This is a genomic window from Clostridium sp. RTP31139st1_H3_RTP31139_211217 (genome assembly GCF_040227035.1).
In the GTDB taxonomy this organism is placed as follows: Bacteria; Bacillota; Clostridia; order Clostridiales; family Clostridiaceae; genus Clostridium; species Clostridium saudiense.
Window position 1 is genome coordinate 57,672 of record NZ_JBCOAB010000002.1, and the last position, 96,903, is coordinate 154,574.

At 28.0% G+C, this 96,903-nt stretch carries 94 protein-coding genes and 2 pseudogenes; 78 read left to right on the forward strand and 18 right to left on the reverse strand.

The features are described from left to right. Nucleotides 1–4: 4 nt before the first annotated feature. Both ABUA17_RS01250 and ABUA17_RS01255 read left to right on the forward strand, forming a co-directional pair. Entirely contained in the window at nucleotides 5–634 is a 630-nt protein-coding gene (locus ABUA17_RS01250; protein ID WP_052330578.1) for a TerD family protein, read from the forward strand. Nucleotides 635–788: 154 nt separating this feature from the next. Further along, nucleotides 789–3,440 carry a cation-translocating P-type ATPase gene (locus ABUA17_RS01255; RefSeq protein WP_042394520.1) on the forward strand — a complete coding sequence of 884 codons (2,652 nt, stop codon included), beginning with the start codon at nucleotides 789–791 and terminating at the stop codon, nucleotides 3,438–3,440. Nucleotides 3,441–3,601: 161 nt separating this feature from the next. On the opposite strand, the gene ABUA17_RS01260 is transcribed toward ABUA17_RS01255, so the two are convergent. The 3 genes from ABUA17_RS01260 to ABUA17_RS01270 form a co-directional block, all read right to left on the reverse strand. Continuing rightward, a complete protein-coding gene (locus tag ABUA17_RS01260; protein WP_042394517.1) occupies nucleotides 3,602–5,518 on the reverse strand; it encodes an ABC-F family ATP-binding cassette domain-containing protein in 1,917 nt (638 codons plus the stop codon). A gap of 287 nt (nucleotides 5,519–5,805) precedes the next feature. Further along, nucleotides 5,806–6,423 (reverse strand): DUF4397 domain-containing protein, encoded by a 618-nt coding sequence (locus ABUA17_RS01265; protein WP_055274824.1) that lies wholly within the window; start codon nucleotides 6,421–6,423, stop codon nucleotides 5,806–5,808. A 9-nt stretch (nucleotides 6,424–6,432) separates the two neighbouring features. Beyond that, nucleotides 6,433–7,125 (reverse strand): hypothetical protein, encoded by a 693-nt coding sequence (locus ABUA17_RS01270; RefSeq protein ID WP_349817941.1) that lies wholly within the window; start codon nucleotides 7,123–7,125, stop codon nucleotides 6,433–6,435. Between the two features lie 166 nt (nucleotides 7,126–7,291). On the opposite strand from ABUA17_RS01270, the gene ABUA17_RS01275 reads away from it, so the two are divergent. Then, the gene (locus tag ABUA17_RS01275; protein WP_349817940.1) at nucleotides 7,292–8,587 is read left to right on the forward strand and encodes an aminotransferase class V-fold PLP-dependent enzyme; all 1,296 of its coding nucleotides are present in this window, start codon (nucleotides 7,292–7,294) and stop codon (nucleotides 8,585–8,587) included. Nucleotides 8,588–8,722: 135 nt separating this feature from the next. On the opposite strand, the gene ABUA17_RS01280 is transcribed toward ABUA17_RS01275, so the two are convergent. Next, entirely contained in the window at nucleotides 8,723–9,940 is a 1,218-nt protein-coding gene (locus tag ABUA17_RS01280) for a 6-phosphofructokinase (protein ID WP_349817939.1), read from the reverse strand. 234 nt (nucleotides 9,941–10,174) lie between these two features. Here ABUA17_RS01280 and ABUA17_RS01285 point away from each other — a divergent pair, with 234 nt between their 5' ends. The 6 genes from ABUA17_RS01285 to ybaK all read left to right on the forward strand — a co-directional run bounded on the left by ABUA17_RS01285 (nucleotide 10,175) and on the right by ybaK (nucleotide 15,389). Continuing rightward, nucleotides 10,175–10,732, forward strand: coding sequence for a manganese efflux pump MntP (locus tag ABUA17_RS01285; protein WP_042394507.1), 558 nt, complete (start codon nucleotides 10,175–10,177; stop codon nucleotides 10,730–10,732). A 171-nt stretch (nucleotides 10,733–10,903) separates the two neighbouring features. Further along, on the forward strand, nucleotides 10,904–12,109 hold the full coding sequence (locus ABUA17_RS01290; protein ID WP_195955174.1) for a dicarboxylate/amino acid:cation symporter: 1,206 nt from the start codon (nucleotides 10,904–10,906) through the stop codon (nucleotides 12,107–12,109). 393 nt (nucleotides 12,110–12,502) lie between these two features. Further along, nucleotides 12,503–13,780, forward strand: coding sequence for a DEAD/DEAH box helicase (locus ABUA17_RS01295; protein ID WP_349817938.1), 1,278 nt, complete (start codon nucleotides 12,503–12,505; stop codon nucleotides 13,778–13,780). 138 nt (nucleotides 13,781–13,918) lie between these two features. Next, on the forward strand, nucleotides 13,919–14,329 hold the full coding sequence (locus tag ABUA17_RS01300) for a hypothetical protein (RefSeq protein ID WP_042394500.1): 411 nt from the start codon (nucleotides 13,919–13,921) through the stop codon (nucleotides 14,327–14,329). Between the two features lie 213 nt (nucleotides 14,330–14,542). After that, nucleotides 14,543–14,695, forward strand: coding sequence for a zinc-ribbon domain-containing protein (locus ABUA17_RS01305; RefSeq protein ID WP_042394497.1), 153 nt, complete (start codon nucleotides 14,543–14,545; stop codon nucleotides 14,693–14,695). Nucleotides 14,696–14,921: 226 nt separating this feature from the next. Then, complete coding sequence (gene ybaK, locus ABUA17_RS01310) at nucleotides 14,922–15,389, forward strand: Cys-tRNA(Pro) deacylase (RefSeq protein ID WP_055274837.1); 468 nt, start codon at nucleotides 14,922–14,924, stop codon at nucleotides 15,387–15,389. Nucleotides 15,390–15,523: 134 nt separating this feature from the next. On the opposite strand, the gene ABUA17_RS01315 is transcribed toward ybaK, so the two are convergent. Beyond that, complete coding sequence (locus tag ABUA17_RS01315; protein WP_242858411.1) at nucleotides 15,524–16,381, reverse strand: patatin-like phospholipase family protein; 858 nt, start codon at nucleotides 16,379–16,381, stop codon at nucleotides 15,524–15,526. Between the two features lie 326 nt (nucleotides 16,382–16,707). Here ABUA17_RS01315 and ABUA17_RS01320 point away from each other — a divergent pair, with 326 nt between their 5' ends. The 3 genes from ABUA17_RS01320 (at nucleotide 16,708) to ABUA17_RS01330 (ending at nucleotide 18,005) form a co-directional block, all read left to right on the forward strand. Continuing rightward, nucleotides 16,708–17,199, forward strand: coding sequence for a DUF1648 domain-containing protein (locus ABUA17_RS01320; RefSeq protein WP_042394698.1), 492 nt, complete (start codon nucleotides 16,708–16,710; stop codon nucleotides 17,197–17,199). Nucleotides 17,200–17,275: 76 nt separating this feature from the next. Then, complete coding sequence (locus ABUA17_RS01325) at nucleotides 17,276–17,725, forward strand: sensor histidine kinase (protein ID WP_052330574.1); 450 nt, start codon at nucleotides 17,276–17,278, stop codon at nucleotides 17,723–17,725. 10 nt (nucleotides 17,726–17,735) lie between these two features. Beyond that, on the forward strand, nucleotides 17,736–18,005 hold the full coding sequence (locus tag ABUA17_RS01330) for a hypothetical protein (protein ID WP_042394368.1): 270 nt from the start codon (nucleotides 17,736–17,738) through the stop codon (nucleotides 18,003–18,005). A gap of 40 nt (nucleotides 18,006–18,045) precedes the next feature. Here ABUA17_RS01330 and ABUA17_RS01335 read toward each other — a convergent pair whose 3' ends face one another. Then, nucleotides 18,046–18,495, reverse strand: coding sequence for a hypothetical protein (locus ABUA17_RS01335; RefSeq protein WP_042394365.1), 450 nt, complete (start codon nucleotides 18,493–18,495; stop codon nucleotides 18,046–18,048). 162 nt (nucleotides 18,496–18,657) lie between these two features. Here ABUA17_RS01335 and ABUA17_RS01340 point away from each other — a divergent pair, with 162 nt between their 5' ends. From ABUA17_RS01340 to recJ, 11 genes are all read left to right on the forward strand, one after another. Further along, nucleotides 18,658–19,056 carry a DUF6762 family protein gene (locus tag ABUA17_RS01340; protein ID WP_042394361.1) on the forward strand — a complete coding sequence of 133 codons (399 nt, stop codon included), beginning with the start codon at nucleotides 18,658–18,660 and terminating at the stop codon, nucleotides 19,054–19,056. Nucleotides 19,057–19,092: 36 nt separating this feature from the next. Continuing rightward, the gene (pepF, locus tag ABUA17_RS01345) at nucleotides 19,093–20,889 is read left to right on the forward strand and encodes an oligoendopeptidase F (protein ID WP_042394357.1); all 1,797 of its coding nucleotides are present in this window, start codon (nucleotides 19,093–19,095) and stop codon (nucleotides 20,887–20,889) included. Nucleotides 20,890–20,891: 2 nt separating this feature from the next. Then, nucleotides 20,892–21,860, forward strand: a complete 969-nt coding sequence (locus ABUA17_RS01350; protein ID WP_349817937.1) for a rhomboid family intramembrane serine protease — start codon at nucleotides 20,892–20,894, stop codon at nucleotides 21,858–21,860. A 19-nt stretch (nucleotides 21,861–21,879) separates the two neighbouring features. Beyond that, the gene (locus ABUA17_RS01355) at nucleotides 21,880–22,494 is read left to right on the forward strand and encodes a DUF2238 domain-containing protein (RefSeq protein ID WP_042394351.1); all 615 of its coding nucleotides are present in this window, start codon (nucleotides 21,880–21,882) and stop codon (nucleotides 22,492–22,494) included. Between the two features lie 176 nt (nucleotides 22,495–22,670). After that, nucleotides 22,671–23,204 (forward strand): phosphatase PAP2 family protein, encoded by a 534-nt coding sequence (locus ABUA17_RS01360; RefSeq protein WP_042394347.1) that lies wholly within the window; start codon nucleotides 22,671–22,673, stop codon nucleotides 23,202–23,204. Between the two features lie 67 nt (nucleotides 23,205–23,271). Continuing rightward, complete coding sequence (locus ABUA17_RS01365) at nucleotides 23,272–24,411, forward strand: MGDG synthase family glycosyltransferase (RefSeq protein ID WP_195949427.1); 1,140 nt, start codon at nucleotides 23,272–23,274, stop codon at nucleotides 24,409–24,411. 255 nt (nucleotides 24,412–24,666) lie between these two features. Further along, nucleotides 24,667–26,013 carry an NADP-specific glutamate dehydrogenase gene (gdhA, locus tag ABUA17_RS01370; RefSeq protein WP_042394341.1) on the forward strand — a complete coding sequence of 449 codons (1,347 nt, stop codon included), beginning with the start codon at nucleotides 24,667–24,669 and terminating at the stop codon, nucleotides 26,011–26,013. A 564-nt stretch (nucleotides 26,014–26,577) separates the two neighbouring features. Continuing rightward, nucleotides 26,578–28,527 carry a DNA gyrase/topoisomerase IV subunit B gene (locus ABUA17_RS01375; RefSeq protein ID WP_055274846.1) on the forward strand — a complete coding sequence of 650 codons (1,950 nt, stop codon included), beginning with the start codon at nucleotides 26,578–26,580 and terminating at the stop codon, nucleotides 28,525–28,527. Nucleotides 28,528–28,547: 20 nt separating this feature from the next. Further along, on the forward strand, nucleotides 28,548–31,463 hold the full coding sequence (locus ABUA17_RS01380) for a DNA topoisomerase IV subunit A (RefSeq protein ID WP_195951362.1): 2,916 nt from the start codon (nucleotides 28,548–28,550) through the stop codon (nucleotides 31,461–31,463). Between the two features lie 193 nt (nucleotides 31,464–31,656). After that, on the forward strand, nucleotides 31,657–32,199 hold the full coding sequence (locus ABUA17_RS01385; protein ID WP_055274851.1) for a DJ-1 family glyoxalase III: 543 nt from the start codon (nucleotides 31,657–31,659) through the stop codon (nucleotides 32,197–32,199). A gap of 119 nt (nucleotides 32,200–32,318) precedes the next feature. After that, complete coding sequence (gene recJ / locus ABUA17_RS01390) at nucleotides 32,319–34,067, forward strand: single-stranded-DNA-specific exonuclease RecJ (RefSeq protein WP_195955186.1); 1,749 nt, start codon at nucleotides 32,319–32,321, stop codon at nucleotides 34,065–34,067. Between the two features lie 78 nt (nucleotides 34,068–34,145). Here the strand turns inward: recJ and ABUA17_RS01395 are convergent, their stop codons facing one another. Next, entirely contained in the window at nucleotides 34,146–34,322 is a 177-nt protein-coding gene (locus tag ABUA17_RS01395; RefSeq protein ID WP_042394329.1) for an alpha/beta-type small acid-soluble spore protein, read from the reverse strand. A gap of 292 nt (nucleotides 34,323–34,614) precedes the next feature. On the opposite strand from ABUA17_RS01395, the gene murG reads away from it, so the two are divergent. The 10 genes from murG (at nucleotide 34,615) to ABUA17_RS01445 (ending at nucleotide 45,665) form a co-directional block, all read left to right on the forward strand. Then, a complete protein-coding gene (murG, locus tag ABUA17_RS01400; RefSeq protein ID WP_349817936.1) occupies nucleotides 34,615–35,694 on the forward strand; it encodes an undecaprenyldiphospho-muramoylpentapeptide beta-N-acetylglucosaminyltransferase in 1,080 nt (359 codons plus the stop codon). Nucleotides 35,695–35,832: 138 nt separating this feature from the next. Then, complete coding sequence (locus ABUA17_RS01405; RefSeq protein ID WP_055274855.1) at nucleotides 35,833–36,261, forward strand: flavodoxin domain-containing protein; 429 nt, start codon at nucleotides 35,833–35,835, stop codon at nucleotides 36,259–36,261. A gap of 200 nt (nucleotides 36,262–36,461) precedes the next feature. Beyond that, a complete protein-coding gene (nifJ, locus tag ABUA17_RS01410; RefSeq protein WP_042394317.1) occupies nucleotides 36,462–39,980 on the forward strand; it encodes a pyruvate:ferredoxin (flavodoxin) oxidoreductase in 3,519 nt (1,172 codons plus the stop codon). Nucleotides 39,981–40,240: 260 nt separating this feature from the next. Beyond that, a complete protein-coding gene (locus ABUA17_RS01415; RefSeq protein ID WP_042394312.1) occupies nucleotides 40,241–40,573 on the forward strand; it encodes a DUF1292 domain-containing protein in 333 nt (110 codons plus the stop codon). Between the two features lie 352 nt (nucleotides 40,574–40,925). Then, the gene (locus ABUA17_RS01420; RefSeq protein WP_042394309.1) at nucleotides 40,926–41,756 is read left to right on the forward strand and encodes a PHP domain-containing protein; all 831 of its coding nucleotides are present in this window, start codon (nucleotides 40,926–40,928) and stop codon (nucleotides 41,754–41,756) included. Between the two features lie 13 nt (nucleotides 41,757–41,769). Further along, nucleotides 41,770–42,966 carry a pyridoxal phosphate-dependent aminotransferase gene (locus ABUA17_RS01425; protein ID WP_042394308.1) on the forward strand — a complete coding sequence of 399 codons (1,197 nt, stop codon included), beginning with the start codon at nucleotides 41,770–41,772 and terminating at the stop codon, nucleotides 42,964–42,966. 186 nt (nucleotides 42,967–43,152) lie between these two features. Beyond that, entirely contained in the window at nucleotides 43,153–43,791 is a 639-nt protein-coding gene (locus ABUA17_RS01430; protein WP_042394305.1) for an HAD-IB family hydrolase, read from the forward strand. Between the two features lie 29 nt (nucleotides 43,792–43,820). Next, nucleotides 43,821–44,618 (forward strand): aminotransferase class IV, encoded by a 798-nt coding sequence (locus ABUA17_RS01435; RefSeq protein WP_195951361.1) that lies wholly within the window; start codon nucleotides 43,821–43,823, stop codon nucleotides 44,616–44,618. A 29-nt stretch (nucleotides 44,619–44,647) separates the two neighbouring features. Then, a complete protein-coding gene (locus ABUA17_RS01440) occupies nucleotides 44,648–45,307 on the forward strand; it encodes a YczE/YyaS/YitT family protein (protein WP_042394300.1) in 660 nt (219 codons plus the stop codon). Nucleotides 45,308–45,494: 187 nt separating this feature from the next. Beyond that, nucleotides 45,495–45,665, forward strand: coding sequence for a YvrJ family protein (locus ABUA17_RS01445; RefSeq protein WP_074431742.1), 171 nt, complete (start codon nucleotides 45,495–45,497; stop codon nucleotides 45,663–45,665). A gap of 64 nt (nucleotides 45,666–45,729) precedes the next feature. Here ABUA17_RS01445 and ABUA17_RS01450 read toward each other — a convergent pair whose 3' ends face one another. Beyond that, nucleotides 45,730–47,367 carry a putative manganese-dependent inorganic diphosphatase gene (locus ABUA17_RS01450; RefSeq protein WP_042394297.1) on the reverse strand — a complete coding sequence of 546 codons (1,638 nt, stop codon included), beginning with the start codon at nucleotides 47,365–47,367 and terminating at the stop codon, nucleotides 45,730–45,732. A 323-nt stretch (nucleotides 47,368–47,690) separates the two neighbouring features. On the opposite strand from ABUA17_RS01450, the gene ABUA17_RS01455 reads away from it, so the two are divergent. The 8 genes from ABUA17_RS01455 to ABUA17_RS01490 all read left to right on the forward strand — a co-directional run bounded on the left by ABUA17_RS01455 (nucleotide 47,691) and on the right by ABUA17_RS01490 (nucleotide 60,292). After that, nucleotides 47,691–50,240: a calcium-translocating P-type ATPase, SERCA-type gene (locus ABUA17_RS01455; protein WP_055291471.1), complete on the forward strand. Its 2,550-nt coding sequence runs from the start codon at nucleotides 47,691–47,693 to the stop codon at nucleotides 50,238–50,240. Nucleotides 50,241–50,463: 223 nt separating this feature from the next. After that, a complete protein-coding gene (gene thrC / locus ABUA17_RS01460) occupies nucleotides 50,464–51,933 on the forward strand; it encodes a threonine synthase (protein ID WP_055291470.1) in 1,470 nt (489 codons plus the stop codon). Then, complete coding sequence (gene thrB / locus ABUA17_RS01465; RefSeq protein ID WP_042394289.1) at nucleotides 51,926–52,825, forward strand: homoserine kinase; 900 nt, start codon at nucleotides 51,926–51,928, stop codon at nucleotides 52,823–52,825. The genes thrC and thrB overlap by 8 nt, the downstream gene beginning before the upstream one ends. 2 nt (nucleotides 52,826–52,827) lie before the next feature. Beyond that, entirely contained in the window at nucleotides 52,828–53,265 is a 438-nt protein-coding gene (locus tag ABUA17_RS01470) for an ACT domain-containing protein (protein WP_042394286.1), read from the forward strand. A 179-nt stretch (nucleotides 53,266–53,444) separates the two neighbouring features. Next, a complete protein-coding gene (locus ABUA17_RS01475; RefSeq protein WP_042394282.1) occupies nucleotides 53,445–54,587 on the forward strand; it encodes a cysteine desulfurase family protein in 1,143 nt (380 codons plus the stop codon). Next, the gene (thiI, locus tag ABUA17_RS01480) at nucleotides 54,584–55,741 is read left to right on the forward strand and encodes a tRNA uracil 4-sulfurtransferase ThiI (RefSeq protein WP_042394278.1); all 1,158 of its coding nucleotides are present in this window, start codon (nucleotides 54,584–54,586) and stop codon (nucleotides 55,739–55,741) included. The genes ABUA17_RS01475 and thiI overlap by 4 nt, the downstream gene beginning before the upstream one ends. 261 nt (nucleotides 55,742–56,002) lie before the next feature. Then, a complete protein-coding gene (locus ABUA17_RS01485) occupies nucleotides 56,003–56,563 on the forward strand; it encodes a coiled-coil domain-containing protein (RefSeq protein WP_052330573.1) in 561 nt (186 codons plus the stop codon). Between the two features lie 84 nt (nucleotides 56,564–56,647). After that, on the forward strand, nucleotides 56,648–60,292 hold the full coding sequence (locus ABUA17_RS01490; RefSeq protein WP_195951802.1) for an efflux RND transporter permease subunit: 3,645 nt from the start codon (nucleotides 56,648–56,650) through the stop codon (nucleotides 60,290–60,292). Between the two features lie 75 nt (nucleotides 60,293–60,367). On the opposite strand, the gene ABUA17_RS01495 is transcribed toward ABUA17_RS01490, so the two are convergent. Next, a complete protein-coding gene (locus ABUA17_RS01495; RefSeq protein WP_042394273.1) occupies nucleotides 60,368–60,784 on the reverse strand; it encodes a hypothetical protein in 417 nt (138 codons plus the stop codon). A gap of 249 nt (nucleotides 60,785–61,033) precedes the next feature. Here ABUA17_RS01495 and ABUA17_RS01500 point away from each other — a divergent pair, with 249 nt between their 5' ends. Genes ABUA17_RS01500 through ABUA17_RS01570 form a run of 15 tightly spaced genes read left to right on the forward strand, consistent with a single transcriptional unit; the run spans nucleotide 61,034 to nucleotide 69,858 of the window. Beyond that, the gene (locus ABUA17_RS01500) at nucleotides 61,034–61,411 is read left to right on the forward strand and encodes an NADH-quinone oxidoreductase subunit C (RefSeq protein ID WP_055274866.1); all 378 of its coding nucleotides are present in this window, start codon (nucleotides 61,034–61,036) and stop codon (nucleotides 61,409–61,411) included. A 15-nt stretch (nucleotides 61,412–61,426) separates the two neighbouring features. Continuing rightward, nucleotides 61,427–62,509 (forward strand): hydrogenase large subunit, encoded by a 1,083-nt coding sequence (locus tag ABUA17_RS01505; RefSeq protein WP_042394270.1) that lies wholly within the window; start codon nucleotides 61,427–61,429, stop codon nucleotides 62,507–62,509. Nucleotides 62,510–62,519: 10 nt separating this feature from the next. Next, nucleotides 62,520–62,861: a hydrogenase maturation nickel metallochaperone HypA gene (gene hypA / locus ABUA17_RS01510; protein ID WP_042394268.1), complete on the forward strand. Its 342-nt coding sequence runs from the start codon at nucleotides 62,520–62,522 to the stop codon at nucleotides 62,859–62,861. A gap of 1 nt (nucleotide 62,862) precedes the next feature. Next, nucleotides 62,863–63,507 (forward strand): hydrogenase nickel incorporation protein HypB, encoded by a 645-nt coding sequence (gene hypB, locus ABUA17_RS01515; RefSeq protein WP_042394265.1) that lies wholly within the window; start codon nucleotides 62,863–62,865, stop codon nucleotides 63,505–63,507. A gap of 18 nt (nucleotides 63,508–63,525) precedes the next feature. Next, complete coding sequence (locus ABUA17_RS01520; RefSeq protein ID WP_042394263.1) at nucleotides 63,526–64,059, forward strand: Na+/H+ antiporter subunit E; 534 nt, start codon at nucleotides 63,526–63,528, stop codon at nucleotides 64,057–64,059. Further along, nucleotides 64,059–64,322, forward strand: a complete 264-nt coding sequence (locus ABUA17_RS01525; RefSeq protein ID WP_042394262.1) for an MrpF/PhaF family protein — start codon at nucleotides 64,059–64,061, stop codon at nucleotides 64,320–64,322. The genes ABUA17_RS01520 and ABUA17_RS01525 overlap by 1 nt, the downstream gene beginning before the upstream one ends. After that, nucleotides 64,322–64,666: a monovalent cation/H(+) antiporter subunit G gene (mnhG, locus tag ABUA17_RS01530; RefSeq protein ID WP_042394260.1), complete on the forward strand. Its 345-nt coding sequence runs from the start codon at nucleotides 64,322–64,324 to the stop codon at nucleotides 64,664–64,666. The genes ABUA17_RS01525 and mnhG overlap by 1 nt, the downstream gene beginning before the upstream one ends. Continuing rightward, on the forward strand, nucleotides 64,659–64,925 hold the full coding sequence (locus tag ABUA17_RS01535; RefSeq protein WP_042394258.1) for a Na(+)/H(+) antiporter subunit B: 267 nt from the start codon (nucleotides 64,659–64,661) through the stop codon (nucleotides 64,923–64,925). The genes mnhG and ABUA17_RS01535 overlap by 8 nt, the downstream gene beginning before the upstream one ends. After that, complete coding sequence (mbhE, locus tag ABUA17_RS01540) at nucleotides 64,910–65,188, forward strand: hydrogen gas-evolving membrane-bound hydrogenase subunit E (RefSeq protein ID WP_042394256.1); 279 nt, start codon at nucleotides 64,910–64,912, stop codon at nucleotides 65,186–65,188. Before ABUA17_RS01535 ends, mbhE begins: the two co-directional genes overlap by 16 nt. Nucleotide 65,189: 1 nt before the next feature. Continuing rightward, nucleotides 65,190–65,630 (forward strand): MnhB domain-containing protein, encoded by a 441-nt coding sequence (locus ABUA17_RS01545; protein WP_042394254.1) that lies wholly within the window; start codon nucleotides 65,190–65,192, stop codon nucleotides 65,628–65,630. After that, nucleotides 65,631–65,966: a sodium:proton antiporter gene (locus ABUA17_RS01550; RefSeq protein ID WP_042394251.1), complete on the forward strand. Its 336-nt coding sequence runs from the start codon at nucleotides 65,631–65,633 to the stop codon at nucleotides 65,964–65,966. It abuts the gene before it with no gap. Next, entirely contained in the window at nucleotides 65,963–67,972 is a 2,010-nt protein-coding gene (locus ABUA17_RS01555; protein WP_052330572.1) for a proton-conducting transporter transmembrane domain-containing protein, read from the forward strand. The genes ABUA17_RS01550 and ABUA17_RS01555 overlap by 4 nt, the downstream gene beginning before the upstream one ends. Before the next feature lie 11 nt (nucleotides 67,973–67,983). Continuing rightward, entirely contained in the window at nucleotides 67,984–68,961 is a 978-nt protein-coding gene (locus ABUA17_RS01560; RefSeq protein WP_042394249.1) for a respiratory chain complex I subunit 1 family protein, read from the forward strand. 14 nt (nucleotides 68,962–68,975) lie between these two features. Next, complete coding sequence (locus ABUA17_RS01565; protein WP_042394246.1) at nucleotides 68,976–69,419, forward strand: NADH-quinone oxidoreductase subunit B family protein; 444 nt, start codon at nucleotides 68,976–68,978, stop codon at nucleotides 69,417–69,419. Then, a complete protein-coding gene (locus ABUA17_RS01570) occupies nucleotides 69,412–69,858 on the forward strand; it encodes a 4Fe-4S binding protein (RefSeq protein ID WP_042394244.1) in 447 nt (148 codons plus the stop codon). The genes ABUA17_RS01565 and ABUA17_RS01570 overlap by 8 nt, the downstream gene beginning before the upstream one ends. 183 nt (nucleotides 69,859–70,041) lie before the next feature. On the opposite strand, the gene ABUA17_RS01575 is transcribed toward ABUA17_RS01570, so the two are convergent. Then, complete coding sequence (locus tag ABUA17_RS01575; protein ID WP_042394243.1) at nucleotides 70,042–70,344, reverse strand: hypothetical protein; 303 nt, start codon at nucleotides 70,342–70,344, stop codon at nucleotides 70,042–70,044. Nucleotides 70,345–70,642: 298 nt separating this feature from the next. Between ABUA17_RS01575 and ABUA17_RS01580 the strand changes: the two genes are divergently transcribed. From ABUA17_RS01580 to ABUA17_RS01600, 5 genes are all read left to right on the forward strand, one after another. Then, entirely contained in the window at nucleotides 70,643–71,125 is a 483-nt protein-coding gene (locus ABUA17_RS01580) for a hypothetical protein (protein WP_195951452.1), read from the forward strand. Nucleotides 71,126–71,337: 212 nt separating this feature from the next. Further along, nucleotides 71,338–71,883 (forward strand): class I SAM-dependent methyltransferase, encoded by a 546-nt coding sequence (locus ABUA17_RS01585; RefSeq protein WP_154820392.1) that lies wholly within the window; start codon nucleotides 71,338–71,340, stop codon nucleotides 71,881–71,883. Between the two features lie 68 nt (nucleotides 71,884–71,951). Then, a complete protein-coding gene (locus tag ABUA17_RS01590; protein ID WP_195951453.1) occupies nucleotides 71,952–72,266 on the forward strand; it encodes a rhodanese-like domain-containing protein in 315 nt (104 codons plus the stop codon). Nucleotides 72,267–72,424: 158 nt separating this feature from the next. Further along, nucleotides 72,425–73,300, forward strand: a complete 876-nt coding sequence (locus ABUA17_RS01595; RefSeq protein ID WP_055291466.1) for an aldose 1-epimerase family protein — start codon at nucleotides 72,425–72,427, stop codon at nucleotides 73,298–73,300. Between the two features lie 168 nt (nucleotides 73,301–73,468). Then, complete coding sequence (locus ABUA17_RS01600; RefSeq protein ID WP_055291465.1) at nucleotides 73,469–73,696, forward strand: phage holin; 228 nt, start codon at nucleotides 73,469–73,471, stop codon at nucleotides 73,694–73,696. Nucleotides 73,697–73,756: 60 nt separating this feature from the next. Here the strand turns inward: ABUA17_RS01600 and ABUA17_RS01605 are convergent, their stop codons facing one another. Then, nucleotides 73,757–74,407 (reverse strand): N-acetylmuramoyl-L-alanine amidase family protein, encoded by a 651-nt coding sequence (locus tag ABUA17_RS01605; RefSeq protein WP_243276004.1) that lies wholly within the window; start codon nucleotides 74,405–74,407, stop codon nucleotides 73,757–73,759. Between the two features lie 445 nt (nucleotides 74,408–74,852). Here ABUA17_RS01605 and ABUA17_RS01610 point away from each other — a divergent pair, with 445 nt between their 5' ends. Next, nucleotides 74,853–75,356, forward strand: coding sequence for a DUF4358 domain-containing protein (locus ABUA17_RS01610; protein ID WP_055274877.1), 504 nt, complete (start codon nucleotides 74,853–74,855; stop codon nucleotides 75,354–75,356). Nucleotides 75,357–75,465: 109 nt separating this feature from the next. Here the strand turns inward: ABUA17_RS01610 and ABUA17_RS01615 are convergent. After that, nucleotides 75,466–75,741 (reverse strand): annotated as a pseudogene (locus ABUA17_RS01615) (3D domain-containing protein); the annotation flags it as partial. 22 nt (nucleotides 75,742–75,763) lie between these two features. On the opposite strand from ABUA17_RS01615, the gene ABUA17_RS01620 reads away from it, so the two are divergent. The 6 genes from ABUA17_RS01620 (at nucleotide 75,764) to ABUA17_RS01645 (ending at nucleotide 80,899) form a co-directional block, all read left to right on the forward strand. Then, nucleotides 75,764–76,024, forward strand: coding sequence for a hypothetical protein (locus tag ABUA17_RS01620; protein ID WP_052330569.1), 261 nt, complete (start codon nucleotides 75,764–75,766; stop codon nucleotides 76,022–76,024). Nucleotides 76,025–76,566: 542 nt separating this feature from the next. Next, nucleotides 76,567–77,634: a TFIIB-type zinc ribbon-containing protein gene (locus ABUA17_RS01625; RefSeq protein WP_052330568.1), complete on the forward strand. Its 1,068-nt coding sequence runs from the start codon at nucleotides 76,567–76,569 to the stop codon at nucleotides 77,632–77,634. Beyond that, on the forward strand, nucleotides 77,631–78,422 hold the full coding sequence (locus ABUA17_RS01630; RefSeq protein ID WP_195951454.1) for a TPM domain-containing protein: 792 nt from the start codon (nucleotides 77,631–77,633) through the stop codon (nucleotides 78,420–78,422). Before ABUA17_RS01625 ends, ABUA17_RS01630 begins: the two co-directional genes overlap by 4 nt. A gap of 182 nt (nucleotides 78,423–78,604) precedes the next feature. Beyond that, a complete protein-coding gene (locus ABUA17_RS01635; RefSeq protein WP_042394219.1) occupies nucleotides 78,605–79,513 on the forward strand; it encodes a DUF5685 family protein in 909 nt (302 codons plus the stop codon). Nucleotides 79,514–79,587: 74 nt separating this feature from the next. After that, nucleotides 79,588–80,211 (forward strand): J domain-containing protein, encoded by a 624-nt coding sequence (locus tag ABUA17_RS01640; protein WP_042394216.1) that lies wholly within the window; start codon nucleotides 79,588–79,590, stop codon nucleotides 80,209–80,211. A gap of 145 nt (nucleotides 80,212–80,356) precedes the next feature. Continuing rightward, nucleotides 80,357–80,899 carry a hypothetical protein gene (locus ABUA17_RS01645; protein ID WP_042394213.1) on the forward strand — a complete coding sequence of 181 codons (543 nt, stop codon included), beginning with the start codon at nucleotides 80,357–80,359 and terminating at the stop codon, nucleotides 80,897–80,899. Nucleotides 80,900–80,961: 62 nt separating this feature from the next. Here the strand turns inward: ABUA17_RS01645 and ABUA17_RS01650 are convergent, their stop codons facing one another. Then, nucleotides 80,962–82,863, reverse strand: a complete 1,902-nt coding sequence (locus ABUA17_RS01650; protein ID WP_042394211.1) for a type I glutamate--ammonia ligase — start codon at nucleotides 82,861–82,863, stop codon at nucleotides 80,962–80,964. A 318-nt stretch (nucleotides 82,864–83,181) separates the two neighbouring features. On the opposite strand from ABUA17_RS01650, the gene ABUA17_RS01655 reads away from it, so the two are divergent. Then, nucleotides 83,182–83,331 carry a hypothetical protein gene (locus ABUA17_RS01655; RefSeq protein ID WP_172684755.1) on the forward strand — a complete coding sequence of 50 codons (150 nt, stop codon included), beginning with the start codon at nucleotides 83,182–83,184 and terminating at the stop codon, nucleotides 83,329–83,331. 223 nt (nucleotides 83,332–83,554) lie between these two features. Next, nucleotides 83,555–83,803, forward strand: coding sequence for a hypothetical protein (locus ABUA17_RS01660; protein ID WP_042394207.1), 249 nt, complete (start codon nucleotides 83,555–83,557; stop codon nucleotides 83,801–83,803). A gap of 185 nt (nucleotides 83,804–83,988) precedes the next feature. Here ABUA17_RS01660 and ABUA17_RS01665 read toward each other — a convergent pair whose 3' ends face one another. Beyond that, on the reverse strand, nucleotides 83,989–85,167 hold the full coding sequence (locus ABUA17_RS01665) for an AI-2E family transporter (protein ID WP_042394203.1): 1,179 nt from the start codon (nucleotides 85,165–85,167) through the stop codon (nucleotides 83,989–83,991). 383 nt (nucleotides 85,168–85,550) lie between these two features. Here ABUA17_RS01665 and ABUA17_RS01670 point away from each other — a divergent pair, with 383 nt between their 5' ends. The 4 genes from ABUA17_RS01670 (at nucleotide 85,551) to nagZ (ending at nucleotide 88,805) form a co-directional block, all read left to right on the forward strand. Then, on the forward strand, nucleotides 85,551–85,706 hold the full coding sequence (locus ABUA17_RS01670) for a hypothetical protein (protein WP_172676131.1): 156 nt from the start codon (nucleotides 85,551–85,553) through the stop codon (nucleotides 85,704–85,706). 156 nt (nucleotides 85,707–85,862) lie between these two features. Further along, entirely contained in the window at nucleotides 85,863–86,627 is a 765-nt protein-coding gene (locus ABUA17_RS01675) for an MJ1433 family protein (RefSeq protein WP_042394200.1), read from the forward strand. A 204-nt stretch (nucleotides 86,628–86,831) separates the two neighbouring features. Continuing rightward, entirely contained in the window at nucleotides 86,832–87,545 is a 714-nt protein-coding gene (locus tag ABUA17_RS01680) for a TIGR01906 family membrane protein (protein ID WP_074431741.1), read from the forward strand. A gap of 30 nt (nucleotides 87,546–87,575) precedes the next feature. Continuing rightward, nucleotides 87,576–88,805: a beta-N-acetylhexosaminidase gene (gene nagZ / locus ABUA17_RS01685; protein ID WP_055274885.1), complete on the forward strand. Its 1,230-nt coding sequence runs from the start codon at nucleotides 87,576–87,578 to the stop codon at nucleotides 88,803–88,805. Nucleotides 88,806–88,902: 97 nt separating this feature from the next. On the opposite strand, the gene nadC is transcribed toward nagZ, so the two are convergent. From nadC to nadA, 3 genes are read right to left on the reverse strand one after another with little or no spacing between them, the layout of a single operon-like run. Then, nucleotides 88,903–89,742 (reverse strand): carboxylating nicotinate-nucleotide diphosphorylase, encoded by an 840-nt coding sequence (gene nadC / locus ABUA17_RS01690; RefSeq protein ID WP_055274887.1) that lies wholly within the window; start codon nucleotides 89,740–89,742, stop codon nucleotides 88,903–88,905. Further along, nucleotides 89,720–91,003, reverse strand: coding sequence for an L-aspartate oxidase (locus ABUA17_RS01695; protein ID WP_042394192.1), 1,284 nt, complete (start codon nucleotides 91,001–91,003; stop codon nucleotides 89,720–89,722). Before ABUA17_RS01695 ends, nadC begins: the two co-directional genes overlap by 23 nt. 5 nt (nucleotides 91,004–91,008) lie before the next feature. Further along, entirely contained in the window at nucleotides 91,009–91,914 is a 906-nt protein-coding gene (gene nadA, locus ABUA17_RS01700) for a quinolinate synthase NadA (protein ID WP_042394190.1), read from the reverse strand. A 176-nt stretch (nucleotides 91,915–92,090) separates the two neighbouring features. Here nadA and ABUA17_RS01705 point away from each other — a divergent pair, with 176 nt between their 5' ends. From ABUA17_RS01705 to ABUA17_RS01715, 3 genes are all read left to right on the forward strand, one after another. Beyond that, entirely contained in the window at nucleotides 92,091–93,236 is a 1,146-nt protein-coding gene (locus tag ABUA17_RS01705) for a tetratricopeptide repeat-containing glycosyltransferase family 2 protein (RefSeq protein WP_055274890.1), read from the forward strand. Between the two features lie 112 nt (nucleotides 93,237–93,348). Beyond that, nucleotides 93,349–94,725 (forward strand): MBOAT family O-acyltransferase, encoded by a 1,377-nt coding sequence (locus tag ABUA17_RS01710; RefSeq protein WP_055274892.1) that lies wholly within the window; start codon nucleotides 93,349–93,351, stop codon nucleotides 94,723–94,725. 10 nt (nucleotides 94,726–94,735) lie between these two features. Continuing rightward, entirely contained in the window at nucleotides 94,736–95,839 is a 1,104-nt protein-coding gene (locus tag ABUA17_RS01715; RefSeq protein WP_055274894.1) for a DHHW family protein, read from the forward strand. Nucleotides 95,840–95,887: 48 nt separating this feature from the next. On the opposite strand, the gene ABUA17_RS01720 is transcribed toward ABUA17_RS01715, so the two are convergent. After that, nucleotides 95,888–96,406 (reverse strand): NUDIX domain-containing protein, encoded by a 519-nt coding sequence (locus ABUA17_RS01720; protein ID WP_042394179.1) that lies wholly within the window; start codon nucleotides 96,404–96,406, stop codon nucleotides 95,888–95,890. A gap of 150 nt (nucleotides 96,407–96,556) precedes the next feature. Here ABUA17_RS01720 and ABUA17_RS01725 point away from each other — a divergent pair. Then, nucleotides 96,557–96,903, forward strand: a pseudogene (locus ABUA17_RS01725) (hypothetical protein); the annotation flags it as partial.

A 96,903-nucleotide genomic window follows, 5' to 3' on the forward strand; every position in this document is an offset into this window, starting at 1 on the left:
AGAAATGGGAATTAATTTAGGTTCAGGATTTGGAAATTTAACAGGAAATTCAAATAGTACTTCTCAAACAGGAGGAATTTTAAATTTAAATAAAAATGATATTTTAGATTTAACAAAGAGAAATCCAGGATTAAAAAGAGTAAAACTTGGTGCTGGTTGGGATATATCAAATAATGGGTTTGATTTTGATTTAGATATAGCTGCTTTTTTATTAGATTCAAATAATAAATTCAATACAGTATCAAATGTTATATTCTTTAATAATAAAGAAGGGCAAGGAATTTCATTAGCAGGGGATAATAGAACTGGTGCTGGTGAAGGTGATGATGAAACTATAAACATAGATTTAGAAAATATTAATCCTAATATAGCTAAGATTGTATTTGTTGTTACTATACATGAAGCTATGGCTAAGAGACAAACATTTGGAATGATAAATAATTCATATGTGAGATTAATAGATTTAGATCAAAATGAAAAAGAAATTTGTAGATTTAATTTGAAAGAAAATGGTTCTACTGCAACATCAGTAATTTTTGCGGAGCTTTATAGAAGTGGTTCAGAATGGCAATTTAAAGCAGTAGGAGAAGGTAAAATAGCAGATTTAAATGGAGTATTAGCTTTATATCAGTAATGAAGGAAATACATGCAAAAGATAAAGATGCTTTTGCGTGTATATTTTTAGATATATATTAATAATGTTTTTAATATGTAATAATAAGTGATAATATAGTAGATATACTATATTTTATAAAAAATATGTAAATTTATATTAGGGAGAGGAAGTAATGATTAAAGGACTTAATAAAGGTCAAGTAGAGGAAAGTAGAAAGCTCCATGGAGATAATATAATTCATGAAGCTAAACCAGAAACGTTTTGGGACAAGTTTAAGGGTGCATTTGATGATCCAATGATAAAGCTATTACTTGCAATTGCAGCAATTATGGCTATTATGGCATTTATGGGATATGCAGAGTTTGGAGAACTTATTGGGATAGCTGTTTCCGTATTACTTGTTACTGGAATTTCTGCAAAAACTGAAATGGCAAGTGATAATGAGTATAGAAAGTTAAAAGATTCTACTAAGAAAGATGTATGTAAGGTACATAGAGATGGAAAAATAGTAGAAATTGAAATTGATGATTTAGTTGTTGGGGATATGGTAATTCTTCAAAGTGGTGATAAAATTCCAGCGGATGGATATCTTTATCAAGGTGATTTAAGGGTTGATAATTCAGCTCTTAATGGTGAGGCAGAAGAGTGTAAAAAGTTTGCAGTTAATGATTCTAAGGCTTATAAAGAAGCTGCAATGACTGCAGATGTAACTGGTGATACTTTTGTTGATGCGCATTCTTTATTTAGAGGTGCAGTTGTATTCAATGGTGAAGGTATAATGGAAGTTACTAAAGTTGGTATGAAAACTATGATGGGTGCAATGGCAGAAGATATGGCTGATGATGAAGTAGATAGTCCATTAAAAGTTAAGCTTTCTAAGCTTGCATCACAAATTTCAATGTTTGGTTATATAGGTTCAGTTGTTATAGCTTTAGCATTATTAGGTCATAAGGTAATTGTTGCAGGTGGATTTTCTGATTATTTTGCCAGTGGTGGTGTAATGGTATTTAAGGATGTATTAGAAGCTATTATGCTTGCGGTTGTTATAGTTGTTATGGCTGTTCCAGAAGGATTACCTCTTATGATTGCTATTGTTCTTATGAGAAATACATCTAAGATGTTACAAAACAACGTACTTGTTAGAAAACCAATAGGAATAGAGACAGCAGGTTCTTTAAATATTTTATTTTCAGATAAGACAGGTACAATTACTAAAGGGCAATTAGAAGTAGTAGAATTCTTTGATGGTAACTTAAAAGATAGTTACAAAGAGGGTTCTATGGTAAAAGAAATGATGAAACTTTGTATTGGTAAAAATACAGGTGCAATGTTTGACGCTGAAGGTAAAGTTATTGGTGGTAATGCTACAGATAAAGCATTATTAAATTTTTTAACTCAAGAAGAAATGAATAAATTAACTAATATTACAGTAGAAAAATCTCAAGGATTTAATTCTGCTAATAAATATTCTGCAAGTCAGTTAGATGGAAAAACTGTATACAAAGGTGCTCCAGAAAGATTACTTGCTAAAGCTACTAAAATGATAGATGAAAATGGAAATGTTGTAGCTATAAATAAAGATAAAATTAACGAAAAAATTGATGGACTAGCTGTAAGAGCAATGAGAGTATTATCTTTTGCTTATAGCGAAAGTGAATTAGTTGATGATACATTACCAGAAGATTTAGTTATAGTTGGTTTTGTCGGTATTAGAGATGATGTAAGACCAGAAGCTAAACAAGCTATAGAAGAAGTTCAAAATGCAGGTATTCAAGTTGTAATGATAACTGGTGATAGAAAAGAAACTGCAGTTGCTATAGCAAAAGAAGCTGGATTATTAAAATCTAAATCTGATGTTGCATTAACATCAGAAGAATTAAACAAGATGTCTGATGATGAAGTTAAATCTATTATACCTAATTTAAGAGTTATTGCTAGAGCATTACCAACAGATAAATCAAGGATGGTAAGATTAGCTCAAGAATTAAACCTTGTATGTGGTATGACAGGCGATGGTGTAAATGATGCTCCTGCATTAAAGAGAGCAGATGTTGGTTTTGCAATGGGTAGCGGTACAGATGTAGCAAAAGAAGCTGGTGCAATAGTAATTTTAGATGATAATTTTAAATCAATTGAAAATGCTATACTTTATGGTAGAACGATTTATAATAATATCTTAAAATTTATTAAATTCCAATTAACAATAAATGTAGGTGCAGTTGCTGTTTGTGCTATAGCTCCATTCTTTGGTATTGAAGAGCCACTTAAGATTACACATATACTATGGATTAATTTAGTTATGGATGGGCTTGGTGCTTTAGCTTTAGGTTCTGAACCAGCACTTAAAAAGTATATGTTAGAAAAACCTAAATCAAGAACTCAAAGTATAGTTTCTAGTACTATGATGAATCAAATTCTATTTGCTGGTGCTTGGGTAACAATCTTAAGTTTTATATTCTTAAAGACTCCATTCTTTGTAAATATGTTTTCAAATACAGAAGAGCATATGACAGCGTATTTTTCAATGTTTGTACTTTGTGCAGTATTTAATGGATTCAATGTAAGAAGTAATACAGTAAATATATTTGAACATATTAAAGAAAATATAAGCTTTTTAAAGGTGATGGGAATTATAGTGGTAGTTCAAGTTATATTAACTATTGTTGGTGGTGACTTCTTTAGTTGTACACCAATCACATCAGGACATTGGCTTGTTATAATAGCTATGGCATTCACAATAATTCCAGTGGATATGATAAGAAAATTTATATTTAATAACTTAGTTAAGGAAAAAACTTCAGAAAGTATTGTAGAAGCAGCTTAATAAAAAGGGTAGTGTATTTTTAAAAGATACACTACCTTTTTTGTGAGTTTTATAAAAGAAGGTATATAACACAATAAAAATAAGAAATTAAGATAAAAATTCCTAATTTCTTATTTTTATTTTTTATTAAATATTTAAAAGCATTTATTAATAAGATAAGTTTAAGCTAGTGATTCCCACTCTTCATAAAGATTAGCAATAGTTTCTTCTAATTCTTTAATTTCGTTATTAACTCTTTGGCTTTCAGATGGATTAGAATATATTGATTCAAGACAAAGTTGTTCTTGCAATTGAGTTAATTCATCTTCTTTTTCAGAGATAGTTTTTTCTAGATTTTTAATTTTAAGTTGCATAGCTTTAGCTTCTTTTTCAGCTTCACGTTTCTTTTTCTTTTCGTCTTTAAGTTGAGTTTTAGTTTTTCCATTAGCTAATTCTTCATAACTTTCAAATCTACTAGGATTAAGCTTTTTCTCTTGGTAATAGCTATAATTTCCTAAGTATTCAGTTACTCCATCTTCTTTTAATTCAAGTATACGTCCAATTACTTTATTTAAGAAGTATCTATCATGAGATATTACCATTAATGTGCCATCATATTCTAAAATTGCATCTTCTAAAGCCTCCCTTGACATAATATCAAGGTGATTTGTAGGTTCATCTAATAGTAAAAGATTAGATTTAGAGAGCATTAGCTTCAACAAATTAATTCTACATTTTTCTCCACCGCTAAGAGTTTTTATTACTTTAAATACATCATCACCAGTAAAAAGGAATGAGGCTAAATAGCTTCTAAGTTTTGATGTTGTTAAGTTAGGGAATTCATCCCAAACTTCATCAATAATTGTTTTATCTAAATTTAAATCAGATTGTTCTTGATCATAGTAACCAACATTAACATTAGTACCTAATACTTTTACTCCAGTATCAGATTCTACCGTATCCATTATTATTTTAAATAAAGTAGTTTTACCACGGCCATTTTCACCAATTAATGCTACTTTTTCTCCACGTTTTAAGTCTAAATTTAAATTTGAAAATAAAGTTTTTTCGCCATAAGATTTTGCCATATTTTCTATATGTAAAACATCATATCCACTTTTTACTGAAGCTTCAAATTTAATTTTAGAGGCTTCTTTTTCATGAGCAGGAGCTTCAATTTTTTCCATTTTATCTAGAGCTTTTTCTCTACTTTCAGCAGCTCTTATACTTTTTTCACGGTTAAATGAACGGAACTTTTCAATTATGGCTTCTTGTCTTTTAATTTCAGCTTGCTGTAAATTATAAGCCTTTAGTTTAGCTTCATAATTCTTTTTTCTTAAATCTATAAATTTAGTATAAGGAACATTATAACATTCTATTTTACCACTTATTACTTCATAAGTATGTGTAGTAACAGAATCTAAGAAAAATCTATCATGTGATATCACTAAAACTGTTCCCTTATAATTTTTCATATAGTCTTCTAACCAACTTATAGCTTCTAAGTCTAAGTGATTAGTAGGCTCATCAAGTAATATTATATCAGGTTTACGTAATAACAATTTACATAATGCAACTCTTGTTTTTTGTCCACCACTTAATGTAATTATTGGTTTATAAAAATCATCTTCAGTAAAGCCAAGACCTTTTAATACTCTTGAAATTTCACCTTTATAGACATAACCACCTTTATGTGAATATAAATCTTGAAGAGTAGTATAATCTTTAATAAGCTTTTCATGATATGCTGCATTTTTATCATCATAGGGCTCACTCATTTTTATTTCTAATGATGAAAGTCTCGATTCAATATTTAATATTTCTTCAAAAACTGAAATAGCTTCTTCGTAAATATTTTTATCAGAGTCAAGTGATAAATTTTGAGATAAATAACCTAGTGTTTTATTTTTGTCTATAAAAACTTCACCAGAATCTTGAGATATTTCTTTTGTTATTATCTTAAAAAGGGTAGATTTTCCCTCACCATTGGCACCAATGATTCCAACTTTATCGCCTTCATTAATTGAGAAGGTAATATCTTTAAGAACATCCCTTACTCCATAGCTTTTACATATATCTTTACAACTTAGTATTATCATAATTTCCTCCGTAATATAGTGAAGTCTTATAAGTAATATGAGGCTGTATCAAAATTTAACTGTGAAGTTTAGAAAGTTATAAGTGGTAAGTCAAACATAAAACTTTAGTATCGCTTTTTAAAAATTCAGTTAAGCTGAATTTATTCTTAAACTTAAAACTTTAAACTTGAGACTATAATAAGCTTTTGATATAATACCTCAATTAAAATTATACCTTTTAATTATACTATTATACTAAAACCTTATCAAATCTAAAAAAGGAGATGTTTAAAAAACAACTCCTTTTTTTAAATTAAATCTTCAGTGAGCAAGTAACCTATAACTGGTTTTCCGTTAAATACTCCAAGTATATAGATTGTATAAAATTTTCCACCAACTAAAGTTATATTTTTTATATATTTTGCTGTAACATCTGAAGATGCAAATAATACTTCAAAATTATATATTCCAGGAGAAAGTTGATAGTAACTAGTAGTTTCTAAATATTCAACTTCATTAAATAAGATGAAATTATTAGGTAATGATAAAGTTAATAATGGTGAATTGTGTGAAAGATTTATGAATCTTAAATATGCCTGAGATTTTGTTACGGGAACATTATCATCTTTTAACCTAAATAAAAACAAATTATTAGATAATGTAACTAATGAAATAGTATAATTTGCATTGGCAATTAACTGAATATCTTGAGAAAGTATAGGTTTATCATAAGTGCCTGTTAGATAAAGTTGAAAGTTATACTCTCCAGGTGTTATGGTAAAATACTTAGAAATTTTTCCAAATCCAACATTACTTGCTAAGAGTGAACCATTTATATAAACATCTATATTAGATGTAGTTGGATTAGCATGAAGAATTCTTATATTAGTATTTACTCTAGGTAGAGATTTGTTAAATTGTTCCATAAAACTCACCTACTTATTATAATTGTCTAAAGAAATTTTAATAATCTTTTTAATTAATAGCTTTGCTATTGGATAAGGAACCCTATAGGCTTTCATAGTAGCTAATATTCCAGAATGATCACTTTCAATTATATCAAAAATTTTATTCACATCTTCTTCAGTACAATTGTTTTTACGAGAATCTGTTGAAATATAATCTAAAGAAAGATCGAAATTCCTTAATATATCGACAGCATTAACAGGATTATCTAAGTATCTTTCGTTAAGTGATGGTTCATTGTATGAATGAAGAAAATCATCATCTGATTCCGCTGGATATTCTAGATAGTTAGAATTATTGTTTTGGTTTTTAGCATTATTATTATTATTATTATTATTATTATTATTATTATTATTATTATTAGGTTGTTTTGTTTTAGGTGTATAAGGGGTATTATCATCATTTATAGTAGGTATATTTTTAGGATAAGGTGTAAGTGGTGCAATTACAGATGTTGTTGATCCAACTAAGTCTAATGGAATAGGAGTGGCATTAAGATTTGAAAAACCTAATGACATTCCACCGTACATTCCTGAAAGTGATATTTCATCAAAATTAAGAAGCAATGGAAACTTTGAACCATCTGGTGAAAGTGTAGAATCAATATTTAAAGGTATAAAATTTAAATCATCATTGTCTTTATTATTTTTTTTTGAACTCATTATTCCCCTCCAAATAATAAATTTATTAATAATATATGTATTTTAAACACATATGTTACTTTATAGAATATGAGTATTATAAAGGAGATATTACAAATAAGGGTGCCAAGAAAGTGGATGTAACAATCGATGTAACAAGGAATATATTGTATTGGAGGGAATTGTTATGCATAAGGATAATAAAGATGATTTAAGAAAACTATTTGTAGGGTTGGATAAAAAGGTTAATGTAGAAGGTAAGGGAAGGATTATTCCTATAAACCTTGATAATGCAGCGACTACACCGCCTTTTAAAAGAGTTATGAAAAAAATTTTAGAAACAAGTGAATATTATGGGTCAATTGAAAGGGGTGATGGACAAAAATCATTATATTGTAGTGATTTATATGAAGAGAGTAGAAATTATCTTTTGAAGTATTTTAATGCACCAGAGGATATCTATACAGCAATTTTTGTTGCAAATACTACTGATGGATTAAATATGCTATCTAATATATTAATCAATAGCAAAGATGACATTGTAATTACAACAAGAATGGAACATCATTCAAATGATTTACCTTGGAGAGGTAAGTGTAATTTAAAGTATGTAGAAGTACGTGAAGATGGAAGAATAAATATTAATGATATAGAAGAGTTAGTGGATAAGTATAGGGAACGTATAAAATATATAACAATAACAGGAGCTTCAAATGTTACTGGATATATAAATGATATAAAAAGAATAGCCAAATTAATTCATAAATATGGAGGTAAAATCATAGTTGATGGGGCACAATTAGTTCCTCATAAAAGGGTATCTATGTGCCAAGAAGATAGTTCAGAAAATATAGATTTTTTAGTTTTTTCTGGACATAAAATATATGCTCCATTTGGAAGTGGTGCAATTATTGGATTAAAGGAAAGTTTCAATATGAACCCACCAGATTCAAAAGGTGGTGGTACTGTAGATCTTGTATTAGATGATAGAGAAATATGGTTAAATACTCCTGAAAAAAATGAAGCAGGAACACCTAATCTTTTTGGGGCTGTAGCTATTATGGAAGCTATGAAAGAAGTTGAGAGGATAGGATTTGATACTATAGAGAAAAATGAAAAGGAATTATTAAAATATATAATTGATGGACTTAAAGATTTAAGTAGAGTGAGATTATATGCTGATAATGAAAATATTAATGATAGATTAGGAATTTTAGTATTTACTATTGATGGAATGAGCTATGAAGAGGTTGGAGAAAAACTTTCAGAAGTTAGGGGTATTGGAGTAAGGCAAGGAGGATTTTGTTCACATCCATATACAAGAAGAGTATTAGGAATAGCAGATAATGAACTTCAAAATTATATTAGTAAAAATGGAGTACCGGGATTAGTTAGAGTAAGTTTGGGAATATATAATACCAAAAAGGAAGCAAATATATTTTTAGAAACTATAGAGTATTTATGTAGGCGGTATGCTAAATAGTTTTGAGTTGGTAGTTAGTAGTTAGGGAAGAAACTCTAGAGCGAGCTTCTTGGATAATATGTTTTAAAACCATCTTAGCTAAATTTATACCTAAGACTACTAACTACTAACTTATAACCATTGATTAACCTTAAGTTATTTGTTAAATACCTTAAATACTGGCATTGGAAGTGATGAAATAACTGATGGAACTGAAGAAACTAAAGGAGATAAGTATTCAAGAACTTCAGCTTTTAAATTATTTCCTTCTTCATTTATCCATTCAGTTGGGAAATATTTAACATTATTTGCAACCTTATCAGCTTCTATTAAGAAGTATGATGATTTGTAAGGAGTATTGCTTTCGCGTTTTATACCTATCATATACCCACATTTTCCAAGAGAAGCTTGTCTTAATGCTTCATATCCAACTTCATAAGCCTCTTCTATGTCGATATTAGAGGCACAATGCATTGCACATCTTTGTAGAACTCCAAGTTCTAAAGATTTTACTCTGCTAGTTATACCAGAAGAAATTATTAAGTTTTTAAGATAATTACCAACGCCACCTAATTGTGCATGTCCGAATTTATCATGAGCTTGTGCGTGAGCTTTAGCAACAAACTTACCTTCAGCAGTTCTTATTCCTTCAGAAACTACTATATAAACTTGATTTTGTTCTTCAAATTTATTTTTTACATCTATTAAAAATTTATCAATATCAAATGCAGTTTCAGGTAAATATATGAAATCAGCAACTTGCTTTCCATTTAATTGAGCTAATGCTGCAGCAGAAGCTAACCAACCAGTGTCACGTCCCATAGTTTCTAATATGAATATTCCATTGTTTATATACACTGATGAATCTAAGTAAGTTTCAAGTACAGAAGTAGCTATAAATTTTGCTGCACTACCAAAACCAGGTGTGTGATCAGTATACATTAAATCATTATCTATTGTTTTAGGAATACCTATAAATTTAATATCTATTCCAGTTTTTTTAGCATAGGCGCTTAATTTTGCAGTAGTATCCATAGAATCATTTCCGCCAACATAAAAGAAGGCTTTAATATCATTAGCTTTTAATATTTCTAATAATTTGTCATATTCTTCAGTAGATTCTTCTAGTTTTTTCATTTTATATCTGCAAGAACCTAAACCAGATGAAGGTGTATATCTAAAATTATTTATTTCTTCTTGTGAAAATGAAGAAAGTTCAATTATATTACCGTTTAAGATACCCTCTATTCCATTTAAACCTGCAAAGACTTTGTTAAAAGTTCCTAAAGTATTATTTGCCTCTAATAATCCAACAACGCTAGAATTAATTACTGATGTTGGTCCTCCTGATTGTGCTATGATACAATTAGCCATTAAAATACGCTCCTTTTATTAAAATTAAAAATTTATAGTTTTATGTAAATATACATTAATATCTAATACTTAAGAATTAATGTGATATACTATTTCGTTAATTAGCGAATACAATATATACTATACAACAAAAAAGAGTAAATTAAAAGATAAAAAAATAAAATTTACAATATGAATCATAGGTAGAGAAAATATATAATAAAATTATACAAATACTGTAAAATGGAGGATGGGATGAATTTCAAGGATTTAATTATAGTAGGTGTAGCATTGGCTATGGATGCTGTAGGAGTAAGTATAAGTATAGGAGTTAATTCAGCTATAAAAAGAATAAATAAAATAGGCTTTATTATTTCCTTTGCTTTTTTTCAATTTTTATTCTTTTTTTTAGGCGGAGTTTGTGGACATCTATTTGAAACTTATATTACTACAATTCCTAAAGTCGTAGGGGGAATAGCCATAGCTGTTGTAGGGATACTAATGATAAAAGATGGATTTGATAATGAGGAGAAAGATGAAAGTTTATTATTAAAAAAAGGTATAGTATTAATATTGGGGATATCTGTAAGTATTGATGCATTTGTAGTTGGATTTACTGGATTTAGTTACATAAGTAATATAATAAGGGTAATAGGTGATTGCTCAATTATTGGATTTATAACACTAGTATTATGTACATTTGCATTTTATTTATGTAGATATATTAGAAAGATAGAATTTGTTTCTAAGTATGCAGATTTTTTTGGAGGGATAACACTAATTATTTTTGCTATAAAAATGATATTTTTTTAAATCATATACTTAAAAAGTTGGAGAAAGTTAATCTATAATTTTGAATGTACTCACAAAATTATAGATTTTTTTTTAAAATAAAATTTGACATTATGTAAATAATAGGGTATAGTGAGTATTGATGAAAGACAAGTGTGTTTTGTTGGAGGACAAATAAAGGGGGCAAGTTCAATGAAGAAACTATCTTTAATTACAAAAATATTTATATGTCTAGTATTAGGAATTAGTATTGGATTATTATGTGGGGCTAATAATATTCAATTTCCAGTAAAAATACTAGCAACCTTTAGTGGGTTATTCGGAAATTTTTTATCTTTCATAATTCCACTGATAATAGTAGGTTTTATAGTTCCAGGAATAGCTTCATTAGGAAGTAAATCTGGAAAAGGTCTTCTTATAACTACAATAGTTGCTTATTTATCTACATTATTAGCTGGGTTTGCTGCATATTTAATTGGAGCAGGAATTTTACCTAAATTAATAAGTGGAAGTATAGCATTGAGTGAAGAAGGACAAACTATTGAACCTTATTTTACAATTGAAATTCCAGCAATTATGGGAGTTATGTCTGCATTGACATTAGCTTTTATATTGGGAATAGGATTATCTAAAATAAAGAACAGTGCTATGTTAAAAGTAGTAGATGAATTTAATAAAATAGTTTTAATGATAGTAACTAATGTTTTAATTCCATTAGTACCTATATATATTGGATGTGTTTTTGCAAAGTTAAGCTATAGTGGAGAGATTTTTAATACATTAAAGTCTTTTGGAATAGTATATATTTTATTATTTTCATTACAATTAGCTTATATACTTATACAATACTGTATTGCAGGAGCTATTAAGAAAGAAAATCCATTTAAATTAATAAAAAACATGATACCAGCATACATGACTGCTGTAGGAACTCAATCTTCGGCAGCTACTATACCAGTAACACTAGAATGTGTTAAGAAAAATAATATTAGTGAAGAAGTTTTAGATTTCGTTGTACCTCTAGGAGCAACAATACATTTAGCAGGGGACACTATTACTTTAGTTCTTACTTCTATGGCAGTTATGTATATGAATGGTCAAACACCTACTTTTGGTATGATAATGCCGTTTATATTTATGTTAGGTGTTACAATGATAGCAGCTCCAGGAGTACCAGGGGGTGGCGTTATGGCAGCACTTGGACTTTTAGAATCAATGCTTGGATTTGGGGCAGTGGAGAAACCAATTATGATTGCATTGCATGCAGCTCAAGATAGTTTTGGTACAGCAACTAATGTAACAGGCGATGGAGCTATAGCAATAATTGTTGATTATATTATAAATAAGCGAAAAAGTAATAGTGCTAAAAATGAAAGTAATGAATCGATAATAGCATAAAATTATGAGTTATAAAGACTATTTTAAAATTAATATTATAAAACTATAGTTTCATATTATAATTTAAAATAGTCTTTTTATATTTTATAAAACTAAAATAGTAATAAAAAAGTAATTTTGTTTTCAAGTGGATCAAAGTATTGGTTGCCTATTAAGAATGGATATTATAAAATTGAGCAACTAAATTAATAAGATATTGGTAAATATGAAATGAGAAGTTTTTATTATTAAGGAAATATTATAGAAATGTGGGTATATATAGTATTAAAAAGTTAATGCTATTAATTGAAAAATGATATATACTTAATAAAGAGAAACGCTATATAGATGCTATGTTAGTGATTTAGCATTTATTTGCGTTTCTTTTTTTATTTTAACTACAAAGGAGAAAATATGTTATTTAAAGATTTAGATATAATAAAACCAATTTTAAGAGCAGTGGAAGAGGCGGGATATGAAAAGCCTACTGAAATACAAGAGAATTCAATTCCTGTAGTATTAAAAGGAAAAGATATTTTAGGATGTGCACAAACAGGAACTGGTAAGACTGCTGCTTTTGCAATTCCAATATTACAAAATATAGTTGCTGATAAGGAAAAAAATAATGATAGAAATATAAAAGCTTTAATTGTAGCACCTACAAGAGAGTTAGCTATTCAAATAGAAGAAAGTTTTGCTGAGTATTCTAAGTATTTAGATATAAAAGATACAGTTATATTTGGTGGAGTAAATCAAAGTTCTCAGGTTAGAAAGATAAAAGCTGGTATAGATATATTAGTTGCAACTCCAGGGAGACTTTTAGATTTAGCAAATCAAAAACATGTTGATTTAAAAAATGTAAAATATTTTGTTCTTGATGAAGCAGATAGAATGCTTGATATGGGAATGATTCATGATGTAAAGAAAATAATATCAAGACTTCCGAAGGAAAGACAAAATCTATTATTTTCAGCTACTATGCCAAAGGAAGTAATGAAACTTGTAAATTCTATTTTGAATAATCCTGTAAAAGTGGAGGTTCAGCCAGTTTCTTCAACTGTTGAAATTATTTCACAAGGTGTATATCATGTACCTAAAAAGAATAAAAAGTCATTACTTACACATTTATTAAAGGATGAAAGTATAAAATCTGTAATAGTATTTTCAAGAACTAAACATGGAGCAAATAAAATAGCAAAAGATCTTGAAAAAGCTGGAATAACAGCTGCAGCTATTCATGGAAATAAATCTCAAAATCAAAGACAGTTGGCATTAAATAATTTTAAAGAAGGAAATATAAGAGTATTAGTTGCTACTGATATTGCAGCTAGAGGTATAGATATTGATGAATTATCTCATGTTATAAATTATGATTTGCCAGATGTAGCTGAAACTTATGTGCATAGAATTGGGAGAACAGGAAGAGCAGGATCTTCAGGGATTGCTATAACATTCTGTGATGAAGAAGAAAAGGAGATGTTTAGAAATATTGAAAAGCTTATAGGAAAATCTATTCCGGTGTTAGCAGAAGGGGAATATGAAATAATTAAACCAATAGTTAACGTAGAACACAGGGGAAATAATAATTCAAGTAATAGAAGTAATAAAGGAAATAGTAAAGTAAATAGAAAGAAGACAGGAAATCATAGAGAAAAAAGGTATATCAAAAATAAACCTAAAAATAATAAATAAAAGTGAAAAGGTGTTGTAGTATACATGAACTATAACACTTTTTATATATTATATAAAAATGAGTAAAGGTAGTAATTACTAAAAAGGTTTTAGTTTAAAATAATTTTAGAAAAGGTGGGGACAATTACGGAAAATAAAGTGTATAAAGAATTAAATAAAGATTATAGATATTTAAATAATTATATAGTAGCTATGGAAAAGTCATTATTTGAGGATGCCAATATATCAATATCAAAGGCAAAAATATTTTCAGAAAATTTATCGCAAGAGGTAGCTAAGCTTGAAAGTTTAGGATTGCTTATGGGAATGAATCAGAATGATAGATTAAAAGAGTTAGATAGTAAAACGAATATAGATAAAAATGGACTAGAAATATTTAACAAAATAAGAAGAATAATTAATATAGCCTCTATAAATACTGGAGATAATACTGAATCAGCGTTATTATTACATAGATGCTCCTATGATTTAACTTGTTGGTTTGTTAATAAGTATATAAATAAGGAATTTAAGATTGAAGAATACATAATTCCAAGAGTTAAGTTATAAATTAGTTATACATTATTTTGAAAGATATAAGTAAAGGATTTATAAATTATATTAAAAATAAATAAAAAGTTTGTAATATAATAAATAGTATGTTATACTAAATGAGTAGCAAAAATGCTAACAAAAAAATAGGTTTCATTTGGATAGGTAGTTTCTCGTAAATTAGGGATTATATTATCGATTTAAAATCTTTTAATTTTAGGAGGAATAATTATGACAGATAAGACACTTGTATGCAGAGATTGCGGAGCTGAATTCGTATTTACAGTAGGAGAACAAGAATTCTACAAAGAAAAAGGATTCGATAACGAACCTGTAAGATGTATTGCTTGCAGAAGAGCTAAAAAAGAACAAAGTAGAAGATAATTTTAGATTATTATAAGCTGTAGTTTTAAACTACAGCTTTTTTTAGTTTATATTTTGTTAATTCAAGATTAGTATACTATAAGTAAATTTTAATTAATCTAAATTAACTTACCTTTATGGGTGAGAGGTAATAGTGAGTTTTTCTTTAAATAAACAGAGAATGTTAAATGTGGTGTTAGATTATGTTATAATTTTTATATTAATGAATTAATAAGAGGATGATATCATGGATGAAAAAACAAATGTAATGAGAATTTTAGAACAGAAAAAAATTAAACATGAAACACACAGTTATGTTGGAACAGGAGCCGTAAGTGGGAGTGAAGTTGCATCAGCATTGAGCCAAAATCCAAAGCGTGTGTTTAAAACATTAGTTACTGTTGGTAAAAGTAAGAATAATTATGTATTCGTAATACCAGTTGAAAAAGAGTTAAATTTAAAAAAAGCAGCAAAGATAGTTGGTGAAAAATCTATAGATATGTTAAAATCAAAAGATTTATTATCTTTAACAGGATATATTCATGGTGGATGCTCACCAATTGGAATGAAAAAGTTTTTTAAAACTGTTATAGATATTTCAGCTGAAGATTATGACACGATTATATTTAGTGCTGGAAAAATTGGATATCAAGTAGAAATGTCTCTTTCTGAGCTTTCAAAAGTAATAAGATTCACTACTGCAGACATTATATAAATTATGCATAAATTTAGTTAGTAGTTAAGGATCAAATTGCTAGTAGTTTTTTTTGGTTATATATTTTTAGAATTCAGTTAGCTGAATTTATTCCTTAACTACTAACTGAAAAAAGTGAACAACACTTTTTTTAGTTAAACAATTGCTTGAGAATCAGATTTGATGAAGCTTAATAGTGATTCGGAATCTTTATAACCTTTATTATAAAGTTGTAGTAAATTTTCTGCTTTTTTAGTTAATGTATTTACACCACAGCAATCAGCAGGAGCTATTATTAAAGCTTTGTTTTGAGATTGATATTTTAATGCTATTTCAATACCCTCGTTATATTTTTTATGTCTATTAAGAAGTTTTTGAGAAGCAATTGGATAAGTTTTATTAAGTAATTTTGCTAATATTCTATCAGTTTTATCAGGTTCATCAAAGCCAACAGGCTTAGTAAGTATAAGTACTATTTTATCACATCCATCATTAATAGCTTTTTTTATAGGAAGAGGGTCTGAAAGGCCACCATCAAAATAATTAATACCATCAATAGTGTAGGGCTTACAAACAATAGGTATACAACAAGAAGCTTTAAAAACATCATAGTCATCCTTAGATAATGAACTTTTATCAAAATAAATAGTATCTCCGGTTAATGAATTAGTAGCTACAATTTTAAAAATACTATTTGATTTTATAATTCCATCATAATTAAGGGGGTTTTCACAATTAGAATTTGAAAGTCCACTATAAACATAATCTAAATCAATATAAGAACCATTCCTAAAAAGGTTGTGAAAGCTCATATATTCTTTTCTAAAAATGTATTCAGAGTAAAACTTTAAGTTTCGTCCCTTTTGTTTTCCTAAAAATGATGCAATATTAGCACTTCCAGCAGAAACACCTATTCCATAATCAAAATTAATATTATTATCTAGGCAAAAATCAAAAACTCCTGCGCCATATATTCCTCTAAGTCCACCACCTACATCAATAACTCCTATCAAAGATATAACCTCCTTTAATAAAATTCCAAAAATAACCATAAAGATATTTTATATCATTAAATTTAAATAGTAAATAATTTGAAATATTTAGGGGATTTGTAATATGGAAAGGGTTGAGGAATGCTAGTGTTATATTGTACCATTTAAGTAGTAATAAATAATTAAATATATTATTAAAATAATTAGGAGATAAGATATTAAAAGCTGATTTTTAATTTGATGAATTAACGATATATTACTAATATATATTATGTGAAATGGTAATTGGTTATTATAATGCAAATACAAGATAAAGAATGGGTATTGGAGGAGAGAGTAGATTAATAATGAGAAAATATGATATAAAGGATAAATATAAGAAGATTAATAAATGTCTTGATATTATAGGATTAATTTTAGCTGTAGCATTAGTAATTATGACTTTTATATACTGGGGAAAGGCACCAGATATAATACCAACTCATTACAATTTTAAGGGGGAAGTTGATGCTTATGGTTCTAAAAATACAATATTTATTTTGTTGCCTATAGCATTAATGAGTTATATAGGAATAGCAATTTTATCTAAGTTTCCACAGGTATATAATTATCCGGTTGAAATAAATCCAAGAAATAAAGAAAAGCAATATTTAATGGCAAGTACTTTTATTAGGGTACTAAATGTAGAAACAATAGCAATTTTCTTTTATATTCAAATGAGTATATCAACAGCAATGAGTAGTGGTAAAAATTTATCAATAATATTTTTGCCTATATCTTTATTTATCTTATTTGGTAGCATTGGATTTTATATTTATAAAGCTATTAAGTATAAATAGTAAAAAGTGAAGTAGAAAAATAAATCTACTTCACTATGTAAGAATAGAAAGTAATGCAGTAAGTTATAATAAAGAAATGATACCACTTAGTGAAAGTATAAAGTATGCTGTAGCACCGTTAAAAGTAAGTGCTAATGATAAAAATCAAAGTATAGAGTTAGCGCTTAATAGTGAAGGATATTATTTTCATGATAAAAAGTGGATTGCTGAAGGCTTAAGTAATATAATAAAAAATGCTATAGAGCATACTAGTATTGATGGGGAAATTAAAATTATTCTTGAAGAAACACCTATGTCTATTAGTATTACAATAGGCGATAATGGTGAAGGTATAGATGAATGTGAACTTAAAAATATATTCAAGAGGTTTTATAAAGGAAAAAATTCTATAAATCCTAAGAGTATAGGAATTGGATTATCACTAAGTAAAAAGATAATGGAAGCTCATGGTGGAAGTATAAATGTAAAAAGTGAGCTTGAAAAAGGTACAATTTTTAATATAATATTCTTGAAAGTAATAGTATAAGGAGAAGAACATGACAAAAGATAAAGTTGAAAAATTAATGGAAAGCTATGATACATTAGTAGAATTAGGAGTAATATTTCACTATGGTAGTGAAGAAATAGAACAAGGAGAAATTACTAGTATCGAATTTACTGAAGATGATACTGTTAAGATTGAATTGGATGAATTTACTGAGGTTGAAGTTAATTTAGAAGATTTTATAGAAAATCACACTAAAGAAGGAAATAACTATCATACTTGGAATGTAAGTAGAGAGTTTGATAATTTATTAGAATCTTAATAAAAAATGCACACCATTTTATAGGTGTGCATTTTTTATATTAATTAGTAATAACATCTTCTTCATTTTCTATTTTAGATTCTTCATTTTTAAGTTTGACTGATTCCATATGCCAACGCCCTTTATCATCTTCGATAAAAGTTCCAATTAAATAAGTCTCTTTGTAAGGTTTTTTATAAGCAAATCCATAAGCTTCTATTTCAACAGTATTATTAGTTTTAGATAATACAGAAAAAGAATCAACTTCAATAAGTCTAAGATCTTTATCTTTCCAATGTGTAAAATAATAATCTAGAGAATAAATAAAATCAGAACATCTGAAATATACATACATATTTTTTATGGAGGTTCCTATAATAAGTAGTGATAGCAATATAATACAGAGTGTTGCAAACTTTTTAGTTTTTTGAATACGTAGTTTTTTACTGCGTAATTTTTTACTACGTAATTTAATTACATTTTTATTTTTTAATGTATTTACAGTATCCATAAAGCTACCTCCATTAAAGAAACTATATATTTATATATTACCATAATATGTAAATAAGTAAAGAAAATATTGTATATTTAATACACTAAACTTATAATGAAGATACAATAAATTAAAATACAAATTAAAAAAGATAAAGATAAGTAAAAGGAGAATATTATTATGGATTATTCAAGCTTAATATTAATGGAAAAAGATAAAGAAACAGGTTTTGTAGTTAAGGAAATTGGAAGTTACAATGTATCTGAAGGTGCAGAGTATATAAAAAGCTTTTACGTTTTAGATGATAAAGTTTATATAAAATTTGATACAAATAAAGATGTTGAAGAATGGGAATACTCTGCAATATATGATGTATTTAATATGAACTTATTTGAAGAAGAAGGATTTGAAATTGAAGAGGTTGAAGATGAATATAATCCTACATATTTAGTAAAATTTAAATATGAGGATAATCGTGAGTACATAAGTGAAAAATTAGCATTATGTATTGATTTAATCGAAGAAGCAATGGAAAAAGCTTTTAGTGACATTGAAGGCAAAGAAGAAGAGTATAATTAGAAGGGAGGAGCCTATAAAGATAGGCTAGGAATTGATATGGAAAGTAAGGTTGTGAAGAAAAGAGAGGAAATACAAGAAAAGGATAAGTGGACTGTAAATGAAATTTATTCTAGTGATGAGGCTTGGGAAAAGGAGTATAAGGAATTACAAGAAGAAGCTCCCAAACTAAAAGAATTTGAAGGCAAATTAGGAGATGGCAAAACTTTAATTGAATATTTTGAAGTAAACGAAAAAATTTCAAGAAAAGCAGAAAAAGTATATATATATGCTCATTTAAGAAGTGATGAGGATACTAGTAATACAACTTATCAAGCAATGATGAATAAAATAGATGCATATATGGCTGAATATGCAACATACACAGCTTATGTTGTACCAGAAATTTTATCACTTCCAGATGGAACAATTGAAAAGTTAATGAATGAATATAAGGAATTAGAACCTTATAAATTCTTATTGGAAAATATATTAAAAGAAAAACCACATGTATTGAATAAGCAAGAAGAAGAATTATTGGCTGCTGCTTCAGATTGTTTAGATGCACCGTCAGCAATACACAATATAATGACTAATGCAGATATGAAGTTTGGAAATATCAAAGATGAAGATGGAGAAGTAGTTGAATTAACAGAAGGGAATTATTCTTCATTTATAAAATCAAAAGATAGAGAAGTTAGAAAAGTAGCATTTGAAAAACTATTTGGTGAATATAAAAATTTTGAAAATACATTGGCAACAACATTATCTAGTTCTATTAAGGTATTTAACTTTGGGGCAAAAGTAAGACATTATAATAGTGCATTAGAAGCATCATTAAAGCCTAATGATATTCCATTAGAAGTTTATACTAATGCAATTGCAACTATAGATAAAAATTTATCATCACTTCATAGATATGTAGCATTAAAGAAAAGACTATTAGGTGTTGATGAAATGCATATGTATGACTTATATGTTCCAGTTATTGAAGTGCCTAAAGAAAGAGTGGAGTTTGATAAAGCCGTTGAAATGGCAGTAGAAGGGTTACAACCTTTAGGTAAAGAATATTTAGACATATTCCAAGGTGGAATAAATGATGGATGGATAGATAAGTATATTAATAAAGGAAAGCGTGGAGGAGCTTATTCGTGGGGTGGATATGATACTAAGCCATATGTTTTATTAAATTATAACTATGAACTTAATGATGTATCAACATTAGTACATGAAATGGGTCATTCAATACATTCTTATTATTCAAGAAAAGAACAAAGTTATTATTATGCTGGATATACTTTATTCTGTGCTGAAGTTGCATCAACAACAAATGAAGCATTATTGATCCACCATTTAATAAATAAAGAAACTGATAAAAAGAAAAAGCTTTATTTAATAAATCAAGAATTAGAGCAAATAAGAACTACAGTATTTAGACAATTAATGTTTGCAGAATTTGAATTATATACACATGAAAGTTTTGAAAAAGGTATTCCACTAACTGCAGAAGATTACAATGCAAAGTGGCATGAACTAAATGTTAAATATTTTGGCCCAGATATGGTAGTTGATAATGATATCGATATTGAATGGGCAAGAATACCACATTTTTATAGTGATTTTTACGTATATCAATATGCAACTGGTTATGCAGCAGCTTCAGCATTTGCTAAGAGTATATTAAATAATGAACCTAATGCAGTTGAGAAATATGTTGGATTCCTAAAGAGTGGTGGAAGTGATTATCCAATAGAAATTTTAAAGAAGGCAGGGGTAGATATGACTACATCTAAGCCTTTAGAAGCAACAATTGACAGATTTAATGAATTGTTAGATATGTTAGAGAAAGAAATATAAGTATGAATAAATTAGAAAAAACATTATTTGAGGATTTAACCAAACAGGCTGGATTTTACATTAAGGATTATTATAGTGAATATTTAAAAAATAATAAATGGATTGCTATAATGGAAAATAAAGATTTTATTTATGCAGTTATAGTATGTAAGGATAATGAAAGTAATTTTGAATATTACGAAGCAAGGGCCTTTCTAGAAAAGCATTATTCTTTAAGGATAGTACTTAATGTAGTAATTTGTGCAATAGGAGAATATGAATCATTTATTCATCAGGGATATAATAAAATAATTTATTCAGAAAAAGAACAACAAGTAGTTTACAGCGATAATAGCTGTAAACCACTTGTTTCTATTCTTAATAATAGTAAACAAAAAGAAATAAAGAAAAAGTTAAAATATAAGGATAATCTAATCACATATATATTAATTGCTATAAATGTTTTAATATATTTATTAACAGCAATTACATCTAGAAATATATATGATATAGATTCATATACTCTTTTAGTATTTGGTGCAAAGGTAAATGAATTAATAAATAATGGACAACCGTGGAGGTTAATAACATGTGCCTTTTTACATGGAGGATTAGCTCACATAGCATTTAATATGTATGCATTAAAAATAATTGGTTCAGAGGTAGAGTATGCTTATGGTAAGATTAAATATATCGGAATATATTTAATTTCAGCTATAGGAGCTAGCTTGTTTAGCTATATATTTAATTCAGACTCTATAAGTGTAGGAGCATCTGGAGCAATATTTGGCTTATTTGGAGCCATGCTTATGTTTGGAATTGAAAATAGAGACAGAATAGGAAAAGAGTATATAATAAATTTATTTAAGGTTATAGTTATAAATATTATAATAGGTGTAACAATAAGTAATATAGATAATTCAGCTCATATAGGTGGATTAATATTTGGAATGATTTCAGCGCTCATATTAAAAAATAAGAAAATATACTAATTTTCAAAGGAGTTTTCTAATGAGATTTGTCAAAGATAAGGCTCTTATAATAAATATAATCACAATGGTAATATTAATAATTACAGCAGTATGCAATTTCATATTTTATGATGGAAGTAAGTTATTTAGAATAGGGTTAATGGCAGTAGCATTATGGCTTATGTATTTTGTTTATAAAAAAACATTTTTAAGAAAATCGAGAATAAGTTTTTATTTAATATTTTCTTTTATAGTTGGATCAATGTATTTAGGAAATGTTTTTAATTTTTATGAAATAATTCCGATGTATGATAAAATATTACATTTATTATCGGGAATTATTGTAGGAATGATAGGGTTTATATTGTTTTTACATATAACTGATGGAAAAGGAATGAGCACATGTAAAAGATATGCACCGGTGTTATTTTCTATTATATTTTCTATAGCAGGAGCGGCTGTTTGGGAAATATGGGAATTTTCAACGGATCAATTATTTGGTTTTTTATCACAAAATAATAGTTTGCATGATACTATGTGGGATATTATTTGTGGTTCTATAATGGGGATTATTTCAAGTATACCAATTTATTTATATATTAAAGGTAGAAAAATTAAATATATAGAAAAAATAATTGAAGAGATGAAGCAATAAATGAAAAGTAAAAATAATGGGTTAATTTCATTATTTTTACTTTTTTGCTTCGTTATTAAGAAAAACTTAAGGAAATTTATAAGTAATTGTTAACAAAAAATTAACTCTTTATAAAATATATATTATATAATATAGTTATGGAAAGAATATTAATAAGGGCAAAAATACTATGGGGGATGAAATGGTTGAATATTTTAGAAAAAATAGATAAAAGAGCATTGGAGTACATAAGTGAAAAGTGTAAAACAAAGACACTTGACAAAGTTATGCCTATTATAACGATGATGGGTAATTTAGGAATTATATGGTTTATAATATCAACATTATTAATTTTAAAGGTTGAGTATAGGGTTGTTGGTATTGGAGTAATTTTAGCATTAGCATTAACAACAATAATTGGAGAAGGGGTAATTAAACATATAGTGAAAAGAAAAAGACCCTTTGAAGAAAATGAAGAAGATTTATTAATTAATAAACCAATAACATATTCATTTCCATCAGGACATACAGCTTCTTCATTTGCTGCATTAGCCGTATTTATTCAAATGAATAGTAAGTTAGGATTAATAGTAAGTCCAATTGCAACTTTAATTGCATTTTCGAGAGTTTATTTAAAGGTTCACTATCCTACTGATGTTATATTTGGAATGATGCTAGGATTTACATGTGGTATAAGCGTAGTAGGGTTTATGGGTAGGATAGTATTTTAATATTTAATTTTATGATATAATGGTTAATTGACTAATTAAGTAAATTTAATTGTTAGGGGGACTTTAAATGAATATTCTTATTTTGTCTGCATCTACTGGAGGCGGACATATGAGGGCATCTAAAGCAATAGAGGGTTATATGACCCAACAAAATAAAGATATTAATGTGAAAATTGTAGATAGTTTATTATATATTAGTCCGATATTAAATAAAACAATAACATCAGGATATGTATATTTAGCAACCAAAACTCCTAAATTATATGGAAAGCTATATGATTTAACAAATAAGGAGCATAGGCTAGCAAACTTTGTTACAAGATTAAATAACATATTTGCTAATAAGCTTTTACCATTAATAGATGATTTTAGACCGGATGTAATAATTACTACACATCCATTTCCAACAGAAATGGTTTCAAGATTAAAATCAAAAGGAGAAATAAATATACCATTAATTTGTATAATGACAGATTATGCACCTCATAAGGCATGGATAAACAAGAAAGTTGATGCTTATATTGTTGCTAATGATGATATGGTAGGAAAAATGATTAATGAAGGTGTAGATGTTAATACTATTTATCCATATGGAATACCTATAGATGAGATATTCTTTGAAGAAAAGGAAAAGCAATTAGTACTAGAAGAATTAGGATTTGATAAATCATTGCAAACTATTTTGATGATGGCAGGGAGCTTTGGTGTAACTAATGTATTTGATGTATATGAAAATATAATAGATATTGATTTAGATTTTCAAATTATTTTAGTTACAGGAAGAAATCAGAAGCTATATAACAATTTTGAAAAGGTAATAGATGATAGTCCTAAAAAGACTAAATTAATATATTTTACTGATGAAATCAATAAGTATATGCAGGCCTCTGATATAATCATTACTAAACCAGGGGGATTAACTGTTACAGAAGCTTTAGCATGTAACATACCAATGGCTGTGTTTGATGCTATACCAGGTCAAGAAGAGGAAAATGCAGAGTTCTTATTAAAGCATAATATGGCGGTAAGAATTAAGGACGGAGATAGCTGTAGAAATTCTATAGTAGAATTGTTAAAAGATGAAGGCAAATTAGAAAATATGAAAGAAGCTTGTAAGTCTTTTGATAAAAATGATTCTACTAAAAATATATTTTTGTTAATAAATGAACTTATAGCTAATAATAATTTAATAGAAAATGATAATTAGCGTATATAAATTTAATATTCCTCTGTTGACTAGACAGAGGAATATTTATTTTTATATATTTTTTTATAAAATATTTAAAAAGTTTATTTGAGTTTTATTTAGATTGTAACTTATTTGAAATTGATATTTTAATAAAAATAAGATTAGGATAGTGGAAAAGTTAAAAAAGAAGATAAATAATTATATTTATATGGGAAAGATAAGTAAAATAGTGTAATATTATAATTGGTAATAAAATTTTAAGGGGGTAAACTTATGACAGGAAAAGAATATGTTTTAAGTGTATTAGAACAAGTAGAAAAGAGAAATAGTAATGAAAAGGAATTTTTGGATGCAGTAAAAGAGGTTGCGCTTTCTTTAGTACCAGTATTTGATAAACATCCAGAATATATCAGAGAGGGTTTACTAGAAAGAATTGTAGAACCTGAAAGACAAATAATGTTTAGAGTACCTTGGGTTGACGATGCCGGAAATGTACAAGTAAATAGAGGTTATAGAATTCAATTTAATAGTGCAATAGGGCCTTATAAAGGTGGATTAAGATTCCATAAAAGCGTTAATGCAAGTATAATTAAATTTTTAGGATTTGAACAAATATTTAAGAATTCATTAACTGGTTTACCTATAGGTGGAGGAAAAGGTGGATCTGACTTTGATCCTAAAGGAAAGTCAGATAGAGAAGTAATGAGATTCTGTCAAAGCTTTATGGCTGAATTATGTAAGCATATTGGTTTAGATACCGATGTACCAGCAGGAGATATTGGTGTTGGTGGTAGAGAAATTGGTTATATGTATGGATATTATAAGAAAATAAGAAATGCAAATGATCAAGGTGTTTTAACAGGAAAAGGATTATCTTATGGTGGAAGCTTAACAAGAACTGAAGCAACTGGATATGGTTTAGTTTACTTCACAGATGAAATGATGAAGGATAATGGACTTTCTTTAGAAGGGAAAACAGTTGTAATTTCAGGATCAGGAAATGTTGCTATATATGCAACTCAAAAAGCAACAGAATTAGGGGCAAAAGTTGTTGCGTTAAGTGATTCAAATGGATATATTTATGATGAAAATGGAATTAACCTTGATGCTGTGAAAGAAATTAAGGAAGTTAAAAGAGGAAGAATAAAAGAGTACTTAGATTATGTTCCTACAGCAAAATATACTGAAGGATGCAGAGGAATCTGGACTATTAAATGTGACGTGGCTCTTCCTTGTGCAACACAAGGAGAAATAGATGCAGAATCAGCTAAAATATTAGTTGAAAATGGAACTAAAGTTGTTGCTGAAGGTGCAAATATGCCATCAACATTAGATGCTATTGAAGTATTACAAAGTAATGGAGTATTATTTGGGCCAGCAAAAGCTGCTAATGCAGGTGGAGTTGCTTGCTCGGCTTTAGAAATGTCTCAAAATAGTATGAGAATGGCTTGGACATTTGAAGAAGTAGATGCTAAGCTTAAGAGTATTATGATTAATATTTATAATAATTCTGCAGCTGCAGCTAAAGAGTATGGGCATGAAGGCAATATCTTAATGGGAGCTAATATAGCAGGATTTAAGAAAGTTGCTGATGCTATGATGGCACAAGGAATTGTATAATAATTTGAGTTTATAATATATTTTTAAAAATCAAACTTTCATTTAGTGAAAACTATAAGAAAGTTTGATTTTTTTGCGTAAATAAAAAGTATATTAAATTGAATGAGATAGGAAAAAAGTAAAGACATGTTAAAAAAATGAAAATAAAATTTTTGAAATATTTATAATAAAAGAAAAAAGATTTGATGGGAAAGTTTGATTTTAATTTTAAATTATTTACTATAAAGTTTGTACTTATAGATTTTTTGAAATATAATGCATTAGTGTAAGTAAAATACTTTGTATTTTTAAATAATAAGGATAATATATAAATAAGTTAAGCAAATGAATTAAACTAAATTAAATTTTTGTAATGGCTAATTACTATATAATAGATTATAATTAAATACCGTGAAATATAAAGGATTTAAAATTAAATAAATAAAAAATTTCTTTTAAATAAAAAAATATGATAAAATTATAGGGTTAATAAAGAACATTAGTTTGATTTTGATATTAGGAAGCTATATAATTATATCTAAATTATTACTTAAATGTGAATAGGTTATAATTTTGGAGGTTTATATGAATAATGAAGTTAATAGTAAATATGATGTAACGGATTTGACATCTTTAGAAAAACTGGAGCCTGTAAGAGTAAGACCAGGAATGTATATAGGGTCAACTGGAACAAAGGGATTACATCATTGTATATGGGAGATTTTAGATAACTCCATAGATGAAATATCTAATGGATTTGGCGATAAAGCAACTATAATTATAAATAAAGATAAAAGTGTAACTGTTATAGATAACGGTAGAGGAATACCTACAGGAATTCACCCTGTTAAAAAGAAATCAGGGGTTGAAATGGTATTTACTGAATTACATACTGGTGGTAAGTTTGATAATAAAAATTATAAAACTTCTGGTGGATTACATGGTGTAGGTGCTGCAGTTGTAAATGCATTATCTAAATGGTTAGAAGTTGAAGTTCATCAAAATGGGAAAATTTATAAGCAGCGATTTGAATATGCTTATGATAAAGAATTAAAAAAAGATATGCCAGGGACAGCTGTTACAGCATTAGAAGTTGTAGGAAAGGCTAATGATACAGGTACAAGAGTAACATTTAAACCTGATAATGAAATATTTTCAACAACAGATTTTAAATTCGATATCATTGATGAAAGATTACAAGAATTAGCATTCCAAAATAAAGGAATAAGATTAGAGCTTATTGATAGTAGAAAAGATGAAGAAGTCAGAAAGGAATATTATTCAGAAAGAGGATTGCTTGATTTTATCGATTATTTAAATGAAAGTAAGACTCCGATTCATGCAACTCCTATTTTATTTGAAGGAGAAAGAGCAATAAATAATATTTCAATGTATGGTGAAGTTTGTATGCAGTTTACAGACTCTACAACTGAATATATTGCAAGTTATGTTAATAATATTCCAACGACAGAAGCTGGAACTCATGAATCAGGCTTTAAGACAGGTATGACTAGAGCGTTTAAAGAATGGGCTAAAAAGTTAGGGCTTGTTAAGGAAAAAGATAAAGATTTTGAAGGTGATGATTTAAGAGAAGGTATGACAGCAATTGTTAGAATAAAAATAACTAATGCTGTTTTTGAAGGCCAAACTAAAACTAAACTTGGAAGTTCTGAAGCTTATACTATGATGAATGATTTAGCTTATACTAAGCTTTGTGAATGGATAGAAGATAATAAAGAGGTTGCTTCAAGTCTTATAAATAATGCACTTGCAGCTGCGCAAAGAAGAGAAAAAATTAAGAAGATTAATGAAGCTGAAAAGAAAAAAATAGGTAAAGGTACTGCACCATTAGCAGGAAAAGTTGCAGTATGTACTTTAAAAGATAATACTGTTAATGAATTTATCGTAGTTGAGGGAGATTCTGCGGGAGGATCGGCAAAGCAAGCTAGAGATAGAAGATTCCAAACTATTATGCCTTCTAAAGGTAAGATAATGAATACTGAAAAGCAAAAGCTTGAAAATGTACTAGCATCTGAAGAGCTTAAAATATTTAATACAGCTATTGGAACAGGGACTTTAGATAATTATAAAGAAGAAGATTTAAAATACGATAAAATAATTATTATGAGTGATGCTGATGTAGATGGATTCCATATTAGAACTTTATGGATGACTTATATTTATAGATATATGAGACCTTTAATAGCAAATGGTCATCTTTATTTGGCACAACCTCCTTTATATAAAGTTTATAAAACTACTAAAGGAAAAGAAATATCTAAATATGCATATAGTGATGAAGAACTAGAAAAAGTTAAGAAGGAAATAGGAAAAGGTGCTTTAATACAAAGATATAAGGGATTAGGAGAAATGAATCCAGATCAGCTTTGGGATACAACTTTAAATCCAGAGACACGAACACTTTTCCAAGTTACTATTGAAGATGCTGCAAAGGCAGAGAAAATGGTATCACTTCTTATGGGAGATGTAGTTGAACCAAGAAAGAATTATATGTATAAGTATGCAGAGTTTTAAAGCAAGGAAGGAGATAAATTATGGCTAAGAAGGTACATAATATACCAAAAGATAATAATATTTTACGAATACCAATTGAAGAGGCAATGCCAGACAATTATCTTCCATATGCTGTTGAAGTAGCAAAAGATAGAGCACTTCCAGATGTAAGGGATGGGTTGAAGCCTGTTCATAGAAGAATTCTTTATGGATCATATTTATTAAAAGCTTTTCCAGATAGACCATACTATAAGTCGGCTAGAATAGTTGGGGATGTATTAGGTAAATTCCATCCTCATGGGGATTCATCTGTTTATGATGCAATGGTACTTATGGCTCAAGACTTCTCTACTAGAGAGCCATTATTTGATGGACATGGAAACTTTGGTTCTATGGATGGTGATGGAGCTGCGGCTATGCGTTATACAGAAGCAAGGCTTTCACCAATAGCTATGGAAATGCTAAAAGATATTGAAAAAGAAACAGTAGATATGGTTCCAAACTATTCAGATAGTGAAATGGAACCAAAGGTTTTACCAGCGAGATATCCTAATCTTTTAGTTAATGGTACTTTTGGAATAGCGGTTGGATTAGCTACTAATATTCCACCACATAATTTAGGTGAAGTTACTGATGGGGTTTTAGCGTATATAGATAATCCAGAAATAACTACAAAAGAGCTTATGGAGTATATAAAGGCACCAGATTTACCAACAGGTGGTGTGCTGATAGGTAAAAATTCATTATTATCTGCATATGAAACAGGAGAAGGTAAGGTTACATTAAGAGCAAAGACAGAAATTGAAAAGCTTGAAAATGGACGTTATGGAATTGTAATAACAGAATTCCCTTATAGAAGAAATAAATCAAAGATTCTTCAAACGATATCTGAAATGACTGGAGATAAAAGACACCAAAAGGCTTTAGAAGCAATTACAGATATTAGGGATGAATCAGATAGAACTGGTATTAGAGCTGTTGTTGAGTTGAAAAAGGCAGCAGATTATGATACAGCAGATAAGATATTAAAATATTTATTTAAAAAGACTGATTTACAGTGCAATGTAAGCTTTAATATGGTGGCTTTAGCAAATGGAAAGCCACAAACTATGGGATTAAAGACAATAATAACTCATTATGTTAATCATCAAAAGGATATAGTTACAAGAAGAAGTATAAAAGAGCTTGCAATGGCAGAAAAAAGATTCCATATAGTTGAAGGGTTCATTAAAGCAATTGATGTTTTAGATGAAATAATTAAGACTATTAGAGAATCAAAATCTAAAAAGGATGCAGGAATTAACCTAGTTGAAAAGTTTGGATTTACAGAAATGCAAGCAGAAGCTATTTTAGAACTTATGCTTTATAGATTAACAGGTCTTGAAATAAAAGTGTTCCAAAAGGAATATGCAGAACTTGAAAAAACTATAAAGAGGTTAAGAAAAATATTATCTGATGAAAAGACTCTTTTAAATGTTGTAAAAACTGAATTAAAAGAAATAACTGATAAATATAGAAATCCTAGAAGAACTATGATAGTTGAAGATGATAGTGAAGCTAAAATTGATTTACAAGAGCTTATTGTAGTTGAAGATGTTATGGTTACTTTATCAAAAGATGGATTTATTAAGAGAATTCCAGTTAGGACTTATCAAAGATCTAATGCAAAGGCAGAAGATATTGAATATAGAGAGGGAGATGAACTTAAATTCTTATTTAAGTCTAATACTACTGAAAATATTCTATTATTTACTGATAAGGGAAATATGTATCAAGTTAAAGGTATAAATATTCCTGAAGGTAAGTGGAAAGAAAAAGGAGAAAGAATAGATTCTATAATTAAAACTTTAAATTGTGATGATGAAAAAATAGTTGAAGCTATATCAGTAGGAGTTTTAGATTCTAATAAGAGTGTTCAGTTTATAACTAATAGAGGTATAATCAAAAAGAGTACTTTAGATAAATTCCAAACTAATTACAGTAAAATTCAAGCTATTAAATTAAAAGAAAATGAATTTGTATTAGATATAGAGATTTTAGATAATAATGAAGAAAAAGAATTCTTAAAAGTAGAAACTAAATTAGGATTAAAATTTAGCTTAGAACTTCCTAAGATAGAAGATACACCTAGAAATATTTTAGGTACACAATTATTCAATCTAATAGAAAGTGATGAAATAATTAAAGTTGAATATCTAAATGAATTTGAGTTTATGACATTTAGTGTTGGGGTAACGGCTAAAGGAAGTTTAAAAGGTTTTGCAAGAGCAAAAGCTAGTGATAGATTAAAGGTAAATACTGATTCTATAAGTACTTTATTATTATTTACTAATAAGGGGAATGTTTATAAGATACCATCATTCCTAATTTCAAATGTTGTTAAAGAAGAAATTTCATTAGAAAATATTATTGATGGATATTCTAAAAATGAAAAAATAATCGATGTGCATTCAATAAAGAATTTTGATGAAAGAAATATGGTTTATTTCTTTACTAAAAAGGGAATGATAAAGAAGACTTCGTTAAAAGAATATGATGGAAATTATTCAATATGGCAGGCCTATAAATTTAAATATGAAAATGATGAAGTAATTTCTGTATGTATTGAAGATTATTCTGAAAGTGAAGTATTAATAATAAGCAAAAAAGGTATGGCAATTAGATTCCTAAGTGATAATGTTAATCCAATGGGAAGAATAGCAGCAGGGGTTACTGGAATAAGTTTAAAAGAAGATGATGAAGTAATTTATGGTAAAATAATTGATATAACATCTAATAATAGCGATGAAATAGCTGTAGATACTAGCAGAAGTTTTGAAGTTGTTTTAATTACAAGTAGCAAAGAGAAAAAGACTATTTCAACTGAAGAAATAAGAATTCAAAATAGGGCAGGAAGAGGTACTAATGTTATGGTCATTAGCTTAGATGATGAAATAACAGAAGTGCAATTTAGTTAATAGTTTTGAGTTAGGAGTTAAAAGTTATATATGATGGATACTTGTTACAATAGTAAGAAGTTTTTAGATATTATATAACAAATAGGTATGCCTAATATAATGAATGTTAAAAAAGAAGTTCCTTAGGAGATTTCATTTATAACTCCTAACTATAAACTTATAACTATAAATTAATATAAAGGGGTGTTTTAAAATGAAAAAAGTTGCAGTTTTATTAGCAGAAGGCTTTGAAACTATTGAAGCATTAACAAGTGTAGATATTTTAAGAAGGGCAGGTGTTACTTGTACTACCTTTGGAATTAATGAAGTAGAAGTAACAACATCTCATTCAATTACAATAAGAGCTGATGAAGTTTTAAATGATGAAATTTATAATTATGATGTAGTGATATTGCCAGGTGGTATGCCAGGGGCTGTTAACTTAAGAGATAATGAAAAAGTGAATGAAATTGTAAAGAAATTTTATGATGAAGGTAAAATAGTTGCAGCAATTTGTGCAGGGCCAATTACATTTGGAAAATTAGGAATTGTGAATGGAAAAAATGCTACATGCTATCCTGGATTCGAAGATCAGTTAGTAGGATGCAACTATAAAGATGAACTTGTGGTTGTAGATGGAAACATAATTACAGGAAGAGGACCAGCAGCTGCTATACCATTTGCATTTGAAATATTAAATCATATATTACCAGAAAAGGTTGAACAAATTAAAAAAGCAATGCTTTTTAATAGTTAATAGTTTTGAGTTAATAGTTAAGAATTATGGAAATAAAGTCAGCTTAAGCTGACTTTATTTTTAACTACTAACTATTAACTATCAACTAAAGTAACGGGGGTGTTTTTTTGGAAAAATGGATGGTTAGAAACGTAAAGTTTGATACTGTAAAATTTGCACAACAATTAGGTATTAGTGATACAGTTGCAAAGCTTATGGTTAATAGGGGAATATATAATTTAGATATAGCAAAAGAATACCTAAGCTCATCTATAGGTGAACTTCATAATCCAACAGATATGCTTGGAATGAGCGGAGCAGTTGAATTAATGAGGAATAGTATTATTAAAGGTGAAAAAATACTTATAGTTGGAGATTACGATGTAGATGGCGTAATAAGTACATATGTCCTTTATACAGCTATAAGTAAATGTGGTGGAAATGTAAGTTTTCATATTCCTGATAGGATAAAAGAAGGATATGGAATTAATGAAAGTATAATTAAAAAGGCTAGTGAGGATAATATTGATATTATAATTACTTGTGATAATGGAATTGCAGCAATAGAACAAGTAAAGTTAGCTAAAGAATTGGGAATTAAAGTAATTATTACAGATCACCATGATGTACCATTTATTGAAGAAGATAATGTAAGAAAGTATGTAGTTCCAGAAGCTGATTATGTATTAAATCCTAAACAAGAAAATTGTAATTATGAATTTGATAAAATTTGTGGTGCTGGAGTAGCATATAAATTTGTACAATGTCTTTATAAAGAATTTAATATTCCTAATGAAGAGTTATATGATTTAATTCAATATGTAGCCATAGCAACGGTTTGTGATGTTGTTGATTTAGTTTCTGAAAATAGAATATTAGTTAAAGAGGGACTTAAAAGAATTAATAATACGAGTAATATAGGACTTAGAGCTTTATTTAAAGAAACTGGATTAGAAGGAAAGGAAATAACGGTTTACTCATTAGGATTCGTTATAGGACCTAGTATAAATGCATCAGGGAGGCTTGAACAGGCTGAATGGGCATTGAAGTTATTAATTACAAAAGATAAAAATGAAGCTGAAGAATTAGCTAAAAAATTAAATGAGTTGAATAAGGATAGGCAAGAACTTACTCAGACAGGATTAGAGGAAGCCATAAAGATAATTGAAGAAAACAATATGGCCAAAGATAAGGTGCTTGTTGTTTATTTAGAAGATGTTCATGAAAGTATTGCAGGTATAATTGCAGGTAGAATTAGAGAAAAATATAACTTGCCAACAATTATATTAACAAAGGCTCATGAAGGTGCTAAAGGATCTGGTAGGTCAATTGAAGAATATAATATGTTCGAGGAATTATTAAAGTGTAAAGATTTGCTTGGAAAGTTTGGTGGTCATCCAATGGCTGCAGGAATGTCTATTCCAAGTGAAAATATAGATAAATTTAGAGAAAAGCTAAATGAGGTAACAACATTAAGTGATGAAGATATTATACCAAAGGTATCAATTGATATGCCGCTTCCGATTAATAAAATAAATTATAAGTTAATAGATGAAATAGCATTATTAGAACCATATGGAAAGGGAAATCCAAAGCCTAATTTTGCTGTTAAAGGATTAATGGTTAAAGCGGCTAGGATTTTAGGAAAGAATAATAATGTTTTAAAATTAAATCTTACTGATGGATACTTAAATATAGACGGAATTTATTTTGGTGATATTGAAGTGGCCTTAGAAATAATTAAAAATAAATTTGGCGAGTATGAATATAATAAAATGCTTAATGGGCAGACTAATATGGTAAAAATAGATATAGTATATTTTCCAGATATCAACGAATATAATGGTAGAAAAAGTGTCCAGTTATTGATACAAAATATAAGGGTATAGTAGTTATAAAATCCAAATAATAAATAAAGGTATCTATATAATAAGATACCTTTATTTATTATTAAAATATTTACAATATTAAATTCCTTTTTCGTATTGTTCAACCATACGTTTAACCATTTCTCCACCAACGCTACCGCATTGTTTTGAAGTTAAGTCACCATTGTAATCAGTAAAAGGAACTCCCATTTCAGTTGAAACTTGGTTTTTGAATTTTGCTAATTTGTCTTTAGCTTCTGGAACTAATTGTGCCATTTAAATCATCTCCTTATATCTTTATGTTAATAGCTTATCCAATAAAAAAGTTTGTATAATATTTAATTGGAGGAAAAGGTGGAAAAATACTGGGTTAGTGGTAGAATATATATTGGCGAGTGAGAAAATTAAATATAAATAAAAAAATAAGGAATTAAGACATATAATTTGGTTAAAAATTAAAATAAATGAGTTATTTTTTTATTTTATTTCTCTTAAAATATTAATTGTATAAATTTATGAGGTTTTAACAATTAAGATTCATAGTACAAATAATTAATGAGGTGTTTTAATGAGTAAGTATAAAATCATAATGACTGGTGGGGGTACTGCAGGACATGTAACTCCTAATTTAGCCTTAGTTCCAAAGTTAAAGGAAAAAGGATTTGAAATAAAATATATTGGGAGTTATGAAGGTATTGAAAAAGAAATTATTGGTGATGCAGGGATACCATATTTTTCAATTTCATCAGGTAAATTAAGAAGATATTTTGATATGAAAAACTTCACTGATCCATTTAAAGTGATGAAGGGAATAGTGCAAGCAAATAAAATATTATCTAAAGAGAAACCAGATGTTATTTTTTCAAAAGGTGGTTTTGTGGCTGTTCCAGTTGTTATAGCTGCATCAATGAAAAAGATACCAGTAGTTTCGCATGAATCAGATTTAACACCAGGTCTTGCAAATAAGTTATCAGCTCCATTTTGTGATAAACTATGTGTTACATTTAGGGAAAGCTTAAATTATATTAAAGATGGAAAAGGTGAATTAACAGGAACACCAATAAGAGAAGAAATATTAAAAGGTAGTAGAATTACTGGAAAGAAGATTTGTAATTTTAATAATGACAAAGAAGTAATTTTAGTTATTGGGGGAAGTTTAGGAGCAAAAAGTATAAATGATGAGGTAAGATATCATATTCATGAAATATTAAAGGACTTTAATATTATTCATATTTGTGGAAAGGGAAATTTAGATAAGTCATTAGAAGAATTAGATGGATATAAGCAATTTGAATATGTAAAAGAAGATTTGCCACATTTACTTCAATATGCTGATTTTGTAATATCAAGAGCAGGGGCAAATGTAATATTTGAATTACTAGCGTTAAGAAAGCCTACTTTATTAATTCCGTTATCTAAAAAAAGTAGTAGAGGGGATCAAATATTAAATGCTAATTCATTTGCTAAAGAAGGATATTCATTAGTGTTAGACGAAGATGAGATGATGGAAAAACATAATTTGCTAGAAAGATTGTTTGAATTAAGAAGTAAAAAAAGTGAGCTTATAAAAAACATGACAAATAGTGAAATGAAAAATGGTGTTGATGCAATTTTAAATGTTATTATGAAAAGTATAAATAAAAAGTAATTTGCGTGTTTAACCGTTTTCAATGAAAATATTTTTAAAATATGAAAGTAAAGAACTTGAAAAAAAAAAATACTGTTATATAATGAAAGTAATGGAAAATTTAACAAAAATAAAACAAAAGTATAAGAGGTGCTGAAAATGAAAAAAGTTTCAATAATATATTGGAGTAATGGTGGAAATGTAGAAATTTTAGCAAATGCTATAAGTGAAGGTGTTAATTCTAAAGAAGTTGAAGTTGAAACAAAACACGTTGCAGATGCTACTATTGAAGATATATTAGAAGCTGATGCTGTTGCATTAGGAAGTCCAGCAATGATAAACGATGAAATAGAAGAAATAGATATGAAGCCTTTTATTAATAGCTTAAGTGAATTAAATATTAAAAATAAACCTTTAGTATTATTCGGATCATGTGGATGGCGTGATGCTAAGTTTATTGATAAATGGGGGAATTTGATGGAAGATTATGGATTTGAGATTTTGTCAAAATTTACTGTTAAAGATTCCGTTGAAAAAGAAGATTTAAAAATTGCTAAAGAACTTGGTAAATTATTAAGTCAACAATAGTTTTAATAAATTTTTATTGTCAAATAGTGTTTAAGCCTGTGATAAATTTCACAAAGTGGAAACGAAGGATAAAAAGCAGAGGTTAGATTTTATCTATTAAGCTTAGAATGTATTAATAATTGCAAGCAACAATGATATTTAAAAGATATCATGATTTATATGCTTAAATTTTTTTGAAAATGGGAAGCGAGGTAGACGAGATGAGAAAAATGAAAACTATGGATGGTAACACTGCTGCTGCACACGTGTCATATGCGTTTACAGAAGTAACTGCTATTTATCCAATCACTCCATCATCACCAATGGCAGAACACGTTGATGAATGGGTTGCACAAGGTAGAAAAAATATTTTTGGACAACCAGTAAAAGTTATGGAAATGCAATCAGAAGGGGGAGCAGCAGGTGCTGTTCATGGATCATTACAAGCTGGAGCTTATACAACTACATATACAGCTTCACAAGGTTTATTATTAATGATTCCTAATATGTACAAAATAGCTGGAGAAAGACTTCCAGGGGTTATACATGTATCAGCTAGAGCATTAGCTACATCTTCATTAAATATTTTTGGAGATCATCAAGATGTTATGGCAGCTAGACAAACTGGTTTTGCTATGCTAGCTGAAGGTTCAGTTCAAGAGGTTATGGATTTATCAGCTGTTGCACACTTAGCTGCAATAAAGACTAGAATTCCATTTATGAACTTCTTTGATGGATTTAGAACATCTCATGAAATTCAAAAAATAGAAGTTTTAGAATATGATGAATTAGCTAAGTTAGTTGATTGGGATGCTGTTAAAGAATTTAGAGCGAGTGCTTTAAATCCGGATCATCCAGTAACTAGAGGTACAGCTCAAAATCCAGATATATATTTCCAAACAAGAGAAGCTGTAAATAGATTTTACGATGATATCCCAGAAGTAGTTGAAAGTTATATGGCTGAAATTACTAAATTAACAGGAAGAGAATATCATTGTTTTGATTATTATGGAGCACCAGATGCAGATAGAATAATTATTGCAATGGGTTCAGGAACAGACGTTGCTGAAGAAACAGTAGATTACTTAAATGCAAGAGGAGAAAAAGTTGGGGTTGTAAAGGTTAGACTTTATAGACCATTCTCAATAGAAAAATTATTAGCTGCAATTCCAGATACAGTAAAGAAAATTGCAGTATTAGATAGAACTAAAGAACCGGGATCAATTGGTGAACCTTTATACTTAGACGTAGTAAGTGCATTTGCTGGTAAAGAAAATGCTCCTTTAATAGTTGGTGGTAGATATGGATTAGGTTCTAAAGATCCAAATCCATCAGATATAGCAGCTGTTTATGAAAATCTTTCTAAGGACGAGCCTAAGAATGGATTTACAATTAGTATAGTTGATGATGTTACTAATACATCATTAGAAACAGTAGAAGATATTGATGCTACTCCAGAAGGAACTAAGGCATGTAAGTTCTGGGGATTAGGATCAGATGGTACTGTTGGTGCTAACAAGAGTGCTATAAAGATAATTGGCGATCATACAGATATGTATGCCCAAGGATATTTCTCATATGACTCTAAGAAATCAGGTGGTATCACAGTTTCTCACTTAAGATTTGGTAAGAAACCAATTAAATCACCATATTTAATAGATAAAGCTGATTTCGTAGCATGCCACAATCAATCTTACGTTTATAAATACAACGTATTAGATGGATTAAAGAATAATGGTAAGTTCTTATTAAATACAATTTGGACACCTGAAGAATTAGATGAAAAATTACCAGCTGAAATGAAGAGAACTATAGCTGAAAAAAATATAGAATTCTACACATTAAATGCTGTTAAGATAGCTCAAGAAATTGGACTAGGTGGAAGAATTAATATGATAATGCAAGCTGCATTCTTTAAGTTAGCTAACATTATTCCAGTAGATGAAGCAGTAGCGTATTTAAAACAAGCTGTTGTTACTTCATATGGTAAAAAAGGTGAAAAAGTTGTTAACATGAACAATGCTGCAATAGATTCAGGTGTTGATGCTATTGTTAAGATAGATGTTCCAGCATCATGGGCTAATGCAGTAGATGAAGAAGTAGCTGCAACAAAAGAAATTCCTTCATTTATTAAAGAAATAGTTGAACCTATGAACAGACAAGAAGGATTTGGATTACCAGTTTCTACATTTGTTAAACATGGTATGGAAGATGGTACATTTATGGCTGGTACAGCTGCATATGAAAAGAGAGGAATTGCAATTAATGTTCCTGAATGGGTTCCAGAAAATTGTATTCAATGTAATCAATGTGCTGTAGTATGTCCACATGCTGCAATAAGACCATTCTTATTAACTAGTGAAGAAGCTGAAAAAGCTCCAGCAGCAATGAAAACTACTGATGCTAAAGCATTAAGGACAGAAACACCATATAAGTTCTCAATAGGTGTTACACCTCTTGATTGTACTGGTTGTGGAAACTGTGCTGAAGTATGTCCAGCTAAGAATAAAGCTTTAGTTATGAAACCACAAGATACTCAACATGATCAAATTGAAGCTTGGGATTATGCAACAACAGAGGTATCAGCTAAGAAGAACCCAATGAATAAGAATACATTAAAGGGAAGCCAATTTGAACAACCATTACTTGAGTTCTCAGGTGCTTGTGCTGGATGTGGAGAAACTCCATATGCTAAGCTTGTAACTCAATTATTTGGTGATAGAATGATGGTAGCTAATGCTACAGGATGTTCTTCAATTTGGGGAGGATCAGCTCCTGCAACTCCATATACAGTTAATCATAATGGACATGGACCAGCTTGGGCAAATTCATTATTTGAAGATAATGCTGAATATGGATTAGGTATGTTCTTAGGAGTTCAAGCTATAAGAGATAGAGTTGCTGAAAATGTAAAAGTTGCATTAGAAAGTGATTTATCAGATGAAACTAAGGCTGTATTAAAAGATTGGTTAGATAATAAAGATGAAAGCGCTGGAACTAGAGAAAGAGCAAATGCTTTAGTTACTGCACTTGAAAATTGTGATTCTGAAATAGCTAAGACTATTTTAAATGATAAAGAATTCTTCGTTAAGAGATCTCAATGGATCTTTGGTGGAGATGGTTGGGCATATGACATCGGATACGGTGGACTTGACCATGTTCTTGCATCAGGAGATAACGTAAATGTATTAGTATTTGATACTGAAGTTTATTCAAATACAGGTGGTCAATCTTCTAAAGCTACACCAACAGCTGCAATTGCTAAATTTGCAGCTTCAGGTAAGAGAACTAAGAAGAAAGATTTAGGAATGATGGCTATGAGCTATGGTTATGTATATGTTGCTCAAGTATGTATGGGGGCAGATAAGAATCAAGTTCTTAAAGCTATAGCAGAAGCAGAAGCTTATGATGGACCATCATTAATTATAGCTTATGCTCCATGTATAAATCATGGTATTAAAGCAGGAATGACAAATTCACAAGCTGAAGCTAAGAAAGCTGTAGATTGTGGATACTGGGCATTATACAGATATAACCCAGCATTAAAAGGAACTAAGAATCCATTTACTTTAGATTCAAAAGAACCTAAGGGAGACTTCAAAGAATTCTTAATGGGTGAAGTAAGATATGCTTCATTAGCTAAAGCATTCCCAGAAGCTGCAGAAGCTCTATTCGAAAAGACTCAAGCAGATGCTATGGAAAGATTAGAAAACTACAAAAGACTTGCTAATCAAGAATAAAATTTAAATTTAAAAGGCGATACATTTATGTATTGCCTTTTTGTAATTTTAAAACAAAAATTCTAGTATTATGAATATATAAATAAATAATATGAATTATTAATAAAATTTTTATTAAAATGAAGATTTTTCTTTTATTTTACTAAAAATAAGAGTACAATTAGAAGGACTACTTAAGTTAAGCAAAATTTAAAATACAGTTTTTTACTGGTTTATTTTAATTAGAAATTGTTTAACTTATTATTAAGGAGGAATGTAAAATGGAAAAAGAATTAAATAAATGCGGTGAAGGCTGCGGATGCGGACACGACCACGATCATGATAGCCACGGATGTGGAGAAAACTGCGGGTGTGGAGAACACGAACATGAACACTTCGTTGTTGATTTAGAAGACGATAACGGAAATGTTTTATCTTGCCCAATAGTTGATGCATTTGAATTTGAAGAAAATGAATATGTATTAGCTCAAAACCCAGAAGATGAATCAGTTTACTTATTCAGATCAACTGAAGAAGGAGAACTTATAGTTCCAGAAGAAGCTGAATTTGATAAAGTAACAGAATATTACACTAATGTTTTAGCTGAAGACTAATATTTCGTAAAGATTATGCAATTTTAATTGCATAATCTTTTTTTATTATATAAATTAAATGATAATTAAATTCATTGTTTTCAATTTACAATTTAATGAGGAGATGATATATTTTTATTATGGAAAAAATTACTTGGAGTTATAAATGAATTAGTAAAGAGTCGAAAATGGTTGATTGAAAAGTTTTCCTGGGTTATTTATTGAATAAGTATAGGTTATGAAATTAATTGATTAAATTAAAAATTAGAATTTTGATTATAATGGAATAACAATGTGCTTAGTAACTTAAACTAAGTAAAAGTGGTTTTATGTTATATAATAAAATTTCACTTACAGAGAAAAGGTGAATAAAATGAAGTATGCAGATTTACATATTCATTCAAGTTATTCTGATGGTTCGAAAAGACCAGAGGAGATAATTGATTCGGCAATAAAAAATAATATAAAATGTATTTCAATAACGGATCATGATTCTATAGCATCGCAATATGTGACAAAAAATAATTATGATGATTTATTAATAATTCCAGGAATTGAACTTAGTACAGAGTATAATAATATGGAGCTTCATATACTTGGATACTTTATAGATGTTGAAAATAATGATTTAAAATCACTTGTTAATGAATTAAATATACAAAGGATTAAAAGAGTTGAAAGTATATTATATAATTTAAGAAAATATAATATAAATTTAGAGTTAAAAGATTTAGAAGTAGACAATGATTCAACTGTGGGCAGAAGTCATATAGCAAATGCCATGGTTAAGAAGGGGTATTTTGACAATTATAAAAGTGCATTTAGAAGTTTTTTAGTACAAGGAAAGCCTGGATATGTAAAAGGATTTAGATTAAATTATAGAGATTGCATAGATGTGATTAATAATTCTGGTGGAGTGCCTATTTTAGCACATCCTGGACAAATATATAGAAAACTTGAAGTTGAAAATATATTAAAAGAATTGAAATGTTTTGGGTTAAAAGGTGTTGAGGTATATCATCCTAGTCATACACAAGGAGATGTTAATAAATTTTATAACTTATCTAAAAAATATAAACTATGTGTAACTGGAGGAAGCGATTATCATGGAAGACCTGTAGGTAATGAGTGTATATCTATTGGCAGTTGTGGATTAAATGAAGAGTGTTTAGAGAAATTTATTAAATTTAATAATAAGAGATAGTGGGGGCAAACAAATGGAATTATCAAAAAAAGCACAAAGAATTGAACCATCAGTAACTTTAGAAATTACAGCGAAAGCTAAAGAGATGAAAGAAAATGGAGTAGATGTTATTAGTTTTGGAGCTGGGGAGCCAGATTTTAATACACCTAAAAATATAATTGACGCAGCTATCAAAGCAATGAATGATGGAAATACTAAGTATACTAGTGTAAATGGGATATTACCATTAAGAGAAGCAATTTGTAAAAAATTCAAAGAGGATAATGGATTATTTTATAAACCATCACAAATAGTTGTTTCAACAGGAGCAAAACAAAGCCTAGCTAATACTTTTTTAGCTATATTAAATCCTGGTGATGAAGTAATTGTACCAACTCCTTATTGGGTTAGTTATCCAGAGCTTATTAAATTAGCAGATGGAAAGCCTGTATTTGTAAAAAGTGATGAAAAATCAGATTATAAATTTACTAAGGAAAACTTAGAAAATGTAGTTAGTGATAAAACAAAGGCTATTGTATTAAACACACCTAATAATCCTACTGGAACTATATATAGTGCAGATGAATTAAAAGTGATTGCAAATTTTGCTAAAGAACATGACCTTATAATTGTATCTGATGAAATGTATGAAAAACTTATTTATGATGGAGAAAAGCATATAAGTATTGCAAGTATTTCACAAGATGCATATGAAAGAACTATTGTTATTAATGGTTTATCTAAATCATATGCAATGACAGGATGGAGAATAGGATATTGTGGTGCAAGTGAAAAGATAGCAAAATTAATGACAAGTATTCAAAGTCATGTAACTTCAAATGTTTGTTCAATAACTCAGTATGCAGCAGTTGAGGCTTTGAATGGCCCGCAAGATAAAGTAAATGAGATGATTGGCGAATTTGAAAAAAGAAGAAATTATATGGTAGATACAATTGAAGGTATCAATAATTTAAGTATAATTAAACCTAAAGGTGCCTTTTATATTATGATTAATATAGAAAAGTGTTTAGGAAAAGAAATTAATGGACAAATATTAAATGATTCTATGGATTTTTCAGCTATGCTATTAGAATGTGAAAAGGTAGCAGTTATTCCAGGTAAGGCCTTTGGATTAGATCACTATGTAAGGGTGTCTTATGCAACTTCTTTAGATGCAATCAAAGAAGGTCTTATGAGAATTAAAAAATTTGTAGATAAGCTGAATTCTTAGCTTTAGGTGGAGTTTTAACTTCAAAGGAAGATTAAAATTCATTATCTAAGAGTGGGTTAGTTGTTAGCACTGCTTTAAAAAATGGCATGAGTGTAACAATTTATAATTGTCAAAAAAGTTGAATTAGATAATTGGGGCTGTAGCAGGTTTAAATGCTCAGCCCTTCATATATGATGGAGGATAAACGTGGAAAAGTTAGCGATATTTGATATAGATTATACAATAACAAGAAAAGAAACACTAATGGAGTTTTTTAAATATCTTGTTTCTAAGGATATTAAAAACATAAAATTTTTACCAAGGGCTTTATATTCAGGGCTTATGTATAGTATAAAAGTATATGATGAAAGAAGAGTTAAGGAATGTTTCTTAAAGTTTATAGATAATATAGATGAAAAGGACTTAGCAAAACTTACAAAATCATTTTATGATGAAAGATTAAGTAGTATACTTTATAAAGATGCTGTTGATATGATAAAGAAATTAAAAAATGAAGGGTACATGGTAATTCTTATATCAGCATCGCCAGAATTTTATATTAAAGAATTTTATGCTATTAAGGAAGTAGATTTAATAATAGGTACTAAATTTGCTTTTGAAGGTGGAAAATTTGTAAGAAAAATGGATGGAAACAACTGCAAAGGAGAAGAAAAGGTTAAGAGACTAAATGAAGTTTTAAAAGAAAAAAATATTAAAGCAGACTTTAAAAACTCATATATGTTTTCAGATTCTCTTTCAGATAAGCCATTATTAGATTTAGTTGGAAATCCATATTTAATAAACTATAAGAAGCATCATGAAATTGAAATATTAAAATGGAAGTAATATAAATCTTCAAAGGAAGTGTAATTTTTATGGAAGCTATAAATAAGTTTTATTTAAATAATGAAAAAATAGAAGACGTAAATGAATTTAATGAAGATAGTGAAAAAGGTAGTATAATATATGAAGTTCTTAGAGTGATTAATGGAAAAGCTGTGTTTTTAAAAGATCATATTGAAAGAATGAAAAGATCTTTTGCACTTATAAATATGGAATTTCCATTTAACACTGAAGATGTAGAAAAAAAGGTTAATGAGGTTATTAAAAAGAATGATAATGTATTAGGAAATATTAAAATCACTTATAATACTGCTTCAAAGAATTTAAAAATATATTATATAAAGCATTCTTATCCAAGTAATGAATTATATACTGAAGGTGTAAAAACTATTCTTTATTATGGAGAAAGAGAAAATCCAAATGCAAAAATAGTAAATGACAATTTTAGAGCAAAAGTAACAGAGGAAATAAAAAAATCAAATACTTTTGAAGCAATATTAGTTGATAGGAATGGATTAATAACAGAAGGTAGTAAATCTAATATATTTGCTATTAAAGATGGAAAACTTATTACTGCAAAAGCAGAAGCTGTTTTAAAGGGAATAACAAGAGATAAAATAATAGATATTGCTAAAGAAATAGGAATAGAATTTGAAGAAGTTGATATAAAGTCAGAAGATATTGATAAGTTAGATGCAATGTTTATTTCGGGCACTTCTCCTAAGATATTACCAATAGCATTTGTTAATAATATAAAACTTGATGTGAATAATATCACCTTGAGAAAGCTTATGAAAGCATATAATGAGCTTTTAGAAGGAAAGAGATAAGGCATTTTTATTAAAAGAGGGATGGGGCTATGGAATTAAATTTAAAAAAAGAAGTTAATACGTATTTGTTTGTTTTATTTAAGCTTATGGGTGGATTTTTTCTAGCATCATTAGGAATAGTATTTATGATAAATGCTAACTTAGGTCTATCACCATGGGATGTATTACATAAAGGGATAACCAATGTAATTCCTATTACAATGGGACAAGCAAATATTGTAGTGGGAGTAGTTGTTGTTATTGCTAGTGTATTTTTAGGGGTAAAAATAGGTATAGGAACTATATTAAATACAATTTTTATTGGAGTATTTATAGATTTAATAACGATGAGTAAATTAATACCAGTTGTACATAATTTATTTATAGGAATAATAATGCTTATAATTGGAATGCTTTTATTAGGTCTTGGAACTTGTATTTATTTAAGTTGTGAATCAGGATGTGGACCAAGAGATGGATTGATGACAGCATTAACTAAAATTACTAAAAAACCAGTTAAGGTAGTAAGGGGAAGTATTGAAATAGGAGCTTTAATTTTAGGATGGATCTTAGGAGGAAGTGTTGGATTAGGAACTATAATTACAGCATTAGGATTAGGGTATTTTGTACAAATGTGGTGTAAGGTACTTAAAATAAATATAGCAGATTTAAAACATAAAAGTATAATAGAGACTTTAAACTTTAAATAGGAGCTTCGATTATTGAAACTCCTATTTTAGCATTTATAAATATTGAAAAAATATTATATGATAAATGAAAAAATACTTCATATCACGGAGAATAGTTTTACTTTTTATAAAATATAATAAAGCTTTTCAAAAAAATAATAGTTTCAGGATATATATTAAGTGTAATCAAATTTTAGGGGGAGAGTTTATGGAGATAAGTGAACTTATTAATTTAATTGCAAATGTTGGGTTTCCAGTAGCTATTAGTGCATATTTACTAATAAGGCTAGAAAAGCAAATACTTACATTAACATTTTCAATAAATAAACTTAATACTATAATTTCAACTAAATTAGGTGTTGTAATTGATAATGAGTAAAAAATAAGGTGTATCTTTTAAGATACACCTTATTTCTTATTTAAACTATATAAAATTATGTTAATTAAGATGTTATAGCATTAGTTATTGGTGGTACAACTTGTTTCTTTCTTGAAAGAACTCCTGGAAGGAATGCACCCTTATCTTTTAATGTAACATTGAAAGCTTTTTCTACTATTTCAGGTTTATTACCAGTAACTAGTATTTCAGAACCTTCGTTTAATATGTCTGTTAATAATAACATAACCATATCTAATCCAGCTTCTTTAGCTTTTTGATCCATGTAGTTTAACATTTCTTCTTTTAAAGGCATGAATCCTTCAATATCCATTGTATTAACTTGAGCTATACCTACTTTAGTATCTTCGATAGTAAATGGCTTGAAGTCAGAGTTGAAGATTTGTTCAACTGTTTTACCTTTTAATGAAGTACCAGCTTTAAACATTTCTTTTGCAAATTCTTCAATGTTTATATCAGCAATTTCAGCAAGCTTCTTACAGATATATTGATCTTGTGGAGTACAAGTTGGACTTCTGAATAATAATGTATCAGAAATTATTGCACCACATAAAAGTCCTGCAGCTTTTCTTGAAGGTCTTATTCCACTTTCAAAGAAGCATTTAGCAACTATAGTTGATGTACTTCCAACTGGTTCATTTCTAAAGTAAATTGGATTGTTTGTTTGAATATCAGCAACTCTGTGGTGGTCGATGATTTCTAAAACTTCTGCATCTTCTAATCCATCAACAGATTGACCTCTTTCGTTGTGGTCAACTTGAATAACCTTTTTCTTGTGGTTAGAAATTAAGTGGTATCTAGAAACAGTACCAACAACTCTTCCGTTTTGATCTAAAACAGGATAGCTTCTAAATCTAGTTTCAGTCATAATTCCTTTTATATCATCAACTAAATCATCAGTTGTGAAAGAAACTATGTTTTCTTTAACCATAACATATCCAACAGGGATACTTTGAACTATAAGTCTTGAAGCAGTAAATGAATCATGTTGAGTTACTATTATAGTTACTCCATGTTCTTTAGCTAAGCTTACTATTTTTTCAGATGGAGCATATCCACCAGTTACAATCATTAATGAAATATTAAGTTTTATTAATGCTGCTTGAGCTTCTTCTCTATCACCAACTATAGCAATGTCACCTTCGTCTATATGACCAGACATTGTATCAGGTTGCATAGCTGTAACAACTATTTTACCAGGGAAGTGAGTTACTTTTTCATTAACGTAAGAAACTTTAGCAGATAAAGTATCGATAATATTATCTAATGTTGTATTACTTTTAGCTAAGATTCTGTTATCCCAGATATCCATATAACAAGATGTAAGATTAGATACTGCTAGTACTCCTAAAAGATGATCATTTTCATCTGCTACAGGTAAAGTTTTAATATTTTTATCTCTCATTATACTCCAAGCTGTTTTTAATGAGATTTCAGGAGATACAGGACTTATGTTATCAAATTGTAAGTCTTCCACCTTTAATTTAACAGTTTTTAAAAGTCTTGGAGCTTCAGCATTGAAGTAATCTAATATATATTGAGTTTCTTGATTAGGATTACCTAGTCTGCAAGCAACAGTTTCAACGTCACCAATTTTGTTTTTGAATTCAGCATATGCGTAAGCTGCACATATTGAGTCTGAGTCTGGATTCTTATGACCAGTTACATAAATTATATCTTTCATGCAATACGCCTCCTAAGTATATTTAAGTATAAAAGATTTTATCTGATGGCTAGCCGTTGTAACACTCCTACCTTTTCAGGTGGAATATAACAACGTACATACCCCTAGATAACGAACTCTAACCTTAAGATGAAGTTAAAATTCCATCTTAAGCTAAGAATTCAGTTTATTACATATTTTCGCATACTACTATTCTATATTTCCAAGGGGAATTTGTAAATAAAAATGTTATGTATAGAAAGTATAAATTTTACTTAATTATTCATAGTATTACATAAACATTAATATATATATACAAGAGTTCTTAAAGAGGAGGAAAAAGGGTGATACAGGAAAAAGAATTTACTAGGGGATTAAGTACTAGAGAAGCAGAAAAAAGAATTAAAACTTACGGGTTAAATGAACTTAAACATAATAAGAAAAAGTCACCGATTTTAATTTTTTTATCTCAATTTAATGATTTCTTAGTATGGGTATTAATAGGTGCAACTATTATATCAGGATTTATAGGGGACAAGGCCGATGCAGTAACAATACTTATTATTGTAATTGTAAATGCAATATTAGGATTTGTTCAGGAGTTTAGGACAGAAAAGTCATTAGAAGCGCTTCAAGAGTTGGCGGCGCCAACCTGTAAGGTAATTAGAGATGGGAATATTAAAGTTATTAATTCAAAAGAGTTAACAATAGGTGATTTAGTTGTATTGGAAGCCGGTGATAGGATTCCAGCAGATGGAACATTTATTGATGCAGCCAATATGGTAGTTGATGAATCATTATTAACTGGCGAATCAGTTGGTATTTCAAAGGATACAGTTAAAGGGAAAAATGCAGGATTTATGGGGACGATAGTTCTAAAAGGTAGAGGGTTAATAATAGTAGATGCTATTGGAATGAAGACAGAAATGGGGAAAATAGCTAACCTTTTAGATAATATAGAAGAAGAAAAATCACCTCTAAGAGAAAGATTAGATTCTTTAGGTAAAATTCTAGTTGTAATGTGTATTGCAGTATGCGTAATAGTTACTGTTTTAGGAATAATAAGGGGAAATGATATAACAGAAATGTTCCTTTTAGGAGTTTCATTAGCAGTTGCAGCTATACCAGAAGGATTAGCGGCAATAGTTACTGTTGCCTTAGCATTAGGTGTTAGCAGGATGTTAAAGAGAAATGCATTAGTTAGAAAATTACCAGCAGTTGAAACGTTAGGATGTACATCTGTAATTTGTTCAGATAAAACAGGAACATTGACTCAAAATAAAATGACTGTTAAGGAAATATTAGCTAATGGTAAAATATATGAATTAGATAAAGAAAAACTTAATGATTGTGAAAAATTAAAAGAGGCATTTATTTATTGTAATGATGCAAATTATAATTACGAAATAAAAGATATTGAAAAGGCTGTTATGGGAGATCCTACAGAAACAGCTTTGGTAAAGGCATTTTATAAAGATCCTAAAGAGTTAGAAAAATTTGTAACAAAAAGTAAGAGAGTTTATGAGATTTCTTTTGATTCTACAAGAAAGATGATGACCGTTATAATGAATGAGCACGGAAAAGAAACTTGTTACATGAAGGGAGCTCCAGAAAGGGTATTAGAAAGATGTAATTTTGTATTAGAAAACGGTAAAATAAAGCCATTAACAGCTCAAAAGAAAAAGCAAATATATAACTATATAGAAGCTATGTCTAATAGAGCATTAAGATGTATAGCAGCTGCATATAAGGAAGAACATATAGTTAAAAGTGAATCTGTAGAAAGTAATTTAGTGTTTTTAGGTGTTGCAGGTAGCATGGATCCACCAAGAGTAGAAGTTAAAGATGCAGTTTTAAAATGTAAGATGGCAGGAATTCAACCTATAATGATTACAGGGGATCATAAAAATACAGCTTTAGCTATAGCGAAAAGTATTAATATTTGTAATTCTGATGATCAAGCAATAACTGGAGATGAATTAGAAAAAATGTCTGATGATGAACTAGTTAAAAAGGTAAATAAAATAAGGGTATTTGCTAGAGTATCTCCTAATCATAAGTTAAGAATTGTTAGAGCATTTAAAAAGAATAATAATATTGTTGCTATGACTGGTGATGGTGTAAATGATGCTCCAGCCATAAAGGAAGCTGATATTGGTGTTGCTATGGGTATATCAGGTACTGATGTAACTAAGGAAGCTGCAGCAATGGTATTAATAGATGATAACTTTGCTACTATTGTTGCAGCAGTTGAAGAAGGAAGAGTAATTTATGATAATATAAGAAAGTTTATAAGATATTTATTATCATGTAATTTAGGTGAAGTTTTAACAATGTTCTTGGCATCATTATTTTATTTACCAAATCCACTTACTCCAATTCAAATTTTATTTGTTAATTTAGCTACAGATGGATTACCAGCTATTGCGTTAGGAGTTGACCCTCCTGATAAAGATATAATGAGACAAAGACCTAGAGATAAAAATGAAGGTATTTTTGCTAGAGGACTTTGGGAAAAAATAATAGTAAGAGGATGTCTAATTGGTATTTGTACTTTATTATCATTTATGTCAGGAAGATATTACGGGATGGATTTAGCAACTTGTAGAACTATTACATTATGTACATTAGTTATGTCACAACTTTTACATGTATTTGAATGTAGATCAGAAAGGCATTCAATATTTGAAATAAATATATTTAGTAATATATATTTATTAGGAGCTGTATTAGTTTCTATATCAATGATATGTTGTATATTATATATTCCTTTATTGAGTAGTATTTTTAATACTGTAGCATTAAATTTAGGACAATGGTTATTGGTATTATTCTTCTCAGGAGTAATTTTCTTAATTAATAGTGTATATTTATTAATTAAGTCTAAAAAATAATAATAGCAAAAAATTTCCTGATTATATGTTTTTATAATCAGGAAATTTTTGTTCAAAAGTAGAAGCTTAAAATTAAAAGAAAAAAATATTAAAATTAAAATGTTTACAAGAAAAAAACAGTTGTGCATCATAGGAATACATGGTAAAATTTTCTTATGGTAATTCTTGCTTTAAAATGGAAATAAAGGGTGAGTACATAAATAAAAAAGTAGGGGGTGCAAAAATGAATTTTATAAGTACAAGAGGAGAGGAGGGAGCAATTTCATCCTCGGAAGCAATTATAAAGGGTATTGCGAATGATGGTGGATTATATGTTCCAAATGAATTTCCAGAGGTATATGACAGGCTAAAAAAGAAAATGGGGCTTTCTTATATTGAGCTAGCATATGAAGTTATAAAAGAATTTTTTGGAGACATAGGAGAAGAAAATTTAAAAGGGGCTATAGACAGAGCTTATAATGGTAAATTCTCAGTAAGAGAAGAAAATGATTTTTTAGAGTTGTATCATGGACCAACATCTGCCTTTAAGGATGCAGCACTTCTTTTTTTACCACAAATAATGAAGAAAGCAAAGAAATTAAATAATATTAAAGAAGAAATAGTAATATTAACTGCAACTTCAGGTGATACAGGAAAAGCAGCATTACAGGGATTTAGTAATGTTGATGGTTTTAAAGTTGTGGTTTACTATCCAGAAAATGGCGTAAGTGCAATTCAAGAAAAACAAATGGTAACTCAAGAAGGTAATAACGTTAAGGTAATCGGAATTAGGGGCAATTTTGATAACGCGCAAAGTGGAGTTAAGAAAATATTTGGGGATGTTGAATTTAGAGAAGAATTAAAAAATAGGGGCTTTTTATTATCTTCAGCTAATTCAATTAATATTGGAAGGCTAGTACCACAAATAGTGTATTACTTTTATGGTTACTTTGATTTAGTCAATAAGCAAAAAATAAAAGAGGGCGATGAAATAAATATAGTAGTTCCAACAGGGAACTTCGGAAACATATTAGCAGCTTATTATGGTAAAAAAATGGGGCTACCTATAGGTAAGTTAATATGTTCATCTAATGAAAATAATGTATTAACAGATTTCTTAAATACAGGGCTATATGATAGAAGAAGAGAGTTAATATTAACAGAATCTCCATCAATGGATATTTTAGTATCTTCAAATTTGGAAAGATTAATATTTGAAGCAAATAATAGAGATGCTAAAAAAACTAAAAAGCTTATGGATGAATTGAATGAAAAAGGAGTTTATTCAATTTCAAGTGAAAGTAAAGCATTTTTAAGTGATTTTTATGGAAATTATGCAAATACAGATGAAGTGTATGAAGCAATTAAGAATGTTTATAATAATAAAAAATACCTTATGGATACACATACTGCAGTTGGATATGTAGTTTTTAATAAGTATAGAAAAGAAACTGGGGATAATAGACAAGCATTGATAGCATCTACTGCAAGTCCTTATAAATTCCCAAGAAGTATTTGTAATGCCTTAGAATTAGATGTTAGTAACAAAGATGATTTTGAAATATTAAAGTTATTAAATGAGTATACTAATATTGAAATTCCTAAGAATCTAGTAGGATTAAATAATAAAAAAATTCTTCATAATAATGTATGTGATAAGGAAAAAATGAAAGATATTTTACTTGAATTTTTAAAGGAGAGTAAAAATGATTAGGGTAATAGTACCAGCGACATCAGCCAATTTGGGGCCAGGTTTTGATTCGCTGGGAATCTCCTTAAGCATATATAATGAATATGAATTTTCACTAAAAGATGAAAATGGATTGTTTTTTGAAGGTGTTGAAGAAGAATTCCAAAATGAAGATAACATAATTTATATGGCTATTAAAAAAGTTTTTGATAAATATAACTTTAAATTTAAAGGATTAGGGATTAAAATAATAAGACAGGATATCCCAATATCTAGGGGGTTAGGTTCTAGTTCAAGTTGTATAGTAGCAGGATTAATAGGGGCTTTTGCATTAATGGGAAAAGAGATAAATAAAGACGAAATATTAAGTTTAGCAGTTGATATTGAGGGTCATCCAGATAATGTGTGTCCAGCTATCTTTGGAGGACTAGTTTCTACAGTAATGACAGAGAGTAATAAGCCATTATATAATTGTATAGAAATTAAAGAAGGTATTAAGTTTATTGCATTAGTTCCAAGGGTTAAACTTTTAACAGAGAAAGCAAGGGCAATATTGCCTAAAGAAATTCCATTTAAAGATTGTGTTTATAATATAGGAAGGGCTGCCTTATTAATATCTGCATTTTCAAATGGGAAATATTCTTTATTAAGAGAAGCAACTAAGGACAGGATTCATGAACAATATAGAAGCAGACTTATCGAGAATTTTGATGAGATTTATAATAAGGTCATAGAGTTAGGAGCTTTTGCATGCTTTTTAAGTGGTGCAGGTCCAACTTTAATGTCAATAGTAGATAAAAATGATTTAAGTTTTGTAAATGAAATTTCAAAGTTTATTAAAGAAAATAATTTTAATTGGGATATCAAAGAATTAATGATTGATAAAAATGGGGCAAAAATTTTGAAGGGTGAATAAGCATGAACGGAGACTATTTAGTTATTGATAAAAAGGTTTTGCCAGAAGTATATGAAAAAGTGATTACAACAAAAAAAATCTTACAAGAAGGTAAGGTAAAAGAAGTAACTGAAGCTACTAAGTTAGCTGGAATAAGCAGAAGTGTTTATTATAAGTATAAGGATTATGTGTTTGAGTTTTCTCAAATGTCTAATGGGAGAAAGGCAACTTTTAATATGATAATTGGGCATCAAAAGGGAGTTCTTTCAAATATACTTAACTTTATTTCAGAGCATGATGGAAATATACTAACAATTGATCAAGGTATTCCAATTAATAATTTAGCTAATTTAAGTTTAACTATTGATATATCATCAATGAAAATTGAATTAAGTGAAATGCTAGAAGATTTAAAAAGTCTAGAATATGTAGATAGAGTAGAATTTATAGCTATGGAATAAAATATAATATAATAGCCTCTTAGGTCATTCTGAATATTAGATTGACCTAAGAGGTTTATTTTGATAGAATGTAAAATTAATATGAAACAACTTTTTCTAATGTGAAAGTTGTAACTTCAATTTATAAACTGTTAAACTTAACTTATGATGTAAATACTAAAAGAAAGGAGTGATTGTCAATGAATGTATATTTTGATAATAGTGCTACTACTATGCCTTATGATGAAGTTATAGATGAAGTAAGCAAAGGTATGAAAGAGTACTTTGGCAATCCATCATCATTACATAAAATTGGAATGAAATGTGAAAAGCGATTAAATGAAGCTAGAGAGTATTTTGCATCTACCATTAAATGCAATAAAGATGAAATTTACTTTACCTCTGGTGGAAGTGAAGGTAATAACCTTATATTAAAAGGTTTATTAAAACCAGGTCATCATCTAATAACGACTGCTTTTGAGCATCATTCAATAATTAGTACGTGTAAATATCTAGAAGAGAAAGGTGTTAAAATTACATATTTAGATGTTGATAGTGAAGGAAGAATTTCATTAGAAGATTTAGAAGAAGCTATTAATAAAGATACAGTTTTAGTATCAATTATGCATGTTAATAATGAGATAGGTGTTGTTCAAGATCTTGAAGCAATAGGAAATTTAATTAAAGAAAGAAGTTCAAGAGCTAAATTTCATGTAGATGCAGTTCAAGCTTATGGAAAATTACCTATTGATGTTAATAAAGCTAAAATTGATTTTTTAACAACAGCAGCGCATAAAATTCATGGACCAAAGGGTGCAGGATTTGTTTATATAAAAAAAGGCATTGTATTAAATTCTTTAATTTCTGGTGGTGGACAGGAAAAAGGTTATAGAGCAGGAACAGAAAACTTACCAGCAATAATAGGATTTGAAAAGGCTTCTAAAATTACTTTTGAGAATATGGATGAAAGATACGATAAAACTTTAGAGTTAAAAAAATATTTTATTGAAAGATTAGAAGAAATTAAGGATATTAGAATAAATAGCAAGATTGATGGCTATAGCCCTTATATTTTAAATGTTTCATTTTTAGGAGTTAGAGCTGAAGTGTTATTGCATTTATTAGAAGAGGAAAATATTTTTGTAGCAACCGGATCAGCATGCACGTCTAAAACTAGTGCGGCTCATGGAAGTTACGTAATAAAGGCTCTAGGGTTAACTAACAAAGAAGTGGAATCAGCTATTAGGTTTTCTTTCTCATATGAAAATACAAAAGAAGAAGTAGATTATACAATTAATGTTTTGAAAAAGTCATTAATGTTTTTAAGGAGAGTAAAAAGATGAATAATAAGTTAATTTTAGTGAAGTATGCTTCAGAAATATTTTTAAAAGGATTAAATAGAGGGAAATTTGAAAGAAAGTTAAAGGAAAATATAGAAAAAAAGCTTTCAGGATTACAATTTGAATTTGTAACAGATCAAGGTAGAGGCTTTATAAAAGCTGATGATATAGAAGCAGCAGTAGAAAGAGTAAGAAAAGTATTTGGTGTTGCAGAAGTTTGTATAGTTACTCAAGTAGAAAGAGATTTAACTGCCATTAAAGAAGAAGCATTAAAAAAAGTTAAGGAAGCTAATCCTAAAACATTTAAAATTGAAACTAATAGAGCAAATAAAAAGTTCCAATTAAACTCTATTGAAACATCAAGAGATGTTGGTGGCTATGTACTTCATCACTTTGGTGAAGGTTTAGATGTAGATGTTAAAAACCCTGAATGTTTAGTAAATATAGAAATAAGAGAAAAGGCATATGTATTTACAAGCAAAGATAAAATAAAAGGTGTTGGGGGATTACCATATGGAATGAATGGTAGCACTATGTTAATGCTATCAGGTGGGATTGATTCTCCAGTAGCTGGATATTTAATGGCTAGAAGAGGAGTAGAGTTAAATTGTGTATATTATCACAGTCATCCATATACTTCAGAGAGAGCCAAGGATAAGGTTAAGGAATTAGCTAAAATACTTTCAAATTATACAGAAAGAGTTAATTTATACATAGTTCCATTTACAGAAATCCAATTAGATATAATGGAAAAATGCAGACAAGATGAATTAACTATATTAATGAGAAGATTCATGATGAGATGTGCATGTACTTTAGCTGAAAAGTATGGAGTACAATCAATTTCAAGTGGAGAAAGTATTGGGCAAGTAGCAAGTCAAACTATGGAAGGTTTAATAGTTAGTACTGATTGCGCTGATAGACCTGTATTTAGACCATTAATTGCCATGGATAAAGGAGATATAATGGATATTGCCAAGGAAATAGGTACATATGATACTTCAATATTACCATATGAAGATTGTTGTACAATATTTGTTCCAAAACATCCTAAAACTAAGCCACAGTTAGAAGCTATGAGAAAAGCTGAATCTGTTCTTGATGTAGAAGAAATGGTTAATAAGGCAATTGAAGGAACTGAATTAGTGGTATTTTAGTTTGGCATATGTGCATATAAACCTTTAATTATAATGAAAAATATAGTCATTTATAAAATCGTGAGAAGAATACATTAATAAAATTAAAAGAACTACTGTAGGGTAGTTCTTTTAATTTTTAGTAGATATTAAAAGATTTATATATAAAAGAAAGAAAAAACTATTTAAAAGTATTATATATTTTATATAATAATAAGAGAGAATAATTTTATTTAATGTCGAAGTAGAGTTTATAAGATAATTATGTTAGGAGAAAAGTATATGGCTGTATTTATAATATTTTTAGTAATAGTACTAATTGTTATAGTTATGTATGGAAATGAAATTTTAAGAGGAAGTTTTAAAGTACAGGTAGTAAAGTTTTTACCTTTAGGAATTTTTAAAGAAGATAAAAATAAAGATAAAGATAGTAAGATAGATAATAGAGAAGAAAGTATTAAAGAAAGACATATTAATAAAGAGAAAGATAATTTACATAATAGTATATTAATAGAAAATGAGAATGATTTAAAAGAAAGTCAAATAGAAGCACAAGAAAATGAAATAAAAGTAAAAGAAATTGAGCATGATGAAATAAATGTAGAAATTAACGAAAAAGGTGAAGAGAAAACTTGCGTAGAAAGTGAAGAAAGCAACATACTTGATTTAATAGATGAAAATAATGATAATTTATTAAATCAAGAAGAGATTGTATATTGGACACCTAATGGAAAAACATATCATTCTAAGAGTACATGTAGAACTTTAGCTAGAAGTAAAATAATTAATAGTGGAACAGTAAACGAAAGTGGAAAAGATTTTAAATGTGAAAATTGTAAATAAATAGTTATAAATTAGTAACTTCCTTGAAATTATTGTGCTGTAAAGTTAAAATTAACTTAATATGCCAATAATAGGAGGGTAATAATGCTTTCAAAATTTAGTGTTAAAAAACCATTTACAGTTTTCGTTTCAGTAATATTAGTTGTATTACTAGGCGTAATATCATTTACAAAAATGACTACAGATTTATTGCCGAGTATGGACTTACCATATGTTGTTGTTATGACAACATATCCAGGGGCAAGCCCTGAAAAGGTAGAACTTGCAGTTACTAAGCCACTAGAACAATCACTTGCAACAACAAGTGGAGTTAAGAATATAAATAGTATTTCTAGTGAAAATTCAAGTATTATAATTTTAGAGTTTGAACAAAGTGTTAATATGGATAGTATCTTAATTGAAATGAATAGTTACATTGACTTAGCTCAAGCTCAGTTTGATGATGATGTTCAATCACCTATGGTAATGAAGATGAATCCAGATATGTTACCTATAATGGTTGCAAGCATAGATGTTAATGGATTAGATACAAAGGAAGTAACTAAGATTGTAAATGAAACAGTTATTCCGGCCTTTGAAAAAATTGATGGGGTAGCGTCAGTAAATTCAACAGGGTTAGTGGAAGAAAAAATAAAGATCCAATTAAATCAAGAAAAAATTGATTCAATTAATAATAAGGTGCTTGCTAGTGTTGATGAAAAGTTAGCAGAAGGAAAAGCACAATTAGATGATGCAAAGAATCAATTAGAATCAGGAAAGAATCAGTTAGAAACTCAGGGAAAAGAGCAAACAGCACAGCTTGCAGAAGCAAGTGCAGCTTTAGAAAGTGGTAAAACACAATTAATTGAAGCAATTAATAGCTTATTATTAGCTCAAAATGATTTAGAAAATCAAAAGGCTGATATAGAACAGAAAAAGAACTTGTTGGACAAGTTCTTAGAAGCACAACAAGGAGTAGGAATTGAAATATCTGAAAAGGAGCAAGAATTACTAAATGAATTAACTAGTGGGTTAGAGGCAATTAATTCAGGAATTTCAGAGATTACTACTAAAAAGGGTGAATTAGAAACACAACTTACAGGATTAGCTGATAAGGAAAAAGAACTAGAATTAGGTAAGTTAACTTTAAATCAAGAATTAAGTAAAGCTTCTGCACAACTTACAAATAGTGAAGCAGAACTAAACAAAAGCATAAAAGAATTCGAAGCTTCAAGGGATGAAGTATATAAGAATGCAGGTATAGGAGAAGCACTTTCGGCATCAACTATATCAAATATTCTAAAGGCAGAAAATTTTTCAATGCCAGCAGGATACATTCAAGAAGATGAAGAAAAATATTTGGTTAAAGTAGGAGATGAATTAACTTCATTAGAGGAGTTAGAAAATCTTTTATTATTTAATATTGATGTTGAAGGAGTAGGAGATATATATTTAAAGGATATTGCTGAAGTTTCATATACAGATAACTCGGATGAAATGTATGCTAAGATAAATGGCAATGATGGAATAATATTATCTTTTCAAAAGCAAAGCACCTACTCTACATCAGAAGTATCCAATAAAATTAATGATACAATAGAGGAATTACAAAAAAATAATCAGGATATGCATATTACAGCACTAGAAGACCAAGGAATATATATTAATATCGTTATTCATTCTGTATTAAGCAATTTAATTTTAGGTGGTATATTAGCAATAATTATATTATTACTGTTTTTAAGAAATATAAAACCAACAATAATTATTGCTTTTAGTATTCCAATAAGTTTATTATTTGCATTAGTAATGATGTATTTTAGCGGTGTAACAATGAATGTTATATCATTAGCTGGTTTAGCATTAGGTGTTGGTATGTTAGTTGATAACAGTATTGTTGTTATAGAAAACATATATAGATTAAGAAATGAAGGTATGTCAGCAATTCAAGCAGCTGTTAAGGGATCAACTCAAGTTGCAGGAGCAATTTTAGCATCAACATTAACTACCATTTGTGTATTTTTACCTATAGTATTTACTGAAGGTATATCTAGGCAGTTATTTACTGATATGGGATTAACTATAGCATATTCGTTAATAGCCAGCTTAATTGTAGCATTAACATTAGTACCTACTATGTCATCTACGATGCTTAAAACAACAGTGGAAAAAGAGCACAAATTTTTTAATAAATTTATAAAAATATATAGTAAAGCACTTAAATTTGCATTAAGATATAAGCCAATATTTCTAATTTTGGTTGTTGTATTACTTGTTAGTAGTACAGTAATTTCAATATCACGAGGAAGTTCTCTTATGCCTGAAATGGATAGTACTCAAATTTCTGTTAGTATGACTATGGATAATGATACAAAAACTACTGATTTAAGAGAGATGAGTAATACAATTATTGATAGGATTTCTGAAATTGATGATGTTGATACTATAGGGGCAATGCAAAATTCAAGTTCTATGAGCTTAATGGGTGGAGGAGATAGTAAATCAATTTCACTTTATGTAATTTTAAAAGATGATAAAAAACTATCAAGCAAAGAGGTTGGGAAATTAATTGAAGATAAAACAAAAGATTTAAATTGTGAAATTAATGTAACTACTTCAACTATGGATATGTCTGCTTTGGGGGGATCTGGAATAAGTCTTTCTGTTGAAGGTGATGATTTAGATAAGATTAAAGAAATAGCTAATGATATAGCAGATATAATTAGTAAAGTAGATGGTACAATTGAAGTATCTAATGGACAAGAAGATACCTCTTTAGAAACAAGGATAACTGTTGATAAAAATAAAGCTATGGAATATGGATTAACGGTAGCACAAGTTTATCAGGCTGTAGCGCAAGAGATATCATTAGAAACAACTTCAACTTCATTAAGTATAAATTCTAGTGATTATCCAGTAATAATAGCAAAAGATAGTAATAATACTTTGAAAAGAGATAATATTAAGGATCTTGAAATTAAAGGAACTAAGAATGGCAATGAAGAAAAAATTGCATTAAGTGAAATTGCAACAATTAGTGAAGAAAATGGATTATCTTCAATTAATCATATTAATCAAACTAGAGCTATTACTGTAAGTGCAGCTATTGATGCAGAACATAATGTAGGAAATGTGAGTAAAGCTGTAGAAAAAGAAATAGATAAATATGAATTGCCTGAAGGGTATACTATTGAAATTGGTGGAGAAAGTGATTCAATGAAACAAGCTTTTGGGGATTTAATACTTATGATTGCAATGGCCATAGTATTTATATATTTAATTATGGTAGCACAATTTCAGTCTTTACTATCACCATTTATAGTACTATTTACTATTCCACTTGCATTTACAGGAGGATTTTTAGCATTAATTATTACAGGATTTGAATTAAATATGATTTCAATATTAGGTTTTTTAATGCTTGCAGGAATAGTTGTTAATAATGGTATTGTTTTTGTAGATTATGTAAATCAGTTGAGATTAGGTGGGATGAAAAAGAAGGAGGCATTAATTGAAGCTGGAAAAGCAAGAATTAGACCAATATTAATGACTGCATTAACAACTATTTTAGGATTATCTACCTTAGCTATGGGAATTGGAATGGGAGCAGATATGATTCAGCCAATGGCTATAGTTACAATTGGTGGGTTAACTTATGCTACTGTTTTAACTTTATTTATAGTTCCAATTATGTATGATATTTTACACAGAAGAGAGTTGAAACCAATAATAATTGAGGAATCAATTTAGTTTTATCAGTGTAAAGGCTAAAAAGAAATATTATAAGAAATAAAAAAAAGAGTCGTATATTCGACTCTTTTTTGATTATCTAGTTCTCATTTTAGTAGCTTGTTGTCTTGCTTTTTTTATTTGACTATGGTCAAATGGATGAAGGTCTTTTCTAGTAGTTAAGTTAGCGATGTTTGAAGCTATAACAACTTCAGAATTTGCTTTACCTTTTTCACCCTTAATACCCATAACAATTATTTTGTGACCTTGGTTTATGTCAATAAATTCTGGCTTTTTAAACCATCTATTTCTTTTATATTCACATTTAGCTATTTGCTTACCAGCATCAGATTTAACAACTAGCCAAACATGTAATCTATTAAAAATACCAAGAAAGCTCTTAGTTTCAGTTTTAACTGATAAAACTGTACCAGATACACTTGTCATTCTATCTCCATATTTATTCATATATGCATCAGAGTAGTATTTTGTCATTTTATCTTTGAAACCCATTGCAAAAACTCCTTTTATTATAAATTATACTATGTTAACAATAATTATATTGTCATTATAGCATAAAAATTATAGATATAAAACAAAAAATAGAATTAATAATTCAAAGAAAGATAATATAAAATAAAATTTAAAACACATGAATATGATATTAAAATAAGAGGTAAACTCTTGTATAATATAAGGTAAGCATATGTAATAATTATGCAAAAATATAAAAATATTACTTTAGACAAGGGGAGGTGTCTTATGAATAAAATTACAATAGAAGAGATTAATAAAGAAGAAATTATCTCAAAAGTAAAAGATGTTAGAGAAAAGCAGGGAAGATTAGTAGCTATAAATGGATACGTAGATAAAGATAAAAATAATATTGTAGTGTATACGCTTGAATATGATAATTTTAGGAAACATTATCACATTAAAGGTGAGACTATATTACCAACTGTGACTAATATATATAAAGGTGCACAGTGGTTTGAAGAAGAGATTCAAGAAATGATGCCATTAAAATTTGAAGGATTAATATTTAGTGGAAGATTGTTCTTGCCTGAAGAATTTAAAGAAGGTGAGGGGCAAATATTAATAATGCCATTAAATGAATTAAAAAAATTAAAAGATAAATAAGAGGGGGAAGAAGGGATGAGTTATATTTTGCCATTAGGTCCTTATCATCCAGCTTTAGAAGAGCCAGTTCATGTTAAGCTTCTTACTGAAGGAGAACTTATAAAGGATTCTGAGGTATTCATAGGTTATAACCATAGAGGAATAGAAAAATTAACGGAAACAAGAAATTTTATTCAAACAATTACGCTAGTTGAAAGAGTATGTGGAATTTGCTCTCATTCACATGCAATGACTTATTGTTTAGCTATAGAAGATATTGCAGGTATGGAAGTGCCTAAGAGAGGTCAATATATTCGTGTTATTATGAGTGAACTTGAAAGGTTACATTCACATTATTTATGGTTGGGATTAGCTGCACATATAATTGCATTTGATTCATTATTTATGATGTGTTTTGCGTCAAGAGAAAAAATTATGGATATGCTAGAGGTTATAAGTGGTAATAGAGTCAACTATGCTATGAATATTATTGGTGGATCTCGTAGAGACATAGATGGAGATCAAAAACAAACATTAATAAAGATTATAGCTGAATTAAGAAAAGAATATAAGAATATCTATAATGTATATGCGAAAGATTCAAGTATAGCTGCTAGAACTAAAGGCGTTGGAGTTTTATCAAAAGATGATGCTTTAAATTATGGGGCATGTGGCCCACATGGAAGAGCATCTGGAGTTAATTTTGATGTAAGAAAAACTATGCCATATAACTCTTATGAAGATTTTGAATTTAATGTAGCATTAGCAAATGGTGGAGATGTATTTTCGAGGGCTGTAGTAAGGTTAATTGAAATTGAAGAAAGTTTAAAAATTATTGAACAAGCTTTAAATAAAATGCCTGAAGGCCCTATTAATTTAGGAAACAAAATACCTAAGGTGCCAGCAGGTGAATATATGAGTGTTACTGAAGCCCCAAGGGGTGAGGTAACTTATTATGTAGTAACAAACGGTGGGCAAACAAATGGAAGAGTTAATATTCATGTACCAACATTTAAAAATTCAATGACAGTACCGGTTATGTTAAAAAATAATACGATTGCAGATGCAGGGTTAATAGTTGCAAGTATAGATCCATGTTTCTCATGTTTAGATAGATAGGAGAAAAAATATGCATGAATTAGCTGTAACTAAGGGGTTACTTAAGATATGCCTGGAAGAAGGAGAAAAACATAAAATTGAAAAGATTAATAAAATAAATATTAAGGTTGGAGAGCTAACAGACTTAGTTCCAGATTGTATATCATACTACTTTAATATTGTAGCAAGAGGAACAATAGCTGAAAATACAGAAATTAATGTTGAAAAAATACCAGTAGAAATTGAATGTAATGAATGTGGGTATAAAGGCATTATAGGTAAGAATGACTATAAATGTCCTAAGTGCAAGGGTTTGCAATATGAAATTACAAAGGGAAGAGAGTTTTATTTGGATACAATGGAGGTTGATTAATATGGAAATAAAAGTTGTAAGACAAATTTTAGAATGGAATGAAGATTGTCACAAGGAAGTTCAAAAAACACTTAATGATAACAATGTAAAAATGATTAATATTATGGGGTCTCCAGGAGCAGGAAAAACAACATTTATATTAAACTTGATTAATGAACTTAAAAAGAAAGATGTAAGAGTTGCCGTTATTGAAGGGGATATTGAAGGAACTATAGATGCAAAAAGAATTCAAGATGAAGGAATCCCTGTTGTTCAATTAAACACCCAAGGGGCTTGTCATATTGAAGCTATGTCAATAAAGAATATTATTAATAAATTTGATTTAAATGAATTAGATTTAATAATAGTTGAAAATATAGGGAATTTGGTATGTCCAGCAGAATTTGAGATTGGGGAGGTATTAAAGGTTGCATTATTAAGTATTCCAGAAGGTGATGATAAAGTTGTAAAGTATCCATTAATGTTTTCAAAAGCAGATGCCTTAGTACTTACAAAATATGATATGATAAAATATTTTAACTTTAATGAAGATGAAGTTAGGAATCAGACATTATTAAGAAATCCTAATTCACAGATATTTAAAATAAACTCATTAGAGAAAGGTGAAGCAAAAGCTTTCGTAGAGTGGTTAGTTAGAAAAATATAATATAGAAGGTGATAATTTATGAAAAGATGGACAGCATTTTTAGGAACCTTTATTTTATCATATTTGTTTTGGATTTTATTTTTAATGCAGGATTTTAATATTTTAAAATTAGGAGCACAAGAGATTATTGTAGGAGCTATTGTTGCCGCAATAGTTAGTCTATTTTCAAGTCAATATTTTGCAAGAGAAGATGGAATGTGGTTGTTTAAAAAGTTTAGAATAATAAATTTAATAGCATTTATTCCGGTATACTTATGGGAATTGATTAAAGCAAATTTTAGTGTTGCAATTAAATCATTATCCCCTAAGATAGATATAAACCCGGGTATTGTAAAAATAACTACAGATTTAAATTCAGATTATGGTTTAGCTATGTTGTCTAATTGCATAACATTAACCCCTGGAACTATAACAATGGATATTTATGAAGATGAAGATAATAAAAATGCAATGTATATTCATTGGATAGATGCGACTACAGAAGATACTAAAGAAGCATCAGAAATAATAAAAGGCAAATTCGAATATTTTGTAAGGAGGCTTTTTAAATAATGAATATTAATTCTATATTTTATATAGTAGCAATATTATTAGCTATCCTAGCATTAGTTTTAGTATATAGAGTTTTTAAAGGACCTAATGTAATAGATAGAGTTTTAGCGGCTGATTCTATAGATATAATTTTAGGTATTGTAATGATTTTATTTGGTGCAATTGAAGAAAGAGCTATGTATTTAGATCTTGGACTTATTATAACTCTTTTAGGTTTTATTGGAACAGTTTTAATTTCTAAGTATATAGAGGGGGAATTATAATGTCTATACTAGAAGTAATAATTTGTATATTACTAGTAATAGGAATCTTCTTTACACTAGCCGGCGTTGTTGGAGTAATTAGGATGCCTGATACTTTTTGTAGACTTCAAAGTGCAACTAATATAGCAACTATGGGAGCAATGCCAATAGCTTTAGCATGTAGTATATATGGTTTTAGTGAATCAAATACATCATTAGGAATTAAGTCATTGATAATAGTTGTATTTTTATTAATAAGCAATCCAGTAGGAGCCCATGCCATGGCAAGAGCTGCATATAAAAATAAAGCAGAGTTAAGTGATAAAACGAAGTTTGATCATTATAGGAGGGATATAAATGGGTAGTTTTGAAATACTTAATTTTTTAGTTATATGTGGATTAGTTATTGCTGCTCTTTGTGTATTTTTTTTAGACGATATACTTCAATGTATTATTGCAATGGCTGTTCTTGGTACATTTTTAGCACTAGAATTTTTAATACTTAAAGCACCAGATGTAGCACTTGCAGAAGCAGCAGTTGGAGCAATATTGACGCCAGTAATCTTTATAATAACTTTAAATAAGGTTAAGACTAAGGAGGGAGAAAAATGCAAAAAAGAATAGCATATATAATTTTAATTTTATTACTTGCAATTTTTTCTTTTGTTGGATTTAAGATGGGGGCAAAGTCAGAAGTGTTTGGAGATGCATCACAAATAATTATTAATGAAACTATGAGTAAAACTGGGGCTATAAATTCAGTAACAGCAACAGTATTTGATTTTAGAGGATATGATACATTAGGAGAAGCAATAGTATTGTTCACTGCAATTTGTGGTGTTGCAGCAGTGTTAAGAGAAGAGAAGAAAGCAAAGGAGGAGAACTAATATGAAAAAGAGGAGAGACTCAATATTAATTTCTTGTACAAATTTAGTTTTACCTATTTTGCTTACTTTAGGGCTTTATATCATAATACATGGACATTTATCACCAGGTGGAGGATTTCAAGGTGGAGTACTAATTGCTGGAGCTGTTGCATTGATTTATATTGGATATGGATTTAAAAAGGTTAAGAATGGAATAGCTTCTAATACATTTAAAATTGCAGAAGATTTAGGAGCACTTGGCTTTATAATATTAGCATTTATAGGATTAATAGGTTCAGGAGTGTTTTTTGGAAATATACTTGAGAAGGGAACTCCAGGAGAATTATTTTCGTCAGGAAGTATATTTTTAATGAATTTTGCAGTAGGATTTAAAGTTTTTGCAGGAATTTCTTTTTTGATAATCATTATGTTGAGCAATTTAAATAAGAAGGGGGAGGAGTAGATGACAATTAATTATATTGGAGCTTTTCTATTAATAGTTATTGGTTTAGCCATAATTGTATTGAAGAAAAATCTAATAAAGATAGTAATTGGGATGGGTATTTTAGATTCAGGAATAAACCTATTATTAATTTCGATTGGATACAGAGTTAATGGAACAGCACCTATATTTAGTGATAATAGTACTTATTTTGTAGATCCTATTCCTCAAGCACTAACTCTTACATCCATAGTAATAGGAGCTTGTGTTACTGCACTTGCTTTATCAATAGTTATTAAAATTAATAAGCATTATAACAGTATAGAAAGTGATGATATAAGGAGGATTAGAGGGTGAGTACTAAATTTATTAATAGTCTTCCAATAATTGCGATAATGACGCCGTTTATATTAGCTTTTGTACTTGGGCTTTTTAAAGAAAAATATATAAAAGTGAAAAAGGCATTAGCAGTTATAGCAACTACAGTATCGTTTATATGTGTATTATTATTAATTAAGCCAGTGTTAGTTGAGGGTGGAGTAATAGTAACTTGGATGGGAAATTGGCTTCCTATAGAAGGAAAAGCTTATGGGATTTGTCTTGAAATAGATTCATTAGGTGTATTTTTATCATTAATTATTACAGGGGCATCGTTATTATCAGCAATTTATTCATTAAAATACATGAGCCATGATAATGGGTTAGAAAAATATTATGTATTATTTTTATTATTAACTTCAAGTATGATTGGTTTTGTATTTACTGGTGATTTATTCAATATGTATGTAATGCTAGAAATAATGACTTTTGCAGCTATTGCTTTAACTGCATTTAGAAATTATAAGGACAAGTCAGTTGAAGCTGCATTTAAATATATAGTAACAGGATCATTAGGATCATCTTTAATTTTACTAGGAACTTGTTTGATATACAGTGAAACTAAAACATTAAACTTGGCTGAAATAGCTGTAAGTTTAAATATATCACAAGGTATGAGTTCTACTATGATAGTTGCATTTGCGCTTATGATGGTTGGATATGCAGTTAAGGCATTTATGGTTCCATGTCATACTTGGCCAACAGATGCTCATATGGCAGCACCTTCATCAATATCAATGATACTATCTGGTGTAATGAGTAAAACAGGAGTATATGCAATTATAAGATTAGTATTTATGATTTTTGGACTAGTATCTAACAAGCCAGTAGGATATTTAATTTTAATATGGGGATTAGTAACAATGGTAATAGGAGTTTCTATGGCATTATTACAACATGATTTCAAAAGACTTTTAGCATTTCATTCAGTTTCGCAAATTGGATATATAATTACAGCATTAGGAATTGCAATTATAGAAAGTGAAGAGATAAGCATAATGGCTTTAACCGGTGGAACTTATCATATGATAAATCATGCCATATTTAAAGGGTTATTATTTTTAGTTGCAGGTGCAGTTTTGTATACAACTGGAACTACGGATTTAGATTCAGTTTCAGGTTTAGGAAAGAAAATGCCATTTACTATGGCGATGTTTTTATTTGGAGCAGCAGCAATTAGTGGTATCCCACCTTTTAATGGATTTGCATCTAAATGGATGATTTATGAATCAGGTTTTAATGGAAATTTGGGTATTGCTTCAATAATAGCTGTTGTAGTATCAGCACTTACTTTAGCATCGTTTATAAAAGTAGGACATTCTGTGTTTTTTGGTCCTATTAAAAAGGAGGATGATAATGTAGAGGATGTTCCATTATCTATGAAGATACCAATGGGTATTTTAGCAGCGTTAACAGTTGTTTTAGGAATAATGCCAAGATTAGTAGTAGATAATTTATTAATACCAGTTGTAAGAGCAATTTATAATTTGCCTATATATATTGGAAGTGCATTAGGAAATGTATATGGTGTATTGGATATAAACTTTGATGTTAGTAAAATTGAATTTTCAACTAATGGGGTTTATAGTCCAACAAATTTTTTGATTTTATTCATAATATTGCTTTTAGGTGTTTTATTGTTTGTAATATTTAAAGGAGAAAAGACTGGTGAGGAAATACATGAAAATCTTGATAAGGAATTTGATATGAGTATATTTACAAGATATCAAAATAAGGCTTCAAATGGTGTGAATTATTCAAATGTAGATATAGAGCCAAGTTGTAAATATGATATTTTTGTTGGTGGAGAAGAGGGTGAGAAGGTTAAGGTTGGAGCTAATGACTTGTTCTGGGGAATGAAATATCAATTAAAGGGATATTTAAACAGTATTCAGAGGGCACATAGCGGAAGTGTTAATGATTATGCTTTATGGATTGTAAGCACATTAGTCATAGTATTAATAATTTTATTTATATTTGTATAGGAGGTGGGAATATGGAGTATATTTTAAAATTAATTAATTTATTAATATTCCCAGGCTTTATTTTTACAATGATTATGGGATTATTTTTATCAGGTGTGGATAGAAAAATAGTTGCAAGAATGCAAAGAAGAAGGGGGCCTAAGATTTCTCAACCTTTTTATGACTTTGTAAAATTAATAGGAAAGGATACTATAGTACCTAGAAATGCTAATACTAAATTATTTATAATGGCACCAATAATAGCATTAGTTAGTATTTGTATAGTACCAGTTTTATTTCCTATATATAATGTAACATTTTTTGGAGGAGTGGCAGATATTGTTGTAATTATCTATTTATTAACGATTCCTTCAGTAGCGATAATAATTGGTGGAATTGCATCAGGGTCACCATTTGCATCTATAGGTGTTTCAAGAGAAGTTGTTTCTATGATTGCATATGAATTACCGCTTATAACATCAATATTAGCTGTTTGTAAAAAAGCAGGAATGGTTTTAGGAATGGAAACTACGTATTCTTTATCTGCAATATCAATGGCCCAAAAAATTAATGGAAGTTTTATGTTTTCTATAGCATTATTGCCGGCTGCTATTGCCTTTTTGATGATTTTACCAGCTAAAATTGGAGTTGCACCATTTGATGTGGCAGAGGCAGAAACTGAACTTTGTGAAGGACCATTAGCAGAATATAGTGGATTGCAGCTTGGTTTATTTAAGTTAACACATAATATAAAATTATATGTTATGACTGCTTTATTTGTAGTTTTGTTTTTAGGTAATGCGGGAGTTGAAAATGAAAATTTAGTAATTAATATAATAGTTAATACATGGATATTAATTGTATTAGTAGTTGTGATTACAGTATTATTTTTATCTGTAGTAAGAGGTCTTATGGGTAGATATAAATCTAATCAAATGTTTAAATTTTATTGGACAGTACCAACTATATTAGCACTATTAAGCTATGTATTAGTAAGCTTTAATTTGTAAGGGGGTATTTGATAATGGCATTAGTAGAAAAAAGTAGGGAAAAATCTCCTTGGATATATCATTTAAATACTGGCTCTTGTAATGGGTGTGATATTGAATTACTAGCATTACTTGGACCAAGATATGATATAGAAAGATTTGGCGTTAAAGTTGCAGGTTCTCCTAGGCATGCAGATATAGTGGTTGTAACAGGACCAATTACAGTACAGTCTAGAGATAGAATGATTAAGGTTTTATCACAAGTTCCAGAACCGAAAGTTGTTGTATCTATAGGTTCATGCCCAGCCTCAGGAAATGTGTTTAAGGGTAGTTATGCTATTGATGGACCATTAGATAAATGGACTAGCGTAGATGTAACAGTTGCAGGATGTTCTCCAAAACCAGAAGCAATAGCAAAAGGAATATTAAAAGCTGTAGAAATATTAAATAAGAAGAGGGAGGTAGAGACGCATGTTTAAACTTCCTTATTTATTAGAAGGTATAAGTAATATTTTTAAGCCTGTATTAACAAATGAAGAAGATTTTGATAATACAAAGGGAGCAGAAAATTATAGAGGAAAGCTTTATTTTGATTCTAATGCATGTATAGGATGTGGAATTTGTATTAGGGTTTGTGCTGGAGAAGCTATTACTAAGGAAATGAAGCCTGTAGAGGGTGGACAGGAAATAAAAATGACATTTGATTTAGCATCATGTACATTTTGTGGGTTATGTACAGATTTTTGTCCTAAGCATGCAATAAAAACAACTGAAGAGGTAATGATGGTAGAGAATGATAAGGAGAAATTAAAGGTTGAAGGAAGCTTTATTAAGAAGTTACCACCAAAGAAGCCAATTATAAAACCAAAGCAAGAGGATAAATCAAAAGATGTAATAGATAAAAAGGAAAAAATGTAAAATAAAAAGGCGCTTATTTGCGCCTTTTTGTATAAGTGAGATTTAAAATTTTAATTCGGGTAGTTGAAATTACACTTTAGTGTACTCAATCACTGAAAGGAGTCGAGTTTCCTAAGTGAGAGTCCAAATTTTAATTTGGTTTACTCGAACTTACTCAGCGACTGAAAGGAGTCGAGTTTCCTATTAAGAATAATAGCTTTCTATTTTTGATTTTCTATTTAATAGTTTATATCCTGAAATACTGGGATTAACCTTAGTAAAGCGAGCTGACTGCCAAAGGCCAAAACACTTATCAAATTTATAAAGTTCGTTATCTATTTCAACAATTGCTGAGTTATTTATATCAAAGCCTTTAAAGGAAACTTTTTTCCCTTTTTCTTTTAAATATTTAAGTGCTTTCCCGAGTAGTTCATCAGGATCAGGAATATTTCTTTCCTCTAAAAAAATTTGAAATGAATCTTTAGTATTACTACAATTACTTCCCATACAATAACCTCCTAAAATTTCCCGCGTGTATAAATATTATATGCATTATGTAAAATATTTACAATAAAAAAATAACTATTTATCAAAAAATCATTGGAATCAATTCCAAAATGACAATTTGATTGTAAATAACAGTAAATAATTGAAGATTTATTTAAATAATATTGAAGAATTTATATATAGAGATAAGTTTCGAAATTAAGTAGTAAATATTAGAGGTTAGTCTTGAGGATAATGTTAACAGAGAGTATTAAATTGGAATAATATATACAATGTAAGTATTAAAAGAGATGACTTTATGAAAAAATCTAACAGTAAAAAAGAAGCTAAAATTAATAAGAAAAATAGTTGCTATAAAAAAAATAATGAGAACAGTAATAATAATAGTAGTAGTACTACTGAAGAAGAAAAAGCAGAGTTACTTAATCAAATTGGAATTTTAGATTTATCTTTATTTGGAGTATATTTAATAATATATGCATCAATTTTAAATATAAAATATCTAGGGTGGCAAAAAGTTCAAATATTAGATCAATTAAATGAGAGTAATTATTCGGATTTAATTGGGGATTTATCAGAAGTGCCTAAAAATGCGAATATTATATATTTATTTGTAACATCTATTTTTACAGGAGTAATATTTAATAATTATAGAACTGCTTCATCGCAAACTGGAGATGAGAGAAATGAAAAAGAAATTGAAAATGCTTATAAAAGTGTAATAGCTATTTTGTTAATTTTGTTAGGTACTACAATTAATTTCGAGGTATTGCATTCTTAAAGGTCCTAATATAAGTGTATATATTAGGACTGTTTTTTTGATAAAAAGTAATAAAAGATATTTACTATATCGGTCTTTATGGTATAAAATATATATAATTGGATTTATTGGTAAAAAATAACTATTAATACATATATATAAATTTTAAACATATATAACTATATTAATAATGTTTAGATAGGCATTTATAGTATATTAAGGGGGAAATGGTTATGAAAATAATTGTTGGGGCTGGAAAAACAAAATATAATGGATGGGTCTCTACTCAAGAAAATGAATTAAATTTGTTAAATTTAGAACAATGGGAAAGGTTGAAGGAAAATGAAGAAATTGAAGCAATATTAGCAGAACATGTTTGGGAACATTTATCTTTAGAAGATGGAATAAAAGCAGCAGAAAATTGCTACAAATTTTTAAAACCAGGTGGCTATGTTAGATGTGCTGTTCCAGATAAGAATTTTAAAAATGCTTTATATCAAAGCATGATTAAAGTAGGAGGACCAGGGCATGAAGCTCATCCAGCAGCAGAGCATAAAATGGTATATGATTATAAGACTTTAGTAAAAGTTTTTGAAGAAGCAGGATTTGAGGTAACTCTTTTAGAATATTGTGATGAACAAGGGGATTTTCATTATAAGGAGTGGGATGAATCTAAAGGAAAGATATGTAGAAGTTATAGATTTGATAACAGAAATTCTAGAGGAAAATTAGGAATGGTATCAATTATTATTGATGCTGTAAAACCATTTAATAAATAAGAAGCTTGAAAATAATAAGTATTATTACTATAATTAGTTTAAATGAATAATTCAAAAGAGGTGTAAGCATGAGTTCATTTAAGTCAATTAGTAGTAAAGAGGCTAATAAATTAATTGAAAATTGTAGTGAATTAGTAATTATAGATGTAAGAAGATTTAGTGAATATAAGTCAGGAAGGATTCCTAATGCAATAAATATACCAGTTGAAGAATTAGAATGGGAAATTGAAGATTTGAAAGAAAATATAGATAAACCTATTTTAGTTTATTGCAAGGCAGGGCATAAGAGTGCTTTAGTATGTCAAATTTTAGAAGAAGAAGGATTTAATAACCTTTATAATTTAGGACAAGGTATTTTAGGGTATGATGGTAAAATAGTTTAAAAATAATGTATTTAAAAATAATGTATTTAAAATAGTAAATAATTAATATTTACTGTTTTAAATACATTTTTTGATTTTGCATATTAAAATAATATGTTAAATATTATATAATATATTAAGATAACGTTTAAATTAATAGGATATAAGGAGTGATGAGAATGTTATATACACTAGAAAATGAAAATATTAAAATTGTTGCAAGCACTCATGGGGCAGAGCTTAATAGTATTACATCTAAAAAGGATGGTACAGAATATTTATGGAATGGGAATAAAAATTATTGGGGATATCATGCGCCAGTTTTATTTCCTATAGTTGGAAAGGTGAAAGATGGTATATATAGAGTTGATGGTAAAGAATATAACTTACCACAACATGGATTGGCTAGAGTTCGTAAATTTGAATTAGTAGAAAAAACAGATAATAAATTAGTATTTGAATTACCTTATTCAGAGGATACATTAAAAATATATCCTTATAAATTTTCTTTGAAGATTACTTATTCATTAGTTCAAGATGGTGTTACAACGGCTTATACAGTTGAAAATAAAGATGATAAGACTATTTATTTTTCAATAGGAGCTCATCCGGCATTTATGTGTCCAATAAAAGGTGGGGAAATAATAAATGATTATTATTTTGAATTTAATGAAAAGGAAACAACTGATATAATGATTATCAACAAGGATGGATACATTAAAAAAGAAAGAAAAGAATATTTAAATAATGATAATATTATTAATTTAAGTTTTGATGTATTTAAAGACGATGCATTAGTTTTTGATAATTTAAAATCTAATAAAATTAGCTTAAAATCAGTTAATCATGACAAGTGCGTAACTATGGATTTCACAGGTTTTCCTTATATGGGATTATGGACAAAAGTAACAGGAGCTCCGTTTGTATGCATTGAACCATGGTATGGACATGCCGATTTTGAAGATTTTACTGGTGAACTTAAGGATAAAGAAGGAATAGAAAAGTTAAAAGTAGGACAAGTATTTAATAGTGCTTATACAGTTACAATAAAATAGTTATTTAAAAAAGCCTAAATAATTAAGGATTACTCTTATTATTTAGGCTTTTTTTGATGAGTAAAAATAATTTTACTTAAATTTAATAAAGTATAAAATAAATTTAAATTTACAGAACATAGAAAGCGTTTAGGAATATCTTAATAGTATAAAGGAGGTGGAGATATTATGAAAATAGATTGGTCTAGATTTAAGAATTATGGACTATGGTTATCTTTGTTTTCTTTAATTGGTATTTTATTAAATGCATTTGGTGTTAATTTTGTACCTGAAGAATATACACAAATAACAAATGCTATCCTTGCGGTTTTAATTGCTGCTGGAATTATAAGTAATCCAACTACTGAAGCTAAAGGATATTTGGATGATAAAAAAGCTGAAGAAGAAAAACAATAGGTAGAATAGAAAATGAACCACAATAATATAGTTTAAAGCTTATATTATTGTGGTCTTTTATTATTCAATAGTATCATCTCTATATTCAACAATTGCTTCGTAGAGAGCTTTAGCACATTCAGATTGGCCTAATTTAGATGAAAGGTATTTTTCATCCGAAGAATTACTTAAAAAGCCTAATTCAATTAATGAAGAAGTATTTGTATTTAATTCTAAAACAGCAAGTTCTTCTCCAGAGACATAAGAACGAACACCTCTATTAGTTGTGTAATTTAAATCTATTAATGCTTGTTGAAGGTATTTTGATAGGTTTAAGCTATTTTCATCGTTAGGATTGTACCAAGTTTCAACTCCAGATATTTCTTTAGAATCAGAACTATAGTTACAATGGATTGAAATAAATATATCAGCATTACATATTTTTGATATATTTATACGCTCTTTCAAACTATCATTTGCGGTTTCTAACCAATCTATTTCATCATTTGACCTTGTATAAATTACTTTAAATCTATCATCATTTTCTAGTAGTTCACCTAATTTTAATGAAATAGCTAAGGTAATATCTTTTTCAGCAGTGCCATTAGGACTAATAGCTCCGTAATCCCAATCTCCATGACCTGGATCAATACAAACCACATATGGAGGTGATTCTTCGATTTTAGGTATTGCTAAGTTAAAAGTAGCAATAGTTTTATTTTTATTTGACATAATAATTATTAAGGGGACTATAGATATAAATAGTATTATAGTAGTAAATGCTACTATTATTCTTCTTTGACGTTTTTTTTTCTTTTTGTAAAGCATTTTTCTTCTGTAGTTTAAGTTAAATGAATCCTTATTTATTTAAACCACCTCTACAAAATATTATTTAAATGAAATTAGCTTTTTACATAGCGAATAAGGATACTATGTATAGTTTAAACTAAGTTGAATTTAGAATTTTAGTCAAATTTGATTTATTAATTAAGTATAAAATATTTAGATGAGATTTAGATTGTCACTTATAAGTATAAATAAATTACCAAAAAATGTAAATAAATATAAGCAAAAATAAATTTGAAAAAATTTTTTAAAGCAAGGAACAATTTATAGGACATAATAGTCTAATTAATATGTTAACAAAAGAAAATTAATAAAAGTGAGGTTATCAAAAATGAAAAAAATATTAGTAAGTGCTTTAATTGCAATTATGGTAGGTGCAACATTAACAGGTTGTGGAAAAGCAAACAACGGTAATAATCAAAGTGTTGAGCAGGGGACAGGGCAAACATCTTCTGTATCAGCAAAGGAAGTTGTAGAAAAATTAAGTGAAGAAGAATTATTTATGATGCCAACAATGGTTGATGATGAGATGGCTAAAGATATATATCATTTAAATTTAGAAGATATAGTCGATTATGGAATATTAGTTCCAGGTGTGACAGCACAACAAGATGCTATAATAGTAGTAAAAGCAAAAGAGGGAAAAGTTGATAGTGTAAAGGCTTCATTAGAAGAATATATTCAAGATCTACTAGCTGGCCATTTATATCCTGAATATTTAGAAGCTGCAGAGAATGCAACAATTGAAGTTAATGGAGATTTAGTATCATTATTTATTTTAAATAGTGAGATTAAGGATAATATAGAAGCTAAATATAATGATTTGATTAAATAATAAGTAAATAAAAGGAGTATTTTATATTTATATATCTTTAGTGATGATATATAGTATAATATACTCCTTTATTTTGTTAATAATAAAAAATGTTAAGTTAACTTGAGTTTTACCATTCTCCAGGATAAGCAATAATGTATAATGATACAGTTTGCACTCCCCAGTTTATACAATCATTTTCTGAGTTTAAAAATAAATCTATTTTGTTACCTTTAATTGCACCACCTGTATCAGCAGCAATAGCCATACCATATCCAGGTATATAAACTTTTGAACCTAAAGGAATTATAGATGGATCTACTGCAATGGTACTAATACCATTGGGATCACGGACAGGGGTAGTGCCTGTATAGGTAATTGTATCACCTGTATACGCAGTACTTACCATTGTATATACTGCTTTATAGTTGGTAGTTTCATCATTAGTAGTATTTGCAACACATTCACTATCTTCTAAAGATTCAGAAGTAGATTCGTCTTCTTTTGAGCTAGATTCTTCAATTTCTTTAGCCTTTTCTTCTTCTAAGTTTTTATTAGAGATATTTATATCATTAATAATATTTTCATTAGTAACACTACGAGTATTATCATTAATATTATCAGTAGTAATATCATTATTATATTCATATATATTAGTATTTGAGCTTATATCATTTTTATCTAAATAACTTACATTAACAACTTTTTGTGCACTTTTATTTAAAACACTTGCTTGTGCAGAAAATTCATTTATACCAAATAGTGATATAGCAAGTGAAGTTGTTAAAACTATAATTTTCTTAAACAGAAAAATACACCTCCAAGATTATTAATTTAATTCCTTCGCCCTGCAACAAGGTTATACTATATATAAAAAATGATGTCAAACCAACATGGTTTATAATGGGAATGAATAAAATGGAAGAAGTAAAAAGGAATAATATAGAAAAGTGGTTGTAATACTTTAAATTCAAGAGATTAAAACATATCGCTAAAGAAAAGTCAAGAAAAAATAAATGGGAAAAATATGATTAAATTCCTTAAATATTATAATTAATTTAGGTATAATTTTTTGAAAAAATGTGGACAAATTCAAAAGTATTGTTCTATAAAATTTGAGAGAGAATATATAGGAGTGTTAGAATATTATGTAAAAATATGTGATATAATTAATAGAATATGTATATTAATAAGATAGATATATATATAAATTAGTATTAGGGGGAATATAATGGCCGCTATAACATATAAGTGCCCAAATTGTGGTGCAGAAATTAACTTTGATCCTACTTTGCAAAAAGGAAAATGTGATTTTTGTATGAGTGAGTTTACAGTGGGCGATATAGAACGTTTAAATAATGAAAATAAAGATCATATAACGGAAGAAATTTTAGATGAAGAATATAATGATGAATGGAGTAATTTAGAGGAAAACACAGCAAGTTATTCATGTCCAAGATGTGGCGCTGAAATAGTATGTGATAAAACAACAACAGCAACATTTTGTTGTTATTGCCATGGGCCAGTTGTGTTAAATGATAAGTTTAAAGGCGAGTTTAAGCCATCTAAAGTTATGCCATTTAAAGTTAATAAGGAAACTGCAATTGAGAATTTCTTGAAATGGAGTAAGAAAAAATGGTTTTTGCCTAAGGAGTTTTCATCCTATAAACAATTAGAGAAAATTACAGGTATCTATATTCCATTTTGGTTAGTTACTTCTAATGTTACTGGGGAAATGAGTGCTAGATGTAAAAGAATAAATACTTGGGTAAGTGGTGATTATAGATATACTAAAACAGACGTATATCATGTATATAGAGAAGCAAATTTGAATTTTAATAATGTTCCTCATAATGCATCAAGTAAAATGGATGATAATGTTATGGAAAGTATTGAGCCTTATGATGATAGAGAGCTTAAAGATTTTTCAATAGCATATTTACCAGGATTTTTTTCAGAAAAATATGATAGAGGTAAGGAGCAAGTTTTACCTTTAATTGAAGGTAAAATAAGAATGGGAACAAATGATATATTGAGAAATTCTATAAGTGGATATTCAACTGTTGATATTGTTGGAACAAATGAAAGGTTTAATAAAACATCTTGTCAATATGCATTGATGCCTGTTTGGATGATGACATATAGTTCAGGAGATAAAAATTATATATTTGCAATGAATGGTCAAACAGGAAAGGTGTTTGGCTCATTACCAGTGTCAAAAGGTAAAATAGCAATATTGTTTGCGATAGTATTTATTTTGGTATTTTTAGTTGTATTAATAGGAGGGATGTTTATATGATTAATATAAAAAAGAAAATGGTACCTTTTATTAGTTCACTTGTCTTGCTATTATCCTTTGTAACTATAGTAAGTGCAGATATAAATTTTGTAGTTGATGATGCTAATCTTTTATCAAGTGAGGAAGAACAACAATTAAGAGAAGATTTAGCAAGTTTTAAAGAACAGTATAATATGGATGCTGTTATAGTAACATCTAATGATTTAGATGGTAAAAGCCAAATGGATTATGCTGATGATTATTTTGATTATAATGGATATGGTGTTGGAGAAGATAAAAGTGGCTTATTATTGTTAATAGATATGGACGATAGAAAGGTATGGATATCAACTTCGGGAGAGGCTATAAAATATTTCACAGATAGTAGAATACAGAATATAGTTGATGATATAACAACGCAATTAAAAAATGCAGATTATTTTGAAGGATGTAATGAATTTATAAATGATATAAATTATTATGCAGAAGAAGGTATACCAGCAGGGCAATATACTTATAATGAGGCTGAACGTACTCAAAAAGTTATTTTTATTGGATTAGGAGCTGGATTAATAGTAGCTAGTGTAGTATCTTTATTAGTTGTTAATTCTTATAAAAATTCAAAATCTATTTCTACAGCAAATTATGTTGATCGTAACTCAATAGTTTTTACTAGAAAAAAGGATAGATTTATTAGTACGTACACTTCAAAAACAAAAATAGAGAGAAATAATAGTAGTAGTGGAGGAAGTTCAACTCATACTTCAAGTAGTGGAAATACTCATGGTGGAGGCGGAGGAAGCTTTTAAAAATAAATAAACTTTATGACTGTATAAAAAATAACATGGATAATTTTATTTAAACATGTTATTTTTGTACAGTTTTATTTTTTCATACAGTATTAATTAAAAAGTTTATGATAAATTGATAAATAAATACAAATAAACTATACTAAGGTTATAAAATGAGAATAGCATAAAGGAGTGATTATTTGTTTGGTTATGTAACTCCACTGAAACCAGAGCTTAAAATTAGAGAATATGAAATGTTTAGAGGATATTATTGTGGTGTCTGTATGCATATTAAAGATACTTTTGGAAATCTACCAAGGTTAACTTTAAATTATGATATGGCATTCTTAGGATTATTATTAGATGCATTACATAATGAGACTCCTAAAATTGACTTTAAAAGATGTATGGCTCATCCATTAAAGAAAAAGCCAATGATTATAGATAATAAGGCATTAGAATATACAGCTGCAATGAATGTTTCATTAGTATATTATAAGTTGATTGATGATGTGAATGATGATAAAAGTATAAAAAGTAAGTTAGAAAGTACAGCATTATCACCATATAAAAGAAAATTTAACAGAAATGTTACGAAAGTTAATGATATAATAGAAGAAAATTTAAATTTATTATCTAACTTAGAGGAAAATAAAAATTTTGAATCTATAGATGAAATTTCTCATCCATTTAGTTTAATAGTTGCTAAAATTTTAGAGTTATATCCAGAAAATTTTGAAGGCGATTGTGAAAATATTAGGTATGCACTTTATGATCTAGGATATGCATTAGGAAAGTGGATATATTTAATAGATGCATTAGATGATTTAAAGGAAGATATGGAGAAAAATAAATTTAATCCAATAAACTTTTTATATAATAAGGAAAATAAAAGTTATGATGAGCTAATGCTGGAAATAAAGCCGCGAATGGAATTTACTATATTGAATTGTGGATATAATTGTAAGGAATCATTAGATAAATTACCATTAAAAAGAAACAAAGCAATACTTGAAAATATAATTAGTCTTGGAATGATGGATAAGTATGAAAAGATAGTTAATAATTGTAGCTGTAAAGAAAAAGGAAATTTAAAATTTAATTCATAAAGATTAAGAAAGTTATTCTGAAAATATACGGTTATAAAAAATATACATAAAGGATAAAAAGGAGTGTTTTAAAAATGAATCCATATGAGGTATTAGGAGTAAAGCCAGGGGCTTCTCAAGAAGAAATTAAATCAGCTTATAGGAAGTTAGTAAAACAATATCATCCAGATCAATATGTAGATAATCCACTTAAGGATTTAGCACAGGAAAAGCTTGCTGAAGTAAATAAGGCATATGATATGTTAAAGAATAATAATGGTGGAGATTCAAGCTATAATGCTTCATCTAATGGATATAACACAAATTATAATTCAGGATATAGTTCTTATAGTAGCAATGCTCCAATTTATGCAGAGATTAGAAGTTTAATTCAAATGAGGAGTATTTCAGTAGCAGAATCAAAGCTTAATGCTATTAGAGATAGAGATGCTGAATGGTATTATTTATATGGAAATGTTATGCTTGCAAAAGGATGGTTTGAGTCAGCATATAATAATATTCAAAAGGCATGTAATATGGATCCAAATAATTTTGAATATAGGCAAGCATTAAATCAATTAAATTCAAGAAGTCGTGGATATAGTCAAACATATAGAACTTCAAGTGGAAATATGGATACTTGTGATTGTTGTATGAATTTATGGTGTTTAGATTCATTATGTGAATGCTTTGGTGGAGATTTAATAGGATGTTGTTAGGATAGTTAGAAGTTAATAGTTTTGAGTTAATAGTTAATGAATAAATTCAACTTGGGTTGAATTTAAGAATGTATTTTAAGAAACAATGTAATAGTTTCTATAACTATTAACTACTAACTATTAACTGTATGAAAGGGGCGGTTTTATGAAGGCAAAGAATATAGCTCTTGGGGGGATTTTAGTTGCATTAACTACTATAGTTTTATATTTAGCGGCTTTTTTACCAATAAGTACATTAGCAATATTAACTATTGCTTCAGCAATAATACCTATTTGTATTATAAGAAGTGATGTACAAACATCAATTTTTGTCTATATAGCATCTAGTTTAATAGCTTTTTTCTTGGTTCCAATTAACATATCATTGTTATATTTTATTTTCTTTGGTGTATTTGGAATAATAAAGTTTTTTATAGAGAGATTAAGAAAAGAAAAATTAGAAATACTATTAAAATTAGTATTCTTCAATATAGCCTTTATTATTGGATTTTTAATAATGCAAAATATATTAGGTATAAATGTAATAACAGGATTAGAAACTATAGTTTCTAGGTTATTTGATACTTCAACAAAAGCTATTGCATCTATTATATTATGGATAATAGCACAACCAGTTTTCTTAATTTATGATTATGCTATGACAATGATTATTACATTTTATATGGAGAGAATACACAAAAAGTACTAGAAGCATTTAAGGATAGAGAAGATTAGTAAAAAAAGAACTGCCATTTGGCAGTTCTTTTTTTGCTAAATATCTAAAAGATTCTTTTTATATGAAGAGTACATATTTCTTAATAAGCTCATTTTATCTTCTAATTCTAAATATAAATCAGAAGCAAGCTCTAAATTGTTCTCCACAATTGCGTCTTTAAGTCTTGTGAAAAGAGATTTTGTAAAATTAGTATCCTTCATGATATATAATCTTAATTCGTGAATTTTAGTCCAGTTAGTTAAGTCTAAATCTAGTGCTTTATTTGCATCATGAAGGCATTTACAAGCTCTGATTTCAGCAGTAAATTTATTTACTATTCTATGAGATATTTCCATTTTCCATCTCTTAATAGTTGCCATTCTAAAACTGTTAATAAGTTGATCTGTTAGCACATCATTTCTCTTTAAAACTTCTACTTTTTCAGGATATCTATCTAATGCAGTAATGTTTTCATAGATTGTTGCTGGTGCTTTGCTGAAGTATTTATTTCTTTCTTCTTCAGTAAAGTCTTCAAATACATCTTCTTCAGCTCTATATTTTCTATCTTTTTCTAAGTAATCGGCTTCTTCACCATATTCTTTTGAAAGTTCAGCTAAAAGCTCATCATCAGTCTTTTTATTGTTAACCGCATAAAGAATACCATCAAGCATTGCCATATAACATACAGCTATAGTTATATAAGCATTTGAATGTGGATTTGGTGAACGAAGTTCAAATCTTGTAGCTAAAGGATTAGCTAAATCTCTAATAAGACCAACTAATATAGATCTATTTCTCGAAGGATTACTTGGAGATAATCCAAGAGAAGTAACTATACAAACTGGTGCTTCAAATCCAGGTTTTAATCTTTTTAATGAGTTATTAGTTGAAGATATAAATGGATTCATAACTTCATAGTTTTTAAGTAATCCCATAAGAGATCCATATCCAAGAACACTTAAGAAGTGATCTTTAGTTGTATGGAATAAGTTAATTCTCTTACCATTTTTAAGTTTTAAGCTAATTCCTAAATGTACATGCATACCTGAACCAGCAACACCATCAAGGGGTTTAGCCATAAATGTAACATCTAATCCATATCTTCTATAAGTTTCTTGAACTAATATTTTAATGAATAATTCATTATCAGCTGCTTGAACTGCATCAGAATATTTCCAATCAACTTCAATTTGTTCCATTACATGATCAAAATTACCAGAAGAATCTAATTTAGCTCTAACTCCACCAACTTCTTTATGTCCCATTTCTGGTTCAAATCCGTAAGCTTCCATTAATAGTAAAGTTTCTTCTAAAGCAGTACGAACTTTACCTTTAGTTCTTGTCCAGTATTGTTCATGAAGTACTTGAGAAGTAGATAATTCTTCTAATTCTGCATCACTGTTTGGAGTTTTAACCCAAAATTCTAATTCAGTAGCAGAAGTAATAACTATTTCATCTATATCATCTTTTTTTATGTCATAAATATCTAATACTTCAGGATTTGTATCAAATATATTCCATAAAGTATCTTTAAATGTTTTAACTGCATTGTGTAAAATATTTCTAGAATCCACAGGTTTATTATCGTGATATAAGAAACATGGAATTCTTAATGTACCAACTGGTTTATTTGTTGCAGAATCTATAAAATCATAATTGTAATCAACAAACCATTTGCTATGTAAGTCAGCAATCATATCTACTTTTGCATTATTTAATGTGGCGATTCCAGGTAAAACAACTGATGAACCATCAGTTTGAACTGCAACTCCATGAAGGAATGAGTCAAGATCATCTAAAAATAAGTTTACTGGTATTTTTTCATCAGTATCATTTCCTGAAAGGTCAATTCCAACAAATGAAACAAATTTGATTTCGGGATGGTTAGTTAATATTTCTTTTACTTGTTCTTTTGTATGATTTTCTTTTGGTATGGTATAAAGTAAGTTATCAATCATAAGCTTAATTTCACAACAGTTAAAACGCTATGAAATATACTCACATCCTTTCTTATATTAGTCGAATGATAGATGGTAAAAGTTTAAAAACATTCGGAAATTCCTTATAGTGATTTTATTATAAATTTGTTAATTATGTCAATACATTTATTGATATATTATAATAAAATATCAATTTTTTTGTAAATTATTCTTATTTACAAATTATAGCATAAATTTTATATACTTATATAAAGAACTGTTTAAATTTGTATAAAAAGGTTAAAATAAAAATAATTAATATATTAAAATTAGTACTTAAGAAGGAAGTGGTTGATTATGGAAAAAGTTTTATGTCCTAAGTGTGGGGAAATTATATTTGAAGAACCAGAGTGTGAAGCTAATGGAATTATTACATGTGATAAATGCAATAATAAAATAAGATGGATATGCGATGGTAAGAGAACGATAACTAAATTAGATACATAATTAAAAATCCTTTATATAGATGCTAAATATATCTATATAAAGGATTTTTTTATAATAAGAATAATTGTAAAAATTTTGAAAATAGAATATATATATGATAAAATAATATATATAAATAAATAATAATGATAAATTATTAAAAATATATTTTATTAATTGATAAAAAGAAAAGTAGAAGGTGAGAAATCGTTAATAAGTAAAATTTATATTAGGGGGAATAAAGATGGGGGTATATTTTAAAAGACTAAAGGATGAAATATTTATTGGAGGAAGTGTTATTTTAGCATTAGTAATAAGTATACTTGTATCGAAAATATTTTTTATAAAGTATGGGGACATACTATTATATGTAGGTAGTATAATAATAGTGCTAGGATTTTTAGATTCCGCATTAAGAAATGATAAAATAGATAGAGATAAAATTGTTATTGGAAGTGGATTATTGGTTATGCTTTTAAGTTGTTTAATATAGTTTTAATGTATAAAATTAAAAGCTAAATCATATCAAATCTATAAATTATATGATTTTACTTAAGACTTTATAATCTTATTAAAAGAAAAACTGCTAAAGAGTTGAAGCTTATTGTATTTGCTTCAATTTCTTAATGCAGTTTTTCATAATAAGTATTAAATTAGTAAATTTAATTAATATATAATTTAGTTAATTCTAGAAGATGTGTAATTATCGTACCATTTATTAAATATAACTCTTATAGAAGCTGCAATTGGAACTGCAATTAGCATTCCGATTAATCCACCTATATTACCACCTATTAAAATAGCCATCATAGTAAATACCGCATGAAGTCCTACGCTTTGCCCAACTATTTTTGGAGCTAAAAAATTATTATCAATTTGTTGAACTACAAGCATTGCTATTATTGCATATAATACTTTTATAGGGCTTCCACTTAATAATCCCATTACGGCTGCTAATATTGTTCCAACAATAGGACCTACATAAGGAATCATATTGCATATACCAGCAATAATACCTATAACAACTGCATAATCTATTCTAGCAATTGATAGCGCAATTGCAGATAGTGCACCCACACAGAAGCCTTCTAATAATTGCCCACGGATAAATTTTGAAAATACATCATTGATTATTGAAAAAATTTCAGAGCATTTTTTACCTGCAACAGTATCTTTAAATATTAAAGAATAAAGTTTTTTCCAAAGACCAATAAAGTATTCAGAATCTTTTAGGATATATATGCTTATGATAATTGATATAAAGAATGTAGCAATACTACTTCCTATAGACATTATATTAGATGTCATTAATCCAAGGTTATTAATTATATATTTTTGAACAGTATCAACAATTTGAATTATATAAGGTTCTAGTTTATCAATAAATGAAATATTTAAATTCTCTAAAGTTGATTTTATTGATGATGTTGTAAATGAATTGGAATTTAAATATGAAGATATATCATTTATTATGTTAGTAAGCGTTGTGCTTTTAGATAATTGACCGCCTATCATAAAGTAAATTCCCCAAATAATAGCTAATACTATAGCAATTATAAGAAGATAGGAAGATATAATTGCAATCATTCTTCTGTTTCCTTGCTTTTTTACTTTATAAATAGTATTAGTTCTTAAAAAATTCTCTATGCTCCTTGTTAAGGGAAAGAGTAAATAGGCAATTATTATTGCAATAAGCAGAGGTTTTATCAAGCTAAGGCAATTTCCGATAATAGAAAAAATAGTTGTAAATATTGTCCCTATATTGGACATTATAGTTAAAGCTAAAAATATAGCTATAGCTGTTAAAGTGACATATATTGAATACTTCAATAGCTTTTTATCAAAGTGTATTTTCATGACTTACCACCCTTCAAAAATTTTATTATTTTATATAAGATATAGTATAACATAAGTAAATTAAATTTAAGGATTAATTATTATTTATTTGTAAATTTATCAAATAAAGTGAAAAACTAAGTAATTTATAGTAGAAAATAATAAAATCTAAAAAGTAATACCAATAAAAATATTTTTTAGAAGGAAATCTAGAAGATAGGTTGAAAATACTAATTATCAGAATTTTTTCAAAATATTAAATAAAGGGAGATGGTAAGAAAGGAATATTTTTTTAAAACATTATATATAATAGAATCAGTATTAGAAATAATAGTTATTTTGATACACAAAAATAAAATTATCAAAACAGATAATAATTAAGTGATTTTTAGGAGGAATTTGGTATGGAAAATGTTTATTCACAAATTGATGTTAATGCATATGTCGCTAAATATATGGATGAAATGGGATGTAATTTGAGTCAGGCTTGTGAGGAACTTGGAATTGATCCTTCAGATGTATTTGTATCAAATCATTATGATGAAGATGAGTTACAATAAAGTAGAATAAAAAATACGTGTTGAATAAATAAAGAGTTGACTGTATCTAAAAAGATACAGTCTCTATGATAACGTATAACATAACTTTACTACTAATAAACAAGCTGATATACTATATCTTATATAAATTTACTAGTAGTATATGGAGGATAAAATTTGAGTAAAAGAACAAAAGAAACAATATTGATAGGATCTGGACTTGTAATACTATCAATATTACTACACTACTTACATGTTGTAATTTTTAAAGATGTGCATCATACGATGATTTTTTTATTTGCGGATATTGCATTTATACCTTTAGAAGTATTTTTAACTACAATTGTAATTGAGAGGATATTAGAAAGAAGAGAGAAAGAGCATTTATTAGAAAAGCTTAATATGCTTATTGGATTATTTTATACAGAGCTTGGAACTAAGTTATTATCAGATATAGTTAAAGGTGATGCACATGGAGTAATGGCTAATCATAGAACTATAAACTCTGATACATGGAATGATCAATCTTTTTCTAAATTGCACGAAGATATTTTAAATTATGATTATGAACTAAATATTGATAAAATAAATTTAGGAGATATAAAAAATAAATTAGATGATAATAAGGATTTACTTATTAATTTAATTTCAAATGGGAATTTATTAGAGCACGAGACATTTACTGAAATGTTAATGACTATAATGCATTTAAAGGAAGAATTAGATACAAGATATTGTGATGAAATTGAAAGATATGAAATAATGCATATAGAAAAAGATTTAATGGCAGTATATAAGTATTTAACAATCGAATGGGCTGAGTATATGAAATATTTAAGTAAAAATTATCCAAGTCTTTATTGTAAGGCGCTTATTAATAATCCATTTGATACTAGAGATAAAAAAGAAAAAGATAAGTGTTTTTTAGAAAATATAAAATAATAATATAAATAATACATAAAAATTATAATAACTTTTAAGATATAAAACTGATGGTAAATTATAGATTAAACATTGAATTTTATCTATAATTTGCCATTTTTTATTGTAAAAAGTGAATAGTGCATTTTGAAACTATATAATTACATAATTAAATAAAAATACAATGTAAAGTGGAATATGATATAATTGATGAGAGGTGATGATATGAGAGGGTATTTAAATAAAAGTAATATAATAAAATTTAGTGTAAATACTATTATGGGAATATTTACAGCTATATCAATAATATCAATTTCAACCATTATGGCATTAAATATGAAATTTATATATAAAATTATTATAGAAAAGTATAATTTAGTTTCTGTAACTGGTATATCATCGAATGATTTATTTTTAAATTATAGTAAGATTATTAACTATCTACAAAATCCTTTTGATTCAAAATTGGTTTTACCAAATTTTGTTATGAGTGAATATGGAAAAATTCATTTTAAAGAAGTTAAAGATATTTTTATAGTTCTTATAATTATATCAATAATTTTTTTGCTGTTTATTACTGGTTATATCGTTTTTAGTAAAATAGAAAATAAAAAAGAGTTTAAAATAAATATTATTAATAATCTTAATTTAGGTGCAAATATTTTGATTTGCTTTTTTGGATTTATAATAGCAGCTATTTTAATAGACTTTTCTAAGGCTTTTACATTATTCCATAAGATTATATTTAATAATGATTATTGGATATTTGATCCTAGTACCGATCCTATTATAAATGCATTACCAGAAGAGTTGTTTATAATATATGCTTTAATTATTTTGGTTATAATACTAAGTATATCGGTTATTATTAAAATTAATAAAAGAAAAATAGTTAGGGGAAGTGCTTTCTCTTATTCAGAAAAAATGATAATAAAATAGAAATAATATATATTCTAAGAAAGGAAAAGTATGAAGAAGAAAATTGGAGTTTCAGCAATTTTGTTTACTATGCTGATACTTCTTATAGCATGCATGGATAATACTAAGAGAAATGAAGAGGAACATTTACAAGATGATATAAATAAAAAAGAAGAAATTAAGACGCAGAGAGATGAGATTAAAGAATTAATTGATAGTATGAGTATAAACGAGAAAATTGGCCAATTAATGATTGTTGGCTTTAATGGTACTAGTGTTGATGAAAATATAAATGATTTAATTAAAACTTCGTATATAGGAGGAGTAATATTATTTGGAAATAATGTTGAAAGCTTAAATGGAGTTACAGAACTTATAAATAATATAAAATTATCTAATATGAATAATAAGATACCTTTATTTATATCTGTTGATGAGGAGGGGGGAGTAGTTTCTAGAACTCCAAATGAGTTTTTAAAACTACCATCAAGTCTTTCTATTGGAGCATATAATAATAAAGAAATGTGTTATGAAGTTGGAGAAATAATAGCTAATGAATTAAAATTAATGGGTTATAATATGGATTATGCACCGGTATTAGATATTTTAAGTAATCCTAATAATACAGTAATAGGAAGTAGAGCATTTGGTAGAGATGCAGATATTGTTTCTAATTTAGGAATAAGTGTTATGAAAGGAATCAATGAAAATAATGTTATTCCGGTTGTTAAGCATTTTCCAGGACATGGAGATACTAGTGTAGATTCACATTATGGATTACCACTAGTTGAAAAAAGTTTAAATGAACTAAAAGAGCTAGAGTTTATTCCATTCCAAAATGCTATAAATAGTGGAGCAGATGCAATTATGGTATCTCATATTTTATTAAAAAATATAGATTCAGAAAATCCTGCTACCATGTCTAAGAAAATTGTTTCAGATATTCTTAGGGATGAAATGAACTTTAAGGGTGTGGTTATATCAGATGATATGACTATGGCAGCAATTATGGATAATTATGATATTGGTGAAGCTTCTGTAAAAGCTATTAATGCAGGCGTAGATATAATATTAGTTTGTCATGGATATGATAATGAAATTAAGGTATTGACCTCTATTAGTGAGGCTGTTAATTCAGGTGAGATTACAGAAGAAAGATTAGATGAAAGTGTATATAGAATTTTATCACTAAAAAATAAATATGATTTAAGTGACACAACTAAAATGAATTCAATAGGGATTGAAGAAATAAATAATAAAATTAATAATTTATTTTATTAAAAATAAAGTCGGTTAATATGAAGTATTTAGTATAAATATATACTGTAGCATGTTTATTTAACAGCATATATGTTATTTCATACACCGACTTTAATTATTATATTCTAGTAAAATTCTTTAAAGAAATATCAAAAGCTTTAACAGAATGGGTTAATTCACCGGAGGAAATGAAATCAACACCAGATAGTGCATAACTTCTAACTGTTTCTAATGTTATATTACCGGAGCATTCAGTAATAGCTCTTCCAGCAATTAATTCAACCATTTCTTTAGCTTGGGATGGGGTCATATTATCAAGCATAATAATATCTGCACCAGCATCAAGAGCTTCAAGAACTTCTTCTTTTGATTCAGTTTCTACTTCTATTTTTCTTACAAATGAGCAGTTGCTTTTAGCTAAGGCAATTGCATTTTTTATGCTACCTGCATATCCAATATGATTATCTTTTATTAAAATACCATCAGATAGTGAAAAACGATGATTATTTCCACCACCAATCTTAACAGCATATTTTTCTAATATTCTAAGGTTAGGGGTAGTTTTTCGTGTATCTAAAAGCTTTGTGTTAAGACCTTTAAGTTTTGATACATATTTATTAGTTAAGGTTGCAATTCCACTCATCTTTTGAAGTAAATTTAAAGCAACTCTTTCACCCATTAAAATATTAAGAGCATTTCCTTGAATTTCACCTATTATATCACCCTTAGTAATATTAGAACCTTCATTAATAAAGGCGGTAAACTCGACTTCACCTAGCAGATTAAATACTCTTTGAAAAATAGGTAATCCACAAATAATTCCATCTTCTTTAGCAATGAGAGAAGCTTTTGCTTTAGATCCACTAGTTATAACAGAAGAAGCAGTAATATCTCCATAAGGAATATCTTCTTCTAGTGCATTTTTTATTATTTTATCAACAATTGAATAATTTAGCATATTTATTGTCCACCTTTCTTTTTAAATAGCTTATCAATTCGTCATAAGAATCTAGTGCATAAGATTCAGATTCAAAAATAATATCTTTATAATGAATTTCATTTATTTTAGAATTAATATTTTCAGATGCTTGCTTTGCAAATACTAAAGCTTCCAGTAATGAGTTACTAGCAAGTCTATTACTTCCATGAACTCCAGTACAACTAGCTTCACCAACGGCATAAAGATTATTCATTGATGTTCTAGAGAATAAGTCAACTTTGATTCCACCCATACAATAATGATGGGCTGGAGCTATAGGTATTAAATCTTTATCCATTTTATAGCCTCTTTTTAGGCATTCATTATAAAGAAAAGGAAATCTATACATTAAAAATTCTTTAGATTTCTTTGTCATATCAAGATAGACATAAGGATTAGTAGGAGTTTTAGATATTTCATTTAATATTGAAGTAGATACAATATCTCTAGGAAGTAACGGATTAATAAATACTTCTTTATTTTGGTTAACTATTATTCCGCCTTCACCACGCAAAGATTCTGATAAGAGTAATTTTTTACCCTTTACATCAGGTTCATATAATACAGTAGGATGTAATTGCAAGTACTCCATATCTTTAATTTCAATATTATGTTTTAAACTAATATTTAAGCCATCACCAGTTAAATATTCAACATTAGTAGTTGAATTAAAAATACCCCCAATACCACCAGTAGCCAAAATAGTGAATTTACTATTTACTTTATAAGTTCTATGTGAATCTCTCAAAATACCGCCATAGCATGTATTATCTTTACATATTAAATCTATTAATGCAGTATTTTCAAGCATAGTAATATTTCTTTTTTTAGATACAATATTTAATAATGTTTCGGTTACAGACTTTCCAGTTTCATCTTTAACGTGGACAATTCTAAATTCACTATGGCCACCTTCGCGTGTATAATTTAATTTTTCTTTAGTTTTATCGAATGGTACTCCAAGCTTAATTAAAGTATTAATGTTTTCAATTGAATTTTTTATTAATAATTTAACAGCTTTAGTATCATTATGATAATTTCCTGCTTTTACTGTATCATTAAAATAATTTTCTTCATCAAAAAGACCAAGGGAAGTTGAAATACCACCTTGAGCAAGATAACTATTACAGTCTCTAAAGGAATTCTTAGTAATCATTAAAATCCTAATATCATCTCTTAAATTAAGTGCAGTATAAAGGCCTGCAATACCAGTGCCAACTATTAAAACATCATAATTCATAATTGCTATACAGATAGAAGATGCATATTTTCTAGGGCTTTATGAGCTTTTACTCTAAGTTCCTCGTCAATATGAACTTCAAATTCCTCATTTTTTAAACAATTATATAAATCATTAAGAGATATTTTTTTCATATTAGGACATATCATTCCTGTTTTAGTAGTAATAAATGTTTTAGTAGGACTTTTTAATTTCATTTCATATAATACACCTTCTTCGGTTACAACAATAAATCCATTGGAACTTGAAGAGGCACTATAATTAATTAGTTCAGATGTACTTCCTATAAAATCAGCTAAATCTCTAACATCTTTGTTACATTCGGGATGAACTAAAATGAGATAATCTGGATATTCCTTTTTTAGTTCGATAATTTCCTCTTTTTCTATTCTTTCATGAGTAGGGCAGAAGCCTTGATATAAAGTAAAGTTTTTATTAGGAAGCTGTTCTTGTAAGTAGCTTCCTAAGTTTCTATCAGGTAAAAAAATTATTTCTTCTGTATCAAGATTATTTAATATATCAATGGCAGATGATGATGTAACACATACATCTGATAAGGCCTTTATATCTAAATTAGAATTAATATAGCTCACAACTTTAGCATTAGGATGCTTGTCCATTAAATTTTCTAAACGATCAACTAAAGCCATGTCAGCCATAGGGCAGGTTGTTTCATTTGAAGGAATAAGAACTTTTTTATGGGGTGAAAGTATTTTAGCACTTTCAGCCATAAATTTTACTCCACAAAATATTATTAAATCTTTATCACTTTCCATGGCTTTTTTACTTAAAAAATAGGAATCACCAACTATGTCGGCAATTTCTTGAATTTCATCACATTGATAAAGATGAGCAACTATTAATGCGTTCTTTTCTTTTTTTAATTTTAATATTTCTTCTTTTAAGCTCATTTTCACACTTCCTCTTAAATTATTTACATGTGTATATACATTAGATTATCATAAAAATATACAGCTTTCAATAGATGAAAAATTAATTAAAAAAGTAAAATTATAATAAATTTGGACATCTTTTAAAAATTATTCGTATCATAATATAAGTAGTATTTTGGAGGTAAGAATTATATATGAAAAAAAGAGTTACTTTAAGTTTATGTATGATAGTTAAGGATGAAGAGAGAACCTTAGAGAGATGTTTAAATTCAGTAAAGTCTTTTATAAACGAAATTATAATAGTAGATACAGGATCTAAAGATAAAACTAAAGAAATTGCAAAAGGCTTTAATGCAAAGATATATGATTTTAAATGGATAAATGATTTTGCAGCTGCAAGAAATTTTTCTTTTAGAAAAGCTACTAGTGATTATATACTATGGTTAGATGGGGATGATTTTATAAATAGTGAAGATATTACTAAGATAGAAAATCTATTAGAACATTTAGATACTAGTTATGATTATATAAGCGGTGAATATATATTAGCAAGAAATAATGAGGGTAAAGTATCTTCTGTTTTAAGAAGAAATAGAATTGTTAAAAGAGAAAAAAATTTTAAGTGGATAGGAAAGGTTCATGAGTATTTAGCGGTATATGGAAGAGGATTAGAAGGTGATTTTGCAATAGAGCATGGAAAAATTAAAGCATATACCGATAGAAATTTTCAAATATTTAAGGAAATGGAGAAGAAGAATGAAAAATTTTCTCCAAGGGATATGTACTATTATGCTAATGAATTGATGGATAATGGGCATTATAAAGAAGCAATAGATGAATATAGAAAATTTATTGAAACTAATCAAGGATGGATAGAGGATGTAAAAGGAGCTTATTTTAGGATTATAAATTGTTATAAAGTATTAAATGAAAAAGAAAAGGTACCAGATATCGTTTTTGAAGCATTTAAGATAGACGCTCCTACTGCTGAAATTGTTTGTAGTTTAGCTGAATATTTTTTTGAGAAAAATAATATCAATCAAGCTATATTTTGGTATAGAACAGCGTTAGATTGTATACCTGATAAGGGAAATCCATCTTTATCAAATAGTGCTTATTATACTTGGATTCCAAGCTTGCAGCTTTGTGTTTGTTATTATAATTTAGGAAAAATTGATTGTTCATATTTTTTTAATGAGCTAACAGCAACTTTTATGGGCGATTCTGACAAGGTAGTATATAATAGGAAAATATTTGAAGATGCATATAAAAGATTAAATTCAAAAGCGCCTACATTAGAATATCCTTTAAAGGCATGTGATTATATCAAGTATATATAAAAGATTAAGGGAACAAACCATTAGGATAATTTGTCTAATTAAAGAACAAGTCTTCGAGTTTAATTTTATTATAATCTAAACTCGAAGACATTATGAAGGAAGAGGGACTAGAATGGTTTTTAGTAGTATTTTATTTATATTTAGATTTTTACCAATTTCTATGGGTATTTACTTTTTAACACCAAAAAAGTTTAGAAATTTTAGTTTATTAATATTAAGTTTAGTTTTCTACTCGTGGGGGGAGCCTAAGTATTTTGTACTTATGTTAGCATCTATATTTGTAGATTATTTTATAAGTCTTGGTATCGATAAAAATAATAAAAGTAAAAGGATTAGGATTATACTTTTGTGTATATCGATAACATTTAATATAGTAATTTTATTTTTCTTTAAATATATTAATTTTTTTATAGAAAATATAAATAGTATTTTTAATATCTCACTTAGTTATGTAAAAATAACATTACCTTTAGGAATAAGTTTTTATACTTTTCAAACTATGTCATATACGATAGATGTATTTCTAAAAAAAGTTAAACCAGAGAAAAATATAATTGATTTTGGGGCATTTGTTTGTTTATTTCCGCAACTTATAGCAGGGCCAATAGTAAAATATACTGATATAAATAGGGAATTGAAGTCTAGAAAAGTTAATTTAGATGCAATTCAAGAGGGAATAAGGTTATTTATTTTAGGGTTAAGTAGCAAGGTTATTATTGCAAATAATATAGGAAGCCTTTGGACAGAAGTTGAAGTAATGGGATTTAGTAATATAAGTACAATTCTTGCTTGGATGGGTATAATAGCATTTGCATTACAGATATATTTTGATTTTAGTGGATATTCACTTATGGCAATAGGTCTTGGGAAAATATTGGGGTTTAATTTCCCTATAAATTTTAATTATCCATATGAATCAAAAAGCATTAGTGAATTTTGGAGAAGGTGGCATATTACATTAGGACAATGGTTTAAAGAATATGTTTATATTCCATTAGGTGGTAATAGGGTAAGGAAAGTAAGACTATATTTTAATTTATTTATTGTTTGGTTTTTAACAGGATTTTGGCATGGGGCAAGTTATAATTTTATATTATGGGGATTATACTTTTTTTTATTAATAAGTATTGAGAAGGCAGGTCTCTTAAAATTTTTAAATAATAATAAGTTTATTTCACATATATATGCTATATTCTTTATTTTAATTGGATGGGTATTGTTTGCTGTAGTTGATTTAGCTCAAATAAAATTATTATTTAAACAGATGTTTAGTTTTAATATAGGTAACGAATGGATTTATTATCTTAGAAACTATGCTATAGTTTTTATTATTGCAATTATATTTTCTACTAGTTTTCCTAAGAAATTATATAAGAAATTTATTAAAAATGATGTAATTGATACTGTAATTATACTTATGATCTTTTTAGTATCAATAGCTTATTTAGTTGATTCATCATATAATCCATTTCTATATTTCAGATTTTAGGGGGAGTTTGATGAAAAGAAAATATTTATTATACGGATTTACAATAATTATTTTAACATTAACAGTAATTAGTTTTTTTGATAAAGATAAAATATTTTCAGAGTTTGAAAATAGAAATTTAAAATCTAAGGCTAAGTTTTCAGTTGAAAAATTCATTAATGGAAAATTTCAAGAAGAATATGAGGAATATATAAATGATCAAATACCATTAAGAGATGAATGGATAAGTATAAAGTCGATGAGTGAATATTTACTTGGAAAGATTGAAAATAACGGAATTATATATGGGAGAAATAAAAGACTTTTTGAAAAATTTGATTCTTTTAATGAAGAAAGACTTAAAAATAATGTCGAAGCTATAAGTAAATTTAGTGAAAAATATATTGATAAGGTATCTTTAATGATTGTTCCAAATTCATATGAGATATACAGAGAAGATTTACCTAAAGGATCACAACAAGTTAATCAGACTGAAATAATAAATAAAATTTATTCAAAGTTAATTTATTCAAATAATATTAATGTATTAGATGAGTTTATAAATAAAAAAAATGAGTATATTTACTATAATACAGATCATCATTGGACAACGTATGGTGCATATTTAGCTTATTGTGATTTTATGGAATCAATAGGTTTTTATCCTATAGATTTAAGTAACTATAATAGTGTTATTTTAGATGAGTTTTATGGTTCATATTTTTCTAAGGCTAAGCCATTTAATATACAAGGAGATATACTTACATATTATGAGTTTTATAATTTAGAAATGGATATTGTTGGAGATAGAAAGTATGATTCTATCTATGATATATCTAAAGCAGAATTGAGAGATAAATATTCTTTGTTTTTAAGAGGAAATAATTCATTAACTATAATAAAAAATAGTAAGTTGCAAAATAATAAAAATATCTTAGTTATAAAAGACTCTTTTGCAAATTCATTAGTTCCATTTCTAACACAAAATTTTGAAGAAGTACACGTTATTGATTTAAGAAGTTTTAATGGTAAAATAAGTGATTATATCAATGAAAATAATTTTGATAATATTATAATTTTATATAATTTTATAAATTTAGCTACAGATAATAATATATTAAAAATTAAATATTGATTTGTTTTATATGCACTAATCCATATAAGTAAGAATTAGTGCATATTTTTATAGATATGCAAGTATACTAATTGTCTTTGTGTCAATGATTTTACCTGATTTAATCATTGACTTTACTTCATCTAAATTAAAAGATTTAACTTCAGTAAATTCATCTTCATCGCAACATTTATTTCCTAATGATAAGTTTGTTGCCTTAAATAAATGAATAATTTCATCACAAAATCCAGGAGCTGTTGCAATACTGCCTAGATAAGTCATTTCTTCTGCTATATAGCCTGTTTCTTCTTCAAGTTCCCTATGTGCGCAATCTAAAATAGATTCATTTTCACTAAGTTTTCCAGCTGGAATTTCTAAAATGGTTTTATTCAATGGTTTACGGAATTGTTCTATTAATAAAATTGTATTATCGTCTATAAATGGAATTATAGCACAAGCTCCTGGGTGATTGATAATATCTCTAGTAGTTATTTTTCCGTTTGGAAGTTCTACTTCAATATTTGATATCTTCAAATAATTACCAGAATAAATTAATTTTTTAGAAATAGTTTTTTCATAAAATTTCATAGTTGCCTCCGAATAGTTTTATTGATTATTATATCATACCTTATAAAAAATATATGTTTTTGTAAAAGATTAAGTAACAATAGATTGGTATATACATAATATAAAGTATAGGAAAATTTAGTAAGATTATTAATACTAAGGAGGAAAAAGATGACAATGTATAGGAATATGAGAAATAATATGTCAAGAAAAAATATATTAATGAGTAGGAGAAGCAGTTATCATTCTTATGATGAACTAGAGGATGAACAATTAGAAGATGAACAGTTGGATAAATATAACGGAAGTAATGATATGTCTTACGAAATGAATTCTAGTATGTATGATAAGTTTGAATGTTCAGAAGATAAAGACAAAAATGAGTGTTCTTGCGTATGTATTCGTGGATGTAGAGGTCCAAGGGGTCCTAGAGGATTTAAAGGAGCAACAGGAGCAACAGGAGCAACAGGAGCAACAGGACCACAAGGAATAAGAGGAGCAACAGGAGCAACAGGAGC

Coding starts and splice junctions, on each gene's coding strand:
- ABUA17_RS01435 (WP_195951361.1), top strand. CDS start 43,821: ATGGAAGCTATAAATAAGTTTTATTTAAATAATGAAAAAATAGAAGAC.
- ABUA17_RS01715 (WP_055274894.1), top strand. CDS start 94,736: ATGAAAAGAAAATATTTATTATACGGATTTACAATAATTATTTTAACA.
- ABUA17_RS01305 (WP_042394497.1), top strand. CDS start 14,543: ATGACAGATAAGACACTTGTATGCAGAGATTGCGGAGCTGAATTCGTA.
- ABUA17_RS01650 (WP_042394211.1), bottom strand. CDS start 82,863: ATGATTGATAACTTACTTTATACCATACCAAAAGAAAATCATACAAAA.
- ABUA17_RS01355 (WP_042394351.1), top strand. CDS start 21,880: ATGAGATTTGTCAAAGATAAGGCTCTTATAATAAATATAATCACAATG.
- nagZ (WP_055274885.1), top strand. CDS start 87,576: ATGAAGAAGAAAATTGGAGTTTCAGCAATTTTGTTTACTATGCTGATA.
- ABUA17_RS01255 (WP_042394520.1), top strand. CDS start 789: ATGATTAAAGGACTTAATAAAGGTCAAGTAGAGGAAAGTAGAAAGCTC.
- ABUA17_RS01660 (WP_042394207.1), top strand. CDS start 83,555: ATGGGGGTATATTTTAAAAGACTAAAGGATGAAATATTTATTGGAGGA.
- ABUA17_RS01495 (WP_042394273.1), bottom strand. CDS start 60,784: ATGGGTTTCAAAGATAAAATGACAAAATACTACTCTGATGCATATATG.
- ABUA17_RS01645 (WP_042394213.1), top strand. CDS start 80,357: ATGAAGGCAAAGAATATAGCTCTTGGGGGGATTTTAGTTGCATTAACT.
- ABUA17_RS01630 (WP_195951454.1), top strand. CDS start 77,631: ATGATTAATATAAAAAAGAAAATGGTACCTTTTATTAGTTCACTTGTC.
- ABUA17_RS01535 (WP_042394258.1), top strand. CDS start 64,659: ATGGGTAGTTTTGAAATACTTAATTTTTTAGTTATATGTGGATTAGTT.
- hypA (WP_042394268.1), top strand. CDS start 62,520: ATGCATGAATTAGCTGTAACTAAGGGGTTACTTAAGATATGCCTGGAA.
- ABUA17_RS01470 (WP_042394286.1), top strand. CDS start 52,828: ATGAACGGAGACTATTTAGTTATTGATAAAAAGGTTTTGCCAGAAGTA.
- ABUA17_RS01490 (WP_195951802.1), top strand. CDS start 56,648: ATGCTTTCAAAATTTAGTGTTAAAAAACCATTTACAGTTTTCGTTTCA.
- ABUA17_RS01560 (WP_042394249.1), top strand. CDS start 67,984: ATGGAGTATATTTTAAAATTAATTAATTTATTAATATTCCCAGGCTTT.
- ABUA17_RS01550 (WP_042394251.1), top strand. CDS start 65,631: ATGACAATTAATTATATTGGAGCTTTTCTATTAATAGTTATTGGTTTA.
- ABUA17_RS01325 (WP_052330574.1), top strand. CDS start 17,276: ATGATACCACTTAGTGAAAGTATAAAGTATGCTGTAGCACCGTTAAAA.
- thrC (WP_055291470.1), top strand. CDS start 50,464: ATGAATTTTATAAGTACAAGAGGAGAGGAGGGAGCAATTTCATCCTCG.
- hypB (WP_042394265.1), top strand. CDS start 62,863: ATGGAAATAAAAGTTGTAAGACAAATTTTAGAATGGAATGAAGATTGT.
- ABUA17_RS01445 (WP_074431742.1), top strand. CDS start 45,495: ATGGAGATAAGTGAACTTATTAATTTAATTGCAAATGTTGGGTTTCCA.
- ABUA17_RS01420 (WP_042394309.1), top strand. CDS start 40,926: ATGAAGTATGCAGATTTACATATTCATTCAAGTTATTCTGATGGTTCG.
- ABUA17_RS01475 (WP_042394282.1), top strand. CDS start 53,445: ATGAATGTATATTTTGATAATAGTGCTACTACTATGCCTTATGATGAA.
- ABUA17_RS01270 (WP_349817941.1), bottom strand. CDS start 7,125: ATGAGTTCAAAAAAAAATAATAAAGACAATGATGATTTAAATTTTATA.
- ABUA17_RS01330 (WP_042394368.1), top strand. CDS start 17,736: ATGACAAAAGATAAAGTTGAAAAATTAATGGAAAGCTATGATACATTA.
- ABUA17_RS01450 (WP_042394297.1), bottom strand. CDS start 47,367: ATGAAAGATATAATTTATGTAACTGGTCATAAGAATCCAGACTCAGAC.
- ABUA17_RS01320 (WP_042394698.1), top strand. CDS start 16,708: ATGAGAAAATATGATATAAAGGATAAATATAAGAAGATTAATAAATGT.
- ABUA17_RS01295 (WP_349817938.1), top strand. CDS start 12,503: ATGTTATTTAAAGATTTAGATATAATAAAACCAATTTTAAGAGCAGTG.
- ABUA17_RS01360 (WP_042394347.1), top strand. CDS start 22,671: ATGAAATGGTTGAATATTTTAGAAAAAATAGATAAAAGAGCATTGGAG.
- ABUA17_RS01385 (WP_055274851.1), top strand. CDS start 31,657: ATGAAAAAAGTTGCAGTTTTATTAGCAGAAGGCTTTGAAACTATTGAA.
- ABUA17_RS01600 (WP_055291465.1), top strand. CDS start 73,469: ATGAAAATAGATTGGTCTAGATTTAAGAATTATGGACTATGGTTATCT.
- ABUA17_RS01500 (WP_055274866.1), top strand. CDS start 61,034: ATGAATAAAATTACAATAGAAGAGATTAATAAAGAAGAAATTATCTCA.
- ABUA17_RS01375 (WP_055274846.1), top strand. CDS start 26,578: ATGAATAATGAAGTTAATAGTAAATATGATGTAACGGATTTGACATCT.
- ABUA17_RS01570 (WP_042394244.1), top strand. CDS start 69,412: ATGTTTAAACTTCCTTATTTATTAGAAGGTATAAGTAATATTTTTAAG.
- ABUA17_RS01585 (WP_154820392.1), top strand. CDS start 71,338: ATGAAAATAATTGTTGGGGCTGGAAAAACAAAATATAATGGATGGGTC.
- ABUA17_RS01665 (WP_042394203.1), bottom strand. CDS start 85,167: ATGAAAATACACTTTGATAAAAAGCTATTGAAGTATTCAATATATGTC.
- ABUA17_RS01440 (WP_042394300.1), top strand. CDS start 44,648: ATGGAATTAAATTTAAAAAAAGAAGTTAATACGTATTTGTTTGTTTTA.
- ABUA17_RS01275 (WP_349817940.1), top strand. CDS start 7,292: ATGCATAAGGATAATAAAGATGATTTAAGAAAACTATTTGTAGGGTTG.
- gdhA (WP_042394341.1), top strand. CDS start 24,667: ATGACAGGAAAAGAATATGTTTTAAGTGTATTAGAACAAGTAGAAAAG.
- ABUA17_RS01575 (WP_042394243.1), bottom strand. CDS start 70,344: ATGGGAAGTAATTGTAGTAATACTAAAGATTCATTTCAAATTTTTTTA.
- ABUA17_RS01395 (WP_042394329.1), bottom strand. CDS start 34,322: ATGGCACAATTAGTTCCAGAAGCTAAAGACAAATTAGCAAAATTCAAA.
- ABUA17_RS01655 (WP_172684755.1), top strand. CDS start 83,182: ATGGAAAAAGTTTTATGTCCTAAGTGTGGGGAAATTATATTTGAAGAA.
- ABUA17_RS01580 (WP_195951452.1), top strand. CDS start 70,643: ATGAAAAAATCTAACAGTAAAAAAGAAGCTAAAATTAATAAGAAAAAT.
- nifJ (WP_042394317.1), top strand. CDS start 36,462: ATGAGAAAAATGAAAACTATGGATGGTAACACTGCTGCTGCACACGTG.
- ABUA17_RS01250 (WP_052330578.1), top strand. CDS start 5: ATGGGAATTAATTTAGGTTCAGGATTTGGAAATTTAACAGGAAATTCA.
- ABUA17_RS01520 (WP_042394263.1), top strand. CDS start 63,526: ATGAAAAGATGGACAGCATTTTTAGGAACCTTTATTTTATCATATTTG.
- ABUA17_RS01380 (WP_195951362.1), top strand. CDS start 28,548: ATGGCTAAGAAGGTACATAATATACCAAAAGATAATAATATTTTACGA.
- ABUA17_RS01590 (WP_195951453.1), top strand. CDS start 71,952: ATGAGTTCATTTAAGTCAATTAGTAGTAAAGAGGCTAATAAATTAATT.
- mbhE (WP_042394256.1), top strand. CDS start 64,910: ATGCAAAAAAGAATAGCATATATAATTTTAATTTTATTACTTGCAATT.
- thiI (WP_042394278.1), top strand. CDS start 54,584: ATGAATAATAAGTTAATTTTAGTGAAGTATGCTTCAGAAATATTTTTA.
- ABUA17_RS01720 (WP_042394179.1), bottom strand. CDS start 96,406: ATGAAATTTTATGAAAAAACTATTTCTAAAAAATTAATTTATTCTGGT.
- ABUA17_RS01595 (WP_055291466.1), top strand. CDS start 72,425: ATGTTATATACACTAGAAAATGAAAATATTAAAATTGTTGCAAGCACT.
- ABUA17_RS01425 (WP_042394308.1), top strand. CDS start 41,770: ATGGAATTATCAAAAAAAGCACAAAGAATTGAACCATCAGTAACTTTA.
- ABUA17_RS01680 (WP_074431741.1), top strand. CDS start 86,832: ATGAGAGGGTATTTAAATAAAAGTAATATAATAAAATTTAGTGTAAAT.
- ABUA17_RS01340 (WP_042394361.1), top strand. CDS start 18,658: ATGGATTATTCAAGCTTAATATTAATGGAAAAAGATAAAGAAACAGGT.
- recJ (WP_195955186.1), top strand. CDS start 32,319: ATGGTTAGAAACGTAAAGTTTGATACTGTAAAATTTGCACAACAATTA.
- nadC (WP_055274887.1), bottom strand. CDS start 89,742: ATGCTAAATTATTCAATTGTTGATAAAATAATAAAAAATGCACTAGAA.
- ABUA17_RS01335 (WP_042394365.1), bottom strand. CDS start 18,495: ATGGATACTGTAAATACATTAAAAAATAAAAATGTAATTAAATTACGT.
- ABUA17_RS01610 (WP_055274877.1), top strand. CDS start 74,853: ATGAAAAAAATATTAGTAAGTGCTTTAATTGCAATTATGGTAGGTGCA.
- ABUA17_RS01710 (WP_055274892.1), top strand. CDS start 93,349: ATGGTTTTTAGTAGTATTTTATTTATATTTAGATTTTTACCAATTTCT.
- ABUA17_RS01290 (WP_195955174.1), top strand. CDS start 10,904: ATGAAGAAACTATCTTTAATTACAAAAATATTTATATGTCTAGTATTA.
- ABUA17_RS01265 (WP_055274824.1), bottom strand. CDS start 6,423: ATGGAACAATTTAACAAATCTCTACCTAGAGTAAATACTAATATAAGA.
- nadA (WP_042394190.1), bottom strand. CDS start 91,914: ATGAGCTTAAAAGAAGAAATATTAAAATTAAAAAAAGAAAAGAACGCA.
- murG (WP_349817936.1), top strand. CDS start 34,615: ATGAGTAAGTATAAAATCATAATGACTGGTGGGGGTACTGCAGGACAT.
- ABUA17_RS01625 (WP_052330568.1), top strand. CDS start 76,567: ATGGCCGCTATAACATATAAGTGCCCAAATTGTGGTGCAGAAATTAAC.
- ybaK (WP_055274837.1), top strand. CDS start 14,922: ATGGATGAAAAAACAAATGTAATGAGAATTTTAGAACAGAAAAAAATT.
- ABUA17_RS01260 (WP_042394517.1), bottom strand. CDS start 5,518: ATGATAATACTAAGTTGTAAAGATATATGTAAAAGCTATGGAGTAAGG.
- mnhG (WP_042394260.1), top strand. CDS start 64,322: ATGTCTATACTAGAAGTAATAATTTGTATATTACTAGTAATAGGAATC.
- ABUA17_RS01350 (WP_349817937.1), top strand. CDS start 20,892: ATGAATAAATTAGAAAAAACATTATTTGAGGATTTAACCAAACAGGCT.
- ABUA17_RS01545 (WP_042394254.1), top strand. CDS start 65,190: ATGAAAAAGAGGAGAGACTCAATATTAATTTCTTGTACAAATTTAGTT.
- ABUA17_RS01705 (WP_055274890.1), top strand. CDS start 92,091: ATGAAAAAAAGAGTTACTTTAAGTTTATGTATGATAGTTAAGGATGAA.
- pepF (WP_042394357.1), top strand. CDS start 19,093: ATGGAAAGTAAGGTTGTGAAGAAAAGAGAGGAAATACAAGAAAAGGAT.
- ABUA17_RS01670 (WP_172676131.1), top strand. CDS start 85,551: ATGGAAAATGTTTATTCACAAATTGATGTTAATGCATATGTCGCTAAA.
- ABUA17_RS01640 (WP_042394216.1), top strand. CDS start 79,588: ATGAATCCATATGAGGTATTAGGAGTAAAGCCAGGGGCTTCTCAAGAA.
- ABUA17_RS01605 (WP_243276004.1), bottom strand. CDS start 74,407: ATGTCAAATAAAAATAAAACTATTGCTACTTTTAACTTAGCAATACCT.
- ABUA17_RS01415 (WP_042394312.1), top strand. CDS start 40,241: ATGGAAAAAGAATTAAATAAATGCGGTGAAGGCTGCGGATGCGGACAC.
- ABUA17_RS01505 (WP_042394270.1), top strand. CDS start 61,427: ATGAGTTATATTTTGCCATTAGGTCCTTATCATCCAGCTTTAGAAGAG.
- ABUA17_RS01365 (WP_195949427.1), top strand. CDS start 23,272: ATGAATATTCTTATTTTGTCTGCATCTACTGGAGGCGGACATATGAGG.
- ABUA17_RS01565 (WP_042394246.1), top strand. CDS start 68,976: ATGGCATTAGTAGAAAAAAGTAGGGAAAAATCTCCTTGGATATATCAT.
- ABUA17_RS01525 (WP_042394262.1), top strand. CDS start 64,059: ATGAATATTAATTCTATATTTTATATAGTAGCAATATTATTAGCTATC.
- ABUA17_RS01285 (WP_042394507.1), top strand. CDS start 10,175: ATGAATTTCAAGGATTTAATTATAGTAGGTGTAGCATTGGCTATGGAT.
- thrB (WP_042394289.1), top strand. CDS start 51,926: ATGATTAGGGTAATAGTACCAGCGACATCAGCCAATTTGGGGCCAGGT.
- ABUA17_RS01280 (WP_349817939.1), bottom strand. CDS start 9,940: ATGGCTAATTGTATCATAGCACAATCAGGAGGACCAACATCAGTAATT.
- ABUA17_RS01695 (WP_042394192.1), bottom strand. CDS start 91,003: ATGAATTATGATGTTTTAATAGTTGGCACTGGTATTGCAGGCCTTTAT.
- ABUA17_RS01485 (WP_052330573.1), top strand. CDS start 56,003: ATGGCTGTATTTATAATATTTTTAGTAATAGTACTAATTGTTATAGTT.
- ABUA17_RS01405 (WP_055274855.1), top strand. CDS start 35,833: ATGAAAAAAGTTTCAATAATATATTGGAGTAATGGTGGAAATGTAGAA.